This is a genomic window from Sporosarcina trichiuri, from assembly GCF_030406775.1.
In the GTDB taxonomy this organism is placed as follows: Bacteria; Bacillota; Bacilli; order Bacillales_A; family Planococcaceae; genus Sporosarcina; species Sporosarcina trichiuri.
Genome location: NZ_CP129119.1, coordinates 110876 through 215000, shown reverse-complemented (window position 1 = coordinate 215000; position 104125 = coordinate 110876). Strand labels below are relative to the sequence as shown.

Sequence of the window (104125 nt, the reverse complement as noted above, 5' to 3'; positions counted from 1 at the left end):
GCTGCTGTACTTTTCGCCAATCCACTTCGAAATTCCTTCTTTGGGTTGAACCTATGTTGCTCACAGCGGAACTGTGCTATATTAAAAGTGTGAGCCATAGGGAGGTCTTGCAGTGAAACCTTATAAGAATAAAATCAACCGAATCCGGTCATTCGCACTGTCACTCATCTTCATCGGAGTGATCGTGATGTATATTGGTCTGTTCTTCCGTAAATACGAAATACTCATGCTCCTGTTCATGGTTCTTGGTGTCGTGGCGATTCTGGCAAGTGTTGTCGTCTATGCATGGATCGGGACATTATCCACCCGGGCAGTGCAGATCGTCTGTCCGAATTGCGGCAGACAGACAAAGATGCTCGGCCGTGTCGATATGTGCGGACATTGCCGCGAACCTTTGACTATGGATCCTTCGCTCGAAGGCAAGGAGTTCGACGAAGTATACAACCGTCCGAAACAAAAGAAGAATTGAAAAAACACCTATTTCTCCTGAGAGAAATAGGTGTTTTTTCAATTAGCTTTAGTGGCGCGGCCTTGTTCTTGACACGCAGGACAGACACCGTACACTTCCAAGCGGTGGGAATTCACTTTGAATCCTGTCACATGGGACGCAAGCCTTTCCACTTCTTCCAATCCGGGATGATGAAAATCGACAATGCTTCCACATTCGTCACAGATGATGTGGTAATGATCGTGTGTCACGAAGTCGAATCTGCTTGAAGCATCTCCGAAGGTCAGCTCTTTGACGAGCCCCGCATTCCTGAATACACGCAGATTGTTATAGACTGTCGCTACACTCATATTCGGAAAATCCTGTTCGAGTGCTTTATAGATTTCATCCGCCGTCGGGTGGGTTTCAGAAGAAATGAGGAATTCCAAAATAGCGTGGCGCTGAGGAGTGATCCGCACACCGCTCTCTTTCAATGTGACAAGCGCATTTTTCAGCATTGCACCTGGCATGACGAACACCTCTATTCCGTAAAGATTACTTAATTATAATGATTATAATGATTATAATTAGTTTACTGAATTTGTGGTGTCCTGTCAACAATTGTGATTACCGGCGAGCGCGTCTCTTGCGGGTCAATAGCCGCGATCCGGTTCAACGATATTCTTGTAAGAACCTTCCGATGATAACCATACGCGCAAATTCTCTTTGAAGATTTCCAGAGCCCGTTCCACATACTTTGCCGATAGTGCAGAGACATGAGGCGAGACCGTACAGTTCTCAAGCTCCCAGAGCGGATTCGTCTCCGGCAGCGGCTCCTGCTCGAATACATCAAGGACAGCTTGTGCGATCTCCTTGTTCTTCAGGGCTTCTATAATGACTTCTTCCTTCACCAAGTCTCCTCTGCCGAAGTTCAAGAAGACAGCGGTGTTCTTCATGCGTTTGAAATGCTCTTCGTTCAGGAGCCAGCGGGTTTCCGGAGTGCTCGGCAGGACGGAAATCACATAATCCGCTTCCGGCAGATGCTCGTCGATGCAGTCGAACGAAATGTCTTCGTGCATGCCATCATGCGTGCTGCCTGATCTGCTGCATCCGATTGTACGGACGCCGAACGCCTGCAGCAGCCTGCCGATTTCCCCGCCGATCGAGCCGGGACCGAGTATGAGGGCTGTGGAGCCTTTCAGTTCGCCAGACTTCACTTTTTCCCATACTTTCTGCTTCTGCTGTTCCCTCAGCTGAGGGAGCGCGCGTTTCAAAGATAGAATGTGGGCAAGAACGGTTTCGGCCATCGGGGTTTTATGGATTCCGCTGGAATTCGTGACGAGGATGTCCCGCTCTCCCAGCTCTTTAAGCGGCAGCTGGTCCACACCGGCTGACGCGACCATGACCCACTTCAAATCCGGCAGTCCGCCGAGCGAAGCGGCATCCAGATCAGAACCGTAAGTTACCAGAATGTCGGGGTGTTTCCGCTCGGCATTCTCCATAGTACCTGAAAAGTCGAATTCAGCTTCACTGAATTCCTTTTCCAGCTCATTGCGGAATTGTTCTTTGATAGGGAACGTGAACAGTACTTTCGGCATCAGCCCTCTCCCCCTACTTCGTCTGTCAGCTGAAGGAGTGCACGATACACGTCATCCGTATGACCGTCCACCTTCACTTTCCGCCACTCTTTGACAATGGTGCCCGTCGGGTCGATGAGGAATGTCGAGCGTTCCACGCCCATATACTCTTTGCCGAACGACTTTTTCAGCTTCCATACCCCGTATTGCTCCGCTGCTGTATGATCCGGGTCGGCCAGCAGCGAAAACGGCAGATTATACTTGTTGCTGAACTTCAAATGGGATTCTTCCCCGTCCGGACTGACACCGAGGATCACTGCATTGATGTCTTCGAAATCGGAGTGGCTTTCACTGAACGACTGGGCTTCGAGTGTACACCCAGGCGTTGCATCTTTCGGGTAGAAATAAAGGATTACATATTTCTCACCAGCGAAATCGGAAAGTGAAACTGTTTCGCCGCGTTCGTTCCGTAAAGAGAATTCAGGCGCATGCATGCCTTCCATTGACGACATAAAACATTCCTCCAATCAGTTTCTTTCCATTAATAGTATCGGACTACTCCGTCTTTTTCAATTCCTTTGGTGTTTGCTTTGTTTTTAGGTAGAATAGTGAAGAACTGATTTGAACGGAGGAATTATTATGGAAAGATCGAATTCAGAAGCAATCTATGCACAGGCGTGCGAGCATATTGTAGGAGGCGTCAACAGCCCGTCCCGCGGTTACAAAGCGGTCGGCGGCGGAGCACCTGCTGTGATGGCGCGTGCGGAAGGCCCTTACTTCTGGGATGTGGACGGCAATAAGTATATCGATTACTTAGGCGCCTACGGACCGATTATCACCGGCCATGCCCACCCGCACATTACGGCAGCCATCACGAAGGCTGCTGAAAATGGCGTATTGTACGGGACACCGACCGAGCACGAAGTGAAATTCGCCAAGATGCTGAAGGACGCGATTCCGGGGATCGATAAAATACGGTTCGTGAATTCCGGAACGGAAGCAGTCATGACGACAATCCGTGTATCTCGCGCCTATACCGGCCGCACGAAGATCATGAAATTCGCAGGCTGCTATCACGGCCATTCCGATCTCGTGCTGGTTGCGGCAGGTTCCGGTCCGGCCACATTGGGTACTCCGGATTCCGCCGGTGTTCCGAAGACGATCGCTGAAGAAGTGATCACGATTCCTTTCAACGATCCGGAAAGTTTCAAAGCAGCAATGGACCGCTGGGGGGATGAAATCGCATGCATCCTCGTGGAACCGATCGTCGGCAATTTCGGTATCGTCGAGCCTCAGGAAGGATTCCTGCCGCTCGTACATGAGATCGCCAAGGAAAAAGGGGCTCTCATCGTTTACGATGAAGTGATTACGGCATTCCGCTTCCACTATGGTTCAGCGGCTGAACTGCTCGGACTCCAGCCGGATCTGATGGCGATGGGCAAGATCATCGGAGGCGGCCTGCCGATTGGCGCATACGGCGGCAGAAGTGAGATCATGGATAACGTGGCGCCGCTCGGTCCTGCATACCAGGCGGGCACGATGGCAGGAAATCCTGCATCGATGCTGTCCGGGATTGCCTGCCTGGAAGTGCTGCAGACAGAAGGCCTGTACTCGGAACTCGACCGCCTCGGGGCCCTCTTGGAGGATGGGATTCTCGAAGCTGCCGGAAAGCACGGCGTTCCAATCACCATCAACCGGAAAGGCGGCGCACTGACCGTGTTCTTCACAGACGAAACGATCGTCAATTACGATCAGGCGGAAGCGACGGACGGAGAGCGGTTCGGTAAGTTCTTCAAACTGATGCTGGCACAGGGTGTCAACCTGGCGCCTTCCAAATATGAAGCTTGGTTCATCACGTCAGCACATACGGAAAAAGATATCCAGGATACTCTGGAAGCTGTCGATTCCGCGTTCTCACAATTGCTGTAATCGAGCTGTTGACCCATACCGGAATTTATTGTAAAGTAGCGCAAAAGAGACCGCGAAAGAGAGGAAGACAGATATGAAACTTGGTGCCCGCAGTTTGAAGACGGGTATTGCCATTGTCTTCGCATTGTTCCTTGCGCAAGTGTTCCATCTGCCCAATCCTGTGTTTGCAGGGATTGCAGCGATTTTCGCCATCCAGCCGACGATTTACAGATCATACAAATCAGTTGTGGAGCGGATACAAGGTAACCTGATCGGCGGAACGGTAGCTGTTTTGTTTGTATTGATGTTCGGTCATCACTTGATGATTGTCGGATTGGCAGCCGTGATCGTCATTCTGATCATGCTGAAGCTCGGACTTGAAAAATCGATTGGATTGGCGCTCGTGACAACGATCGCTATTATGGAAATCAAAGGCGATGGGTTTCTGTTATATGCTGGCCTTCGGATACTCTCTATTACAATAGGCGTCTTGGCAGCCTTCCTGGTCAATCTGGTGTTTGTGCCGCCGAAATATGAAGTGAAGCTGTTCCAGTCCATCCACCAGGTGCAGGATGAGATCATCCGGTGGATCCGGCTGACCAGCCGCCAGGCGTCCGATTTTCTGGCAACGAAGAATGTCATCGAGAACTCACGTGATCAGCTGACGACAATCGATCAGCTGTATGCCCTGTATAAGGAAGAACGGTACTACCTGAAAAAGAACCAGTATGCCAAAGCGCGCAAACTGGTGATCTACCGACAGATGATCGTCGCTTCCAATGCGAGTCTCCAAGTCCTCCGTAAATTGTTCATGCACGAGAGCGAACTGGCTGCACTGCCGGACCATTTCAAGATGATGGTGCAGGAGCGTCTGGATGCTTTGCTCACCTATCATGAGCAGCTGCACTTGAAATTTGTCGGTAAGTTGAAATCGGATCAGCTGTCGACCGGATTGCATGACGAATACATTCACCGGCAGGAAGTCATGGATATCTTCTTGAAAGAAATCGCTCTTTCGAAAGAGGAGAATGAGGAGTTTTCGACATATTATCTGTTGCATATCCTGTCTTCCATCTTGAACTACGAAGAACAGCTGGAGCACCTCGACAGTCTGGTCGTCAGCTACCAGCGCCGTTATGAGAGTGAAGCCAATACGCAATTCGAAGATGAAATCTATTAAAAGAGCTGCCCCGGCGAAGGGCAGCTCTTTTTTGTTCAGCTTTTCATTTTCGGGTCGAGTGCATCCCGCAGTCCGTCACCCATCAAGTTGAACCCGAGGACCGTCAGCATGATGGCGAGACCCGGAAAGATCATTGTCCACGGTGCGGATTGCAGATAATCCCGTGAATCAGCAAGCATTTTGCCCCACTCCGGTGAAGGTGCTTTCGCTCCAAGCCCGAGGAAACCGAGCGCAGCCGCTTCCAGGATAGCCGTTGCAACAGCGAGTGTACCCTGGACGATGACAGGTGCCATGGAGTTCGGCAGGATGTGCGAGAACAGGATACGCGCATCCTTCATGCCGATCGCTTTGGCGGAGGTGATGTATTCATCCTCCTTGATGCTCAGCACTTTCGATCGGATCAGCCGGCCGAAATTCGGCACGTTGATGGTCGCGATGGCAATCAGTGCATTCTGCAGGCTCGGTCCGAGTACGGCGACAATGGCAATCGCCAGCAGGATCGAAGGAAATGCGAGCATGATATCGAAGATCCGGGAGATGATCACATCCACCCAGCGGCCATAATAGCCGGCAATGATGCCGAGTATACTTCCGACAACAACGGAACCGATGACCGAGAAGAACCCGACCGCGAGAGAAATCCGGGCGCCGTGCATAATACGGGAGAAGATATCTCTGCCGAAATCATCCGTACCGAACCAATACTCCGCTGATGGCGCATGCAGACGGTCAGCCATGTTCTGTTCGTTTATGCCCTGCGGAGCGATGAATGGCGCAAGAAGTGCCATCAGGATGAAAAAGATGACAACCGCCATTCCGACAACCGCCACTTTACTCTTCCGGAAACTCCGCCATGCATCCCGCCACGGACCGGACTCTTTTTCAATCTTCGCTTCTGCGATGCCATCAATCTTCGGTGACAATTCAGACATGTTGTATTCCTCCTCCCTCAATCATACTTAATCCTCGGATCGATCACACCGTAGAGCAGGTCCACGATGAGGTTGATCATGACGAAGAAGAATGCGACGACCAGGATTCCCGATTGGATGACCGGGTAATCACGGTAGTTGATGGCGTCATAGATATATCGGCCAATCCCCGGCCATGCGAAAATCGTTTCTGTCAAGATCGCCCCGCCGAGGAGCATCCCCATTTGAAGGCCGACAATTGTCAGCACTGGAATGATTGCGTTTTTCAAAGCGTGTTTGTAGACGACCCAGAACATTTTCTGCCCCTTTGCGCGGGCTGTCCGGATAAAATCGGACCGCATGACTTCAAGCATGCTGGAACGGGTCATACGTGCGATGATCGCCATCGGGATGGTCGCAAGGGCAAGTCCCGGAAGGATCAGGTGCTTGAATACTTCCCACAGCTGGTCGAACCTGCCGTTCAGCATGGCATCCAGCAAATAGAGATGGGTGACCGCTGATACGGGATCGCGTACTTGCTCACGTCCTGTGGTCGGCAGCCACTGCAGTTCAATGGCGAATGCCCACTGCCCCAGGAGACCGAGCCAGAAGATCGGCATGGATACACCGACCAGCGCCAGGATCATCGCTGTATAATCGAACCATGAATTTTGGAACCATGCGGAGATGATGCCGGCGTTGATGCCGATGACGACAGCAACGATCATGGCGAACAGTGCCAGTTCCAATGTGGCCGCGAGATACGGCCAGATTTCATCGGCCACCGGCAGCCGGGTTCTCATGGATTCCCCGAGGTCACCCGTGAAAATCCCTTTCAGATAACTGAAGAACTGGATATACCACGGCTGGTCCAGCCCGAGTTTTGCATTGAGCGCCGCAACCGCTTCGGGTGTCGCCTGCTGTCCCAGTATCACTTGCGCAGGGTTGCCCGGTATCGCCCGGATCATCATGAACACAACGAATGTCATCCCTAACAGTACAGGGATGAGCTGGAATAACCGCTTCCCTATGTAACTGAGCATACACTTCACCCCTTTAGGCTCTTTTTGGCTTTTCAGGAACAGGAAAGGGGGATAAGCGAATCGCCTCCCCCCTGTTGCCTGTCAGCCTGAACTTACTTGAAATCTACGTTCGAGAGCAAGTCGGAACCTGTAGGATGCGGTTTGAAACCAGTCAGATCAGCAGCTCCGCCGAGCAATGGTGTCGAGTGAGCCAACGGCACCCATGGCGCTTCATCATGAAGGATCTCTTGTGCTTTCATATACAGTTCGTTCCGTTTGTCCTCATCCACTTCCGTCTGTGCTTCCAGGAAGAGTTTGTGTGTTTCATCGTTTTTGAAGTACGTATAGTTGTTGCTTCCGATATTGTCTTCATCAAGCAGGACATACAGGAAGTTATCGGCATCGCCGTTATCTCCTGTCCAGCCGAGCATGAAGGCATCCGCTTCCCCTTTGCTCGCTTTGTCGAGGTACGTCGCCCACTCATACGAGACGATTTCCGCTTTGATGCCGACATCTGCAAGGTTGCTCTGGATGACTTCCGCTACCTTTGTGCCGTCTGGCATATATGGACGCGGAACAGGCATTGCCCACAGTTCCATTTCGAAGCCGTCTTCCAGTCCTGCCTGTTTCAGCAGTTCTTTCGCCTTTTCAGGGTTATACTCATATTCTTCTATCTCATCGTTGTACCCCGAGATGGAAGAAGGCATTGGGTTCTTCGCCAGTTCAGCACGGCCTTCGAAGAACGAATCGATGATTGTCTGCTTATCAATCGCGTAGTTCATGGCCTGGCGTACTTCTTTCTTATCGAACGGCGGGCGTGTGACCGTCAGACCGAGGTAGCCGACGTTCATGGACGGACGTTCGAACAACTGCAGATTTGAATCGTTCTCGATCTTTTCACCATCCGACGGGTTAATGCCGTCAGCCAGATCGATCTCGCCGGCAGTCAGCGCGTTCAGACGTGCTGCATTGTCCGGGATGGAACGGAATACGACTTTGTCGAGCTTTGGAAGCCCTTCCTGCCAGTAGTCTTCGTTCTTTTCGATTGTGATCGAATCGTTCGCTTTCCACTCCACGAACTTGAATGGCCCGGTACCGACCGGATTCCGCTCGTAGTCGTCATCGCCTTTCGCGAATGCCTCAGGACTTGAGATGGCGAACATGCTCATTGCCAGGTTTTTCAGGAATGGCGCCTGAGGGCGTTTCAGTTTGAACACGACTGTGTTCTCGTCTTGCGCTGTCACCGACTCGATGACCGCTTCCTCGTCTCCTTCAAATCCGCCGAACATGGAACTGTAGTACGGGAACTTCTCAGCATCCCCGCCTGCCCATCGTTCGAAGTTCGCGACGACTGCATCTGCATTGAAGTCGGTGCCGTCATGGAACTTGACGCCTTCTTCAAGGTGGAACGTATACGTCAGACCATCATCGGTTGTTTCCCATTCTTTCGCCAGCCCCGGCTGGATCGTTGTATCCTGCTCGCCGAAATTGACGAGAGTTTCAAACAGGTTGACCGTTACTTTGAAGGTCTCCCCTTCTGTTACGCGGGATGGATCGAGTGAAGTGGAATCCCCACCCCGGCCGAAGACCAGCGTCTTTTCCTTGCCGCTGGACTTTTCTCCGTCCCCGCTTGCCGTCCCCTCTTTGCCGTCATCGTTTCCGCATGCAGCGAGCGCAGCGGAAAGGACAAGCAGCATGATGAGTGCGGCCGACCATAACTTCCCTTTTCTCATACAGACCCCTCCATCTCTTTTTCTTTCCATGCTATGTCAGTGCCGGCCTGTTCACTATAAAGATGACAGGCGACAGAATGACCGTTCTGTTGCTCCATGAGCTGGGGTGTAACTTTTGTGCAGACGTCCATCTTGAACGGACAGCGGGTATGGAACGTACAGCCTGATGGTGGATTAGCAGGACTTGGGATATCCCCTTCGATGGTTACCTGCTCCTTCTGGTAATCCGGGTCCGGGATCGGTACGGCTGACAGCAGCGCCCGGGTATATGGATGGAGAGGCTCTGCATAGAGCTGCTCGCTCGGTGCAATCTCGACAATCCTCCCCAGATACATGACCCCCACCCGATCACTGATGTGCCGGACCACCCCCAGATCATGGGCGATGAAGATATACGTCAAGTCGAATTCCTTCTGCAGATCCTGCATCAGGTTCAGCACTTGCGCCTGGATCGATACGTCCAGGGCGGAAACCGGTTCGTCCGCGATGATGAGCTTCGGATTCGTCATCAGCGCCCGGGCGATGCCGACACGCTGCCGCTGCCCGCCGCTGAACTGATGCGGATACCGTTTTGCATGGTAAGCACTCAATCCGACAATCTCGAGGAACTTGTTGACGGTCTTCTTTCGCTCCTTCGCATCGGAAATACCATGTACGATGAGCGGTTCCTCCAGGATCTTGCCGATCGTATGGCGTGGATTCAGGGACGCATAAGGATCCTGGAAGACCATCTGGATATCCCGGCGCACCTTCCTCATATCGCCGGCAGACAGATCCGTCAGCTCCCGGCCGTCGAATTCCACGGTGCCTTCTGTCGGTTCCAGGAGCCGCATCAGCACCCTTCCTGTCGTCGACTTGCCGCATCCGCTCTCTCCGACAATACCGAGTGTCTCCCCTTTGTTCACATGGAAGGAGATATCATCGACCGCTTTGACATACCCAGCCGTCCGCCCGAGCAGCCCTTTCTTAATAGGGAAATACTTTTTCAGTCCTTCAACTTTCAATAAGGGCTTTTGCTCCATCGTCCTTCACTCCTTCCTCGCTGTATAAGAAGCATCTTGTCTGATGGGCCGCCTCTGTATGGATCAGTTCCGGATCTTCCGACAGACATCTGTCGAACGCGAACTCACAGCGCGCTGCGAACTTGCAGCCTTGCCGTATGGAACCGGGCTTCGGGACATTCCCCGGAATCGAGAACAGCCGATCCTTCTTATACCGCATATCCGGAACGGACTGAATCAGCCCCTTGGTGTATGGATGCTGCGGATTATCGAAAATCGTCTTGACCGGCGCTTCTTCGATCACCTGGCCGGCATACATGACGATGACGCGCTGGCAAGTTTCCGCAACAACGCCGAGATCATGTGTAATCAGCATGATGGCCGTGTCCAGCCGGGTGTTCAGGTCTTTCATGAGCTTCAGAATCTGCGCCTGGATGGTCACATCAAGTGCCGTTGTCGGTTCATCCGCTATGAGAAGTTTCGGATCACAAACCAGTGCCATGGCGATCATGACACGCTGCCGCATACCTCCGGACAACTGATGCGGATACTCGTCGATCAATTCGTCCGCCCGCGGCAGCCCCACCAATTTCAGCATTTCGACCGCACGGGCTCTCGCTTTCTTTTTCGACCATTTCTTTTCATGGATGAGAATCGCTTCGGACATCTGGTTGCCGATCGTAAACAGCGGATTGAGCGAAGTCATCGGCTCCTGGAAAATCATTGCGATATCGTTCCCCCGGATGGAGCGCATCTCTTTTTCGCTTTTCGCAAGCAGGTCGCTACCTTGGAATAGTATTTCCCCGCCTGTGATCTTGCCGGGCGGGCTCGGCACCAATCCCATTACTGACAGCGATGTCACGCTTTTCCCGCACCCGGATTCCCCTACGATTCCGAGAACTTCGCCTTCTTTCACATGGAAATCGACGTGGTCCACCGCAGGAATCTCCCCTGAGTCGGTGAAAAAAGTGGTCTGCAAGTCTTTCACATCCAAGACTTTCTTTCGTTCCCCCATGACATCTTCCACCCCAATACTATTTTTCTTAAAATAACATCTATTCAGTATTATACGGTTTTTTAATCTCAAATCAAGGTAATTTTCAAAGCAATCAAAAAAAACAGACAGCGAGGGAGCATTCTCCTGCTGTCTGCTACGGTTAAACGGATTGTACTTTGAAGAGATCGTAATAGGTGCCTTGCTTATTCATCAGCTCGGCATGCGTCCCCTGTTCTTTCAGCTCCCCATGACTGATGACGAGTATTTTGTCAGCATGGGTGATGGTGGAAAGCCGATGGGCGACGATGATCGTCGTCCTGTTGTGCGCGAGCCGGCTGAGCGATTCCTGGATAAGTGCCTCACTTTCCAGGTCGAGCGCTGACGTTGCTTCGTCCAGTATGAGCATCGGCGGGTCTTTCAGAAACACACGGGCGATCGACAGGCGCTGCTTCTGGCCACCTGACAGTTTCACACCCCGCTCGCCGACTTCCGTGTCATACCCTTCCGGCAGCTCCATGATGAACTCATGGGCGTTTGCAGCTTTCGCGGCTGCGATCACTTCTTCTTCCGTCGCATCCGGGTTCCCCATCATAATATTGCTGCGGACGGAATCACTGAACAGTATACTGTCCTGCAGCACCATGCCGATCTGGTCTCGGAGCGATTTCGTCTGGATATCCCGGATGTCAATGCCGTCAATCTTGATGGCACCGGCTGTGACATCATAGAACCGGGGGATCAGGCTGACAATCGTCGATTTCCCCCCGCCGCTCATCCCGACAAGTGCAGCTGTCTGCCCGGGTTCCACTGTGAAGTTCATGTCGTCCAGAACCGGTATCCCTTCTTCCTCATACGCGAAGCCGACATGGTCGAACTCGACTTTCCCGCGGATCGCCGGCAGCGGACGCGCATCCGGCTTATCGGTCACTTCGTATGGTTCCTCCATCAGTTCGAGGACACGGTCCATTGACGCGAACGACTGGGTGAGCGAAGTCGATGCATTGACGAGCCGGCGCAGCGGACTGTACAGCCGTTCGATATAGGCGATGAATGCCACCATCGTACCGACGGACAGGCTGCCGTTGATGACCTGATAGCCTGCGTAACCGATCACAAGCAGCGGTGCCACGTCCGTGATCGTATTCACAACTGCGAACGCTTTCGCATTCCATTTCGTATGCTGGATCGCTTTGTCCAGGAACTTGCCATTCACATCATCGAACCGCTTCTGTTCAGTATCTTCAAGCGAGAAACTCTTGATGACACTGACGCCCGCCACCCGCTCATGCAAATAGCTCTGGACGTTGGCCAGCGACTGCGACCGTTCGCGCGTCAGTGTCCGCAGCTTTCCGAAGAAGTGCTTGACGCTATACGCATAGAACGGGAAGGCAAGAAGTGTCACGATCGTCAGCGGGATATCCATCGTCAGCATGATGACGATGGCGATCAGGATCGTCGCAACATCGAGCCAGACGTTCATGAGTCCGATCATCACGAAGTTCTTTGTCTGCTCGACGTCATTGATGATCCTTGAAATCACTTCGCCTGCCCGTGTTTCCGTATAGAAGCGCAGGCTCAGCTTCTGCAGATGGCCGTACAGGTTCTGCCGGATGTCGTAGAGAATCTTGTTGCTGACGTATTGCGCATAATATTGCCGATAATACTCGACCGGCGGACGGATGATGAAAAAGACGAGTGCGGTGCCGCCGAGCCAGTAAAACAGCTGCTTCGTCTGCTCTGCAGCCGTCATTGTGTCGGATCCGATGATCGAGTCGATCACGATCTTGATGAGAAACGGGATGAACAGCGGAATGGCGAATTTCACGATCCCAATGACAACCGTCAGGACGATCATCCAGTTATACGGTTTAACAAATTTCAAGTAGCGTCTGATACTTTCCCCCATGCAATCCCTCCTCGAGAAAAACCGGCCGCAGACGAAAGCAGCCGGTTTCCCTAGTGTTCCTTCTTCAGGTTCTTATAAAACTCATAGCGTGATGTCCAGACGTCGATGAAATCGGGAGCGAACGGTCCTTTTCTCTGCTTGATCCAGCTCAGGAGCATTTCCAGGTTGCGCCGCAGGATCTTGTCGATCACTTCCGGGTAGCCCATCTGCTTCTTATGGTCTGCGTATTCGTCCTCATCGAGGATCAGGTAGCTCATGTCCGGGAATACTTTCACGTCCAGATCATAGTCGATGTATTTGATCGAATTGTTATCGAATACGAACGGCGAGCTGATATTGACGTAGTAGTACACTCCGTCTTCGCGGAGCATGCAGATAATATTGAACCAGCGCTCTGCGTGGAAATAACAGATGGACGGCTCGCGTGTGATCCACGTACGGCCGTCCGATTCCGTGACAAGCGTGCGGTCGTTCGCACCGATAATAATATTGCGCGTGCCTTTCAGGACCATCGTCTCCTGCCATACTCTGTGGATATGGCCATCATGCTTATAGCTATGTACTTGTACAACTTCTCCTTCTTTTGGAATGTCCATCGTAAAAACCACCTTTTTCAGCCGGGTAATTGTTCGTCCATTATTATCAGACCATTATACCAACCGTTCCTGAAAATAGAAAACGTTAGTGCCTGGACAAGAAAAAACCGGCAGGAGTCCAATCCCCTGCCGGCCGGTGGTGTCAATCCATTATTTTGTCTGGTCTCCGTAACGATTTGCACGCTGGCCGGAAGCTTGGCGTTTGTTCGCTTCAGCTTTCCGGTTCTGCTCTTTTACGTGCTGTACATCTGTTTCAGCTCCGAACTCCTCGTTTGAATACGGGTTGTTCTGTGCCTTTACATGTTGTACATCGGTTTCAGCTCCAAACTCTTCATTCATTTGCGGTGTGTTCTGCTGCTTGTTTTTCTGGTTCCGCTGGTTGTTGGTTGTCATGGATTTTTCACCTCCGTAACAACTAGCATAACCAGTGCACGGAAAATTATCCGGCGTCCATCAATTTTTGATGGCTGCCCATAATATGTTCATCGGCTTCGACTTCGGCAGGCTTTCCAGGTCGTCTTCAGTGAAAAAACAATATCCTTTAGGCAGCGGCGATTCGTCCAGCAGTTCAGCGAAATGACCGCTTACCTGCCAAGTGACATGCGAAAAGGCGTGTTTAAATTCGGTGAACGGCGTTTCGTCCACCACCGCCAGCAGTCCGCTTCCGTCCGCAAGCGAAGCCGATAGCGCTGCACCATTGCCGTCTTCGATTTGCGGAAATTCATAGAAGTCACCGAGAAGGCCGCCGGATGGCCGCTTCCTCAGCAGCCATCTGCCCTTCAGATCCCGGATTCCAAAGGAACGTACATCCACAGATCGGTTCTTCGTCTTTTTCGTTTTGACGGGAAGTTCCTCCTGAATGCCTTCTTCAAATGCATCGCAGAATTCCCTGACCGGGCAGAGAAGGCAGCGCGGCCTCGGTGTGCAGATTGTCGCCCCCAGTTCCATCACCGCCTGATTGAAGGAGGATGGATCGGTCTCATCGATGATCTGCATCACCTTTTCTTCGAACACTTTTTTCGTTTTCGGAATGGCGATATCTTCCCGTATGAGGAACAGGCGGGAAAACACCCGCATGACATTGCCATCTACGGCATGTTCAGGTATTCCGAATGCTATACTGAGGACCGACCCCGCCGTATAGGGGCCGATCCCTTTCAGTTTCAATATGTCTTTACGGCTCCGTGGGATCTCCCCGCCGTACTGTTCCACGACTTCCCGGACACCTGCCTGTAAGTTGCGGACCCGGGAGTAATAACCAAGGCCTTCCCAGTGTTTCAGTACGTTCTCTTCATCTGCGTACGCCAGGGCCTCCATTGAAGGGAATGATTCGAGGAACCGATTATAGAACGGGATGACGGTTTCCACACGCGTCTGCTGGAGCATCACTTCCGAAACCCAGATCTTATAGGGATCGGATGTCCGCCGCCATGGCAGATCGCGCTTTTCATGCGCATACCATGCCAGCAGCCGTTTATTGAATTCTTCTTTCTGATCGATATTCATGGACTTGCTCCTCATTGTGTTGTTATTGCTTTTAGGTTGTCCTGAAATGGGTATATACTGAACAGGAACTCAGGAACTGCACCGTTCATACGTGCAGATCGTTCCATGTAAAGGGGTGATGTTTTGGACACAGGTACGCACATAGCCATGGGGATAGCGATCAGCGGTCTGGCAATGGCAGATCCGGTTGTCGCCTCGCATTCAGCTACCATGGGGCCGGTATTTGCCGGCATCATGCTCGGGTCCCTGGCACCTGACATCGATACCATACTGAAATTACGGAATAACGCTGTTTATATAAGGAATCACCGCGGAATCACACACTCCATACCTGCAGTGCTGCTGTGGCCTGTGCTGATTTCGGCCATGCTGTACTTATTCGTACCGGAAGCGAATTATCTTCATCTGTGGTCATGGACGTTCCTTGCTGTCTTCATTCATGTCTTCGTGGACATCTTCAATTCATACGGAACACAGGCGCTCCGGCCGTTTTCCCAGAAGTGGGTCGCCCTCAGCGTCATCAATACGTTTGACCCGATTTATTTCGGTCTGCATGCGGCTGCCATACTTGCTTGGCTGCTCGGCGCACCGCCCGTCCGGACGATGATTGTCCTGTATATCCTGATCTTCCTGTATTATCTTCTGCGGTTCGCAGTGCAGGCCGCAGTCAAACGGGCTGTCTGCAATACGATTCCCGACGCTGTCGATGTGTACGTCGCACCGACGATGCGCTTCTTCCAGTGGCGGATCGCCGCATCCACGAAAAAGGATCACTACGTCGGCAGGGCATACGGCCGGTCGATCAGCATATATGACCGGTTCGACCGGAAACCGCTTCCCGACTCCTTATATGTGGACGCAGCGATGACCGACAAGAATATTGAGGCGTTCATGTCATTCTCTCCGATCTACCGCTGGGAAATCACCCAGGTCGATATGCTGACGGAAGTCCGCCTGATCGATTTGAGATACCGGAGCAAGACCTTCTATCCGTTTGTCGCAGTCGCCCATGTGGATGAGGACATGAATGTCGTCAACAGTTATACCGGATGGATCTTCTCCGAAGATAAATTACGGAAGAAGCTGAACTTCATCCAGCAGGATTCCTGACAGACGGGGCATCACTTGCCGGATTTCACCGACTTGAGCATTGCAAGCGGCAGAGCCTCTTCTGCCAGCTCGCTGCCGAGCCGGTATCCCCACGCAAAGCGGCCTTTCAGATAGTCCACTTTGAAGAAGTTCCCTTCATCCCCTTGGATCTTGTAGATTTCTCCGGGGATTATACTGGCAGGATCGATCAGGAAGGATTGCGCCATTAGTGCTTTCCGCTGGTAAACGGCGAATTCGTTCAGAATCCCGAGCTGCTCCGCCTTCCTCGCTTTTTCCATGAGACGGGCGATTTCTGCACGCAGCTCATGCTCTGTCATCTGGCTGTATGATTTTTCATTCTCCATCTTCTTCAAGCTCCTTTTTCTCAATGAATGCATCGATGCGGTCAAATGGGATGCCTTTCTGGTACATCGCCTGCTTGACCCGCTGTTTGCGTTCGTAGCCCTTATATTTTGCGTTGATGCGGCGCCACGCTTTTTCACCCGCCGTCTCGGTGATGGATGTCCATTCATCCTCATCCGGTTCGAATTCGATCGATCCGACTGCTTCCTTGATGATATCGAAGGAGAATCCTTTCCGCTGGAGCGCATTCTGGATCCGCTGCTTCAGCTGAGCCGGTGCAACTGCGGAATGTTTTCTGGCCGCTTTGTCGGCGAGGCGTTTTGCAGTGGCAAGCTGTTCCGCCGGGTCATACTCTTCCAGCACCGCTTCCTGGACTTCCGGGTCGATCCCTTTTTTCTTCATTTCCGCTTTAATGGCGTTCGGCCCCTTTCCGGATGCGGTTTTCTGATTTTGCAGCAATGCTTCGGAATATGCCTGATCATCCAGGAAACCGAGTTTTTTCAACTTGAGCAGGGCTTCCCGGGTGACCGCCTCACTGAACTCCGCCTCGAGAAGCTTCTGTCTGACTTCCTGTTCACTTCTCATACGGCGGCCGAGATAGTGGAGCGCCCGATTGAAGGCACGCTGGATCTCTTCTTCATACACCAAGTCTTCCTTGACCCATTCATCCAGCGGCATCCCTTTCGTCAGGCCGAATTTAATGAGATTCGTTTCATGGACACTGAACGAATAGACATCATCCAAGAATATATTGAAGCATTCCTTGTCTTTTTTCTGCTGTGTGATTTTAGTAATGACCGGCATGCTGACACCCCCATTTACTTCAAGTATAGACGTTCGCAGGCAGCACGTCAGCTGAACCGTATCATCCAATCGAAAGGAGTGGATACAATGGAAATTCTGATAACCGGAGGCACCGGGTTCGTCGGTTCCCGGCTGGTCCGCGCGCTGCAGGGCGAACAGCATTCACTGACCATCCTGACCAGAAGCGGCTCACGGGAAAAAGATGGTATCCGTTATGTACAGTGGCTCAAACCCGATGCCAGACCTGAAGAACTTGTGACGCCCCCGGATGCTGTCGTCAACCTGGCCGGCATCTCCATCAATGACGGCAACTGGTCGGAAGAACACCAGAAAAAAATCTATGAGAGCCGGATGGAGGCGACGGATGAACTGCTGCGGATCCTCAGTACGTTCAGCAAGAAGCCGGCAGTCTTTGTCAACGCAAGTGCTGTCGGTATCTATCCGACATCCGAAACGAATGTCTACACGGAACAGTCGGAGGAAATCGCTCCTGACTTCCTCGGCAGGACGGTGCATGACTGGGAAAAGAAGGCGGCGGCCATGGAACAGTACGGCACCCGTGTCGTTTTCACACGCTTCGGAACAGTACTCGGTGAAGACGGCGGTGCATTGCCGGTAATGGCACTCCCATATAAACTGTTCGCCGGAGGTCCGATCGGTTCCGGACAGCAATGGATATCGTGGGTCCACGTGGAGGACGTCGCAAGGGCCATCCGGTTTGTCATCGACACGCCGTCGATGCACGGTCCTGTCAACGTCACAGCTCCGGCGCCTGTGCGGATGTCAGAGCTTGGCCGGACGATCGGTTCGTTGCTGCGCCGGCCGCACTGGCTCCCTGTGCCGGCGTTCGCCATGAAGGCGCTGCTCGGCAACAAAAGCAAACTCGTCCTCGAAGGCCAGCATGTCCTTCCGGAGAAATTAATCGACAGCGATTTTGAATATGCGTATCCCGCAATCCGGCCGGCACTGGAAAACATACTGATCGATTGAAACGGCGGACGTATAGAATACCCGGTTGCGCACACCTTAGAAGAAAAGGAGTGTGTTCGCTCATGATGGAACAGCATGGACCCGGTATTTTAATGGCCGCTTTCGTTATTGTTATCGGTCTTTCGTTCAACCCGTTTGCCGCACATGCGGATGAATTCCACTGGGGCTTCAAAAAGTCGCAGAACGGGGAGCCTCCGAATGCGGGCGGTGCGCTGGAAGGGCTTCTCGACGACCACGGGGCGATCTACAAAGGGAAACCCGATAAGAAAATCGCCTATCTGACATTCGACAACGGCTACGAGAACGGTCTGACCGAAAGTATTCTGGATACGCTGAAAAAAGAGGAAGCGCCGGCAACGTTCTTTCTCACCGGTCATTATTTGAAAAGTGCAGCCCCGGTCGTCAAACGTATGGTGAAAGAAGGGCACGGCATCGGCAACCACTCGTTCGATCATCCGAACATGGCGAAATTGTCACCCGCTGGTATGGAAGAGGAATGGAAAAAGTTCGATGCACTGCTCAAAAAGACGGCAGGCGTGGAGCGGACGGTCTATGCGAGACCGCCGGAAGGGATTTTCAATGAAGAGGTTCTGTCTGTCGGCAACGCGCTTGGATACCGGCATATTTTTTGGTCAGTCGCGTTCATCGACTGGTATGCGGATAAGCCGAAAGGCAAAGCATACGCATACAACGAGCTCATGAACCAGCTGCACCCGGGTGCAGTCATCCTGATGCATACCGTCTCGACCGATAATGCTGAAGCCCTTCCCGATTTCATCCGCGATGCGAAGAAACAGGGCTACACATTCGAATCGCTCGATGAACTAGTCATGGAGTACGAAGATATCCAGCTCGGTCTCGCGAATTGACCGACTGCATACTGACAGGCTGTTCCGCTTCGTGCTGACATACGCGGAACAGCCTGTTTAACATATAATTATTCATTGTTACGAAGCTGTCTGTTTCTTCCCTCTCAATGTCAGCAAAAACAGTGTGCCGAGAATCGCGCTGAACAAATACAGGTAGCTGCCCTGCATCGTTTCAAGAACCCAGCCGCCGAGGATCGGCCCGGCCAGGCTGCCAAAACTGAAAAATATTCCGCACAGCAAATTGCCTGTCGCAAGCAGCGTCTTCGGTGTCAGATCGGACATATACGCCACGCCGAGTGAAAACAGCGAGCCGCAGAAGATGCCGCCGACGAAAAATGCAGCCATGATGACAAGCGCAGCCGTGTTGAAGACAGCGGCTGTTGTAAAGGCACCTACTCCCCCTCCGAGCGCAATCAGCAGCACAGGCCGCCGCCCGATGCGGTCAGACAGAATGCCGAGCGGAACTTGGGATAAGATGCCCCCGATCGCGAAGGAAGGGATGATAAGAGAGACCATCGTCAGCGGAATCCCATTCCGGAGAGCGAACACCGGAAACATCGCATTGAGGGAGGATTCCAGGAAGCCGTATGCGAGCGGGCCGAGTAATGCGACCCAGGCAGCAGCCACCGTCGTCTTCGCCCGCTTGAAGAAGCGGCCTTCCGAGACGGCCCCCACTGCCGTTTCCGGGAAATCATTCCGCAGCGTGAACACCAATGCCCATGCCGTGAGTGTGAGCCCAGCGGAGACGATGAATGGCAATCCCTCGAAGACTGAGACAAGCGGCACGAACATCGGTCCGACTGCGAAGCCGGCACCGACGGACAGACCGTAGATGGAAATGCTCCGTCCGAGACGCTCAGGCGGCACACTGCTCGTCACCCATGTCTGAGTAGCAAAATGTAGCGCATGATCCCCGATGCCGATCAGCAGGCGCAGCACAAACCAGAACACAACGCTTTTCCACACAGGAAATGACAGCAGCGAGACCAGGACGACGAGTCCCCCTGCAATGATGACCGGTTTGTATCCAAATTTGCGGAGCGGTGCCTCCATGAATGGCGAGACGAGAAGAGTTCCTATGTATAGACCTGTAGCATTCAAACCGTTCAGGGTGCTTGAGATACCGTCCCGTTCGAAAATAGACGAAATAAGCGGCAGCAGCATCCCTTGGGAAAATCCTGAAATAGATACGATGATGACGAGCACCCAGAACCGGTGCCGCATCTTCTGTTCTGCAGCTTCCATGCATTCCACACCCCTTTTGAAACAAAAACCTCTATAATGATAGCATAACGAGGAGGGATTATTCATGAAACTTGAAATGACAGAACATGGATTTGAAACCGAAACGGAATTTGGGACATTAACGATATCGTCAAATGAGGAAAAAGGATTCCGTCCGTATCAGCTGATGGTGTCTTCCATCGCCGCATGTACAGGCGGCGTCATGAGGAAGATCCTCGATAAGAAACGGACTCCTGCCGAGTCGCTGTCAATTGAAGTGAAAGACGTGCAGCGTTCGCAGGATGACGCCAGCCGCCTTGAAAAGATCCACCTCCACATCACAGTGCGTGCAGAAGGCCTGACGGAGGAAAAGATTCCGAAAATCATGGAACTGACAGACAAGAACTGTTCCATGTACCAATCCGTCGCGGGCTGTATTGACGTAGTGAAGACTGTGGAACTTATCTGAAGACACATGAAAACCCGGTCTCTTCCGCTAGAGGACGAGCGCCGGGTTTCATGTTGGTAAATAAGTATCCATGGTCATATCACGAATTCGCCAGCAGATTTTCCACTTCCAGACGTCTTCGAATCGCCTCCTTCTTTGGTAAGGATCCTTGTACGCCTCCTTCCTGTTTTGGTTATCCTCATCCTAACATGGCTGAATTTTTATTAAAATAGTCTAAATGTATCATATTTTCAGTTCATTGATTCTCCTATGTATCTCCTGTAGACTGATGAACAGAAAGAGGTGTCTGTTTTGCAAAGCTCACAACCTTCACAAGTGGAAGAACTCAAGGAACGGCTCAGTCAATTCCTTGAAACCCTGGACTCCATCGAGCCGGAGACAACTGACTTGGATGAGATCGACCATTTGATCCGTCTCGTCGACGATCTTGAAATCCAAATGGGTAAGTTGAAATGAAATCCTGGAACCGCGAATAGCCGGACACTCCTGCAAAGGAGCTGTTCGGCTTTTTTTGCGGCCTTCCGTCTGGCCCGGTATGGCCGCATTGCTCCCCCTTCTGCTCTGAATATAAAAATCCCCATTCTTAATTGTTCACTTTCCGACTTGTTGTGGTATAGTATAGATAATAATAATTATAAATAAGTAATATGTATCATTACATGTGTATTCAAGTTGGAAATGCTGAATTTCAAATCATCATTAGAAGAATGAAAGTGAAACTCATTCTCAATTAGGAGGGATACTATGGTCATTCACACAGCAGCAGAGGAAACGAGATCATTTGACTGGAAAGAGCACCTCGAGCTGGCAATGGCAATCATTTCAGGGGTACTGATCATCGCCGCCTGGCTGAGCGGCAAAAATGGTGCTGAGATGTCTTCAATCGTTTTGTATGTCATCGCTTTTCTGATCGGCGGGTATGCGAAAGCGAAGGAAGGTATCGAAGAGACGATTGCGAACAAGGAATTGAACGTCGAGATGCTGATGGTGTTTGCTGCTGTCGGATCCGCCATGATCGGATATTGGGCGGAAGGCGCCATCCTGATCTTCATCTTCGCGCTGAGCGGTGCGCTGGAAACGTACACGATGAACAAAAGCCATAAGGAAATCTCTTCACTCATGGAACTCCAGCCTGAAGAGGCCCGGCTGATCCTGGAAGACGGATCGGAGGAAAGCGTGCCGACCGCATCCCTGCAGGTCGGTGCAAGGCTTCTGGTGAAACCTGGTGAGCGGATACCTGTGGACGGTTCGATTTTGAAAGGAACTACGTCTGTCGATATGTCAGCCATCAATGGCGAATCCGTACCTGCCGATAAGGCAGCAGGTGATGAGTTATTTGCAGGGACTGTCAACATCAGCGGCGTCATTGAAATGGAAATGACGAAACCGAGCAGTGAGTCGCTGTTTCAGAAGATCATCGCAATGGTTCAGAACGCGCAAAGTGAAAAATCACCATCTCAGCAGTTCATCGAGCGGTTTGAAGGAAGCTATGTGAAGGTGGTGCTCGTCGCTGTCGCAATCATGCTGTTCCTCCCCCACTACCTTGTCGGATGGGACTGGACGACAACGTTCTACCGGGCGATCGTCCTCCTGGTGGTCGCTTCACCTTGCGCATTGGTCGCTTCGATCATGCCTGCAACCCTTGCAGCAGTCTCCAATGGAGCAAAACGGGGAGTTCTCTTCAAAGGCGGCGTCCATCTGGAGCACTTGAGTTCACTGAAAGCGATCGTCTTCGACAAAACCGGAACATTGACAACAGGACGGCCGGTCGTGACCGACTTCATCGTGCGGGATGGTGCGTCAGAAGAGGAGACCCTTTCTCTTCTTGCCGGCATCGAATCCCGCTCCAACCACCCGCTCGCATCTGCAGTGACGGCCTATGCAGCAGAACGCGCCGTGTCGCTGAGACGCGACTTCCAGATCGAGGAGGTCCCAGGCAATGGGCTCCGTGCATATCCGCCGGAGGGTGAAGTGATCGTGGGAAGTCCGCGATTCGTCGGTGAATCGGAAGCACGTGCATTCCGAGACGGCAGTGCCTTCAATCTGACGGAAGATGGCAAAACGCTTGTCTTCATCAGAGACCAGGAAGGGATCCTGGCAGCGGCCGCGCTGCAGGATGTCATCCGCCCTGAGGCTGTGCGGGCCATCCAGGAATTGAAACAGGCCGGCCTGAAGACGATCATGGTGACAGGTGACAACGAAAAGACAGCCCGGGCCGTTGCGGCACAGGCTGGCGTCGATTCCTATGCTGCAGACTGTCTGCCTGATATGAAGGTCGAGAAAGTGAAGGAGCTGATGCAGCAGTACGGAACGGCAGGGATGGTCGGTGATGGTATCAATGATGCGCCAGCGCTCGCCACAGCGACGAGCGGCATCTCGATGGGTGAAGGGACCGACGTCGCGCTGGAGACAGCGGATGTCGTCCTCATGAAGAACGACTTGACGAAGCTCCCCTATACAATCAAGCTGTCCCGCAAAATGCAGCGGATTGTCAAGCAAAATGTGTTCTTCTCGATTTTCGTCATCGCGGTATTGATCGTTTCGAACTTCATGCAGGCGGTCGATCTGCCCCTCGGTGTCATCGGCCACGAAGGCAGTACGATCCTCGTTATCCTGAATGGCCTGCGTATGCTGAACTCAACAGACTAAAAACAATGCTCCAGCCGCTTAGGCCGGAGCATTGTTTTTTTGCTGTCTGATTTTTTCCACGCGCTCTTTGGCAACGGCATTGATCTGCCCGCCGATCATCAGGATGATCGAAGAGAAATAGAGCCACAGCATCAGGATGATGATCGTTCCGATACTTCCGTACGTGTTGGCATAACTTCCGAAATTCGAAACATAGAACGAAAATGCAAGTGTTGTGATGATCCAGCCGATCGTCGCAAACAGCGCTCCCGGCAGAGCAGCCTTGAACGGTATCTTGACGTCCGGCACGAGCCAATAGATGAGTGTGAACACGACGGCGATCAGCACAGGCGGCAGTATGAACCGCAGCGAGTTCCAGATGGTCGCGAACCCTTCTTCCAAGCCGAAATACGAGAAGATGACCGACCCGATCTGCTGCCCGAACACCGGCAGAACCAGTGCCACTACGACAACAAGGACGAGCATGAGCGTGAATACAATGGACATCCCCCGCTGAATGATGAAGGAGCGTGAGTCTTCCTTGAAGAACGAGCGGTTCAGCGCTTTCGTAACGGCATTCATCCCTTTGGAGGCTGACCAGATCGTCGCCAGGATCCCGACCGAGAGCAGACCGCCGTGGCGGTTCGACAACACTTGCGACAAGTTGTCATCGATCAGTTTCGCAACTTCGGCAGGCGCATAATCACGGATGAACATCATGATCTCCGCCTGATCCAGGTTCAGATACGGCAGCAGGGTGAACATGAAGATCAGCAGAGGGAACATGGAAAGCAGGAAGAAATACGAGAGTTCAGCACCGAGTCCCGATACGTCCACCGTTTTTACCCGCAGAATAAGCTCTTTCATGAATCCGTCTTTCGTTGTTACGTCGAATGAATGGATATCCCCTTCCTTCACATCAGCCACGAATCCTCCGACTTTTGTATCTGAAAAGCCACTCGACTGATTATTGGACCGATGGGATACTTGGTTTATGTACTGCTTGTCCTGATGGGCCTTCTCGAGAGAAGGCGACCCATCGGACTTATTCTTTTCGTCTTGTTTATTCAATGCGCTTCACTCCTTCGGGTGCTGCTTCGTCAGGTAGTCGCTTTTGCTGCGGATTTCGAAGGGTCTTTCAGAATCTCTTCGTATTCTTCCTTCGAATCGGTGAATGTCTCTTTCGTATCCGTCACAAGTTCTTTCACTTGCGGAGTCAGGGACTTGAGCTCTTCCACTTGTTCCTTGATGTAGGAAACGTCTCCTGAGAGCTGATCGTATGCCGCCTGGAACTTGTCTTTCTGCTCCATCAGTTTCTGTTTCAGCGTATCCGGGTTCTTCGCGTAGTAGGAGAGCTCATTTGCAGTCTTTTTCGATGTCGATACGACAGTTGTACGGGTCGAGCGGTCGATCATCGCAGCCGCTACACCGAGTAATGCACCAATCAGGACAAATCTTCCGAGTTTACTGTTTCCCATTTCAACGACCTCCAAAATGTGTATTGAATTTCTTACCGTATTATACCCGGGTCAGTAAGAAACAAACAAACACATACGCATAAGAAAAAAAGTACTTGACGCAGGACTATAAGTTTCGCAATATTAATAATAATCAAGTATATGATTTTTAGGGAGGGGATCCACTTCAATTCTTTCAAAACATGATCAGGACACGACCACACATTAGGGGGGATCGGGGATGGAACAGGTACAGAATTTTTTAGGGAAGATGAGTGATATCGTTTGGGGGCCGCCTCTGCTCGTATTGCTTGTGGGAACCGGTATTTTTCTTACATTCCGGCTGACCTTCATCCAGTTCAGGATGCTGCCGTATTCACTGAAGCAGGTGTTTTCAAGAAAGCATGACAAAAAAGCGGATGGCGATATCAGTCAATTCCAGGCTCTCATGACCGCCATGGCGGCGACCGTCGGGGTCGGCAACATCGTCGGTGTCGCCAGTGCCGTGGCAACCGGAGGTCCGGGAGCGATCTTCTGGATGTGGGTGGCCGGGTTATTCGGGATGGCGACCAAATACGGTGAAGCAATCCTGGCCGTCAAGTACCGTGTCAAGGATGCGAACGGGCAGATGGCCGGCGGGCCGATGTACTATTTGGAACACGGCCTGAAACAGAAATGGCTCGGCGTCCTATTTGCAGTGTTCGGCGCGTTTGCTGCGTTCGGCATCGGTAACGGGACACAGTCAAAAGCTGTTGCTGACGCCATGAACAACGCATTCAATGTCCCGTTCTGGATTACAGGCATCGCGCTTGTCATCTTCGGCGCCTTGGTCATCCTGGGCGGCATCAAGTCTATCGGGCGCGTAACCGCTTTCTTCGTACCAATCATGGCATTGTTCTATTTCATTGCAGGTGCAATCATCCTTATTACCAACTTCAATCTGGTTCCGGCTGCATTCGGTCTGATTTTCAGTGACGCGTTTTCCGGGCAGGCGCTTGCCGGAGGTGCAATCGGTACGGTCATCCGTTTTGGCGTTGCACGCGGTCTCTTCTCGAACGAAGCCGGCCTCGGTTCCGCACCGATCGCTGCCGCGGCAGCGCGTACGGATATGCCGGGTCGCCAGGCACTCATTTCCATGACGCAAGTGCTGTTCGACACACTCATCATCTGTTCTATCACTGGAGTTACAATCGTCATGTCCGGCCAGTGGGACAAAGGAATCGACAAAGGTGCACTAACAGGGGAAGCATTCGGCACATTCCTCGGCAGCGCCGGACCAATGATCGTTACGATCGGGCTTATTTTCTTTGCAACTTCCACCATTCTCGGATGGAGCTATTATGGAGAGAAATGTTTCCAGTACTTGTTCCCGAATCCGAAGGCGGTCTTCGCCTACCGCATTATCTTCGTCCTTTTCATCTTCGTCGGAGCTGTCGCAACGCTTGATGTCGTCTGGTCTCTGGCTGACGTGCTGAACGGCCTGATGGCGATTCCGAACCTCATCGGACTTCTTGGTCTGTCGGGAGTGATCGTCTATGAGACGAAACGATTCCAGGCAAAGATCAAAGAGGAAAAGCAATTGGAATCCGGTGTTCCGGTTGACACCAAAGCGAAATAATGGAATGATGGGTTCCATAGAAACCGAAAGGCGGAAACTCTATGGATCTTACACAGCCCACTCCTGAAAATGTCTCGTATATGATCGATCAGATTAAAGAAAAGCTGCGGATGGTGAATGTCGATGCCATGAAAGCTGAGAACTTCAGCACATCCCAATACGAAGACTTGCACTATATCTATGAAATGGTCATGAAGCGTGACAACATCACGCCGAATGAAATGCAGGCGATCGTGTCGGAACTCGGCTCGCTCCGCAGCTGATACGATCTGATGAAATAAGGGATGGGTCCCGATTGGTGATCCATCCCTTTTCTATTTGATGGGCACTGGATGCACGTTAAAAGGACTGTCCCGTTTACCGGGCCAGTCCTTTTCTGTTTGTGTTATTCGGACGGGGCTTCATAAGCTGATCCGTCTTTCAGGACAAGCGGCTGGATCAGCACTTCCACACGCCGGTTCTTCGCCCGCCCCGCTTCTGTGTCATTGGTTGCAATCGGGCGGAATTCCCCGTACCCTTTCGCACTGAACACCATCGGGTCGATCTTGTCATTCTCAGCGATGATGGACAGGAAGTTGACGGCGCGCATGACGCTCAGCTCCCAGTTCGATTTGTAAGCTCCGCTCAGCATCGGCACATTGTCCGTATGTCCGGTGATGACGATCTGTCTCGGTTTTTCAAATACAAGCAGCTTGGCGATATCGGTCGCAATCGACTTATACTGGCTGTCGATCTCCGCCCGTCCCGGTCCGAACAGTACACTGTCCCGGATTGTTACGAGCAGACCTTCTTCCGTCAGTTTCGTATCGAACTGGCCTTCCAGCTCATTATCCGCGATATAGTCTTCCAGGTTCTCCTGTATTTCACCGAGCGAGCGCTGGTCTTCCAAATAAGAAGAGTTTTCGTTTTCGGTGTCTTCACCATTTTGCGGCACTGGCATGGTCGTAGGGGCGGAACTTTCCATTACACCGTTGCCGCCATCGAAGATTTCACTGAACACGGAAGACAGCTGGCTCAGTTTCGCTTCATCAATGGAACTTGATGCAAAGAGAACGATGAACAGCGCCAGCAGCAGCGTCAGCAAATCAGAGTACGGGAGGAGCCAGGACTCATCCACGTGGTGCTCTTCTTTTTTACGTTTACGCTTCTTCGGCAACTTCCCCCGCCTCCTTGCCTTTCGGATCTGCATTGGCTAATTTGCGGCGTTCCTCCATAGACAGATATGAAGACAATTTCTGTTCGATCACCCGGGGCGCTTCTCCTTCCAGGACGGACAGGATCCCCTCGATCATCATGTTTTTCTGCCGGACTTCTTCAGCTGACTTCCTTTTCAGCTTATTTGCAAATGGATGCCACAGCACATACCCTGTAAAAATCCCGAGAAGTGTCGCAATGAATGCTGCGGAAATTGCATGTCCGAGCTTCTCGATATCATTCATATCACCAAGAGCGGCAATCAGGCCGATGACCGCCCCGAGTACTCCGAGTGTGGGCGCATAGGTGCCCGCCTGGGAAAAAATCTGTGAACCGGCTGAGTGGCGTTCGGCCATGGCATCGACCTCTTCGCTGAGCACGTCCCGTATATAATCCGCATTCTGACCGTCGATGGCAAGCCCCAGTCCGTTTTTCAGGAATGGGTCCTCTATGGAATCGGTCTGCGCTTCCAGGGACAGCAGTCCTTCCCGTCTTGCCACATCAGCCCAGGAAGAGAACATCCTTATGATATCCGCGTCGGACGACAGTTTCTGTTCCTTGAAAAGTATACCGAATAATTTCGGCACCCGTTTGATTTCATTCATAGGGAACGCGATCACGACAGAAGCGATCGTTCCGAAGATGATGATCAGGATAGCTGCAGGGTTGATCAGACTGGACAGGGCAGCACCTTTGAGGAACATCCCGACTCCAAGCGCCACGACCCCGATGATCAGACCAAATACTGTTGATAAATCCATGCAAAGACCTCCATGTCTTTCATTCTGCTTATTATTTCGTCAAAATCTGCTAGTTCTTTAGAGGATCTGCAGAGAAATCTCGACAAGTTTGCCCTGTGTCTGCTGAAAGCGCTGCCAATACTTTCTTTTTGCACTTTTCGAATCCTTCTTGGTACTATAAGGACAGACAGGGAAAGGGGTTAGACAAGTTTGAAAACATTTGAACAGCAATTGCAGAATTACGCAGAACTGGCCGTGAAGGTCGGTGTCAATATCCAGCCGGATCAGAAATTATTCATCAGTGCGTCGATCGATACGGTGGAATTCGTCCGTATCATTGTCGAAAAAGCTTATGCAGCAGGTGCCCGGCAAGTATTCGTGGATTGGAGCGATGATGTCGTATCACGAATCCGCTACGAGCAGGCACCAGCCGATTCGTTCGCCGAATTCCCTTCTTGGAAAGCGGACGAGCGAGTTGAGCTCGCGAAACAGGGTGCCGCATTCATGAGCATCGTCTCGCAAAGCCCGGATCTCTTCAAAAACGTAGATCCTTCCCGTATCCGTGACGCTCAGAAGGCAAGCGGGCAGGCGCTCGATGAGTTCCGCCAGATGATGCAGGCAGACAAAGTGAGCTGGACTGTCGTCGCAGCACCTTCGAGGGACTGGGCAGCCCTCGTCTTCCCCGACCTTCCGGAAGCCGAGCAGGTCCCCGCATTGTGGGAAGCGATCTTTAAAGCCGTCCGGGCGGACAAAGAGAACCCGGTTGAAGAATGGAAGCAGCACGACAGCACGCTGCATGAAAAAGTCGATTATCTGAACGGGAAACATTATAAGAAACTGCATTACACCGCCCCGGGGACCGACCTGACCATTGAGCTTCCCGAGAAGCACACATGGTGCGGTGCCGGCAGTGTGAATGCCGACAAAACGGAATTCATGGCTAACATGCCGACAGAGGAAGTGTTCACAGCCCCTCTGAAAACGGGTGTCAATGGATATGTATCCAGTACAAAACCGCTCAGCTACGGCGGAACGATCATCGATGATTTCAAAATCACATTCAAAGACGGTAAAATCGTTGGCGTGACAGCCGGCAAAGGGCAGGATGTCCTGGAGAACCTGATTGAGGCGGATGAAGGCGCAAAGTATTTGGGTGAGGTTGCGCTCGTTCCCCACGAATCACCGATTTCCGCATCCGGCCTGTTATTTTACAATACGCTGTTCGATGAGAACGCATCCAACCACTTGGCGATCGGCAGTGCTTATGCATTCAACCTTGTCGGCGGCAAAGAGATGGACCGCAAACAGCTAGAGGAGAATGGGCTGAATCAGAGCATCACGCACGTCGACTTCATGGTCGGTTCCGGTGATATGGACATCGACGGCATCTTGGAAGACGGCACAACCGAACCGGTCTTCCGCAGCGGAACTTGGGCTTTTTAAACAAGATTTCACACCAACTGGCCAAATTCGCTTAAAATCCTTCTCGAAATAAGGTATACTGGTAAGAGATACTGATTATTAAAAGAGAGGAGACTTATTATGGCCTTGCTTATCGTTACAGTTCTTGGGTTCATGGTTGTCTTCAGCATTGCTGCGATGTTCATTATCCATTATATGAACGATTCTCTGGTTTCGCACGATTCGGAAACAATCGATCCTAAACCGGATGTCCGTTATTAACGCACTATCCTCTTGTCATCGAACACATACAGAAAAAAAGGGCGGCCGCTTGGCGCCCTTTTTGTTTCTGATATCCTAATTACGGAGGTACTGACCATGACAAACCTTTCAGCCATCCTGGACCATAATGCGAAATTTGTGGATGAACACGAATATGAGAAGTATGTAACAACCAAGTTCCCGAACAAACGGATCGTCATCCTGACTTGTATGGACACACGGCTGATCGAACTCCTGCCGAAAGCGATGAACCTCAAGAATGGAGATGCCAAAATTGTCAAGAGTGCGGGCGCCCTTGTTGCACACCCGTTCGGCAGTATCATGCGGAGCCTGCTGATTGCCGTCTATGAACTGCAGGCCGACGAAGTCTACATAGTCGGACATTACGATTGCGGTATGAGTTCCATCAATACGGATGCAATTATCGACAAAATGGTGGACCGGGGAATCGACAGGGATTTGTTCAGTACGCTGACTCATGCCGGTGTCGACCTGGAAGGCTGGCTGCACGGTTTCAAAGACGTCAAAGAGAGTGTGAAGCAGAGCGCTGACGCTGTACGCAACCACCCACTTATGGACAAGACTGTCCCTGTGCACGGGCTCGTCATCGACCCCGAGACAGGACGTCTCGATGTCATAGAAGACGGCTATGAGAAAGTGTCCGGATCGGGAAACTGAAATCCGCCTTATTTCCCGGGAAATAGACAAAAAACGCATTTTGCAGACTGGAATGGTCAGCGAAATGCGTTTTTCAATGGTGAAACAGAATCCGGAGACGGCTTTTCAAATACCGCCACGCGGCCTTACCCTTTCAAAAATCGTCTTCAAGCCGGGCATACATGTAATGATCCTCCCAGACCCCATTGATGTAGAGCAGTTTCCGATGAAGCCCTTCTTGGCTGTAGCCGGCTTTCTCCAGCACACGGATCGATGCGATATTGCGGGGTGAAACGTAGGCTTCCACACGATGGAGTCCTGCTGTTTCAAATGCAAATTCGGTAATGAGATGCAGTGCTTCGGAGCCGATTCCCTGCCCTGCAGCTGCATGATCGATGGAATAGCCGACAAAGCCGCTGGAGAACGGCAGCCGTTTGATGCTGTACAGTGATATCTGCCCGACGATCCGGCTCGTTTCACTGTCGAAGATACCGAAGTTGTATTCTCGCCGGTCACGCATCTGATACAGGGATTCACGGATTTTTTCACGCTGCATGCCGACAGTGTAATAGCTCGCATCGTGACGCGGTTCAAAAACCGTCCAATACTCCCTGTTACGGGATACCAGCTCGGTGAAGACAACAGCATCTTCTTCCGTCAATATACGGAGATAACATCGATTCCCTTCAAGTATGATCACAATCCGATTCACTCCTCACAGCGGCAGTATGCAATAGCCGCTGAACAATTACAAAAATGCCTGCGGTCCTGATGATTATACCATGTTATTCAAATTGACCGCTTTTCCTCATATGTGTACATTTCAAGTGAATTGTTATGAAAACTTCATAAATGCATCCTTACTGCCTGCTGCTTCCTAGTATACTAAAGTCAGGAGGATAGTACATGAAAAAAATGATTTGTTCTTTCGCTTTTCTTTTGCTCACCGGATCGGTTCTTCTTTCGAACACGATTCCGGTCAATGGCCAGACAACAATTGAAATCGCCCATAAACTTCCAGTCCTGCTGCTGCCTGCTGACTATGCACTCCTGATCCGTCCGCTGCTGCTCGTGATTCTCGCCTATTGGATCATAAAGATGCGATCTTCGGATTTCTCCGCACCATTACGGATTGTCCTTTTTTCAATTGCCTGCCTGCTGAATGCAGTCTGGTTCCCTCTTTGGCATTACAGTCATTATGCACGGGCATTTACTGTTACCATCGTACTTCTTATCACATTGTATCTGCTTTACCGGACGTATCCGAAGAAGCGTAATGATCTCGCCGGCCGTGTGCCGATTTCCTTGTTTCTCGCATGGACAATCGTGGACCTTGTCTTGAATGCCAACTATCTTCTTGTCTTCGATGAATGGAGCAGGCTCGGTCTCAGTATTGTATTATGGACAATCCTCAATTTATCGATACTGGCAGCGGTGGCGCTGCATTTCAGCTTTCACCACAGGGATGGAGCGATTACAGCCGTCATTCTCTGGGTTTTCCTCGGCATTATCGTGAATGTCTGGATGGATGAGCTTTTCATCACTCTTTCTGCATTATTCCTGATGGCGCTCATGGTCTTCGGGTATTGGATTCTTTCGCCTTCAACCGTGCAATCGAAATCTGAGGAAACCCTGTTCTAGCATATGCCGGGACAGGGTTTTCCCGTACCCGCTGAATTCCATGTAGGTTTTGCGGGAGGAATGGCTATACTGATGAACAAACCGTTTCTCTGAAAGGAGCCTCCTGCCATGACATCCGCTAAAGCGCTTTCGTCTCTCAGCTACTTCAGCATCTTTTTCGCCCCCCTTCTCGTTCCGCTCATCGTCTGGTTTGCTGTGGAGGACCGGGACGTCAAGCACCATTCCAAACGGGCCTTCATTTCCCATCTGATTCCCGCATTTCTGATCGCTGCCGCTTCCGTATTTTCGTTTTTCCGCCTGCTTACGATGAAGACCCGTACTGAACAGCTACTGACCGATCCGGGTGCAGCCGGGATGCTGGAATCCTACAGTTACATGGGCGCCGCCCCGCTGCTCATCATGCTCGCTTACGGCTTCCTGTTCCTGATCGTCCTGATCTGGAACATCGTCCAGGGCATTAAAGTGTTCAAACTGTAGAAGAAACAGCCTGTTCGAAGTGCGGCAGAAACTTGTGGTATAGTAAGGAAGACAACCGACGTACAGAAAGAAGGATTTAACATGATTGCAAAGACAGAAGAGGAAATTGCAGGTCTGCGTACAATCGGACGGATCGTAGCGGAAATCCGCGAAGAGATGAAAGCCGCCACCAAGCCCGGCATGACAACGAAGGAGCTGGATGAGCTCGGCGGCAGGCTGTTCGCAGAAAAAGGAGCTGTGTCCGCCCCTATCGACCAATATGACTTCCCTGGCTATACGTGCCTCAGTGTCAATCACGAAGTGGCGCATGGTATCCCGGGGAAACGTGTACTGAAGGATGGGGATCTCGTCAACATCGATGTCTCCGGTTCTTATGGCGGATATTTTGCGGATACTGGAATTTCATTTGTCATCGGGACTGCCGATGACGCGAAACAGCGGCTTTGCGATACAGCAAAACGCGCATTCGACCGTGCGATGACAAAAGTGAAAGCGGGATCCCGCCTGAATCAGATCGGAAAAGCGGTGGAACGGGAAGCGAAGGACAACGGTCTGAAAGTCATCAAGAACCTCACCGGCCATGGGATCGGCACGTCACTTCACGAAGAGCCGCAGCATGTGCTCAATTATTTTGATCCATGGGAGCCGACGATCATGAAAGAAGGCATGGTTCTGGCCGTGGAGCCATTCATCTCCCAGAAAGCTGAGCATATTATCGAAGAAGGCGACGGCTGGACGTTCATCACTCCTGATAAGTCCCTTGTCGCGCAGATCGAGCATACGATCATCGTCACGAAAGACAAGCCGATCATCCTGACGGAAATCTGAAAAAAGGTCCTGCCCGGAACACTCCGGGCAGGACCTTTTTTGTTAGTTTTTCTTTTTCGGCATCGTGCGGGCTGAAGTGCCGACCGTCTTGGAATTGCCCTCGATCAGTTTTCCGCCGTGCCACACTTTCTGCACGGGCTTGTAGCCTTTTGAAAGTTTCCGGTAATCCCGTTCCTCCGCATAGGACAGCAGCGTCAGTACTTCTCCGTCCGCTCCCGCCCTGCCAGTCCGTCCGGAACGATGGACATACTGCTCGATCGTGTGCGGGACGTTGACATGGATGACATGCGTCAATCCTTCGATATCGAGTCCGCGTGCCGCGAGGTCGGTGGCGATGAGGATACGGATCTCCCCCTTCCGGAACTTATCGAGCGTCTCCTGCCGCTCGAACTTCGTCATATCCGAATAGAGCACGCCGACGGGAGCGCCCTCGTATTGGAGTTTCATCTCTTTCATGCGCAGCTGGTCGACATTATTCAGGAATGCGAGTCCCCGCATGCCTTCCACGTGTGACAATCCCCGCAGGAGATCCGTTTTGTTCCTTACATCCGTCTTCACATACGAATGGATGACTTCCCCGGAGGCAGGCATCTCTTCGGCCGTCACTTTCAGCCGGATCGGGTCTTTCATGAAACGTGACGCCACGTCCTCAATCTCTTCCGTGATTGTCGCGGAGACGACAGCGACCTGCCGTCCTTCATGTGACGCCTCGATGATCCCTTTTACCATGACCCGGTTTTCGCGTGACAGCAGCTGGTCGCCCTCATCCAATATGATATGGCGGACTTCCGTCATCTTGAGCTTTTTGTTCTTGATGAGTTCCGCCAGCCGGCCTGGGGTCCCGACAACGATGGTCGGTTTCTTCTTCAGCTTCTCGATCTGACGCTGCATGTTGGCGCCGCCGATCAGCTGGGTGACCGTTACCTGTGTACCTGCCACCCATTCACGGATAACATTGACGATCTGCATCGATAATTCCTGTGAAGGCGCGATGATCAGTGCCTGCGTCTGCTTTCTGCTGCCGTCTGTCAAATTCAGCAGCGGCAGTACGTACGCAAGCGTCTTTCCCGACCCTGTCGGTGATTCTGCGACAACATCACGTCCGGCCAGCATCTCCGGAATCATCTGTTCCTGGATGGGCATTGCGTTCTCGAATTTCCATTTTTCCTGAACCGTACGTTCAAATCCTTCTAAAAAGGACATAGCCATCCCCTCTTTCACTCTCTTCCTTCCAGTTTACCATAACTGGAGGTCCGCTTGTTAGTCACTTCTAGACAATTGAGGGTGTCTGCCTTGCCTGTGTCAGCTGTTCGAATGCATAGGCATAGCCGATCAGGTCCGGTTCCGAGAATGCTTCCCCTGTGAACGTCAGCCCGAATGGCTCGCCTTCCGCAGTTACACCAGCCGGGACCGTGACGGACGGATAGCCTGCAGCCGCTTCAAAGCTGCAACCGTGATCCTGAGGGAATACGAGCACGTCCACCCCGTTTTCCTCCATCGCTTTCCCGAGAGCGACATTCTCAGCGAGATGGCGGTTCCGGATGAGTGCTTCAATATATGCAGGTTCCGTCAATCTGCCACTCCGATTGTTGATGTCCTTCAGCAGCTCCTGGCCATAAGCGAGGGTATCCGCCGGATGTTCTTCGTTGTAACGGATGATGTCATCGACTGAGCGGATCGGGTTTACTGCAGGGGTCCTGCCGAGATACGCGTTCAGCGCGGCCTTGCACTCGTGCAGCAGTACGTCATACCATAAGTCATCTTCCTTCGTCCCTAAGTCGATCGTTCTGATAATCGCACCTGCCTGCTCCAGTACAGCCAGCGCCGACTCGAACAGCCCCATCCGTTCATCGGACACTTCGCGTGCGAAGATCGATCGGGCGACACCGACCCTGACGCCTGCCAGCGAATCCTCGGACAGGAAGCCAAGCCAATCGTCAGCCGCCCGGAATGGGCAGGTCGCTGTGACTGGGTCTTCCGGATCCTCTCCGAGCAACGCCTGGAATACGATAGCCGCATCTGAAACTGTTCTCGCCATCGGACCAGGCGTATCCTGCGATACCGACAGCGGAATGATGCCCCGCCTGCTGATGGCGCCGACGGTCGGTTTCAATCCGACAATCCCGTTCTGTGCAGCCGGATGGATGATCGACCCTGTCGTCTCCGTCCCCATGCATGCGGCTGCCAGACTTGCTGACGCGGCCACAGCGGAGCCCGAGCTTGAACCGCCGACTTCGAAGGGACCGTAAGGGTTTTTGACTTGCCCTCCGCGGGAACTGTAGCCGTTCGGCATATCCTCGGACAGGAAATTCGCCCATTCCGTCATATTCGTCTTTCCGAGAAGGACTGCTCCCGCTTCGCGCAGTTTTGCAGCCAGGAACGAATCGCGCGGCGCATAATAATCCGCAAGCGCCAGGCTGCCCGCGCTTGTATGCATCGCGTCTCCGGTATCCATGTTGTCTTTCAAAAGGATCGGGATCCCGTGCAGCATGGAACGTCTGCCTGTCTGCTGCCGCTCCCCGTCGAGCATCTGTGCAATCTGCAGTGCGTGCGGGTTCACTTCGAGAACAGCGTCCGTCTCCTGTCCGACAGTTGCTATCCGGTCCAAATAGAACAGGACCAATTGTTCGGCGGTCAGTCTGCCGTCCTCCATCGCCTGCTGCAGCGTCAAAATATCGGTATCGATCACCCAGCGGAACTTGTCCCGTATCGATGTACTGCTGTTCATGACATCTCCCCGTTTCCGTGTTTTTCCCTGATAACAAAACCGGCTAAGGGAAAAGTCCTTAACCGGCTGTCAGCATTACACTTGCTTATAATATTCTTTCATGAGTGAGTAGAATGGAAGTTCATACAATTGCTTTCCGTCGATTTTAAAGACACCGCGATCCACCAGGCGCTGTATGACATCCTCGCGCTTCATATCCATTTTGGTTTCTTCGATTTTCATCATCTTGCTTGTTCCTCCTTGTTCTCGGACCCATCTATCTATTCCTTTTCCAAAGGGGTCGTAAACCTTACAGCAGGGCATTTCGACAAAGAAAAATAAAGAAGCCGGAGAGGCAGAAAACCTTTTGTCTCAGCGATTTCTCAAAGGTGCACCACAACGGATGACTGTCGTTTCGGACAGAACACGGAGTGCGTCGATGAATCGGCTGCCGAGCGCCAGTTCCTCCTTCACGATCGACAGCTCGGTGCATCCGAGAATGATCCGGTCGCACTGCTGTGCTTCCATAGCGGCGGTGATTTCGTTCCAGACCGCTTCATCTGCAGGCTGTCCCGCTTTCACCTGATCATAGATGACACGCATCACCAGCTGCTGGGTGCTGTCATCGGGCACTACAGGTGTCAGTCCGGCCTGTCTGCAGGCATCCTGGTAGACGCCGGCCCGGATCGTACCTGTCGTCGCCAGGATCCCGACACGCACCGCCCCTTCCGCCGCCGCCCGATCCGCCGTCTCCCTCACCATATGGATAAGCGGAATGCCGATGGCCTGCTGGATATCTCTGTAGAATGTATGGGCCGTATTGCAGGGAATTGCAATGACATCAGCGCCGAGCGCCTCGAGCTTCTTCGCGTCTTCCACGAGCCGGGGCACAGGGTCCTCCTTCGTATCGTCCAGAATGAACGCCGTACGATCGGGAATTGCGGTGTCATTCAGGATGATCATGTTGATGTGTTCCTGATCGGTCTTTGCATCGGTCAGCCTGACAACCATATTGCCGTAATACATCGTAGCCAGCGGACCGACACCGCCGATGATTCCTAATGTTTTCATATGTCATCTAACTTTCTGTACGGATTTTTCATATTTGATGAATGCTCTTCTTATAGGAACGAACGGATATCCGTTAAGTTCCGCCAGCAGGGGCCGGCAATTGAAAAAGAGCTGCCGGAGCAGCCCCTGTTCAATTGCGTTTCAGTTTTTTCTTCAGCTGCTGCACCTTCGGCACGACTTTCACGAACATGCTGTACAGGAACGGCTTGTAGACGTGATCGATTTCGCCGATATATGTTGTCACACTTTCCTCTTCATCATTGAAGAAACTCTTCTTGAATGAGTAGAGGCCGTCCTTTTCCGAATCCGTGCTGAAAATACCGCCTAAATCGTATGAAACCGCTCCTTCATCGAGTCCCCACTTCATCATCTCGAAGTTCATAAGATGATTCGGGTTCATGTTGCGTTTGACGTTCGTGCTGCCGGCATAAAGATAATACATTTTACCGTTATAATTGATGGTGACAGCGCCGGCCAACTTGTCCCCTTCGTGCGTCATCAAATAGACGCGGAGACCTTCGAAGTTATCGCGGAGCTTGACGAAGTATTCATACGACCGTGTCGTGATATGGTTCCGCTCCGCCATCGTCTTGTAAATGTCGTAGAACGCAGTGAGATAATCATCGGTCCGTGCCCAGGATGTCTCGACCCCTTTTTTCGCAGCACTGCGGATCAGGTTGCGTGTTTTTTTCCGGAAGCCCGCCATCAGTGTCTCCTCGTCCTTCCCGTCGAGCTGGACGATCATGTTCATGCGCGGCTGGATGAGATCATCCTTTCCAGCTTCCGAGTTGTGCACGGTGTAGCCGGCATCCCGGTAGATCCGGTCAAGCCGGTCATCGTATGCCGCTTCGGGATCCATTTTCAAAGCGAACGCTTTGTGCTTTTTCGCCAGCGGCTCAGCTTCTTTGATGAGCGCGGCCACTTTCTTTTCATCGTAAACATCACAGACAGGTCCGCGCGGTGCATAGAGCAGCGAATAACCGCCCGGTACGCGCTTGATGAGCAGGGACATTGCCGCGACAATCTCACCCTCTTCTTCCAGATATACTTGTTCATTGCCCCAATCGTCTTTAACGTGCGACCAGTTCAGGTCCTGTGTCAAAGCCCGATGAGGAGAGGACCGGATGAACGCATTGTAGCGTCCGACATCGGCCGCATTGTTTTTATCCAAAATTGGCACTGAATTGACACTCCTTAGCTGCAGTACACCTGCCGAGGACAGATGCGGCTGTACAATTGCCGTTAGTCTTTGTGTTTAAAATACTGATCGAACCGCTTGTAGTAGCTGCGGTAATAGTTGCGGAGTTTCAGCGTGCGCATCAGGTTCTTGTCCTGCTCGTAATACAGTGTGGACGCCGTCTTCCCTTCGCGGATAAGCCGTTTCACCTGACTTTTGAGCTGATCATCCATCGTGTACTTGACGAGCAGTTTAAGCGGCACCGCATGCCAGAGAACTTCGTTGCGGCCGTATTCCACGGGGTTGTCCCGATGATAGACACGGTCTTCCACCAAATACTTCGCCATGTTGTAGCCGTTCGCTGTGACGAAGAAACTGCTGCGTCCCTGACGGATGTTAAGTTCGAAGATTTTATATTTGCCGTCCCGGCGGTCGTACTTCAAGTCGATATTCGCATAGCCGGTGAACCCGATCGCTTCAAGGAACGTTTTGTACTGGTCGTACAATGCCTGGTTCTCCTCGCCGACGATGCCGACGTAGTTGCCGATCAAAACCGGCGTGTAGTCTTCCAAGATCACATGTCCAAGGCACATCATCCGCACTTTGCCGTTGCGGTCGCAATACGCATTCAGCACGCGCATGACCGTATCATCGCCGGGAATGTAATCCTGGATAATCAGTTTCCCATCGTAAGACGAGCCGTAGATCTTCTCAATCGCATCGACATACTCCTCTTTCGTATGGAGGACGTACGCCTTTTTTTTCCCTTCGAACTGCGCGATGAAATAACGCATGCTGTCCGAAGGCTTGACGACAACCGGAAAGTCGAATGGAAGAGGTGCGTGGGGATCCATGCCCTTTTCAAACATGACCGTGTCCGGGTAATCCAGGTTGTATTTCTCAGCCATATCGTAGAAGTTCTCTTTGAAGATGATATCATCCATCATCTGTTCATCCACAAACGGCAATATGTAATAAGGTTCCAGCTCGCTGCGGCTGCGGACCGCAAGCTCGACGTAGTTTTCGTTACTTGCTATCAATAGAAGTTTTTCCGTGCGTTCCAGCAGGTCATCTTTCAGCTGCAGCAGGCTCTTGACGAACACAGCAGGCTCGTCGAAGTCCGCAAAGATCCGTTTGTCGACGATCTTACTGTGCATCGTTGACAGCAGTTCGCCTTTCGTCGCCACGATGCTGACAATCCCATACTGTTCATGGAAAGCGCGTGCCATGCCGTATGCGTTGTCATCAGACCCGAGTATGACGGGCAGAAAATCCGTTTTTTCCATGAGGCTCCTCCATTCCGGGACAGCAAAACAGCACAGGGGCGCGTGTTCAATCACTGTCCGTACCTGTCACAAGTTTAGCCTACCCCCTATTGCAAGTCAAGAAACGGAGGCGGCCTTATACAGACGGAAAAAAGCCGCTCCGGTTCCCCGGAACGGCCAGTCATTACTCGTTTTCGAGATCGACGTTATGGTAGACCTGCTGCACATCTTCCAGATCTTCGATGGCATCGATCATCTTTTCAAACTGCTCGGCAGCTTCCGGATCCAGCTGGACATCATTCTGCGCGATCATCATCAGTTCTGCGACGGTGAACTCAGTGATGCCCTCTGCTTTGAACGCTTCCTGCACATCGTGGAATGCGGATGGGTCCGCGTAGACGAGCACTTGTCCGTCCTCTTCCGAAATATCATTGACGTCGACGTCATGCTCCATCATCAGCTCCAGTACGTCATCCGCTGTTTTGCCTTCGACACCGAATACCGCCGTATGGTCGAACATATATGCGACCGAGCCGCTGACTCCCATGTTGCCGCCGTTTTTGCCGAACGCTGCACGCACTTCGGAGGCTGTCCGGTTAACGTTGTTTGTCAGTGCATCGACAATGACCATGGAGCCGTTCGGTCCGAAGCCTTCATAGCGGAGTTCGTCGTAATTCTCGTCGCCTCCGCCTTTTGCTTTCTCAATTGCCCGCTCGATGATCGTTTTCGGAACGCTGTACGTCTTCGCACGCTCCAGAACGATCTTCAGCGCCTGGTTCGATTCCGGATCCGGTTCCCCCTGTTTCGCTGCTACATATATTTCACGGCCGAATTTTGCGTAAATCCGGCTGGTATTCGCATCTTTTGACGCCTTCTTTTCTTTGATGTTGTTCCACTTACGGCCCATTGTGACCACTCGCTTTCTGTTTGCAGAATCAGTTGTAATTTCCTTACTCCTCAGTATATCATGACTGAATTCAATGGGAAAAGGAAAAACCGCCCGAAGAACCGAGTTGCAGGTTCACCGAAAGTATGGCAAAGTAGTAGTTGGATAGACTAATTTCATCACTGACAATATGTAGGGGTACCGGACAACCGGTTGAGATGCAGATTCTGCAGACCCTTTGAACCTGATCTGGGTAACGCCAGCGGAGGGAACATATTCATTGCATAATGATTATGTGACGCGCACTCCTGCTGTATGGGAGTGCGCGTTTTCTTGTTGCAGTGTGAACCAACAGGAGGGAAACGGATTGAAACGATTGACAGGCATCCTGCTTCCCGCCATGCTTCTGCTCGGCGCATGCGGAAGCGGAGGCGGCGGTGAAAACGCCGAGGATACAGGCAGTAGTAAGGACTCCGTGAAAAATGTCCGCTTTGCGCTCGATTGGACGCCGAACACGAACCACACGGGAATCTATGTTGCTCAGGAAAAAGGCTATTTCAAGGATGAAGGGCTGAACGTGGAAATCATCATGCCGGGCGAGGCGGGAGCTGACCAGCTCGTCGCATCAGGAAAAGCAGAATTCGGAATAGGTGCACAGGAAGCGCTGACCGAGGCGCGCGCAGCGGATATCCCGATCGTCTCGATCGCCGCGCTTATCCAGCACAACACATCGGGCTTCGCTTCCCTGAAAGAAGAAGGAATTGAATCCCCGAAAGACTTCGAAGGCAAAAACTATGGCGGCTGGGGCGCACCTGTTGAACAGGCTGTCGTCAAATCACTCATGGAGCAGGATGGCGGCGACGTCAGCAAAGTGAATTTCATCAACATGGGGTCTTCCGACTTTTTCACGGCAATCCGGCGGGATGTGGATCTGGCCTGGGTGTATTACGGCTGGACAGGAGTCGAAGCCGAGATGCGGGGCATGGAACTCAACATGCAGTACTTGAAGGATTATTCCGATAAGCTCGATTATTACACACCGGTCCTGACGACTGGCGAAAAGCTGATCAACAAGGATCCGGACACCGTCAGGGCATTCACAGCCGCCACAGTGAAAGGTTATGAGTTCGCGATTGAAAATCCCGAGGAAGCTGCGGAAATTCTGGCGAATGCCGTACCTGACCTGGACCCGGAACTCGTGAAGAAAAGCCAGCAGTGGCTCTCTCCGAAATATCAGGATGACGCCCCGCGTTTCGGCGAGCAAAAGCTTGAAACCTGGACAAACTATGCGGACTGGATGAAAGAAAACGGGCTGCTTGACGGGGAATTCATTCCCGAAGACGCATTCACAAACGACTTTTTACCGAATTGAGGAGGAACCCGAAATGGCTAACGCACTTGTCAGCATTCAAATCATCCCGAAGACACCGAACGGAGAGGATGTCATCCCGTACGTGGATGCCGCGATCGAAGTGATCGACAGCTCCGGAGTCCCTTACCGGGTTGCGCCGCTCGAGACGACGATGGAAGGTGAACTCACTGAACTCCTCGGAATCATCGAGAAGATGAACACCAGGATGACGGAGCTAGGTGCCGTGAGTGTCATTTCCCAAGTGAAGATCTATATGAACCCTGAAGGCGCGTCCATGGGCAGGCTGACGGAGAAGTACGATTGAGCACGTTATGGAAAAAAGGATGGCGGCCCGCTGCGGTCCTCATCCTTTTGCTCTTTCTGTGGGAAGCTGCTGTCCGGCTGTTCAGCGTTCCCGCCTGGCTTCTCCCCAGACCGTCAGGGATTGTGGCAGAAGCTGTGACTGGTTCGGCACTTTATTTACCGCACATCGTATCGACGATCACCTTGTCCGCCGCCGGCTATTTCGCGGGGCTTACAGTCGGCATCGGCACAGCTGTCGTCCTGTTCCGTGCGCCGGCGCTGCAGCAGGCGTTCTACCCGCTGCTCATCCTCTCGCAGAACATCCCGGTGATCGTCCTGGCACCGCTTCTGGTCATCTGGTTCGGCTTCGGCATCCTGCCGAAAGTGATCGTCATTACACTCGTCTGTTTCTTTCCGGTTACGATCGCCGCACTGGATGGGTTCCGCCAGACGGACCGCGATATGCTTCACTATCTGAAGATGATCGGTGCCTCGGACCGGCAGATTTTCTGGAAACTGCAATGGCCGCATGCGCTTCCTTCCCTATTCTCGGGACTGAAGATTGCTGCAACCTACAGTGTCATGGGCGCTGTCATTTCGGAATGGCTCGGCGCAAGCAAGGGCATCGGTGTCTATATGACCCTTGCCTCTTCATCGTTCAAGACGGACCGGGTATTTGTCGCGATTGTTCTGATCATGGTGCTGAGCCTTCTCTATTTCGGGCTCATATCCATGGTTGAAAAAGCCGTGCTCCGTACACGCGGCAAAGGAGGGACTGCAGATGGCGCAGCTTGAACTGCATAACATAGCGAAGTCGTACGGAACGAACCATGTCCTTGATGCAATTTCGCTGACTGTCGGTGATGGTGAATTCGTCTCAGTCCTCGGTCCGTCGGGGAGCGGAAAAAGTACGATCTTCCAGCTGATCGGCGGCTTGTATCCGCCCGACAGCGGCACGATATCCCTCGATGGAACGGTAGTGAACGGATCGAGAGGCCATATCAGCTACATGCCCCAGAGCCCCGCGCTGTTCCCGTGGCGCACCGTACTGCAGAATGTGCAGCTCAGTGCGGAAATCGCAGGCACTGCACAGGATACGGAGAAGACGCTCGGCCTGATACAGAGCGCCGGTCTTGCAGGCTATGAGCATGCGTACCCCGGTGAATTATCGGGCGGCATGAAGCAGCGTGTGTCGTTCATCCGGAGTCTGAATGCGCCGCAGCCGATCATCTGCCTCGACGAACCGTTTTCGGCGCTCGATGAATTCACACGCCTTGAAATGCAGCAGTGGCTGCTGTCCATCTGGGAAGCGAACCGGAAGTCGATCCTGTTCATCACCCATGATATCGACGAAGCCCTGTTCCTTTCCGACCGGATTCTCGTGCTGTCGAACAAACCCGCAGTGGTGAAACGGGATCTGACTGTACCGTTCGCACGGCCGCGATCCGAGGAGCTGCTGCTCAGTGAAGAGTTCCTCCAGCTGAAACGCGATATCTACGATGATCTCCGAAAAGAAATACATTCCAGCAACTGACAGGTTTACCCTGCTTCCGCTTACGGGAATGGAGTACTACTAAGTTGTTGGGGAGAGATTGCTATGAAACTGACCAAAGTCGTGAAAAGCGCGATCAAATGGGGACCGATCATCCTGCCGGTCGTCATGAAATTTATGAATGACAAAAAAGAGCAGAACAGGCCTGCAGGACGCAGACGCTGAAAAAAAGCTGTCCGGGAATCCAGTCGGATTTCCGGGCAGCTTTTTGTATAGTTCTTATTCAGACGAGTACCGCTTCTTTCTTTTCACCGCAGACGAGGGCGTGCACTTCCTCACCGTCCAGCGTCTCTTTCTTATACAATTCCGTCACCAGGTTCTCGAATTGCACGGCATGCCCCGTGATGAGCTCTTCGGTACGTTTGACAGCCGTATCGAAGATCTCCTGCATTCTCTTCTCTTTATCCGTATTGCTGAATGTCAGGGTGAAGCCATCCTGCAGCAGGCCGGTATCCACCATCTTGCCGATGATGTCTTTCGCCTGCTCGACGTCTCCGCTCACTCCGATGCTGTGCTCTCCGAGATAGAGACGTTCCGCGATACCGCCGCCGAGGATCATACTCACCTGGTCGAGCAGTTCGCTGGCCGTCTGCAAGTGGAGCTCCTTTTGGATGGGAGCTACATAGCCGAGCGCCTGCCCCCGCGGAATGATAGTCGCCTTGCGGACGGAGTGCGGCTTTGTGAGGGCCGAAATAAGGGCGTGGCCCGATTCGTGGATCGCCACACGGCGTTTCGTCAGCGGATCGTTCAGCGTGCGGGACGTATTCCCAAGAATCGTACGGTCGATGGCGAAATCCATATCACTTTTATCGATTTCCGTCCGGCCTTCCCGGATCGCCCGTTTGCTCGCTGTCGTAAACAGGGCACTGATCTGGGCACCAGAGAAACCGGATGTGCTTTCCGCAAGCATGTCGAGGGAGGCTGCGACGTTCGGCGCGAGCGCCTTGCCTTTCGTATGGATATCCATGATCTCACGCCGGCCGACAGTGTCGGGCAGCGGCACCTGGAATGTGTAATCGATCCGGCCGGGACGGAGGAATGCTTCGTCGAGCATGTCTTTCCGGTTGGTCGCCGCAACGAACAGGACGCCTTCGTTATCCGAACCGCCATCCAGCTGGACGAGCAGTTCCGTCAGCGTCTTTTCCCCTTCTTCCCCGCCGTGCGCCTTCCGTTTGCCGGCAAGTGCGTCGACTTCATCGATAAAGATCACCGCGTTGCTCTGCTTTCGGGCATTCTGGAACAGTGTCCGGATACGCGACGCACCGACACCGACGAACAATTCCGTGAACGCCGCACCGCTTGACGAGTAGAACGACGCACCGATTTCGTGTGCAATCGCCTGGGCGAGGAGCGTTTTACCGGTCCCCGGAGGCCCTTCGAGCAGAATGCCTTTCGGCGCTTTCACGCCGAGTGCCGCAGAGCGTGCAGGGTCTTTGATGATTTCCAGAGTCTGATGGATTTCGTCTTTCATCTCCTGTGACAGGCCGCCGATATCATTCAGCGTGATATCGGGGAGCGGCGTTTCCTTCGAAGCGCTGTGCTTCATGGATGAGGCGCCGACCCCGAGCTTCCCTTTCCGCTGGAGGACGAAAAACGTCAGCAGGGCCGCCAGCAGAAGCCCCCCGACGATGTACCCTGAGGCATTGCTGCCCGAATAGGTGTAGGAAACATTATATGTTTTGACAAGCTGCTCCGCCAGTTCGCTTGCAGGACGGACGTTTGTCACATACAGGCCGCTTTCTGTCTGCAGATAGAGTTTGCCTGATGAGGTCTCTTTCAGTGAAGCTTTGTCGGTCGCAGCCGCCAGCTTCTGCTCGAGTGAGGCATAGGACACCGGGTTTGCACGATGGGCATCACTGGTCAGCCAGAAAAACACCGAGGCCGCGCCAATGACTAACAGGGACAGGATGATATAAACTTTTGAAGCAGTCGATTTCCCGAACTTCAAATACTCCAGCTCCTTAACTAAGATACTTTCATTATAGGGAGTTCCCTGAGGAAAAGACAACCAATTTTCTGCATTATCCTTGTCGATTACGTGAACTTTTATTTAACATAAAAAGAATAGCTGCCGACTGGCGGTATTCCAGGTCCGGATGCCTCATTGAGCAGACGGTAAAGCGTCCGGACACCCTATTTTGCCGGCTGACCGATTCTAACGGGAAACAGCCAAACAATACCATTGCATTTTTCCGCAGTCAGGCGTAAGATAAGTCCATAAGCTGCATTGTACGTATTCCCATAAAGTTTTAACCTTTAAGCTGTAAAAGGGAGTTTTATATAGGACTGGAAATGGCAAGCCGGCCACTTCGCTGGCCGGACGGACAGGAAGAGTCCTGCGAACACCCACTTTGAGGAGTGGTGGTTTAAAACTTTCTATGTATTGCAATACGGCAAAGGCGGCCATATCAAAAACGCACTTCCCTTCGCGGGCAGTGCGTTTTTTTGTTTTTCAGTTATGCCAGAACTTCAAAAATATCCGGGATACCAGATGCCCCGGGGACTGCTATGCTTCCCAGCCACAGCGGACAGCCGGCGGACTGGTCTGGCATCCCGGTTCATGCTTCACCATCTGCGGGCGGCAAATTATACGGAAAGACGTTCAGCCCGTCATGGGTGCAATGGGAACAAGAGATATAGCGTTCCGTCTTCTTCAAGTACTCGATCTTTTCCTCGGAATCCGTGAATTCCCGTGCGTCCGAAGGCGTACCGATGAATCCGCACGCGTCCCCGGCTTTTGCGCCGTTATGGATTTTTTTGTTCAAATGGTCGATGAAATACATACCGATCCCAGCCTCTCATACATAATAAAAATAAAAACGCCAAAAAGAATGAACTGAATCATTCTTTTTGGCGTTATTGCCAGCTCTATTGTCTGGAATACTCAGCCTGCGCTATAGTGTGCCTTTATGCACGAATGGTACCTATCATTGTGATAAGTCTACCCTATCTATATTGGATAAAAAAGAGGACTCGCAGATAATTTACTCTGTTCGCCCAGTGCACTATTACTCACGTTTCCGTACGGGCCGGCCCCAAAATGAAAACGATATAGCCGACATCCAGATCGAATTCCCAATCCATGTAAACTTCCTCGATATCCCGCCTCAAGATCGGTTCAAGTCCCGCCTCTTTGAACAGTTTCCGCTCCAGCGGCCGCTTGACGAGCCGCAGCACTTCATCGTAGCCCTGCCGGACAAGCTCTTTCTCGATTTCCACTAGAATATCAGCCCGCTTGATGAGCACTGTTCGGTCATTCAGCCAGAAACTGTCTAAAAAGCCAGGGACCTTCTGCGATTTGGCATTTGCCTGTGCGACGCGCTTATGTAATTCTTCTTTATCCACCTCGTCAGGCCAGCTGAAGCCGTTTTCTTCCGGCGCCGCTCCTGTCAGCCCAATGATGATACCGGTGCGTTCGTCCAAGTTCCAATCCGCAAACAAGTCGGTGACTGTGTCTCCGAGCTGCTCCCCCAGACCTTCCATCAGAAGCGGACCGATTTCCTGCATGAGCAGATCCCGCGTTTCGAGAATACGCTTCTCTTCCCCCTGTCTGCAGAGGATCGCTTCCATGGGCGCCATGAATCCTTTCAGATGCATGACGACGTAGGGTTTTTGAATCGTCACGCGTATCGATGTCGGTCCTTTTCCGAAGTGCGTTCTGAGAAAAGTTGAAAGAAATCCTGTAATATTGGCTTCCGTACTTTTTCCACTCACAGTGACTCCCCCCTCCCTCACCGGACTCACCAGCCGCCCCGTGTTATACCGCGTTATTGGAACGCAGCAAGAATTTCATCCTTTTTCAGCAATCCGGCAGCAATGAGCCCTTTGGCGATCCCATCGTTCGAACACGTATCCGTGATCAGGTCCGCCTGTTCCTTCAACTCCGGAAGGGCATTTCCCATCGCGATGCCAGTGCCGACATACTCGAGCATTTCAAAGTCGTTCGGACCATCCCCGAACGCATAGCTGTTCTCTGTACGGATTCCGGTGTGCTCCATCACTTTCAGGATGCCGACCGCTTTCGAGGCTCCTGCCGGCAGCATGTCGACCGCGTTATTGCTCCAGCGGATGAACGAATAGTCCGGGTAGCGTTCCTTATACAGGTCCATATCCTCTTCTGAACAGTACACTTGGATCTGATGGACCGGCGATTTGCGGAACACTTCCTCGTCCACTTCCGGATAGCCGATCTTCAGTCCGCCGAGACTTCCTTGGATGAATGCGTGATCCGCCACGTTGGCCGCGAACTGATCATGGTTCGAATACGTAATGCCGTGCCCTTGTTCTTTCGCAAGCCCGGTCACTTCCGCCAGCATTTCTGCATCCATCGGGTTCGAGAAGATCTCCTGGCCTTCGAAAACCACATGCTGGCCGTTCATGGACACATAGGAGTCGAACTCGAGGTCCTTTGTCAGCTGTCTGAACATGAACGGGGAGCGTCCGGTGCAGATGACCGTGATGATCCCTTTTTTCCTCAATGCATGAAGAGCTTCCTTCGTGGAAGGCAGTATTGTTTTGTCCTCACTCATCAGCGTACCGTCCAAATCGAAAAATACAATTTTACGTTCTGTCAATTTTGTTCCTCCTTGCCGAAACGCCTTTTTCCGTTTCCGTCATCTTCCGCCAAGTCTATCTGATGAGGCTGTCGGGAAGCAACTTCCGTGATTCCGCCGTCCCCGTCATTATAAAGTTACTCAGTTTATTTTCTGGAATACGAACCGGTCTTTCAGCGCCTGCCGCAGGGAACTGTAAGTAGAAATCGAAGTGAAATCCAGTCCCAGCTGAATGGATGTCTGGGCAATCTCAGGACGGATTCCGGTGATCGTCGCTTTCACGCCGAGAAGACTGAGCACTTGGATCACTTCATAGATTTGGTTCGCTACCATCGTGTCGATGATCGATACCCCCGACAAATCAATGAAAAGATGCAATATATTCAATTCCGCGCACTTTTCCGGGACGGTTTCCAAAATCATCTTTGCACGGTCCGTATCGATATCCCCGACGAGCGGCAGGATCCCGACCGTCTCATTCACCTGGATGATCGGCGAACTGAGCTCATGGATCAGGCTCTGCTGGGCAGTGAGCCGAGTCGTCATCAATTTATAGTATTGTTCGGTGAATGCTGTAAGCAGTTCATCGAAGGCAAGATGGATCGTTTCGCCCCACTGGAGCACTGCCGAATTGGGAATGTCTGTGTCTTCTTCGCCAACGAAACGCTCAATTTTGCGCCAAAATACTTTGCGGACTCGGCTGATAGCCTCCACAACTTGGTGGATCGGGGTATTCGAAGCGACACGGCTCGCAGCCAGGAGCTGCGCCCATTCCCGTTTGAGTTCATCAAAATTGCCGGACGGCCCGAGCAGACTGCTGGCAATCGTCCGGTTCGTCATATTATTCTGTTCGCGCAGCATTTTTTCAGCTGCCTCGCCTGCATCAAGAGAGTAGATCGAGTCTTTCTCCTGATCGCGGAGCGCGAGCCAGTCGTCTGTAATCTCAGTTATCCTATCCATCAGATAGTCATAGACCTTTTTGTTCCAATCAATCATTATAGTTTGCCCCTATTCTTCTGCAATATGTATGTCATCCCGACTCCCATTCTACAGCAGTTTCAATTTTTCTGCAGGAAAAAGCCGGAGAGGTTGTCTCCGGCTGGTCAGTTCAGTACTTTCACCCGCACTTTTTTAACACCCCAGGCCACAGCTGACGACTGCGACGGAATGAACACATCAATCTTTTGTCCTTTGATGGCCCCGCCCGTATCTCCGGCAATCGCTTCGCCGTACCCTTCCACCCACACTTTCGAGCCGAGCGGAATGACGGACGGATCGACAGCGATTACTTTAAGACCTGGATTCGCCCTCAGGTCAATGCCCGTCCTCGTCGTTCCTGAGCATCCGGCGCAATATGCCGTGTAGGCTGTCGCGGTCACTGTAAGTTCTCTCCCTGATGGGGCGGAAACCGGGACGCTTGCTGCATCAGACGGCGGGGCGGCAGCCGGCTGTGCAGTCTCTGTCTTCCCTGAAATCGCAATGGTCTGCTTCGGCTCGATAGTTGCTGCCTTTACAGCGGCGGTTGTCATCCTGGCCTCATTCGTTGCCGAGCCGGGTGCACTCCGTGCAACATTCAGCGTATCACCTGGGTGAATCAGATCACTGGTCAATGCGTTCCAGGCAACAAGTGAATCCAGCGGAACCTTGTGAGCAGCCGCAATCGCAAACAGCGTATCCCCGGCTTTCACTGTATACGTAAGAGCAGGTTTTTCAATCTCTGCAGCTGTCTGTCCCACTTGCTGTCCGGTGCCAGCCGCTGTCTTGAAGAGGTGGGCCAGCTGTTCGGTCTGTTCCCCTGTTTTCGGTCCTCCCCGAAAGTCCAGCGGCTCAGCGGATGCAGTGGCTGCAAACAAGGACATCGCCGCCGCGAAAGTAACTAGCTGAAAAATGGTTTTCAAATACGTTCCTCCTTCAATGATTAAAATCTGTGTTCAGCCTGTGCTCCGGCTGAATCTGCTTGTAAGTATTTCCACAGATGCACGTTTTAATCATATTTTCAGGAAGTCGTTGGGAATGGAGCGGGCTCTGCATGGAAAAGAGCAGGCCTCCCATCCGGGAAACCTGCTCCGGTCTGTCACTTCCTATCACCATTTCATACTGTGGAGCTGGTCGATCAGTTTCGTTTGATCTGCTGCCGGGATCGGCCACGTCCTGATTTCGATGGTCAGTTCCTCTTTTGACCCGAAACTTTTCACCAGCCCATTGAGCCGCGCTGCGTAGGCAGACGGGGTCAGCAGTGATTCCTCCGGGTACAGGGCTGACAGCTGTTCCAGCGCTTTCGGATACCGTTTCAGATAGTATTTCTGATGCGGCTCCTCGGCGGGCGTGAACGAAGCGAACGGAGCGATGTCCGTTTCGATCGGTTCGCCGAGCCGGTCCTCCATCTCCTGTTTCACCCGTCCGATCGTCTCCTTCTGTTCTTCGCTGAAATAGCGTATCAGTGAAATGTACTGACGCCCTTTGTACTCGTCCCGGTTCGGGTAATGGTTCTCCCAGAAGACATGCAGCAGGTCCTCATAGGAAATGACTGACGGCCGGAAGACGATTTCGACCGTCTCCGTGTGGTCGCCCATGTTCCGGTAGACGGGCTGTTCTGTCGTTCCGCCGGCAAAGCCGACCCGGGTCCGCAGCACACCCGGCAGGCTGCCGAAACGGGAATCCGGCCCCCAGTAGCACCCCATCCCGAACAGCGCCGTCTCTTCCTGCTGCCCATGCAGCCCTTCCTCGATCCCGACAATGGTCTGTCCCTTTTCCATACGCTCACCCCTTGTCCTTCTGTACCCGATTGTGCCGGGTTTTGCACCTTGACTGTTTAAAAAGCAGCGGAGTGGGCTGCAGGGTGACGGACGGGTGAATACGGAGCATCGTCGGCAGGCCGGCCCTTGAATTGTGTCCGGATGCCGATACATTCGGCGAAGTGTCCGATAGGCCGCGCCAACTGTCCGATATCTTCGGCGGAATGTCCGATACTTCCCGCCAAGTGTCCGATACTCCCCCTCATTTGTCCGATCGCCTGGGGCAAAGACCTGACTTGCCCCTTTTCTCGCGCCAGGGAGTGTTTCGTGTACCAGCCAGCCGCCGCGCCCATGGTCGCTCCACAGAAAACGAGCGGCGCGAGCACCAGGCCGGCCCTTGAATTGTGTCCGGATGCCGATACATTCGGCGAAGTGTCCGATATGCCGCGCCAACTGTCCGATATCTTCGGCGAAATGTCCGATACTTCCCGCCAAGTGTCCGATACCTGCCCTCAACTGTCCGATAGGCCGCTGCACTAGTCCGGCGCCCGACCCAATCCAAAAAGGAGCTGCCGCGGCAGCTCCTCCCTCTCTTAAAACATCTTGGTCGTCCACGTCTCCCCGTTCCATACATGGTTCACAACGCCATCATAGAAATCCGGCTCGTGCGAAATTAGCAGCACGCTGCCTTTATAATCCTGCAGCGCGCGCTTCAGTTCCGCTTTGGCATCGACATCCAAATGGTTCGTCGGTTCATCCAGCACAAGCAGGTTCGTCTCCTCATTCACGAGTTTGCACAGACGGACTTTCGCCCGCTCCCCGCCGCTCAGCACTTTCACTTTGCTCTCGATATGCTTGGTCGTCAGGCCGACCCGGGCAAGTGCTGCACGCACTTCATACTGCGTGAAGCTCGGAAACTCGCTCCAGATCTCTTCCAGGCACGTCTTGTCGCTGTCCGATTTCAGTTCTTGCTCGAAATAGCCGATATGCAGGTGCTCACCGCGTTCCACAGACCCGGACAGTGCTGGGATTTCCCCCAGCACACTTTTCAACAGAGTTGTTTTCCCGATACCGTTCGCGCCGGACAGCGCGATCTTCTGCCCGCGTTCCATTACGAGATCCAACGGGCTCGACAGCGGCTCATCATAGCCGATCACGAGCTGTTTCGTCTCGAACAAGTACTTGCTCGGGGTCCGGGCCGCCTTGAAATCGAAATGCGGCTTCGGCTTCTCGGCATCCAATTCAATGACTTCCATGCGGTCGAGCTTTTTCTGGCGGGACTTCGCCATGCCGCTCGTTGCGGCATTCGCCTTGTTGCGCGCGACGAAATCCTTGAGTCCTGCAATCTCCTTCTGCTGCTTCTTATATGCGGCTTCCGCCTGCTGTTTCTTCATCTCATGGACACGCAGGAATTCATCATAATCGCCCGCATAGCGAGTGATTTCCTGATTCTCCATATGGTAGATCAGGTTCACGACACTGTTCAGGAACGGGATATCATGCGAAATGAGGATGAATGCGCTCGGATAATTCTGCAGGTAATTGCGCAGCCACTCGATGTGCTCGACATCCAAGTAGTTCGTCGGCTCATCCAGCAATAGGATATCGGGTTTCTCAAGCAGCAGTTTGCCGAGCAGCACCTTCGTCCGCTGCCCGCCGCTCAAGTCATTCACATCCCGGTCAAGGCCGAACTCGTCCAACCCGAGCCCGTTCGCGACCTCTTCCACTTTCGCATCGAGAATATAGAAATCATGCTGTTCGAGATCGTCCTGGATCTGACCGGTCTCTTCCAGAATCTTCTCCAGCTCATCCGGCTCCACATCCGCCATCTTCTCGAACAGTTCATTCATCTCACTTTCCATGTCGTACAAGTACTGGAACGCCGTCCGTAAGGCATCACGTATCGTCATCCCCTGTTTCAGTGCCGCGTGCTGATCCAAATACCCGACCCGCACACGCTTCGCCCAGGAAACCGTTCCGGCATCCGGCTCCAGTTTCCGGGTGATGATATTCATGAACGTCGATTTGCCCTCGCCATTCGCCCCGATCAGTCCGATATGCTCGCCGGCCAGCAGCCGGAACGAAACATCTTCAAAAATCGCACGGTCACCAAACCCGTGGCTTAAGTTCGATACTGTCAATAAACTCATTATGCACACCTGTTCTCTCTTCCAAGATTCAAGTGAAACGGCTGTCTCCCCATTTCACAACTACAAGCTATCATACTAAAAACTCAGGACGTCTGCCACCTCATCCGCCAAAAAACGCCTCTGCGGGCAGAGGCGTTTTCCAGTCAGCCAAGATCATGGCCTGTGATGACGATATAGCCGATCAGGAACACATTCAAGACGATGATGACGACCGTGCTGATCCATGCCAGCAGCTTGACCGGCAAGGAGTTCACGAACTCCCCCATTTTCTCCCTGTCACTCGTGAACTTCACGAGTGGCACGACTGCAAACGGCAGCGCGAGGCTCAGGATCACCTGACTCCACAACAGCAGTTCCCCGGTTCCTTTCGACCCTGCAATCCACGTGACGATGAATGCCGGAATGACCGCGAGCAGGCGGGTGATCAGTCTGCGCAGCCAAGGAGAGATCCGGAGGTTGATGAATCCCTCCATGACGATCTGGCCGCTGATCGTACCAGTGATCGTCGAGTTCTGGCCGGAGGCAAGGAGCGCAACCGCAAACAGCGTACTCGCTATCCCCACACCGAGCGTCGGACTCAGCAGTTCATAGGCCGCTTCGATTTCTGTCACCTCGAGGTCCGTACCGTAAAACGCAGCCGCTCCTAAAATCAGGATGGCGGAGTTGATAAGGAACGCAACCGTCAGTGAAAATCCCGAGTCGATCAGCGAGAACTTGATGGCTTCCTTCTTCCCTTCCTGGGTCCTTTCGTAGTTCCGCGTCTGGACGATGGATGAATGGAGATACAGGTTGTGCGGCATGACGGTCGCTCCCAGAATTCCCAGGGCGATGAACAGCATACTTGGATCTGTAACAATTTCCGCATGAGGGACAAATCCTGCAAACAAGTCGGACACGTCCGGATTGGATGAAATCACTTCAAATACGAACACCGTGAAAATCGTGACCATCAGCACAATGACGATCGCTTCGATGATACGGAATCCCTTGCTCTGCAAATAGAGCAGCAGCAGGACATCCAGAGTGGTGATAGCGATACCTGCCAGCAGCGGGATGCCGAACAGCAGATTCAGTGCGATGGCAGACCCGATCACTTCAGCCAGATCGGTCGCGATGATCGCAAGCTCTGTAATGAGCCAGAGGAAGACCGATGTCTTCTTTCCAACGGACGCGCTCGTGGCCTGTGCCAGGTCCTTCCCCGTAACGATGCCGAGCTTGGCAGAAAGCGACTGCAGCAGCACAGCTATTAAACTGGAGATCAGAATGACACTTAGCAGCAAATAACCGAAACGCGCCCCGCCCGCTATGGAAGTCGCCCAGTTGCCCGGATCCACATACCCGACAGCTACGAGTGAACCAGGACCGGCAAACGCCGCCAGTTTGCGCCAGAACCCTTTTTTGTTCCGGACATCGATTGTACTATTGGCCTCCTCCAGGCTAATTCCGGAACTTTCCCGGAACCAGCCGCCTTTGCCCTTTCCCATGAAACGCCACCTCACTATCTTTCCCTTGTGCAACTTTTTAGATGAAAAGCTTTTTAATGTTTTACAGCATACCACGATTTTTCAATTAGTAAATTAATTTGCTCGCCATTGGTAAAACGATCAGAAACCGTCCAGCCCAGTCTGAACGGTTTCTGCATCACCTAATCTCATTCTGCCTGGTCTTCGATTGTCCTGAACGTCTGCTTGTGCAGGACATGCCGGGTGCCCCATTCATGCATCGCCTCGAGGATCGGACCGAGCGTCAGCCCATACTCAGTCATGGAATATTCCACTTTCGGCGGCACTTGCGGATAGACGGTCCGCTCAATAATATCTTCATCTTCCAGTTCTCTCAGCTGCTTCGTCAGCATCTTCTGCGTGATGCCCGGCATGCTGCGTTTCAGCTCGCTGAAGCGCTTCGTCCCTTCGTGCATCAGATGAAGGATGATCACGGGCTTCCACTTGCCGACAACGATACCGAGTGCCTCTTCCACTTTGCATTGTGAGACTTCGACTTTCTCGCTTTCCATCCTATCCATCCCCCAATAGTTTCTTTTTAGATACTATAGCACTTTAAAGTGCGTACTTCCACAATGGACAGTCGATGACTATACTAAAAGGGAAGCAAACGAAACTGCGTTTTGCTTATTCAACCAAGGAGGAATCCATCGTGTCCAACTCTTTTTTAAAGTCTGTTGAAAACCGGCGTTCCATTTATGGAATCAGCAGTGAGCCGATCCTATCCGACGAGCAGCTCGAAGCGCTCATCCAGCATGCCGTCAAGCATACCCCATCCGCTTTCAACTCACAGACCGCCCGTGTCGTCCTTCTGCTCGGCGAACAGAGCGACCGCTTGTGGGAGATCACAAGTGACACATTGAAGAAAATCGTTCCTGCCGAAAACTTCGGGTCGACTGCACAGCGTATGAAAATGTTTGCAGGCGGTTATGGCACCATCCTCTTCTTCGAAGATATGCAAACCGTCGAAACGCTGCAGGAGCAGTTCGAAGAATATAAAGACAACTTCCCGACATGGTCGCAGCAATCATCCGGCATGCTGCAATATGTCATCTGGACAGCGCTGTCGGATGAAGGCTACGGCGCAAGCCTCCAGCACTACAACCCACTCATCGACGATGCCGTGAAAGCCGAGTGGAACCTGCCGTCATCATGGAAGCTGATGAGCCAGATGCCTTTCGGTAAAGTTGCAGCACCTGCATCCGACAAGGAGTTCATGCCTGTCGAAGAACGCATGCACGTATTCAAATAAACGAACGACAAAAAGCAGGGAGCGCCGCATACCGTGCGCTCCCTGCTTTTTTTGTTCAGACGCCCAGCCGGCCAGCGGTTTCTTCTACAAAGTGTGCATAGGGAGAATCCGGTAACTGCGCCATATTCTTTTTCGCAATTCTCGCAAGGTCTCTTGCGTACGCCAAATCCCCGATCTGTTCTGCGCAAAGTGCCGCATAGGCATCCTTTTCATAATAGATGGACAGGTCAAATGGATGATGGATCTCTTCCGCAATCACTACCTTCTCCAGCAGACGCAAGGCTTCCCTGTATTTTCCCGTTCCATACAGTGCTTTCCCGCGTTCCAACAGAAAGAAATTCCGGAAGAAATCAACCTCCGGTATCGGCTCCGGCAGCTCATCAAGTTTTCGAAGTGCCCCTTCGCTGTCCCCCCGCATGGAATTCAGCTGGTGGATCCGCATCAGTTTCGTATACCAGATAGCGTGTTCGTCCTCCGCAAATTCACCATACTGCAGAATCTTCCGCTCGTAATAATCCAGCGCCACTTCATCGCCGTCAATGACCGCTTTATATGCAGCCACACGATATAGCTGTCCGATCTGATAGAAAATACGATGTTCTTTCGAATACGCAATCGCTTCCTTCAATAGCGTTGTGGCAGTTTCCGTATCATTTACCGCAAAGCGCATGAGCACCTCATACGTGTAAAAATCCAGATGGGTCAGCGGATCGATATAGCCGCTCCCGCTGGTCACCTCACCTTTTTCCTCCATCAGACAAGCGAGCGCTTTTTCATAATGATGCTCCGTAAACAAAACAAGTGCCCTGAAAATCCCAACAGCTGCACGGCGCGGCAGAATATTGAGCTCTCCGTATAGTTCCGATGCCATTTCCACGGCTGGCTGCCAGTCCGGCCGCTTCAAGTGAAATTGCAAGCGGCCATAAATTTCGAGCAATCTCGCTGCTTCATAGCCCCTTTTCAGCTTAGGTACGAGTGGCTCGATCAGATTCACCGCTTCATCATAAGCAGCCGAATCCTCCGACTTGTACAGTTGTTCCGTCTGGTCGAGCAATTCACGCAGTTCACTGCCGCTCAGTTCTTCCAGAAGTTCCGATACTTCCACTTCGAGCCGTCCTGCCAAATAATTCAAACTATCCATGGAAGGATTCGCTTTGTTATTCTCAATCAGACTGAGCATCCCTTTCGTCATCTGCTCCCCTGCGCAAGCTTCCAATGTCAGCTTCCGTTCTTTCCGCAGAGTCCGGATCCGTTCGCCTAATGTAGTCATGATGCCTCACTCCCGTCCGTTTGCATAGTTTAATTATATTAAACTTTCGCTTGAAATGGAAGCATCCTCATGATACCCTTTGTTTAATTCAATTAAACTTTCAGAATGGAGTGGGAATTATGGACGGCACCTCCGTCAAACTGAGACGCGCCACCTATCATCTTTGGACGTTCACAGCGAGCAAGCTGATCGGCTCGTTCGGCGCGCAGATCTACTCGTTTGCCATCAGTTTCTATATTTTGCAGCTGACCGGCTCTGCAACCAGCTTTGCCGCCAATCTCATCTGCAGTATCCTGCCGCGTACGCTGCTCGGACCGTTCGCGGGATATGTCGCCGATACGTATTCACGCAAGCGGGTGGTCATCACCGCCCAGGTCGTCTCCACCGCGGCTATCATTGTCCTGATGGGGATTAGTATCCTCTACGGATTATCCCTGCCGGCGATTTACGGAACGACGGTCGTGCTGTCGATCGCCTCCACTTTCTCGGGTGTGGCGTTCACGTCATCCATCACAGGTCTTGTCGATGAAGACCGCGTGCAGCGCGCTATGTCCATGAACCAGATGTCCATCTCCCTGTCGGCCATCGCAAGTCCGGCGGTCGGCGGTCTGCTGTATGGATTCGTCGATATGCCTGTTTTCCTCATGCTCTATGCCGGCGCCTCCCTTCTTGCCGTGCTGCTCGAGTCGACGATGGATTTCACATTGTTCGCCGTCAGGGCGGAAAAAGCGGAAGGTGCACCGAAGGAGAAGATGCTTGACAGCATGAAAGCGGGGGTCGCCTACGCCCGTCTGCAGCCGCTCCTGATGGCAATGATCTGGGTCGCACTGCTCGTCAACTTCCTGTTCGGTGCAGTCAGTGTCGGCTATTCGTTCATCCTCATCGAAAAGCTGAAGATCCTGCCGGAGCATTTCGGTCTGATCGAAGGCGCCACTGCGGTGGGCGCACTTCTTATGTCCGTGTATTTGGCAGCCCGGAAGCCGTTCAAGTCCCCTCTGCTTGTTTCGAAATGGGGAATTCTCGGTCTCGGCATCCAGATGAGCCTGCTGGCACTGCCGCTTCTCATCCTGCTCCCTTATGGCGGAATGTTCGGATACTACGCTATACTCGCGCTCATCTCCGGCTCGGTCATCCCGCTCATCAACACGCCTCTACAGGTATACATGATGAAACTGATTGAAGACGACTACAAAGGCCGTGTATTCTCCATTCTTGAAACGATGGCGATGGCGCTCATGCCGCTCGGGATGGTGCTGTTCGGCTTCCTGTATGATGTCCTTCCTGCCCCGTGGATTCTATTCGGATCGAGTATACTGCTCATCTTAACGGTTTTCGTGCTGCTGCGGGCGTCCGTCCTTAAGTCCGTTTCGGAACCTGCAGTTTCACTTCCGATAGAGACTGCCGCAGACCAATAAAAAAGCTGCGACTGCCGGGAACTTTCCCGCGGTCTCAGCTTTTTTTCATTTCCGATCCAGTGACATTTCCTCAAGAGCTGTTCCGTCAGGCTCCATCCGGAATAGCGCCTGATCGGAATACATCTCGCCGAACGCACGGTCGACCATGAAATAGACGGCTCCATCCGCCCCCTGGATCGGGGAACCGGCGTAGGCATGGAGTCGGGTCAGCTGCCGGATCTCCTGTGTGTCCCAGTTGTAGGAGAACAGTTCGTACTCCAGCATGCCGTCCTCACCCGTGCCGGCAATTGCCTGGTAGATGAGTTCCGCCCGGTCGGGGACCAGTACGAAATCATACAGATCGGAGGTGTCTTCCGGTATGCTGATGATCAGTTTGCGGTCCGGCCGATCGATCGGGATTTTGAAGATCCTCCCTTTCACGGACAGTTCCCCATCGGCCGCCATCCCTTCTTCCTCGTCCATCTGGACATAGACGGCGTTTTCATCACCGGACACCTGGAGCGAAGACATGCTCTGCTGCGACATATCTGTCAGCCGCTCACGCCGGCCGCTCTGCATATCGTATCGATGGATATCGAAGTCGTATGGAAACAGGCTTGCTCCCGGGGAATAGCCGGAGAACTTTTCAGCCTGCAGATAGAATAAGTGATCCGGTGATTTAGGGTCGGCCATCAATTCCGTTATGATGTCCGGAACAGTGAAAACCTCTTCGCTCTGCCCGCTCCCCAAATCCGATTTAAACAGTGTGCTTGTACTGTTTTCTCCAAGTTCTTCATCGGAAACGATGTAATACACAGCTTCGGCATCCGGTGTGATAGCCAGATCCAGTATCGACCGGTCGTCAGGCAGCTGGACGATCTGCCTGCTGTTCTCCGTCTTCACATACAGCGTCGGTTTCCCTTTTTCGTACGCAGTGTAGGCGATGATGCCATCTGCCGAGACATCGAACTGCCCGGTTAGCCCCTGTTCCTTTTCCGCAGCCGGGACACGGTACATGTATCCAAGAAACAGACATGCCCCGGTCATCGCGGCAACGACCACCAGCATGGCGAACCGTTTCTTCATATCCATCCCTCCCCGGCTGTGATCGTGCGCCACAAGAAGTAGAGGACGAGCGGCAGAAGGAGCTGCACGATACCAAGCCCGAGACGGAGCAGCCGGTTTTGTCTCCCGCCCAGCAACGCCTGCCCGCTGTAGAGGGCAGCAAATAATGCCAGCGGGATCCCAAGCAGCCAGACTGCACCCCGGCCGTCCTCACTGAACAAGTAATACTCATACAGCAGCCGGGCTGTACCAGCGGTCAGCAGGAAGCCGAACACTATGTTGACGACATGGAGGAACCGGCCTTCCCGCCGGTCTGCAGCCAGGACCGAACAGAGGGCGGCCGCTGCGAAGGTCATGGCAAGCCAGCCGGTCAGCTGGACCACGAATGCGTACCCGGACAGCACGGCAAGCCAGATGCCATAGGCGGAACCGCCAGCCGCCAGAAGCACCAGCAGCACAAGTGCAGCCCGGCGGGATGAACGATCAGCGGCTCCCATGCCCTTGTACATCAAGACGGCTGATACCGCGGAGACAAAGACGAGCCAGGCCATATGCGCATCACCGAGCGCAAACAGATCAGTCAAATAGATGCAGTATGCAAAAACCAGTGATGCTGCTCCTGTCAGAAGGAATAGTCTATTTTGCAAATTCATCCGAACCATCTCTCCCGTCTTATACCGTACAGTCGTTTCCTCAAGATTACCATTGAGCCGGTTAGGTGACAATGGACTATTTGAATTTGCCGTTGGAGGCCCAGGGCTTCTGCCTCATTTCCCCGGAATAGGGGTGATCCTGCCGAGCATGATGGCGTCATGATAACAGCCTTCGATGAAATAGTGATCCCGGAGCCTGCCTTCCTGTTCGTAACCGTTCTTCGCGAGAATGCGCAGTGAACCAATGTTTGCGTCCACAACTTCCGCCCGCAGCTTATGGAGTCCCAGCGTGCGGAAGCCGAACCCGCTGACCAGGGCAGCCAGTTCCGTTCCGAAGCCGTTGCCCCAGCTGGACTGTCCGATGACATAGCCGATCTCGGCCTGGTTCGCTTCATCGTCGAAGTTGAAGAGTATGACCGTCCCAATAACAGTCTGACTCGATTTCCTAATAATGGATGAATACAGATGGGTGCCTTCCACTTCACGCCCGATAAGTGTCTGAACGTGTTCTTCGGTCTCTTCGATACTTCCCATCTGTTTCCAGCCGATGAACCGCGAGACCGCTGGGTCGGAGGCGAATGCGTGGACAGCCGGTACATCCTTCATCTCCAGCGGTTTAAATTCGATCAGATCCCCTGAGAGTGCATGGAACTGCTCCTTATGACGATTCATGAAATCCCTCTTTTCAATATGTATGCGACGTCATTTGCTGCCAAACAAAGTATAGCCCCCTTCCGTCATTACGCGAAAGGGGGATCGTCTTTTTGTTACTCGTTGAGCGGCACATGCTCAGTATCCCCGGTTTCAAGATCCATCCGGAACAGAGAGTAATCGGGCTTGCGGCCCGCAAAGTTGTAGTCGATCATGTAATACAACTTACCATCTGCCCCGTACACCGGCCGTGCCGCGTGCTCTTTCTGAAAGGTGAGCTGTTCGTTTTTCATCGTCTTCCAGTTGAAGCCGAACAATTCATATTCGAAGATCCCGTCATCTCCTGTACCGGCGACCGCCTGATAGACTGCCGTCTCCAAGTCGGGAATCAGCGTGAAGTCATAGACATCGTCCATCTGCATCGGCATGAAGAGCAGCTTCGGCTGGTCCGGGTGCTCCAACGGTATCTGGAAGATCCGCTGTTTCGTCTCGAACACATCATCGGCTGTCCCGGCACCCGAATCGTCGTCCATCTGCACAAAGACGCTATGCTCTTTTCCGGACACTTGCAGGGACGCCATATTGTACTTCTTGAAGTCTGTCAGCTTTTTGCGTTCCTGCTGTTTGATATCGTATTGGTGAATATCGAAATCATGCGGCTGCTCGGCGGCGATCGGTGAATAATTCTCGAAGACATCCGCCTGCAGATAGTACAGCTCATTCGGCTCTTCTCCGTCCAGTGCCAGTTCCGTAATGATGGCGTCTTCCGTGAACAGGATGTCATCGGTGCCTGCGGCTGTATCCGCTTTATGGACTTCGCTTTTCACTGTGCTGCTCCATTGTTTATCGGAACTGACATAATAGACAGTTTTCCCGCCAGGCATGATGACGAGATCCGTGATCGCCCGGTCGGACGGCAGCTGGGACGTTTGTTTCAAGTTACCGTCCTTTACGTAAAGTGTCGGCTTCCCTTTTTCGTAGGTAACGAATGCGATCGCCCCGTTATCCGAGATATCGTAGATACCGGTGAGCCCCTGCTGTTTTTCATTATCAGCCACTTGGAAATTGAAACCGAGCAGAATACAGGTCGTTGTGGCAAAGATGATTGCTGCGGCCAGTACGGTGATCTTTTTCATGATCAGGCACCTCCCCTGACAGTGAAGATCCATAGGCCAAACAAGGCGAACGGCATCAGCAGCTGCAGGGCCGCCATCACCCAGGCGGTCCGCGGCCGATGCCGCTTCAGCAGCGTCAGCTGCAGTGCGTAAACGGCACCCCAGACGACGAGCGGCACTCCAAGTTTCCAGAGGTCCAGGTAGCCGTCCGACGCAAAAATCAGATATACCCATAGGAAGAAGAGCGTTCCGCATATGAGCAGCAGTCCCATGAACAGATTGTAATAATGGAGAATCTTCGTCCCGGTCTGGAGATTGATATCCGTGGCCGGCACATCATAGATCGTCGTCCGGAAAATCAGCACCAGGCCGAGGAGCAGCACGATCGCGTCATAGATGAGGAACACCGTCGAATATGGCTTTTCAAGGTCCATCGCCAACAGCAGCCCGGCGCCCATGACGGTCAGATGGACAACGAGCAGCGTATTCATGACAGCGCGGCGGTTGAGCGAGGCGACTGGCCGGAGTATCAGAAATAGCATGGAGGAACTTGTCACGACACCGAGCAGAAGCCAGCCATAATGCATATCCCCCATGACGAACAGCTGGCTCAGATAGAGACCGTATGTCATGAGAAGCGATGCAATACTGAGCACCAACAGCATCTGCCGGCGATATGGATACATCGCCTGCTGCAATGTTTTACCGACATACTTGCCATCCCCGAAACTTGTCATCGCCATCTGTTCCGCCTCCTTTTCACTGTATCCGTTCCGTTTGTAGTCGGCCGCCGCACATTCCAGGTGGACGAGCAGCTCCTCGCACAAGTCTTCGCGTTCATCGCGGCTGCAGTCGGTTTCCTGGACAACACTGTCCACGAACCGCTCGAATGACGCATTCATGTGAGACCTTCCGAACTTTTATGGACGAGTTCGTTCATCCAGTCCCAGTTCTCTTTCTTCACAGCCTGGGCTTTCATCCCTTCGTCTGTAAGTCGGTAATATTTCCGTCTGCCGCTGTCCGTCTGCTGCCAATAGGACGCCACCCACGCCTTTTTCTCGAGCCGTTTCAATGCGGCATACAGCGTTCCTTCACTCATTTCATACGTGTCATCACTCAGATCCTTCAGCACTTTGACGATTTCATACCCGTACATATCCCGGCGTGAAATCAGTGACAGGATGAGCAGGTCCACACTGCCTTTCATCATTTCCTGATCCATGCAACCACCTCGTTCCAGAAGATTATTTCACCACCTCGCATTGCAAGGGTCTGTCTACTTCCAGAATACTGCAGACACCCTCGTAATGCAAGGGCCGAATGGAAAATAAACCCGATGTTTTGGGATCACCAAAAACATCGGGCTTACTTGTGGATTATCCGGCCGCTTCGAGGATGTCCGCAATCTCCAGGAATCCTTTGTCTTTCGCATGCTGAAGCGGCGTCTTGCCATCGTTATCCGTTATGGACTGATCGGCGCCGTGCTTCAGGAGAAGCTTGACGATTTCCTGCTGCGGGATTCCGCCATCCCCGAGAACCACGGCTTCCAAAAGCGCCGTCCATCCGAGCCGGTTCACATGGTTCACGTCGACGTCTGTTTCGGTCAGCAGCACATCCACCATCTCGACGTGTCCGCGCTCGGATGCCGGAATCACAGCCACTCCGCCGTACCGGTTGGTGATCGACGTATCTGCGCCAGCCTCATAAGCAAGCCGCACGATATCGATGAACCCTTCCGCGCCGGCATACAGGAAGCAGTTGTTCTGCAGGTTATCCTGTATGTCGACGTCTGCGCCCGCGTCAAGCAGCGCTTTCACTGTCGGTGCATCGTGATTATATGTCGCAATCATCAGCGCGGTCCTGCCGTCGCTGTCCTGCTCATCCAAAGGGACGCTGCGGCCGATCAATTCCTTAACTTTTTCTGTATCTTCCGCTTTCGCTGCTTCAATAAGTTCAGCTGACATCGAATCACTCCATTCCCTAGTCCATTCCCACTCAGGCGGCCGGTCAATCCTGTCTAGTAAGACCCGGAAGCCTTACATACGGAGGTTGCCGTTCATAACGCGGTCTTCATCGTCTTCCTGTAATAACCGACTGTCAGGATAGCAAAGACGAGATAGATGGCGACGTACACGCCCATCGCAATCATCGTCGGGATCCGGATGTCCGACATGAAGATGAACGAAGCGGACTTTACAGCGAAGATGGAATGCAGCAGACCGATGGCGAGCGGAAGCCCGAAGACGAAGAGCTGTTTCTTCATGATCCCTTTCATGATTTCCGGGATGCTGAATCCAAGCTGCCGCAACGTTGTATAGCTCGCTTTCTCCTGTTCCGCTTCCGTCATCTGCTTGAAGTATAGGATACTGCCAGTCGAAATGAGGAATACCAATCCGAGGAACCCGGCAATGAAGATCAGTACACCGGTCGATTGCAGGGATTGCTGGTAAGCGGAGTAATAATCATCTCTTTTGCCTTCGCTTGGAATCTTCCCATAGAGTGCATATGCTTCTTCCAGATCTGACTCACTATTGATCGTGAATACATAGGCTCTTTTAAGTGCCTCCGGATTTCCGCTGAGTACAGAGGACTTGATCATCTTGAATTTCTCGGCGCTGACCACTAAAGTTTGCTGGAAATCGTACGTGTTGAACGCATTCCCTTCCGCAAACTTTTCAACTTGTATGCCCTCTCGCGCACCGTCCGGCTGAATTGTCAGCCCAACAGGCACTTCCGTGTTCTTCAGCAGCCAGTAGACCGGTCCGTCAAGTACCGTTCCCGATTGCCGGCCGCTGATGCGGACCGGATGACCGGACTCCTCCATCTGCTCAGCATTCACGACACGCAGGGATACCTCCTTATCCAGGAATGTCGCGTTCAATGATTTCTCGTATTCCCCATCGACATACAATCCTTCAATTACGGAGGAACGGTATGGAATGCCAGCGCGTTCAAGTTCCGTTTCAAATTGTTTCGCCGCCGCCTCGTCGTTGTCATACATGTAATCGTATGGTTGCAGAAGCCGGGTCTCTTTCTCCGCAGAATAGTAGGACGAATACGACGAGGCCAGCATTGTCAGTGTCATGGCGGACAGGACGGTGATGATAGTCAGCGAGTTTGCGTTCGATTTCATACGGTGCATGAGCGGCGCAATCGACAGACTGTCGGCTACTCCAAGATGACCATTCTTCCCTTTACGTATTTGGTAAAGCACCCAGCCGATTGTCACACGGAACAGCAGATACGTACCGAGGATGACAGAACCGAGCACCAAAAGCATGTTGACGAACAGCATGGCATTGAGCATCCGGCCGGACAGCCAGTAACCAAATGAGATAAGGGCGATGCCGGCGATTGCGAGTATGGCAGATACAGCCGTCTTCGGTTTTTTTATGTTCTCTCCGGTTCGGTCTCCTTTGAACAGGGCGATCAGTGTGCTCCGTCTGACAGCCCATATCATCTGCAGGGAAGTCAGCAGCAGCAGTACGAGGAAAACCAGGACAGTCTGAGCGACGGCGGCTCCGGAAAACGACAGGGACAGAATCCCTTCCAGTCCGACCAGCCGCATCAGCAGCAGGAGAAAGACCCTGGATACGAGCAATCCGGCACCAATCCCGATAGCGAGCGCTCCCGTTCCGAGAATCAGGTTTTCGGCGACCAGCATCCGGCTGACAGTAAACTTTGACAGGCCGACCAGCTGATAGAGACCGACTTCCCGGCTTCTGCGCTTCAAGAAAATACTGTTCGCATAGAGAACAAATACACCAGCGATGCATAGCAGCAGGATGCCGGCGGCCTTGAACGCCGATGACATCTTAAGGGAACCCGAAACCTCGGCTGCCACCATCTGGTCATGCTGCAAGGAAGCGAAAACGAAATAGAGCACCACGCTGACGATCAAAGCGAAAAAGTACAGATAATAATGCTTCAGATTTTTCCTCATACTGCGGAGGACAAGGTCAAAGAGCGTCAACAGTGTCACCCCCGAGGATTCCCTGGACTTTCAGGATTTCCTGGAAAAACTGCTGGCGCGTCCGGTCTCCCCGATACAACTCCGAGTACACTTTACCGTCTTTCAGGAAGACGACCCGGCTGCAGTAGCTCGATGCGGCTGGATCATGTGTCACCATCATGATCGTCACCTTCCGTTCCCGGTTCACCTGTTCGAGCGTACCCAGCAGCGAAGCCGCCGATTTCGAATCCAAAGCACCCGTCGGCTCATCTGCGAAGACGATGGACGGCTCATTGATGAGTGCGCGTGCAGCAGAGGTCCTTTGTTTTTGACCTCCTGAAATCTCAAACGGATATTTATCCGCCAAATCCAAAATTCCGAGGATGCGGGCAATCGATTTGAACTGTTCTTCCGCTGCAGCCCGCTTAACTTTTCCTACCGAGATGGGCAAAAGGATATTTTCTTTCACGGTCAGCGTATCGAGCAGATTATAATCCTGGAAGATGAACCCGAGCTGGTCACGCCTGAACTGGGCGAGCTTGCGGTCATTCATGGATGAAACAGGTGCACTGTCGATCGTTATGGCTCCTTCCGTCGGCCGGTCGATGGTTGCCAGCACATTCAGGAGAGTGGTTTTTCCGGCGCCCGACGGTCCCATGATGCCGACAAACTCCCCTTCCATTACACGCAAATCGATCCCTTTCAGTACTTGCTGCACCTGTTTGCGGACTCCGAATGATTTCCGGAGGGACTCCGCCTGAAGCATGGTATGTGAGTGTGTCATAGTATTGCCTCCCTGTTTTCTTATACGTCCACTTTACGTCAGACAAACAGCGGAGTCGTTCGATTCGGATGACAATTTGCCATCCAACCTTACAAGTTCGTCACATTCGGGTTGCATCGAATTCGTTTTCAGCAGGAAAGATCATCATCATTTCAGTACCGCCTCGTTCCCTGTTTCCGCTTCGCAGTCCGACCCCGATTTTCCCGGCAGCCCGGCTCGCCAGGAACAGGCCAAGGCCTGTGGCGGCATTATGGATACGGCCGGCACTGCCCGTGAACCCCTTGTCGAAAATCCGGGGCTGTTCGTGCGCCGGGATGCCCGGACCTTCATCCAGCACACTCAGCGTCAGACGGCCAGCGGTATCGCGCCCGGTTTCAATCGTGATCACACCTCCGGCAGGACTGTATTTGACGGCGTTCGTCAACAGCTGACGGATGATGAACCGGCACCATTTCTGATCCGTGACAGTCTGGACAGGTGACTCACTGATGTCAACCGCGATGTTGCGCTCCAGACACCAAGGCATCAGATAACGGACTTCTTCTGCTGCCAGTCGGATCACATCCGTATCTCCCACTGTATAATCCGCTTCAAGAGAAGGCAGCCGTGATATGTACAGCTGCTGGTCGATAAGCAGATGGATCCTGAGCCATGCCGATTCGATCTTTTGGATAGCAGGTTCTGTCCGGTTAGTGTCAATGACGAGCTTCATCGCTGTCAATGGTGCTTTCACTTCGTGCACCCAGGCAGCCGTATCAGTTTGCTCAATGCTGACCGCCTCCTGCAAGTCGGTCAGCTGAATGCGCAAAGAGCGGTCGATCTCCGCCAGCAGCCCGGTCACTACAGACTGCTGGTTGAATTCCGCCGCCGGGAGCGCTTCCAGCCAGTCGCCGGGCAGATCTTCCGCCAGTGCCTGCAGCTCCCGGTAATAAGCGGTCTCCTTCCGGTACCGCCAACCGAAAAATGCGATGAATACGACGAAGAGCAGACCATTCAAGTACAAGACGGAAATCATGCGCACGGGGAGCCCTGCGTCAAGAAACAGCAGAAGGTCTGTCAGCAGCAGTGCGGCGGCATACAATCCGATCCAGCTGATCCGGTCTGCAATGTACTCCCTCAGCATTCCGCCTCACCTTTCAGCGTGACCGCCATATACCCCATTCCTTTTTTCGTGACAATCGCTTCCCCCAGGCCAAGTTCGCCAAGTTTCTGCCGAAGGCGGGTGATGTTGACTGTCAGCGTATTATCGTTGACGAACCGCTCATCATCCCAGAGTTTCCGGATCAGTTCATCACGGGATACGATTTTGTCTGAAGACTTGACGAGCAAAGCTAAAATATAAAGTTCGTTTTTCGTCAGTTCGATTTCCCGGCTGCCGGATTCGATCATTCCTTTCTTCAGATCGATACTGGCGCCGTTCCAGGAAAGTATATCCGACTGGTCTTCCGTCTCGCTATAAGAATAGGCTCTCCGCATGGCCGCTTGGATCTTAGCTAGCAGCACGTCCATATGAAACGGTTTCTGGACATAGTCATCGCCTCCCATATTCATCGCCATAACGATATCCATCGGATGATCGCGTGAAGAAAGGAAGATGATCGGCACTTTCGATACGGAACGGATTTCCCGGCACCAATGGAACCCATCATAGGCCGGCAGCTGGATATCCATGATGACAAGCTGCGGCTCGGCGGCAGTGAAGCCGGACATCACATCGTGGAAGGAGTCAGGTCCCGCCACCCGGTACGACCACTGTTCCAAGTGCTCCTTCACTGCGTCGAAAATCGCATGATCATCTTCCACCATATAAATCATTCCGTTCACGATCAGGCCCCCTCCTGCAGACGGTTCAGCACATGGAGCGTATCCATGACGTGCTGCAGGAATACCGGCAGTTCGTTCATGTTCTCTTCGGTCAGCCGTTTCTCGAATACTGCATCGATCGTGTTCAGCAGGCTGCTGCCCTGTTCTCCGTATGTATAGCTGATCGTCTGACTGAGTGTGATTTCGCCTTCCCATATTGAATTGAGCACCTGCGCAACCGCAGGGCACTCGCTGCCGGGATCTTCGCAGGCCACTATGAAACGAAGCGCCAGTGTGCACGCCGGCTGGGCGTTCGGCAGTTCCATAATCTCCCCTGCCAGATCCTGTACGCCTGCGCGCAAGATGACTTCGGATTTCACTTCCGGTTTCCCCGCGAGTGTAAATGCCAGTCCGAATTCACGCGCCAGTTTCGCAAAGTCCATAGTGTCCTTGCGATCCTCAATAATGATCAGGTTCTCAATCGTCTCATAATCATACAGCTGGTTTTCCAGCGCCACTTTCAAGTTATCGAATATCGTCGGATCGTACATCGTTCTCCGCTCCTCCTTCTATTGGATCAGCTGCCGAACAGCCGGTCGATCCAGAATCGACGGACGACCGTGCCGTCGTCTTCCGTGAAACTTTCGTCTTCGGCTCCGCCATTGTTCAAAATGACTTTCGCAGAGCCCTCGTTGTCCGAGTTGCATGTCACAAGGACACGCTGGATGCCGAGGGCGTCCGTCTTCTTCAATGCTTCCGCAAGCATGCGGGTCGCATACCCTTTCTTCCTCTCGGACGGCCGCACGCCATAGCCGACATGGCCGCCTACCTGCAGCATATGCTCGTCCAGTTCATGACGGATGTCGATCATCCCGACGATCCGTCTGTCGTCATCGATATAGAAGCAGCTTGTGCTCGGCAGCCATCTGCCTGCTCCCGACTCCCGGAATGCCAAGTGCTGTAAATAGTCTTCATAGGATACATCCGCTTGAAGCTGGAAGATGCTCGGTGTCATCCGTGCATCGTCCCACTCGTTCATATAAGCTTCGTGTTCTTCCTTCCATTCCATGGACGGTCTGACAAGCTGCATAGTTTCTCCCCCTGCTCTTTTCATTACCTGTTTTTTCAGTTCTTTCCCTACAGTGTACCATGTACTTCCGTCCTTCCTGTATAGTTCCATACACTTTCATCCATCCTGACAGCAGGAGGTGATGAACACATGGGCAGCAAAAACAATCCGAAGACGATGAATGAACGGACCCATAATCCATTTGATGCGTATCAGAACAAAGACTTGGATGCCACGGCTTCCAACAGCAACAATCCGCTCGATAACGCGGACACGGAATTCGCTCCTGAGTTCGACGCGAAAGTGAAGAACAAGAACAACAAGACCAATCATGACAAAACCCAGCAATCGAACAAAAATTGACGGATCCTGAAGGCTGCCATTACCGGACAGACTTCTTTATTCGCGCACACATGCCTCAGTCTCATTTCAGGGAAGCAGGACTTTAGACTCGAACTGGCGATAATCGAATCTTTCTTTCTCCCAGCACTGTACACTTACTATGTACAGTTGGGGAAGGAGAATCTCATTGAATCCATTATTATCGATTTGGGGACGTCCGACAGAGACCATCCATTATGTATTAGCACATAAAAAACTCACTTACAGTTTACTGATCCTGGCGCTTGCAGCCGTCACGACTGCACCGTTTTCCGCCATGCAGTTCCTGTTCATGGAGGATTTTCCGATAGCAGGGGTGCTGTTCATCGCCTATTTCGGAGTGTTGGTGTCGACGGCGGCGGGCTGGTTCATCGGTGCCGGGCTGTATACATGGGTGGGCAAGTGGCTGGGCGGGAAAGGCACTTACAAGGAGATGCTCGCCATCATACCGCTCGGGTCACTGCCCATTGTATGGGCGCTGCCGTTTTCCGTGCTGCTCGTCATCTGTTTCATCATCATCCGGCTGAACGACTCGGCATTTGCCGCTTCCTTCGTGGTCGCCGCCGTGTTCCTCGGTCCGCTCCTCATGTTCGTCTTCATCGGGCTTTCGATCTACGGCATGGTCATCTTGTCAAAAGGAATCGGGATCGTCCATCGCTTCTCTGCCTGGAAAGGGTTCGGTACTATCGCGATTATACTCGGCTTTTTCATGGTCCTGTATATCATCTTCATGATTTCCCTGATCATGATCATATTCCCGGCCACCACCTGACGATCGAAAAAGCATCCGCAGAAAGAAGCGGATGCTTTTTATATGTGACAGTCCCCCGGCCCACCCTCGCGGCCGATGCAAATCAGTGCACGGTAGTGACAATGACAGTCTACTTGTACGGTTGTGACAGTACTGGGCATCAGCTGTCTGCGGTTTAAGCCGCAAAGCAGGCCCCGCTGCTTTTCGTAAATCCAGCTTTCCCTGCTGGCGGGTCCGCACTCGCCTTTGCAATCGGCGGCTACCGACTGTTGTTCGTCATTGCTGAAGGTCGATCGTCCAGTTCATCCCCTGGATCTGCGTATCCATTTCCCGGAATGCTTTCGACAGCTGATCGGCCTGCTTCTGGAGCGCCCTCACATCGACCGTGCTGACGATCCGGATTTCCGACTGACTGTAGCGGTCGATGTGCTGGGAGGCCTCTTCCACCACTTTCGCCAGCAGCTGCCGCTGATCGTACAGCTGATCGCGTTCCGTCAGGGCATCGGCAAGCGTCCGTTCTCCGTCATACCGGACTTGGCAGTTCGTCCGATTGATGCGCTTGATGAGGCCGGTCAGCGCCTGCCGGATCTCCGCCAGTTCCGCCAGCATCGCTGATGGGTCTTCGGCTGGCTCGTCGCCTTCCTGCACTCTCAGATTCATATGGATCCGTTTTTTCAGCTGCTCGATCCGTTTCTGGTAATCCGCACGCTCAATGAGCGCTTCCGCCAATTTCATGGTATCTGCCTCCCTCTCGCAGTCCTGCTGTTCAGGTATTTCAACATACTCCTTGTATTCTCCTCTTTCTTTCCGGTCAAACACGTCACCAGAGAGGCTCTTTGTCGGGATCATCGAGCTGCAGGTCGACATAATAAGGAATCAATACAGTCATGAAGATGAAGTACAGCCCGAGGAATACCAGCGTTCCATACAAACTGGCGTCAAACAGATTGGATACCGGAATCAGCAGCGGGATGAACAGATTGAACAGAGCTGTCTTCCACCGCGATTTCTTCGTCTGGTAATTGGCTGTGCCGCAATGTGGGCAGTCCACTTTTTTCCCTCTCCAAAATTTCTTCAATGCCAGCCTGCGGCTCCATACTGTCCCGCAATTCGGACAGACCGGCAGTCCTTGCCTCTGCTTCTTCAGGTTCCATTTCAGAAGTGCATACACACTTACGAATAGGAGCACGAGCAAGACAGTCTTGACAGAATCATAGCCGAGCAGCTGAATAAGCTGTTCCGTGGTACTCCCGGCAGCTTGATGGGATTTCGGAGATGAGGGAGACTGCAGGCCGATTCCTGCCAGCACAACCGCCAGAAGGATGGCTGCCACGAGGACTGTCCGATAGCGCCAGACATAAGAGACCCGCTTTTTGGGCGCCTCCTCCTTTACGCGCCGGATCATCCGCTTCCGGTCATCGTCCGAGAAAGTGATTGTCTCCAATTGCTCCTTGAGCCGCTGTTCAATCGAATCCATGCGAGAATCCCTCCTGTTGTTCCAGTTTGTCTTTCAGCTGACGGCGTGCCCGCTGCAGCCGTGTCCGCACGGTCGCTTCCGGGCAGCCCAGGATCTCAGCGATTTCAACAGTCGACCAATCGTCATAGTAATACAGCGCAAGCACTTCACGATACTGTGTTTTCAAAGCAAGCAATGCACTCAGCACATCCTGGGAAACTTCTTTATCCATAGTAATTGTTTCCGGACTGCGCTGCCTTCCTAAGCTCACCAGACGATCCGTCAGTATCATCCGTGTATGAGCAAAGCTCCGCAGGTGATCGTGGCTGCGGTTCACTGTCATGCGCACGAGGTACGTTTTCAGCGAACTGCCGTTCCGGAACTGATCCCCATGCTGATAAAATCGGATGAAGACATCCTGTACGATATCTTCTGCGGTATTCTGGTTCTTCACGTACACAAAGGCGACGCGAAGCAAATAATCACTATACTCCCCGATCACCTGTTCAATCGTTCTGCTATCCAAGCCATGATCACCTGCCTTCTGTTCTATAGACGGAAGCCATTGCGTTTCCGATTCACTTTCCAGCAAAAAAACCTGCAGCTCCCGATATCTTCAGGAGCTGCAGGCCGATCATCAAGAACACGACGCAGCAGCCATTCCAGTATCACGCTGCTGAATCAGTATATTTTTTTCTGTATCCAGTTTGAATTCGATCCCCCGGTCGTCGAGGCAGTTGATCAGGTAATCTCTCGAGATATCATTCACATTCTTGTGATCCCCGTAGATGATCCATTCATTGTTTTCATCCGCACAGGCGCCAAGTGCCAGTATTGCCGCAAGGCACAGTATAGGAAAGACGAGCGTTTTCCTTTTTTGCATCCCTATCATTCTCCTTTTTGCAGGATCTCTCGAATCTCCTGCGCTGCGGAGCCGGCTTCCTGTTATCCATTTCAGTATAAGGAATGAATGGAATAAAATCCATATCGATTTATAGGCGAGTCATACGAAAACGTCACTGTTGCCAATGACAGCTTTCATGAATTAGGCATTTCCCTTATAGGAATCCTGCGCAGGACAGCGTACGATAAGTAGTGAGAACAATTATCATTTATATTCTAGGAGGCCATATACATGTCAACCATCACACTTGACCAGCATGTCTCTGACATTGTCACCGTGATTCCTCAAAGCGCCGATCTGTTCCGCACCTTGCGTATCGATTACTGCTGCGGTGGTAAGATTCCTCTGCAGGAGGCGGCTGTCCAGCGTGGTCTCGAACCGGAAGAGGTCCTGAGACAAGTCCGGCAGATCGATGAGAAGCAGGAGTACCGGCAGAGTCTGGAACCTTCGTCGTTCGGCGAAAAGACATTGATCGCCTACATCCAGGAGAAATACCATGCCGGCCTGCGCGAAGAGCTGCCGCTCCTCGCTCCTTACATCACGAAAGTTGCACGCGTACATGGGGAACATCACCCCCACTTGCTGCGTGTCCAAGAAATCTTCAAACTGCTGCGCGCAGAACTGATCGATCATACGGATGACGAGGACGAAAATGTCTTCCCGCTCATTCTGGATTATATGCAAGAGCCGACTCCTGCCAAAAAAGAACACCTTAAGCCGCATGTCACCGAATTGGAGAATGAGCACGACAATGCCGGCCGTCTTCTTCACGAGTTGCGGGAGATCACCGATAACTTCACCCCGCCTGCTGAAGCGTGTGGAACCTACCGCCTGGTCTATGCGCGGCTTGAGCAGTTCGAGAAGGAAACGTTTGAACATGTCCACTTGGAGAACAATGTCCTGTTCGACCGTGTCCGTGCAGCCATCTGAAAAGACTGCAGCCCGCTGAAATCCGGGCTGCAGTCTTTTCACTTATCACTTCCGTCCCGCATACTGGATGACACAGGATAATCCGTTATGGCCGGTCCCTTCGTGGCGCTCGACTTCCTTCTGTTCGAGCCGGAGGGTTTCCCACTCCCTGAACACGTCGAAGTCGGCCAGGCTGTACAGGTAGTCCTCTTCTTTCGGCCCGCCTGTTCCATATGCCAGCTGCTCTTTTGCATACACTTCCGTGATGAAGAGTCCGCCCGGTTTCACTGCAGTCCGGACACCTTCCAGCACACGCGCCCGCAGCTCCGGCGGGAAGTGGCCGAAGACACAGATGACTGCATCGTACTGGTTTTCCGGCCATGCCGCTTCGGCCAGGTCTTTCAGTTCCGTCGCCAGCTGCACGCCGTTCTCCTTTGCAAGCTGCTGTGCCTTGGCGAGTCCGGATTCCGCGAAATCCCAGATCGTGACCTGGTTGCCATGTCCTGCAAGATAGACAGCATTGCGGCCTTCCCCTTCTGCAATCGCCAGGATATCCGGTCCGAGCGTATAAAGTTGCGCCGCTTCCCGGATGAATTCATTCGGCTCTTTGCCAAAGATGTATTCTTCTGTATCGAAACGCGTCTGCCATTTATTCATGTGCTCACTGCCTTTCTTCAGGTGAAACTCTGTCTGCAGTCATCTTGCCGTTTTTTCCTTCAATTGCGAGAAACAGCTTGCCATAGTACTCATCCACGCGATCGACTGTAATTTCGACCTTGCGGATCAAGCCGAGTGTGTCACGGTTCAGCTGGCAGCCGTCACAGACCCTGCTCCACATCGGGTTCAGCCAGTCCTGGAGTTTCCGCAGGACCGGCTGCCGGAGCCGGACGTGTTCGAAAAACAGGAGTTTGGCACCCTGCCGGCTGACGCGCTGTATCTCCCGTAGGGCTTTTTCAGGGTCCGGAATCGTACAGAATACGAGCGTCGCGACGACCGTGTCGAACGTGTCATCCGGAAATGGCAGCTTCTCGGCAGATGCCGCAGACAGCCGGATCGGCACACGGGCGTCTTGCAGCTTCTTCTCAGCCCGCGCGGCCATCGAAGGATTGGGTTCAATCGCATCAACCGATACGGCACTTCTATAGAAAGGGAAATTCACGCCTGTCCCGTATCCGATTTCAAGTACCCGTCCGGCAGCTCCTGTTACGAGTTGTTTCCGTATCCGTTTGAATTCCCCTTCTTCCAGCGGTTTCATCGCTGTGTCGTAGATTGCCGGAAACCATGTCCCCATCCAGCCTCTCTCCTTTTCCTATGCCTGCCTTACGATCCTTGACGTTCATGGATATCGTACCATGGAAAGCACAGAATAAGCGGTTCATACGGTTTTCGCATGAAGTTCCCGCCTGCCGACGAACCGGATGATCATCTCCGCGACAATCAGGCTGTAGACGAAGTGGCTGGCTGTCCAGTAAGCCCAGGCAATCGGATCATCTGCAGCCGGCGGCAGATCCGTCAGCAGTGTAAGGAAGTACAAAATCCCGCTGCCGATCGTATAGACAGCGATGTAAGGCCACAGTGTATATTCCATTCCGAAAACTTTCAATATGTAATACAGACCAACGACACTGGCAATGCAGAATACAAAATGGAAAGCAAGGCCGAATCCGGGCACATCCTGGAAGACATGGATGATTGGCCAGTAATCGACGTTGTAGAGCAGGACATATGCTTGACTGCCAGTCAGTTCATATATGAGCTGCATAAGCGCTGCGAGTACCGCCCCGCTGACGATGCCGATACCGGTCAGTTGTAGAATTCGTTTCATCGAAGACTCCCTTTCTCCTGTGGTTTGGTCATCTATTCCCCGTCCGTCTGCATCGGTAAACGGAGGTCCATCTGTTTTCCGGCATTGCTCGCTTGCCATCTGGCCTTACTTGTGATATAGTAGGGAATAGAAAAATTTTAAATAAGGCCGATCTGTATAACCTCGATAATATGGTTCGAGGGTCTCTACCAGGAACCGTCAAATCCTGATTACAAATTTCTATTTGTAATCGGGATTTTTTTATTTTCAGAAAACAGACCGGTCCTTGCCTTAGGAGGAGATTAGTTGGATTTTCGTGTACTTCTATTAGCCATCTCCGCGATCACAGTCGGATTGGTGGAGCTTGTGGTCGGCGGTATTTTACCGACCATTGCAGATGATCTGGACATCTCGATTGCAACCGCCGGGCAGCTCATTACGATTTTTGCGCTCGTCTATGCAATCGCTGGGCCCGTCCTGCTGTCACTCACTGCAAAATTCGAACGTAAACAGCTATTCATCATCACCCTGGCCATCTTCTTTGCCGGCAACGTCATGACCGTCCTCAGTCCGAACTTTGCGATCATGATGACTGCCCGTGTCATCACGGCTGCCAGTGCGGCGCTGGTCATCGTCTTGGCGCTGACCATCACGGCCCGCATTGCACATCCGAGCAAACGGGCAAAAGCGCTTGGCTATATCTATATGGGGGTCAGTTCCTCGCTCGTACTCGGTGTGCCGATCGGTATCGTCATTACAAATGCTTTCGGCTGGCGGACGGTCTTCATCGGCATCGCTGTCCTGACGATCGGGTCGATCCTGCTCATCAGCAAATTCTTTGAAAAGATTCCGGCGGGCGAAGTGCAGCCGCTGTCCGAGCAGCTGAAAGCGCTGGCCAATAAGAAAATCATCTTTGCGCATCTTGCGACGATGTTCATGCTGGCCGGGCATTACACCGTGTATGCCTACTTCACACCGTTCCTGGAGACGACGATGCATCTTGCCCCATCCTGGATCAGTGTCTTCTACTTCCTATTCGGCATCGCAGCAGTCGGAGGCGGTGCGTTCGGCGGCAGCCTTGCGTCACGTCTCGGCTCGAAGAAGAGCATCCTGATCATCCTTGCCGCTTTTTCTGTCAGTCTGTTCATACTGCCGGTCTCTACGAGTTTCATGCCGGTCTTCATCGTCGTCATGATGGCATGGGGAGCGTTGAGCTGGGCGCTCGCACCAGCGCAGCAGGATTACATCATCCAGACCGATCCGGCATCCTCGGATATCCATCAAAGTTTCAATAACTCGGCGCTGCAAGTCGGCATTGCACTCGGCTCCGGTATCGGCGGGATCGCCTTCAGCCATACCGGCAGTGTGACCAGCATGCCGGCGGTCGGGGGATCGATTGTCATCATCGCCTTCGTGTGTGCCGCCATTTCCCTTTCGATGGCAGTCCGGACACGTCGATCCCGTCAAAACCCCCTTCCCCATGCGAATGAAAGATTGCATTGAAAAAACGTGCCGCCCCGGCAGAACAGGGGCGGCACGTTTTTTCGTTATCTCCTCGATATACAGAGTCCTTCCCACTCAGATTTTTAACTTAAACTAAAAAACCTAATCTTTCTAACATCTCACCTGTGACATTCATAGTTATATTATCACTTACCGACTCTGCGATAAAAGCAATCTGCTCATCCCAACTCCCATATTAAGAACCTTTTTTGACGACACAGTTTCGCCATTGTATTTTCAATTAAGCCGTTCTATGATGGGTATCGCACAAACGTTCTTCCTCATTTAATCCATAAATATTTAGTTAATACATTATTTTAAATATTTTAGGATTAAAATAGACAAAGACAAGCAGTTCACTATTTTACTCGGGAGGAGTACTGATATGAAAAAGAAGCGGATTGCATTTCTGCTCGTTGCCCTGACGGCTGCTTTGCTTGCCGGATGTGACAACCCACTGCTCATATTCGACCCGAAAGGTCCGCAAGCCCGGACTCTTTCCAACACAATTCTGTTTTCGATCGTTATCATGGCGGGAATTTTGCTCGTCGTCTACGTACTCTACACAGTCGTCCTGCTTAAGTATCGCGCCTCCAAGCTGGATGACTCGTACGAACCGCCTCATGAAGAAGGCAACAAGTGGCTCGAAATCATCTGGACAGCGATCCCTGTGGTCATTGTCATCATCCTGTCTGTAGTGACAGTCTCGACAACAAGCACAGTGGAACAAAAGTCGAAAGTGTATGCCGATCAGAAACCATTAGTGATCTACGCATCGTCTTCGAACTGGAAATGGCATTTCAGCTATCCGGAGGAAGGAATCGAGACGGTCAACTATGTGAATTTCCCGGCGAATCGCCCAATCGAGTTCCGTCTCTATTCTTACGGACCGATTACAAGCTTCTGGATTCCGCAACTCGCGGGTCAGAAATACGCAATGAGCGACATGGTGACAAAAATCCATATGTCGGCTGATGTACCCGGCTCGTTCATGGGGAAAAACTCCAACTTCAGCGGGGAAGGTTTCGCCAAGATGGAATTCGAAGCTCAGTCACTGACAGACGAAGATTACAAGGAATGGGTCGCCGATGTAAGAGCGACTGCTCCTGCACTTACAGAGAAAGAGTTCGACAGTCTGCTCGCAGCCGAACATGTCGGACGGAAAACGTATTCTACAACCCACCTGTCATTCCGTCCTGCACCTGAAGGCGAACATAGCGGACACCATCATGGATCAGCCGATAATGATGGCCAGAGCGACATGGATATGGACATGGATATGGAGGGACAGCATGATGCTCATTAAGGAAAATTGCTGCATGTACGTCCCCTACGGAATGCCAGCTGACGAAAGGAGCACAACACGATGAAATGGGACGAATTTTTCGTAACCGGAGAGCCGATGATCTACGCAGCAATGGTAAGTATTGTCGTCGTTTCACTCGCGATTCCGATTGCGCTCACCTACTTTAAAAAGTGGAACTGGCTGTGGACCAACTGGCTCACCACTGTCGACCATAAAAAAATCGGTGTCATGTATATTCTCGCCGCCCTCCTCATGCTCTTCCGCGGAGGCGTCGATGCTCTGCTCATGCGGGCCCAGACAGCAGTTCCGGACAACGGACTGCTCGACGGTCAGCATTACAACGAAATCTTCACCACACACGGGGTCATCATGATCCTCTTCATGGCGATGCCGTTCATCATCGGGCTGATGAACGTGGTCATCCCTTTGCAGATCGGTGCCCGTGACGTCGCCTTCCCGCGGCTGAACGCCGTCAGCTTCTGGCTGTTCTTCGCCGGAGCCATGCTCTTCAACATATCGTTCGTCATCGGGGGATCGCCTGATGCAGGCTGGTCTGCGTACTTCCCGCTGGCAAGCCTCGAGTTCAGTCCGACGGTAGGAAACAACTATTACTCCATCGCCCTGCAGATTGCCGGGATCGGTACGCTATTGACAGGTATCAACTTCCTCGTGACCATCCTGAAAATGCGCGCTCCGGGAATGACGCTCATGAAGATGCCGATGTTCACTTGGTCGGTACTGATCACAAACGTGATCATCGTCTTCGCATTCCCTGTCCTGACGGTTGCCCTTGCACTGATGACACTCGACCGCCAGTTCGGAACACAGTTCTTCGCCATGCAGAACGGCGGGATGGACATGCTCTGGGCCAACCTGTTCTGGGTATGGGGTCATCCTGAAGTCTATATCGTCGTACTGCCGGCATTCGGGATCTACAGCGAGATCATCTCAGCGTTCGCACGTAAGAATCTGTACGGCTATAAGTCGATGGTCGTCAGTATGGTAGCGATCTCCCTGCTGTCGTTCGTCGTATGGGCCCACCACTTCTACACAATGGGTCACGGCGTCATGGTCAACAGCGTCTTCTCCATCACGACGATGGCGATCGCCGTACCGACCGGTGTCAAGATATTCAACTGGCTGTTCACCCTCCGGAAAGGGAAAATCAGCTTTACGACGCCGATGCTCTATTCTCTGGCGTTCATCCCGATTTTCACAATCGGCGGTGTGACGGGCGTCATGCTCGCCATGGCCAGTGCCGATTATCAATATCATAATACGATGTTCCTGGTCGCCCACTTCCACTATGTGCTGATCCCGGGTACCGTGTTCGCGGTCATCGCAGGATTCCACTACTGGTTTCCGAAAGTGTTCGGCTTCCGTCTCAACGAAAAACTGGGGAAATCGGCGTTCTGGTTCATCATCATCAGTTTCAATGTCACGTTCTTCCCGCTCTTCCTGCTGGGTCTGAACGGTATGACTCGCCGGATGTACACCTATTCGGAGAGCACAGGGTACGGTGCGCTTAACATGCTGTCTATGGTGGGAGCTGTCGGTCTGACGATCGGATTCATCCTCCTGGTGTACAACATTTACTGGAGCACCCGTTACATGCCGCGCGACACGGACGGAGATCCTTGGGACGCACGCTCGCTTGAATGGAGTACGCACAGTCCTGTACCGGAGTACAACTTTGCGGTCATCCCGAAAGTCAACCGTCTGGATGCTTACTGGTTTGCGAAAAAAGAAGGCAAACCACTGGCGGATACGGCTTACGAACCGATCCATATGCCGAATAACAGCGGGATGCCGGTTATCATGGGGGCCATCTTCTTCTTCTGGGGCTTCTTCATGGTTTTCAGCTGGTGGATTCCTGCCATCATCACCGGATTGGTCATCATCGCACTGATGGCACACCGATCATTCGAAAAAGATCACGGACACTACATTTCTGTTGAAGAAATTGAACGGACAGAAAATGCATATCGAGGTGAACGACATGAAAATTGACCACACAGTGCCGATGGAATACAGTACCGATGAGAACAAGATGAAGATCCTCGGATTCTGGATCTTCCTCGGGGCGGAAATCGCCCTGTTCTCCACCTTGTTCGCCGTATATTTCACGCTGCAGAGCAATACGAATGTCGGCCCTTCCGCAACCGATCTGTTCCATCTCAGCCCGGTCATGATCGAAACGGTCCTCCTGCTGTCCAGCAGTTTCACGATCGGACTTGCCATTCATGCCATGCGGCTCGGCCTGAAAAAGCCGATGCTGACATTTTTCGGGATCACCCTTCTGCTGGGTGCCTGCTTCCTCGGCGTGGAAGTGTACGAATTCGTCACCTATGTCAGTGAAGGGGCGACGATTCAGACGAGCGGCTTCCTGTCCGCCCTGTTCACCCTTCTCGGCACACACGGACTGCACGTCACGTTCGGTCTGCTCTGGGGCGGCGCGATCATTGTACAGATCGCCAAACGCGGCTTCACACCGGAAACAGCGAACAAATCCTTCATCTTCTCGCTGTACTGGCACTTCCTGGACGTGGTCTGGATTTTCATCTTCAGCTTCGTCTACCTGAAAGGACTGATGGGATGATGAAACAGTTATTTCCCGCCCAGCATGTCATGGGCTTCCTGTTTTCGCTTCTACTGTCCCTCATCGCGCTCGTCGCTGTTCTGTTCGACCTGTCCTTTGCGGCCGGCATGACGATCCTCGTCGTGACGGCTCTTGTTCAGGCCGGACTCCAGCTGTTCCTGTTCATGCACGTGAAAGAGAATGCAGAAAGCAAAACGCTGTATATGAATATCCTCTATGCGCTGTTCGTCGGACTGGTCACCATCTTCGGCACCCTGTTCGCGATGCAGTGGGGATATATGGTGAAATGATCCTCCTGTTCGGCAGGCGGCATATGTACTCACAAGCGCCTATTTCCTTCAATTGGAAATAGGCGCTTGTTTTCTTCTACTATCTTGGAGTAACTGTCCCGGTAGTTATTCTGCACATCGGCGATCGGACGGTTCACCGGCAGCTCCCCTCAGAATCACTGGCAGCTTGTGTACAATAAGGAATTTCGGTAGACTGTAATCTATTACGTTGGCTGGTGGCAGTCCATTCAGCCCATGGAGGTGTATATCGTTGGAGAATCCGTTGCGATTGTCTGATACCGCACGCACTCATGCAAAGCCCGGAAACGGAAAGGCGATACTTTGCATGGGGCTGACCGATCTGCTTTATCGCTAATCTGCTTTTTAAAAGCCCGGCTTTGCTCCCTTATTCCATTACGCTAATAAGGAGCGAGCGAACGTGAACTATGTAAACGCAAAAAAAGTACTGCCGGAGGAACTGCTAGCAGCCATTCAGCAACATATCCAAGGAGAAACGCTGTACATTCCGAAACAACGCGGGGAACGGTTGCGCTGGGGAACCGCCTCCGGCAGCCGGCACACGCTGGATGAACGGAACCGCGAAATTCGGAGACAATTCACGGAAGGTGAACGGATCGGCGACTTGGCGGCCGCCTATCACCTGTCTGCTGACACCATCAAGAAGATCGTCTATACGAGTAAGTAAACGATGAAAACCCCTGCGCAGCCGTCAGACGGTCTTGCGCCAGGGGTTTTGTGCACTAAACAGTTCCTACTTGTTTTCCCGCTAGCCTCCCTGCCGCGGCTCGGGTACACTTACATCAGAAATAACATAGAGGAGCAGTTCCAATGACAGAGAAATTCATCCGAAACGAACAATATAATTACATCAGCAAACAGGTGGCCGCTATGCGCCAAAGCACGAAACCACACTTGACGCCCGCTGTCAGGAATTCAATCATCGCATTGTCCGCGGACCGGATCTTATCCTGCATCCCCGGACTGACGGCGGAACAAGAGAGATTGCTGGACTTCACCCCATACAAGACGATTGAAGAATACGACCATGGCCTATCCCGCCTGGCTGCGTATCGTCTTCCATTCCCCGAAGTCACCGATCCGCAGTTGAAGAAATTATTTCCGAAACGCAAAAAGTTGAAACTGCCGGACCTGACGGAATTTGATTTGGAACAGACGACCTACCTGGGCTGGAACGACAGCCGGTCGAACCGAAAGTATTTGCTGTATATCCTCGATGGCAGGCTTGAGGGTCTCGAGTGCAGCTATTCCCCGAATATCCTGCATAACACGTGTTCCATCTGCCATCAGCAAGGGCCTGTCACGCTGGTTACGACCGTGACGAAAGAGCGCAAGGCGAACAATCCCGACTATTACCGGACGATCGGCAACTTCATCTGTACCGACAGCATTGCATGCAACCGGGCGATCACAAGTACGGATTACTTGGAAAGACTGTTCAAAGAGGCTCTCCATCGTTAATAAAAGGGTGCGCTGTGCGCAGTACAGTTATGCCCCTTGTGGTGACGGCTCTCGTCCAGGCAGGTCTATAACTGTTCCTGTTCATGCACGTGAAAGAGAATGCAGAAAGCAAAACGCTGTATATGAATATCCTCTATGCGCTGTTCGTCGGCCTGGTCACCATCTTCGGCACCTTGTTCGCGATGCAGTGGGGCTATATGTAAGGTAATTCCTCTGACCCGTGCCCGGTTTACACACTCACAAGCGGCCATTTCCACCTAACGGAGATGGCCGCTTGTTTTCTGTTCAAAAACAGTATCAGCTGCTATCCGGCCGCAGAAACGGATAACAAAAATTGTTTTTTCTAATCATCGATATAATAGAGGACAAAAAAGAAATTGAGGTGATCGCTTGAAAGACTATTTATCCTTGACGGATCACGTCTACAATTACATCGTCGAACAGATCAACAGCGGTTCCCTGACCGCTGGACAGAAAATCAATGAAAGCGCCAACATCCTTTGCACGAGCTGAACTAACTGCAGGAGGTCCTTTTTCATGAACGAACACAACTTGGAGCTGGCTGTCCAGCTTCGGCACGAGCTCCATGCCCATCCGGAACTGTCCAACGAAGAGACATGGACGAAACAGCATCTTATGTCCTTTTTGAAAACGCATACAACCAATCTGGAATTGATCGACCGCGGCAATTGGTTCTATGCGGCATACCGTTCCGGTGACGGTAAGCCGAACATCGCATTCCGGGCGGATTTCGACGCTCTTCCAATGGATGAAGTCATCGACCTGCCTTGGGCATCCGAATATCCGGGTAAAGCCCATAAATGCGGCCATGACGGGCATTCCTCCACCCTGGCAGTGTTTGCACTTGAAATCGACCAGAACGGTGCGGACCAGAACGTTTTCTTCCTGTTCCAGCCCGCTGAAGAGACCGGTGACGGCGCCATTCAATGTGTGGATCTTATTGAAGATGAGCAGATAGATGAAATCTATGCTTATCACAATATGAGCGGCCTCCCATTCAAGACGGTTGCAGTAAAAGACGGGACGATGATGTGCGCATCCAAAGGGATGACCATCCAACTCGCTGGGTCCCCGGCGCATGCAAGCCAGCCGGAGAACGGGCAGAACCCGGCACTGGCAATCGCCAATATTATCCGGTCCATAGAAGACTTTACGTCACCTGAACAGAACGAAGGACTTGTACTCTGCACAGTTGTACAGATCGATGCCGGCGAGAAGGCGTTCGGCATGTCCGCTTCCAAGGGGACGCTCCGAATGACGATCCGTGCGCTGTATGAAAAGGAACTCGACCGTCTGCAGAGCAACCTGGAAGATTGTGCAAACCACCAGGCGGAAGAGCATGGACTTGCGGTGTCATTCGAATACCAGGACGAATTCCCGGAAACGGCGAATGCCAAAGAGTGCTCGGACAAATTCCGGGAAAGCGCCAAGGCCGGGGGGCTGGAAATCCTTGAGCTGCCGGAAGCCTACAGAGGTTCCGAAGACTTCGGCCATCTGTCCAAACGAACGAAAGGCGCCTATTGCTTCGTCGGCAATGGGGAGGAGTATCCGAATGTCCATACGAGCGAATATGACTTCCGTGACAAATTGATCGAGACCGGTGTCCAGCTGTTCAAAGGGGTACTTGCACAATAACCGATCTATCAAAAAGGGTTTTGGGGAAAAGAGATGTCACAGCCAAAGAAAGAGCGGAAAGGGTTCAACTTCCCGCACGTCTATATTATGTTCCTGCTTGTCATGCTGCTTGTCGTCGTCCTGTCTTGGGTTGTGCCGAGCGGGCAATATGAGCGGACGACGGATCCGGAGACCGGTGTCCAGACACTGAACACGGATGTCTTCCATTATGTGGATCAGCAGAAGCCGATCGGTTTCCTCGACTTTTTCACCGCACTCCACAATGGGGTGGTACAGTCTGCGGATATCATCGTCATGCTGCTGTTCGCAAGCGGCGCGCTGTATCTTCTGGAGAAATCAGGAGCAATCGCGGCCGGCATCCACAAGCTGCTGAGAGTCGCACAGGGCAAAGAAAAACTGATCATCGTCGCTTTGCTTACTGTATTCGCGGTCATGGGGACGATCGGCTTCGGGGAAGGCGGCATCCCGTTCATCCCGCTCGCCATGGCAGTCGTCATGGGAATGGGCTATGACCGGATCACCGCGTTTGCAACCTCCACAGTCGGTCTTGCCTTCGGCTTCACGGCAGGTGCGGTCAACTTCTATACAACAGGGGGCAGCCAGTCGATTGTCGGACTGCCGATCTACTCAGGTCTGCTGTTCCGTATTATCGCCCTTGTCATCTTCGTCGCCATCTCAGTCATCTACATACTGCGGTATGCCAACAAGACGAAAATCCATCCTGACAAAAGCATCGTCGCGGATGAGTATGCGGTACAACTGGAGGAGGCAAAATCGGCTGAATTCGAAGAAGAGCCGTTCACCCTCCCCCGCAAGATTGCGCTCCTCGGCCTCATCGGTGTCCTTGTCGGCAGTGCATACGGGGCTATCAAACTCGGCTGGGCGATGCCTGAACTATCTGCAGTCTATGCCATCTATGCGCTGTTCCTCGTCATCATCCTGAGGATGAAGCCGAGTGAAGCAGCAGCCGACTTCGGTATCGGGGCTTCACGACTGCTGCCGACCGCACTTGCCATCGGGTTCGCCCGATCGGTCATGATCCTCATGACCCAGGCTGAAATCATCGATACAGCAGTCCATGCACTCGCAGGCCTGCTGAGCAATACAGGCTCGATCATCACGTTGCTCGCCCTGTTCCTGGTCGTCATCTTCTTCAATTTCTTCGTCGTCTCAGGAAGCGGGAAAGCGGTCATTCTCATGCCGATCATGGGGCCACTGGGGAAAATACTGGGCATAAACCAGCAAGTCATGGTTCTTGTCTACCAATTCGGGGACGGGTTCACGAACTACTTGTGGCCCACATCGGGGGGCCTGATGGCTGCGCTCGGCATGTCGAATGTGAACTACGCTGACTGGGTCAAGTTCTCGTGGAAATTGTTCCTCATCCTGCACTTTGCGGCGTTCCTCCTGATTGTGATCGCGCAGTACATCGGACTCGGACCAAGCTAACCGAACAAAAGGAGAGATTGATATGTCTTCAATTTTCAAAGAAATTACACAATTAGAAGGTCAGATCATCAAAGACCGGCGCCATCTTCACCAGCATCCCGAATTAGGCTTCGACCTGCCGAACACCCGGGACTATGTCCAGAATCGGCTCGATGATCTCGGCATTGCATACAGACAATGCGGCACTCTGCCGGAGGAAATCCGTCAGAAATTTGCCCGGGCCGGGTTCCCGGAACAGACCGACTGCACCGGTATCTTGGCGGAAATCGGAAGCGGCTCGCCGTGCATCCTGCTCCGCGCCGATATGGATGCACTGCCGATCGAGGAAGAGACGGACTCGGCTTTCAAGTCGGCGGCTGCCGGCAAGATGCATGCGTGCGGTCATGATTCCCATACGGCGATGCTCCTTGGAGCGGCGGCTGTCCTGAAAGAAAGGGAGTCCGAACTGCAGGGGACCGTCAAACTGTTCTTCCAGCCGGGAGAAGAGTGGGGCTACGGCTCCAAGCTGGTGATCGACGACAGAGCGCTCGAGAACCCGAAAGTGGACGCGGCGTTCGGCATCCACATCATGCCCCACCAGGAGGCCGGCACGCTGTCCGTCACCAAAGGGACGATCACCCAGGCAATGGATACGTATATCGTGGACATCCAGGGCAACGGCGGGCACAGTTCCCAGCCGCATAAGACGGTCGATGCCAACATGATCATGACCCAGCTTTACACAAGCCTGAACCTGCTGCTTACGCGTGAGGCCGATCCGAAGCAGAACGTCACGTTCTCCGTCGGCTCCATGAGTGGCGGAACTGTCACGAATGTCATTCCGGACAAGGCGGTCTTGAGCGGCAATATGCGCAGCTTCGATCAGACAACGCGCGATCATCTGTGCCAGCGGATCCCTGAAATGATCGACCATACCGTTAAAGCTTGGCGTGGCACTTATACGATCACCGATTTCCACACGCCGACCACCTACAATGACCCTGCGTTTGTCGATTCGATCAGCGGCTCGCTTGCGGATGTCATGGGAGAGGGAAATATCGTCGACCTCGGAGCTATTAATGGGTCTGAAGATTTTCCATACATTTCACAGGCGGTCCCTTCGGCGTTCGTCATCCTGGGGACCGGGAAAGAAGGCAATCCGCCTGTCCACAATCCGCGCATGAGCCAGGATGAAAGCATCTTCAAATACGGGGCCGCCCTGCACGCACAAGTCGCTATCGACTGGCTTCGTTCCCAGAACGTCTGATATGACAAGAAAGCACCGTGTCCAAAACCGGACACGGTGCTTTCTTGTTGTGAGGGAACCATTCACCCGAACGCTCTGTTCAGTATTAGACGCCTGCCTCTGTCTTTTTCCGCACAGCATGTTTCTACTGGGATAGAGCCCCTCCTGAAACAGGAAGAGCGGCTTGTCTAAGTATCAGGTTATTGCCACAACTCAGTCAAGGAGCCTGTTATTGCTGTCCGTCTCACGAGGTACGCTGCCGTCGCTGCCGGTACGTCTCCCGAGATACCCGTTCCCTTCACAAATCGAGCATCCATACTGCCAGCCTTCATCGTCCGCCAGCAGCCCGGTTCCTTCACATGCTTTACATGTCATCTCACGGTCGATCATTCGTCCATCCTCCTTATGCCTCGATTTTGTTCTGACGCGCTTTCGCCCAGTTGATCATCCCGCCTTCCAGCATGACGTCGATCTGCCGGCCGGACAGCGCATGCTCAACACGGATTTTGCGGCTGCTTCCTTGGATGCTCACCGTGAATGGCTTGCCTGATTTGACATTTTCCCTCACGTCCGTCATCAGCAGTACATCTCCGTCACTCAGGAGGTCGTAATCCGCCGGGTCACTGAAAGTGAGCGGCAGGACACCAAAGTTAACTAGGTTCTGCCAGTGGATGCGGGCAAAGTCTTTGGCCAGCGCCACCCTCAACCCGAGATAGCGGGGGGCCAGCGCAGCATGTTCACGGCTCGACCCTTGTCCATAGTTGTACCCGGCAATAATCGTATGACCATTCGGTGTCCCTTTGGCACGGGAATAATAAGTGCGATCCACGTTTTCAAATGTGAACTTGCTGATTTCCGGCAAGTTGCTCCGGAACGGCAGCACCCGGGCACCGCCTGCCAGGATTTCGTCGGTGGAAATATTGTCACCCATCTTGAGCAATACGGGGAGTTCCATGTAATCATGCAGAGGATCCATGTCCGGAATCAGCGCGATATTCGGGCCTTTGTAGAGTTCTACATTCCGCGCTTCCTCGTAAGGCAGAGGCTCTGACAGCAGTTTGGTGTCCACTGTCGGCTCTTCCGGATCCTTGACCCGCGGATATGGCATGTCAAGGGTCCGCGGGTCTGTGATCACCCCGGTCAGGACAGACGCCGCAGCGGTTTCAGGACTGCAGAGAAAGACACTGTCCTCCAGTGTCCCGGAACGTCCCGGGAAGTTGCGCGGGGTTGTCCGCAAGCTGTTGCGCCCTGTAGCAGGTGCCTGTCCCATGCCGATACAGCCGTTGCAGCCTGCCTGATGCAGCCGGGCGTCCGCCTGCAGAAGCGAAGCGATATGCCCTTCCTTCACCAGATCCGTCAGCAGCTGCCGGGATGTAGGGTTGATATCAAAGGATACGCCTTCTTTCGCACGCTTCCCTTTGACGATTTCAGCGACGACTGCAAAATCGCGATACCCCGGATTGGCGGAAGATCCGATGTATGACTGGTAGATCGGTGTCCCCGCGACTTCCGTCACCGGCACGACATTCCCGGGACTGGACGGTTTCGCAACCAGGGGCTCCAATGCCGACAGATCGATCTCTTCGTACAGATCGTACTCTGCTCCTTCATCCGCCTTCAATTCTGTCCAGTCCTGTTCACGGCCCTGTGTCTTGAGGAAATGCCGGATTTCCTCATCAGACGGGAACACTGTCGCTGTTGCACCGAGCTCCGCCCCCATGTTGGCGATGACGTGGCGGTCCATGGCACTCAGATGTTCGAGTCCAGGGCCGTAATATTCAATGATCTTGCCCACGCCGCCTTTCACGCCATGGCGCCGGAGCATCTCCAGGATCACATCCTTCGCACTCACCCAATCCGGCAGCTGTCCGGACAGACGGACTCCCCATATTTGCGGCATCTTGATGTATATCGGATTGCCTGCAATCGCCAGCGCCACGTCGAGACCGCCGGCTCCCATCGCAAGCATCCCCATGCAGCCATTCGCGCACGTATGGCTGTCCGAGCCAAGCAGTGTTTTCCCAGGCACAGCAAGTCTCTGCATATGGACGGGATGGCTGACCCCATTTCCAGGTCTGCTGTAATAGAGTCCGAAGCGCTGTGTAGCACTTTGCAGGAACAGGTGATCATCCGCATTCTTGTTGTCGACCTGGATGACATTGTGATCCACATATTGTGCGGACGCTTCCGTCTGTGCTCGTTTGACACCCATCGCTTCCAGTTCCAGCATGACCATCGTCCCGGTGGCATCCTGCGTCAGTGTCTGGTCGATCTTCAGACCGATTTCACTGCCGGGTGTCATCTCTCCCGACACTAAATGATTTTCAATCAGTTTCTGTGTGACGTTCAACGGCATTTCGCGTCCTCCCTTTTCTGTTCTTTACAGGAAAACAGGGCAGGCAAGTGCAATTCACAATTGCCTGCCCTGTCAGGGTCAGTTCACACTCATTTCCGGTTCCAGAAGCGCTGCTGTGCAATCGCTTCGACGAACTGGTCCGTGAATGCCCCGCTGTCCTTCGCATAGACAACGCCTTCCATGTTGTTCATCTCACTCATTGCGACGTACTGTTCAGCTCCTGCTGCAACTCCGATCGGCTTCTTGTGCGAGTAGTGCACTCGGACATAATCCATGACATCGGAGTCGAATTTCATCTGCATCGGTGATTTGCCTCCGACCACATAGATGGCATCATAGAGAGCAGGGTGGACGGCGATGAATGATTTGAGCACTTCCAGTTCGGTTCCGTCGTCCGCTTTCAGCATACCCTGTTTTTCGGAAATAGTTTCAAACAGGATGCCGTTTTCCATGAAAGCTTCCAGTGTTTTTTTCACTTCTCTTCCATTGAAGCCTTCTCCAACAAGGACTCCCACTTTCATGGTCTTGGCAGAGTGCGGTGAATTCAGCTGGCTCAGTGAAGCATATTGGGTATCCACGTCGACGTTCTTGGTTTTGGGCGGTTCCACCCCGATATTCCCAGCGATCAAGGTGGCCATTTCCGTATCGACATTCGCCCAGAATTCAACGTTCCGCTGACGCAATTGTTTGTCTTTGACCGCTCCGATGTGGAAACTGAACGATTCCACTAAATCCTGTTTTTCAGGTATGGACAGGCTGTTCCAGAAGATCCTTGCCTGTGAATAATAATCCTGGAATGAATCACTCGGGTGCTCCCGTGTCACATGGCCTTCGACCTTCCCTGGGTAATTCTCGTACCCGCCTTCTTCCGGCGCTGTTTCCGACGGTGTGTTATCCGCCAGTGAATTGTTATGGTAGTGGACGGTGTCCGTTTCGATATCATACTTCGAGTAGCTGTCCCGGAAGTTGTTCTGCACATCGGCGATCGGACGGTTCACCGGCAATTCCTCGTAGTTTGCAGTGTTCTGTCGGTAGAGTTCCGTATCCCGATAGGCGAATGAACGTCCCTGGAGAACCGGATCATTTGAAAATTCAATACCCGGCACAAGGTTGCTCGGATTGAAGGCGGACTGTTCTTCTTCAGCGAAGAAATTGTCCATGAGGCGGTTCAAAGTCATTTTACCGACGAACTTCGGCGGGATGAGTTCTTCCGGCCATAGTTTCGTGTCATCCAGAATATCGAAGTCATACTTGAATTCGTCCTCTTCAGCGATCATCTGGACACCGAGTTCGTATTCAGGATACGCCCCGTTCTCGATCGCCTGGACGATGTCGCGCCGATGGAAATCGGGATCCACGCCGCCGATCGCATTGGCTTCATCCAGCATGAGGGAATGGACACCGAGGATCGGTTTCCAGACGAGCCGGAAGAATGTCGACTCGCCCTCCTTATTCACGAACCGGAACGTATTGACGGGATAGCCCTCCATCATCCGCCAGCTTCTCGGTCTGCCGCGCATGGACATCAGCCACATCACCATATGAGCAGCCTCCGGATTGTTCACCACATAATCCCAGAAGCTGTCATGAGCCACCGTCGCCTGCGGAATATGCGTTTTCGGGTTCGGTTTCGCCGCGTGTGTCACGTCCATGAATTTCATAGCGTCCGCGAGCAGGAACACAGGGAACTGGAGGGCCAGCGAATCATAGTTCCCTTCCTCCGTATAGAATTTCACTGCAAATCCGCGGATATCCACGGCCGTGTCCTTCGACCCCCTATTGCCGACGAAGTTCGAGAAACGGACGAATACGGGCGTCTTCTTCCCTTTCCCCTGCAGGAATTTCGCCATCGTATAGTCTTCCATCGACTCGTACAGTTCAAAGTCGCCATAGACGCCGAATCCGCGGGCATGGACAACTTTTTCAGGAATCCGTTCCCGGTTAAAATGGGACTGCTTCTTATAGAAGTGGAAATCCTGCATCAGCAGCGGGCCCCGCTTCCCTGCACGAAGAGTCTTCTGGTCGTTCGCAGTCTTCATGCCGCTTTCGTCGGTCATCGGTTTGTCCGGTCCGGTATTCTGTTTTCGGTACTGTTCCAGCTGTTTGTCCTTAGGATCCATACCATTGTTGTCTTGTTTAGCCATTTCCACTCATCCTCCTGTGAGTTGATAGACTTCCGTACAACTGTTGCTTTTCCAATGGTCATTAGAAACGTTTTCCAACAGTAATCGATTACCTGTTTCCCTCAAACTATTTCGGATAAACAAATAAATTCAAGGAAATATTTTAATTTGAAGGATATTATTTTTTTCAACAGCTGACCAGGGGCGGCTGTTGAATGAACGGCAAACAGGCACATGCCTGGATGCATGTGCCTGTGATGGGGTTCTCTATAGTTGCTGGCAGCTATGAAACCTATTATACGTAAAAAATATGGCTGTTCAGCGTTAAAACCAATCCCTGTTCGATGTGTCTATCTTTTTCTTAGAGACTACCGCATAGCCGGCCAAGAGCAGACCGCCAGCTATGAACACCGTCAGGATGGCTGCCAGCTGATGTGCCGGATGCATGATGAACGGAAGGAAACCGACCGTTGTCACGATCGCAGTATGACTGACTACTGCAGCGGCCAAGTACCGCCAGTCCCGCCGTCGAATGCACTGCAGCATAAGTACAGAGAGTCCGATCTGCATCATCATGATGCACAGCTGTTCGATGGAGACGGCTGCATAGACGTCCGGATGCTGCGGAATGGACGGGCTGACAAGAGCACCAACCGCTGGCACCCCGACCAGCACCAGGACTTCCGCACTTCCCTGTCCTGCACCGAAGAAGACGGCCGACTGCCATGTCTTCCGCTTCAGCAGGATGAACATGACCAACAAACGCAGTAATTCTCCCGCAGCAGCGCCTGCTGATCCTATGAGGACCGAGAAGACGGCAGGGTGCCGCATCTGCCAGATTTCCAGCATCCGGCTCCGGCCGAGAAGATGATCCGGCAGATGCAGACGGATCACCAGCAGTCCCAGTACGTAGGTCAAAACACCAAGCAGAAAGGCCGGAGCTCTCCTTCTTCCTATAGATATGCCGAACAGGACGAACGGCAGTACGATGCTTATGATGATCGCCTCGGGCATACCTGCCATCCCCCTTCCAATGACGCTTTTCGCCAGCTGTTATTGTAGCGTATGTCGTCATCCGCTTGCAGAGGAGACGCATTGCGCGCGTGTTCCTGCTCGGCCCGCACATCATCCGATCCACAAGTTCCGCCAGCCGCCCAGTTGCGTTCGTGATGGCTCCCCTGTATACTGTACAATATACAAAGGAAACTATTTTGGTTTACAAAGTTTACACTCAAGGGGGCTGCCGGATGAAAGAGCGGATCATGAAAGCTTTTTTGGAAGAAGTGCAGGAGACGAGCATGAAATTCACGATGGACGATCTGGCGAAACGGCTGGGGATCAGCAAGCGCACGCTCTATGAGCATTTTTCATCCAAAGGGGAGATCCTCGATGCAATCATCGATACGACGCTCCGCGAGTTCGATGAGAAGACCGCCGCCATCCTGGCAGATGACTCCCTTCCTTTATTGGAGAAAATCCGCAGCGCCATCACCGTTGTGCCGACGTATAACGAATTTTACACGCGGCAGATCCTCGAGCAGATGAAAAAATCATTCCCGGATCAATGGCACCGGGTCGATGCTGCCCTGAATGAGTGGGACGAAGTCGAAGAACTCATCCGCCAGGGGATTGCGGAGGGACTGATCGCCGACCGGAATGTTCCCCTTCTCATGAAGCTGATCATCGAAGCGGCCAACGCCACCTTGGATAAAAACTTCTTCCTGAGGAATCATATCTCCTCACAGGAAGCGCTCGAGGAAATCGTCGATGTCCTCTTATACGGCATTGCCCGCCAGCCGGACCGCTGAAAAACCGTTGTGCACGCACGGTTTTTCATTTGGCCTGTGTAAACTGTAAAAACAAAAATAGTTTCCTTGTTATACAACTACTTTGAAAGAGAGATGGAATTATGAGGTACGCAATACCGCACGCAATGATCCTGCTTGAAGGGGGTGAGCGCTGTGAAGACATCATCGGCTCAGCTGAATGACTTGGATACCGCGCCAGTCGGCCGGATCTTCCTCCGTTATCTCATCCCCTCGATGATCGGGATGCTGCTCATGGCCGTCAATATCGTAGCCGACGGGATCATGGTCGGCAACCGGCTCGGTGCAGCGGCGCTCGCCGGTGTCGGTATTGCAGCCCCTGTCTATTCCATATTCGTCGCGGTCTCTTTATGGATCGGCATCGGTGCAGCAACGAAGTATTCCAGCGCCATGGGCGGCAAGGACCCTGAGGAAGGCCGCCGTATTTTCAGCCATGCGCTCGTTTCGATCATCCTGATCACGATCATCATCGGCGTCATCGCCTATGCAGCCCGGACACCGCTCGCCTATCTCCTCGGGGCGAATGCAAAGACCCTGCCGTTTGTCAGTGATTACTTATATGTCATACTGATCTTCGGCGTCATTCTGACCGCAGAGAATATGCTAAGCATTTTCATCCGCAATGACGGCGGTCCGACACTTGCCATGAGCGCGCTTATTGCAACATCCGTGCTCAACATCGTGCTGAACTACCTGTTCCTGTTCGTCTATGATTTCGGGGTGCAGGGTGCAGCATTTGCGACCATCCTCGCTTCTGCATTAGGCATCCTGATCATGTCCCTGCATTTTTTCAAAAAGACCAACAACCTGAAATGGAACCGATTCACATTCGACCGCCGCCTGTTTGCAGCCATCGTCCTGATCGGTTTCCCGAGTTTCCTGTCGGAGGTCGGCATCTCGGTGTTTACGATTTCCCATAATATCGCATTTGAACGTACTGCAGGAACGGACGGGGTCGCCGCCTTCGCCATCCTGAATTACGTCCATAACGTGCTGCTCATGCTGTTCCTCGGACTCGGCAGTGCCGTGCAGCCGCTCATCAGCTATTACCGGGGCGCCAAAAACAGCAGGCGGATCCGCAAGACGATGCAGCTGGCGATGGGCACTGCCCTTGGATTGGGAATTGCCGCACTTCTGGCCGGTCAGTTCGCCGCAGGCACGCTCGTCTCGCTGTTCGGCGACTTCAGTCCGGCCGTCCGCAGTCTGGCCGTTTCAGGCATCCACCTGTTCTTCCTCGCCTACCTGTTCACCGGCATGAATTTCGTCATGATGACGTATTACCAATCGACGGGGAATGTCCGGATGGCAACCTGGATCACGGCGTCACGTGAAATCCTCATCATGCTGCTGTTCCTCGCCATCCTGCCGCCGCTGTTCGGCGTCACTGGCATCTGGCTGGCCATCCCGGCTTCCGAATTCGTCGTATTCCTCGGCGTCTGGCTGGTCCAGCGGAAGGCTGCGCGTCCGATCATAACCTGACAAAACCCCCTCCGGTTCACCAGTCCGGAGGGGGTTTTCGCTTACAAATCCCTTTTCTGCAGGAAAGAGGAATGAGTAATGATTGAAAGGAAAGCGCAGAGAAATCGTAAGTTTCCCTTACGCAACTTTTGTTTCCTTCGTGCAACTTTACCTCACCTGCCCCGTACTGTCAACCGGAACGGTCACCGCTATTCAATTGTTCCAAGTTACCTGTTTACACCCATTCATACGAATTGAGGTAGGGGGTCCTGCGTTCCGTTCCATCCTGCGGCCATCTCCTCCTCCGTTGCGAGACAGTCATCGAGCGACCGTTCGATCGATGCACGGTCCATATCCAGACCGATGAATACCAACTCTGTCTGCCGGTCGCCATGCTCCTCGTGCCAGCGCTCTGCAAGACCGGGATCATCGAGGATGGCGGCCTGGCGCTCCTCTTCCGGCATAGCCGCCACCCACTGGCCGGCGCCCTGGAATACGATGGAAGCGCCCGCTTGCGACAGAAGACCTGCCATTTCTTGACGGGTCGCAAGCCAGAACAGCCCTTTGGAGCGTATGATCTCACCCGGGAACTTCAATAGCCAGTCATGGAAACGCTGCGGATGGAACGGCTTGCGACGCCTGTAGACGAACGACGAAATCCCGTATTCCTCGGTTTCCGGCGCATGCTCCTCGTTCAGCTCTTTCAGCCATCCCGCTGATCCGCTCGCCTTTTCAAAATCGAACAGCCTCCTGTTCAGCAGCCGGTCGGGGTCCGTCTGTCCGAATGTCGTCGGGATGATCTCAGCTTCCGGGTTCACTTTCCGTAAGAACGCAAGAAACGGTTTTTTATAGTCTTCATCAATCAGATCCCACTTATTCACCAGGAGTATGTCGGCGAACTCCAGCTGATCGATCAGCAGGTCCGAAACGTCCCGGCTATCCTGCTCATCAGCCGTTTGCTGTCTGTCCAGCAGCGATTCACCGCTTTCATAGTCCGTAAAGAACCGGTAAGCATCCACAACAGTGATCATACTGTCCAATCTGCAGTAATCCGAAAGCCGGATTTCCAGCTGCTCATCCTCATAGGTGAAGGTCTGTGCCACAGGAATCGGTTCGGATATGCCTGTCGATTCAATCACGATGGCATCCAGACTGCCCGCTTCCGCAAGCTTCTTCACTTCAATCATCAAATCTTCCCGTAAAGTACAGCAGATGCAGCCGTTCGACAGTTCCAACAGACTTTCTTCCGTGCGGGTAAACCCGTTTTGCTGCACCAGCATGGAATCGACATTCACTTCACTCGTATCATTGACGATGACTGCGATCCTCAATCCCTGCCGGTTTGCCAGCAGATGATTCAGCACAGTTGTTTTTCCCGCCCCCAGGTAGCCGCTCAGCACAGTCACCGGTATTTGTTCAGCCAATATGCTTCCTCCTCATAAATCGTAATGGTTACACTTTACACATGTCTCTTATTTTTGTAAACTGTTTTTGCGGATGTTTTTTTGATGCCGTCTGTGCGTAGCTCTCTCCCGTCGCCATGCAGGTCTCATGTACATAAACCGAAACACTGTCCAGCAGCTGGCGAACAGACATGTAACGCAGTGTGCTCATAAAACTGGATTTCCTCTTATTTAAGTGACAGAAGTAATCATAAACCAATAATTCCGCTCGTACTCACGCCAGAAATGATCATGCCTTCAGGTTTAAACTCGTAACTTCACACAACGGGCAGCCAGGCATCCGAAGCATCTCGTTCGCATAGTTTGTCTAATCAGACAGTTTGACCATCAATAGTAGAATAGGAGTGCATCTGTACATGCAACAATCGAAAATACCCGTTTACATCTTGAGCGGCTTCCTCGGCAGCGGAAAAACGACGCTGCTGATGAGGATGCTCGCCCACTGCAAGGAAACCGGCAAAGAGGCCGCCATCATCATGAACGAACTCGGCAAGGAGAACGTGGAAGGGCATCTTTTCGAAACCGGCACGATGTACGAACTGCTCGAAGGATGCATCTGCTGCACCATCCAGGATGATCTTCGGGAGACGCTCGAAGAAGTGAGCGCACGGTCTGCAGACAGCCCGGTCGACGTGCTGTTCATCGAAGGGACGGGTGCCGCGAACCCGATCGATATCCAGGAAGTGCTGTACAGCGAGCCGTATGTCTCAACGTATGAACTGATGTCCGTCATCACCGTCGCGGATGCCGCCCAGTTCCTCGAATACCAGAGTCTGTTTGCGAGCACGGGCGAAGTCCGCCGGCTGATTGCCGATCAGCTTGCGTGCTGCAGCCTACTGCTGCTGACAAAGACGGACCTGGTCTCGGCTTCCCATTTGAAAAAGGTGCGCAGCAAGATTTCGAAGACACCAGGCGGACAGAACCTTGCCGATGTACCCGCAGCAGATTTCCCGATTGATCGCCTTTTTGAAAAACGTATCCATTCCGTTTTACAATCCAGGTCATCTGACTCTGCTACGGCACACCGGCACGGCACACTGCAGGCGATCCGCCTTACGGATATCCCGATCGTTACGAAGAAAGAGCTCCTCGTATGGTGCCGTCATCTGCCGGCCCATGTCGTCAGAGGAAAAGGGGTTGTCTCGCTTATCGGCAGTTCCGGAGCAGCCGCCCCTTACAGCCTCCAGCTGTCGGGCGGGAAAGCGGTTGTCTCGCCCTTGCCGGCCGACTGTGGGAAGGAACCGGTCATCATCCTGATCGGACCGTCGCTCGATCGGCAGGAGATCCGTGAATTCTATGAAAAACTCATACACCAGTAAGACAAGGAGACTCCTATGGCCTTAAAATTGAATTACTTCACGTACCCGCTCATCCTTCTCATCCTGCTCTATTTCTTTGTAGGTGCGGGATTACAGGAAGCGATCCCGAAAAGCTTGCTGCTCATGAACACGACATTCCTCGGCATCGTGCTGGAAGCGCTGCCGTTCGTGTTCCTCGGCGTCTTCATGTCGGCGCTGATCCAGACGTTCGTCTCGGAAGATGCCGTCCGGCGGTCGATCCCGAAAAACGCCTATGCCGCCATCGTGCCCGCCGTCCTCGTGACCGCGATCTTCCCGGTGTGCGAATGCGCCATCATCCCGGTCGTACGGCGACTCATGAAGAAAGGAATGCCGCTGCACGTCGGGATGATTTTCTTAGCCGGGGCGCCGATCCTGAACCCGATCGTGTTCGCCTCGACGTACTTCGCATTCCCGCAAGCACCGGAGATCGCCTACGCCCGCATGGGAATCGCCGCAGTGGTTGCGGCACTGATCGGTCTGCTCGTCTATGCGTTCTTCAGCGACCGGAGCCAGCTGAAATGGTCGGCGGAGGAATTGGTCGGACAAACGGAACGGGCAGACGGCATCGGCAGGAACAGCTGGCGCACCGTCCTGTTCCACGCGAGTGACGAATTTTTCGATATGGGGAAATTCCTGCTGATCGGTGCGCTCGTTGCAAGTGCCGTCCAGACATTCTTCAACCGGAGCGAGCTGCTCGCCCTCTCGCAGAACGACAATCTTTCGCCGCTGCTCATGATGGCATTCGGATTCGTCCTGTCGCTCTGCTCTGAAGCGGATGCCTTTGTCGCCGCCTCGTTTGCCGGGACGTTCACGACCGGGTCCCTGCTCGCATTCCTGATCTACGGGCCCATCCTCGACATAAAAAGTACAATCATGCTGTTCGGCTATTTTCGCGCCAAGTTCGTAATCGGCTTCATGGCGATCGTGACAGTTATCGTATACACGATCGTTCTGCTGTATCAGACTTTCTTTTTGTGAGGTGAACTATGGAAACTGCATCGAACTACAGGATCCACGCTCTCTTGCGCGGACTTCTCTTACTGGGATTCTTCGCCCTGCTGCTCCGGCTGCTCGTCACTGGGGACATCCTGCTGTACATCGCGCCGAAAATGGTGAAGTTTTCGTATATCGCACTCGCCGTTCTGCTGATCCTCGGTATCATGCAGCTCATCAGGAGCCTGTCTGCCGATGAGGAGGAGTTATACTGTGACTGCGGATTCTCACACGGTCCGTCTGCAGCACCACTTCAATCGGCGATCATCTACCTGCTGTTCGCCTTGCCTGTCCTGACAGGTCTCTGGTTCCCGTCCGTCTCCCTCGACAGCTCTATCGCTGCGAAACGAGGGTTCCAGTATCCGTCCGCGGCAAGCGCTCCTGGGAATGGAGAAGGGATCGCAGCGGACACAGGTCAAACCGTCGATCCCGCTGCAGACGTCCTGCCGGGAGATCCGGCTGCGGATCCATATGAAGCGGCCTATGACGAGAGTGAATTCGCCATTCTCCGGCAGGAACTGCTGGACGCGGACACGATCGAGATGACGAACGAAAACTATATGGATGTCATGTTCTATCTGAACGATGATCCAGTCGCATTCGAAGGAAAACAGCTGTCGATGACCGGCTTCGTCTTCAAGGATCCGATCTTCCAGGAGAACCGGTTCGTCATCGCACGGTTCGGTATCAGCTGCTGTGTGGCGGATGCCGAAGTGTACGGTATCATGTCAGCCGAACCGCCCGCAGCCCCCTTTGCAGAAGATGAATGGCTCGATGTCACGGGTACACTGACGACCGTCCAGCATGAAGGCATGACCCTCCCGTTCCTTGAGATGTCGGACCATCAGGTGATCGATCAGCCGGAACTCCCATATGTCTACTGACGAGACCCGCATACCATATGAAAAGCCCCGCCGGCCTGCACAATGCAGGATCCAACGGGGCTTTTCATGGGTGATCACCGCACTATCGACGGCCGCCTGACCTTCTTCTTGCCAAGCAGGATGAGAGCGATCGCCGCCACCATCCACAACGCGATACTCGCGCCCGGTGGTGTGCCGCCTGTGTAGGAGGTTACAAGCCCAGCGATCGAACAGAGGATCGACAAGACGCCCGCAGTGACGAATACCAGCCGGAAGCGGCTCGTCAGCTGCATCGCCGCAGCACTCGGCAAGATGATGATCGCTGAGACGAGCAGCATGCCGGTCATCGGAATCATCGTGGAGATGAACAGCCCGATGACCGCACTGAACGAAAAGGACAGCCATTTTGTCCGGATCCCCGCTGCCCTCGCGATGTCCTCGTGCAGCACCATCCTGTACAGGGATCTCTTCGCAACAAGGAAATACAAACCGATGACGCCGGACATGATCAGCAGCGTCACGAGCTGCTCCTGTGTCACTGTGACGATGGAACCGAACAAATACTGGTTCATCGTCTTCGTGCCGGTCGGCATGACAGTCATCAGACACAGGGCGATGGAAAGCCCTGCCGCCATCATGATGGCGATGGACACATCCGAATAGCTCCGGTATCGGGTCCGCAAATATTCGATGAGCAAGGCGCCGAGCACGACAACCAGTCCGCTGATCCATCCCGGCCGGTCGCCCAGCAGCAGCCCCACCGCAACGCCGGCCAGTGCGATATGGCTCAGTGTATCGGCGATGAGCGATTGGTTCCGCATGATCAGAAACACGCCGATCAACGGTGAGATCAGGGCGATCAGCAGACTCGCGGCGAGCGCACGCTGCATGAACACTAATTCGAACATATACAGGTACCTTCTTCCATCTGAAGGATCCGGTCGAGGTACGGCTGCAGCTCATCCAGGTGATGGGTGATCATGACGATGGTGACGGCAGGCGTCATCGCTTTCAGCACCTGATAGAACTGTTTCCGTGTCTTTTCATCCATTCCCGAGGTTGGTTCGTCCAACAGCAGGATCGACGGCGCAGCCATGAAAGCCCTCGCTGTGCAGGCTTTCTGCCGCTGACCGCCTGACAGTCTGCCGATCGGCCGGTCTGCCAGCTCCGAAAGTCCGAATTGGCCGATCATTTCAGCGGCCTTGGCTTTGTCTTCTTTCCGGATGCGCTGAAACCATTTCTTTCGGTCCCAGACACCCGACAGGACGAACTCCCGGACGGTGCTCGGAAAGTCCGGTTCGATGGCCGCGGCATCCTGCGGCAGATAACTGACCGCTGACTGGCGCATGCCGAACCGGGAACCGCTCCATGGCACGAGAAGACCGCCGAGCAGCTTGAGGGCTGTCGTCTTTGCGGCCCCATTCTCCCCCGTGATGACGGTGAACTGTCCGGATGGTATGGAAAACGAAAGATTATCCATGACAGGCTCCGACGTATACCCGAACGTCACGTGCTGAAGCCCGATTGCTGCTGTACTCATTGCTATCATCCTTTATCGGAGAGCTTTCGCCAGCACATGCAGGTTGTCTGACATGACACTGATATAGGTCGCTCCGCTGTTCTGTTCGTCTTCACTGAGCCCTTCCAGAGTATGGAGGACGGCGGTCTTCGCCTGCAGCTCCGCGGCCAGTGTCTCCGCGACTTTCGATGATGCGTTCTCCTCGAAGAAGATCGTATGGATATCATGATGCTCTGCGAACTCTTTCAGTTCTTTCAATTTTTTTGCACTCGGTTCATTGTCAGGCGACAGACCGGCGATTGGAACTTGTGTCAGACCATAATCCGCTGCCACGTACCCGAAAGCTGCGTGCTGGGTGATGATCTCTTTGTTGCTGACGGAAGACAGTGTCTCTTGGTACTCCTTATCAAGCGCCTTCAATTTCTTCACGAATTCATCTCTGTTCTTCTCATAATCGCTTTTGTGGTCAGGATCAATTTCACCGAGACGGGCAGCGATCGTTTCCACTTCGGTGATCGCCCGGGCAGGACTCAGCCAGAGATGCGGATCGAAATCATGGTGATGGCCTTCATGCTCATGATCTTCGTCTTCATGGTCGTGCGCCTCACCTTCATGGGCGCCGGCTTCCTCTCCATGCTCATGACCTTCGCCTTCATGGCTGTGTTCATCACTACCGTGATCATGATCTTCTCCCTCATGTTCCCGGGCATCTCTATCGTGATCATGATCGTCATACTCATGCTCGTGCGCTTCCCCGGTGAATGGCAGCAGCTCGATCCCTTCCGAAGCGTCGATCAGTTCGACGGAGGATCCGACCGCCCCCTCAATATCATGGATCCACGTTTCCATATTTTCATTGTTATAGACCAGTGCGTCTGCGTCCTGGATCTCCTTCAGATCTTTCGCCGCCGGCTCCCAGTCATGCGGTTCCACGGATGCCGGAATCAGCATCGTGACATCGGCATTGTCCCCCACCACTTCTTTCGTGAACTCATACATCGGATAAAAACTCGTCACGATCGACAGTTTCGCTTCATGACCTTCATCAACCGCCGCTTTCTGTTTCTCAACGTCCTGCTGGCAGCCTCCGAGGAAGACCGCTCCTGCTGCAAGTGTCAAAGCTATCCATACTTTATTCATCGAACTCTCCTATCTCTTTCCGCTAGTTATGCCTGCTTAAATTTTTTCGCAGTGATAATCAACAAATAGTAATCATTACGATTTAAAAAATGTTAAAATTTTTAATCGGTACTAAAGATCTTCATTCTCCCTATTTAGTCTCCCGGTGCAAGGTCACCCGGCGGAGTCGCGGACAATACTTCTTCAGCTCAATCCGCTCAGGATTCGTCCTCTTGTTTTTCGTCGTTATGTAATTACGGTCCCCTGTTTCCGTGCACGCCAGCGTAATATTCACTCTCACTATGAACACCTCCTTAGTTGCAATGTCTACGATTTTAGATGATAACCGTAATGATTACGATTGTCAACGATTTTTTTCTTACATACTTTGATGAGCTGGTCCGTACTGAGTTCCTCTGCCAGCCGGAAGGATCAGTTTGCTCATAAACCTTGGCGTTCCGCTCATAAACTGCACAAAGTGCTCATAAAAGCTCTCCCTTCGCTCATAAACTTGCAATAGTGCTCATAAAACCAGAATTCCGCTCATAAACCACCCTCCAGCGCTCATAACTTCACAAATCCTTCCTCGCCAGGCCTCATCCAATACACAGGAAGAACGCAGAGTGACCGGCCTGTCCCCATTTTGATGAACCAGCCGGACAGCCTCCCGATCCACAGCAAAACCAATGGAACCGGAGAAAACCTGTACGTAAACATTGTCAGGAACACATAAAAAAAACGCACGGCGGCCGCTGTGCGTTCTTGTTTTCAATAGATGACCGACTTTATCACTTCACCGAGTCGACCGCCTGTTTTGCCTGCAGCAATGTCAGCCCGAACTCCTGCCGAAGAATTTTGACTGTCTCGATGTCGGAGGCAGTCTCGCGGGTCTCCCGGGCATACGCCTGGATCCGTTTCCGCTCTTCGGGGTCCAAGGAGGTGAATGGCTTCATATCACCGTCCCCTTTGTTTCTGAGCATGATGAACAACACCAGCAGAATGAGCAGCGCTGTAATTCCCGAAGACATCCTCTCACCTCCCTCGCTTTAGAATTCATCCTCCTCATGCTATCACACTTTTTCCTGACCACCTGTTCAAAAGGTTCAAGGCTGCGCTCACCGGAGGTTTTTTGGTTATCCTGCCTTGTCGGCTTACAGTGAGCATCCTCCACCCCCAGCCAGCGATGCACAGAATCCACGTGTTGATTAAAATATTTCCAGCCGGGCATATTGGCAAGGAATGATAAGCATGACGAAGGAGCGATCACTTTGGTATCCCATAACTCAAACACCCGTCTTCCTCAAAATCTCCGGCAACGGGACATGTGTGCTGCGCGCAACCTGTGGTCCGGTCTGCTGTTCGGGGTCGGAGCAGCCGCCTTTGTCGATGAGACCGTTTTTCACCAGTTGCTGCGCTGGCATCATTTCTACGATAAGTCGACCACGGATGTCGGTTTGATCTCTGATGGGCTGTTCCATGCGTTCAGCTGGTTTGCAACGATTGGCGGACTTTTCATCTTTGCCGACCTGCGGCGGCGCAGCGCCCTCCGTCTTCCCAGATGGTGGAGCGGGGTTCTTCTTGGAAGCGGGATGTTTCAG

General features: G+C 52.8%; 114 protein-coding genes and 2 riboswitches (1 of these 116 only partly in view). Of the genes, 46 read left to right on the top strand and 68 right to left on the bottom strand.

Translation table 11 applies throughout. The features are described from left to right. Positions 1 to 112: 112 nt before the first annotated feature. On the top strand, positions 113 to 469 hold the full coding sequence (locus tag QWT68_RS01230; protein WP_040285822.1) for a YgzB family protein: 357 nt from the start codon (positions 113 to 115) through the stop codon (positions 467 to 469). Between the two features lie 38 nt (positions 470 to 507). Here QWT68_RS01230 and perR read toward each other — a convergent pair whose 3' ends face one another. The 3 genes from perR to bcp form a co-directional block, all read right to left on the bottom strand. Then, entirely contained in the window at positions 508 to 957 is a 450-nt protein-coding gene (gene perR / locus QWT68_RS01225) for a peroxide-responsive transcriptional repressor PerR (protein ID WP_040285823.1), read from the bottom strand. 123 nt (positions 958 to 1080) lie between these two features. Beyond that, complete coding sequence (locus QWT68_RS01220; protein WP_290149157.1) at positions 1081 to 2025, bottom strand: D-2-hydroxyacid dehydrogenase; 945 nt, start codon at positions 2023 to 2025, stop codon at positions 1081 to 1083. Continuing rightward, positions 2025 to 2516 carry a thioredoxin-dependent thiol peroxidase gene (gene bcp / locus QWT68_RS01215; RefSeq protein ID WP_040285825.1) on the bottom strand — a complete coding sequence of 164 codons (492 nt, stop codon included), beginning with the start codon at positions 2514 to 2516 and terminating at the stop codon, positions 2025 to 2027. The genes QWT68_RS01220 and bcp overlap by 1 nt, the downstream gene beginning before the upstream one ends. 127 nt (positions 2517 to 2643) lie before the next feature. Here bcp and QWT68_RS01210 point away from each other — a divergent pair, with 127 nt between their 5' ends. Both QWT68_RS01210 and QWT68_RS01205 read left to right on the top strand, forming a co-directional pair. Further along, a complete protein-coding gene (locus QWT68_RS01210; RefSeq protein ID WP_040285826.1) occupies positions 2644 to 3933 on the top strand; it encodes a glutamate-1-semialdehyde 2,1-aminomutase in 1290 nt (429 codons plus the stop codon). 73 nt (positions 3934 to 4006) lie between these two features. Next, a complete protein-coding gene (locus tag QWT68_RS01205; protein WP_040285827.1) occupies positions 4007 to 5092 on the top strand; it encodes an FUSC family protein in 1086 nt (361 codons plus the stop codon). A 35-nt stretch (positions 5093 to 5127) separates the two neighbouring features. Here QWT68_RS01205 and nikC read toward each other — a convergent pair whose 3' ends face one another. The 9 genes from nikC to mutY all read right to left on the bottom strand — a co-directional run bounded on the left by nikC (position 5128) and on the right by mutY (position 14764). Further along, positions 5128 to 6024 carry a nickel transporter permease gene (gene nikC / locus QWT68_RS01200; RefSeq protein WP_098060112.1) on the bottom strand — a complete coding sequence of 299 codons (897 nt, stop codon included), beginning with the start codon at positions 6022 to 6024 and terminating at the stop codon, positions 5128 to 5130. Between the two features lie 17 nt (positions 6025 to 6041). Continuing rightward, the gene (locus QWT68_RS01195) at positions 6042 to 7046 is read right to left on the bottom strand and encodes an ABC transporter permease (RefSeq protein WP_290149153.1); all 1005 of its coding nucleotides are present in this window, start codon (positions 7044 to 7046) and stop codon (positions 6042 to 6044) included. A gap of 92 nt (positions 7047 to 7138) precedes the next feature. Further along, a complete protein-coding gene (locus tag QWT68_RS01190) occupies positions 7139 to 8758 on the bottom strand; it encodes an ABC transporter substrate-binding protein (protein WP_040285829.1) in 1620 nt (539 codons plus the stop codon). After that, positions 8755 to 9780, bottom strand: coding sequence for an ABC transporter ATP-binding protein (locus QWT68_RS01185; RefSeq protein WP_290149150.1), 1026 nt, complete (start codon positions 9778 to 9780; stop codon positions 8755 to 8757). The genes QWT68_RS01190 and QWT68_RS01185 overlap by 4 nt, the downstream gene beginning before the upstream one ends. After that, the gene (locus QWT68_RS01180; RefSeq protein WP_290149148.1) at positions 9752 to 10774 is read right to left on the bottom strand and encodes an ABC transporter ATP-binding protein; all 1023 of its coding nucleotides are present in this window, start codon (positions 10772 to 10774) and stop codon (positions 9752 to 9754) included. The genes QWT68_RS01185 and QWT68_RS01180 overlap by 29 nt, the downstream gene beginning before the upstream one ends. Positions 10775 to 10916: 142 nt before the next feature. Then, positions 10917 to 12662 (bottom strand): ABC transporter ATP-binding protein, encoded by a 1746-nt coding sequence (locus QWT68_RS01175; protein ID WP_290149145.1) that lies wholly within the window; start codon positions 12660 to 12662, stop codon positions 10917 to 10919. 50 nt (positions 12663 to 12712) lie between these two features. After that, entirely contained in the window at positions 12713 to 13258 is a 546-nt protein-coding gene (ntdP, locus tag QWT68_RS01170; protein WP_040285833.1) for a nucleoside tri-diphosphate phosphatase, read from the bottom strand. Positions 13259 to 13408: 150 nt separating this feature from the next. Beyond that, on the bottom strand, positions 13409 to 13651 hold the full coding sequence (locus QWT68_RS01165; protein ID WP_244898671.1) for a gamma-type small acid-soluble spore protein: 243 nt from the start codon (positions 13649 to 13651) through the stop codon (positions 13409 to 13411). A 60-nt stretch (positions 13652 to 13711) separates the two neighbouring features. Then, complete coding sequence (gene mutY / locus QWT68_RS01160; RefSeq protein ID WP_040285834.1) at positions 13712 to 14764, bottom strand: A/G-specific adenine glycosylase; 1053 nt, start codon at positions 14762 to 14764, stop codon at positions 13712 to 13714. Positions 14765 to 14887: 123 nt separating this feature from the next. On the opposite strand from mutY, the gene QWT68_RS01155 reads away from it, so the two are divergent. Continuing rightward, the gene (locus QWT68_RS01155; RefSeq protein WP_040285835.1) at positions 14888 to 15874 is read left to right on the top strand and encodes a metal-dependent hydrolase; all 987 of its coding nucleotides are present in this window, start codon (positions 14888 to 14890) and stop codon (positions 15872 to 15874) included. A gap of 11 nt (positions 15875 to 15885) precedes the next feature. Here QWT68_RS01155 and QWT68_RS01150 read toward each other — a convergent pair whose 3' ends face one another. Then, positions 15886 to 16218 carry a YfhH family protein gene (locus tag QWT68_RS01150; protein WP_040285836.1) on the bottom strand — a complete coding sequence of 111 codons (333 nt, stop codon included), beginning with the start codon at positions 16216 to 16218 and terminating at the stop codon, positions 15886 to 15888. Continuing rightward, positions 16208 to 17020 (bottom strand): recombination regulator RecX, encoded by an 813-nt coding sequence (gene recX, locus QWT68_RS01145; RefSeq protein WP_290149137.1) that lies wholly within the window; start codon positions 17018 to 17020, stop codon positions 16208 to 16210. The genes QWT68_RS01150 and recX overlap by 11 nt, the downstream gene beginning before the upstream one ends. Before the next feature lie 87 nt (positions 17021 to 17107). On the opposite strand from recX, the gene QWT68_RS01140 reads away from it, so the two are divergent. Then, complete coding sequence (locus QWT68_RS01140; protein WP_290149136.1) at positions 17108 to 18010, top strand: TIGR01777 family oxidoreductase; 903 nt, start codon at positions 17108 to 17110, stop codon at positions 18008 to 18010. A 62-nt stretch (positions 18011 to 18072) separates the two neighbouring features. Then, on the top strand, positions 18073 to 18879 hold the full coding sequence (locus QWT68_RS01135; protein ID WP_290149134.1) for a polysaccharide deacetylase family protein: 807 nt from the start codon (positions 18073 to 18075) through the stop codon (positions 18877 to 18879). 78 nt (positions 18880 to 18957) lie between these two features. On the opposite strand, the gene QWT68_RS01130 is transcribed toward QWT68_RS01135, so the two are convergent. Next, a complete protein-coding gene (locus tag QWT68_RS01130) occupies positions 18958 to 20124 on the bottom strand; it encodes an MFS transporter (RefSeq protein WP_290149133.1) in 1167 nt (388 codons plus the stop codon). A gap of 64 nt (positions 20125 to 20188) precedes the next feature. Here QWT68_RS01130 and QWT68_RS01125 point away from each other — a divergent pair, with 64 nt between their 5' ends. The 3 genes from QWT68_RS01125 to QWT68_RS01115 all read left to right on the top strand — a co-directional run bounded on the left by QWT68_RS01125 (position 20189) and on the right by QWT68_RS01115 (position 23221). Beyond that, positions 20189 to 20572, top strand: a complete 384-nt coding sequence (locus QWT68_RS01125; RefSeq protein ID WP_040285840.1) for an OsmC family protein — start codon at positions 20189 to 20191, stop codon at positions 20570 to 20572. 291 nt (positions 20573 to 20863) lie between these two features. Next, positions 20864 to 21028: an SE1561 family protein gene (locus QWT68_RS01120; RefSeq protein WP_098060113.1), complete on the top strand. Its 165-nt coding sequence runs from the start codon at positions 20864 to 20866 to the stop codon at positions 21026 to 21028. 288 nt (positions 21029 to 21316) lie between these two features. Further along, on the top strand, positions 21317 to 23221 hold the full coding sequence (locus QWT68_RS01115; RefSeq protein ID WP_290149128.1) for a heavy metal translocating P-type ATPase: 1905 nt from the start codon (positions 21317 to 21319) through the stop codon (positions 23219 to 23221). An 18-nt stretch (positions 23222 to 23239) separates the two neighbouring features. Here QWT68_RS01115 and QWT68_RS01110 read toward each other — a convergent pair whose 3' ends face one another. Beyond that, positions 23240 to 24271: a YihY/virulence factor BrkB family protein gene (locus QWT68_RS01110; RefSeq protein ID WP_082023265.1), complete on the bottom strand. Its 1032-nt coding sequence runs from the start codon at positions 24269 to 24271 to the stop codon at positions 23240 to 23242. 29 nt (positions 24272 to 24300) lie between these two features. Continuing rightward, a complete protein-coding gene (locus QWT68_RS01105) occupies positions 24301 to 24678 on the bottom strand; it encodes a YtxH domain-containing protein (RefSeq protein WP_290149126.1) in 378 nt (125 codons plus the stop codon). 220 nt (positions 24679 to 24898) lie between these two features. On the opposite strand from QWT68_RS01105, the gene QWT68_RS01100 reads away from it, so the two are divergent. Together QWT68_RS01100 and QWT68_RS01095 are read left to right on the top strand one after the other, a co-directional pair. Continuing rightward, on the top strand, positions 24899 to 26275 hold the full coding sequence (locus QWT68_RS01100) for an alanine/glycine:cation symporter family protein (RefSeq protein ID WP_040285843.1): 1377 nt from the start codon (positions 24899 to 24901) through the stop codon (positions 26273 to 26275). Between the two features lie 41 nt (positions 26276 to 26316). Next, a complete protein-coding gene (locus QWT68_RS01095) occupies positions 26317 to 26538 on the top strand; it encodes a DUF1128 domain-containing protein (RefSeq protein WP_040285844.1) in 222 nt (73 codons plus the stop codon). Between the two features lie 122 nt (positions 26539 to 26660). On the opposite strand, the gene motB is transcribed toward QWT68_RS01095, so the two are convergent. After that, on the bottom strand, positions 26661 to 27431 hold the full coding sequence (motB, locus tag QWT68_RS01090; RefSeq protein ID WP_040285845.1) for a flagellar motor protein MotB: 771 nt from the start codon (positions 27429 to 27431) through the stop codon (positions 26661 to 26663). Further along, complete coding sequence (gene motA / locus QWT68_RS01085) at positions 27415 to 28230, bottom strand: flagellar motor stator protein MotA (protein WP_040285846.1); 816 nt, start codon at positions 28228 to 28230, stop codon at positions 27415 to 27417. Before motA ends, motB begins: the two co-directional genes overlap by 17 nt. A 189-nt stretch (positions 28231 to 28419) precedes the next feature. Here motA and QWT68_RS01080 point away from each other — a divergent pair, with 189 nt between their 5' ends. The 3 genes from QWT68_RS01080 (at position 28420) to QWT68_RS01070 (ending at position 30570) form a co-directional block, all read left to right on the top strand. Further along, entirely contained in the window at positions 28420 to 29652 is a 1233-nt protein-coding gene (locus tag QWT68_RS01080; protein WP_040285847.1) for an aminopeptidase, read from the top strand. 99 nt (positions 29653 to 29751) lie between these two features. Further along, a complete protein-coding gene (locus QWT68_RS01075) occupies positions 29752 to 29892 on the top strand; it encodes a hypothetical protein (RefSeq protein ID WP_179860749.1) in 141 nt (46 codons plus the stop codon). 96 nt (positions 29893 to 29988) lie between these two features. Next, positions 29989 to 30570, top strand: coding sequence for a beta-class carbonic anhydrase (locus QWT68_RS01070; RefSeq protein WP_040285848.1), 582 nt, complete (start codon positions 29989 to 29991; stop codon positions 30568 to 30570). Positions 30571 to 30703: 133 nt separating this feature from the next. Here QWT68_RS01070 and QWT68_RS01065 read toward each other — a convergent pair whose 3' ends face one another. Continuing rightward, the gene (locus QWT68_RS01065) at positions 30704 to 31249 is read right to left on the bottom strand and encodes a GNAT family N-acetyltransferase (protein WP_179860750.1); all 546 of its coding nucleotides are present in this window, start codon (positions 31247 to 31249) and stop codon (positions 30704 to 30706) included. Positions 31250 to 31455: 206 nt separating this feature from the next. Between QWT68_RS01065 and QWT68_RS01060 the strand changes: the two genes are divergently transcribed. From QWT68_RS01060 to map, 3 genes are all read left to right on the top strand, one after another. Next, positions 31456 to 32190, top strand: coding sequence for a tryptophan-rich sensory protein (locus QWT68_RS01060; RefSeq protein ID WP_290149122.1), 735 nt, complete (start codon positions 31456 to 31458; stop codon positions 32188 to 32190). Positions 32191 to 32298: 108 nt separating this feature from the next. Further along, positions 32299 to 32667 (top strand): magnetosome magnetite crystal formation protein family, encoded by a 369-nt coding sequence (locus QWT68_RS01055; protein WP_040285849.1) that lies wholly within the window; start codon positions 32299 to 32301, stop codon positions 32665 to 32667. 81 nt (positions 32668 to 32748) lie between these two features. Beyond that, entirely contained in the window at positions 32749 to 33495 is a 747-nt protein-coding gene (map, locus tag QWT68_RS01050) for a type I methionyl aminopeptidase (protein WP_040285850.1), read from the top strand. Between the two features lie 42 nt (positions 33496 to 33537). Here map and QWT68_RS01045 read toward each other — a convergent pair whose 3' ends face one another. From QWT68_RS01045 to QWT68_RS01015, 7 genes are all read right to left on the bottom strand, one after another. After that, the gene (locus tag QWT68_RS01045; RefSeq protein WP_040285851.1) at positions 33538 to 34698 is read right to left on the bottom strand and encodes a DEAD/DEAH box helicase; all 1161 of its coding nucleotides are present in this window, start codon (positions 34696 to 34698) and stop codon (positions 33538 to 33540) included. 67 nt (positions 34699 to 34765) lie between these two features. Next, a complete protein-coding gene (locus QWT68_RS01040; RefSeq protein ID WP_290149117.1) occupies positions 34766 to 36223 on the bottom strand; it encodes an amidase family protein in 1458 nt (485 codons plus the stop codon). Between the two features lie 75 nt (positions 36224 to 36298). Next, positions 36299 to 36448, bottom strand: a complete 150-nt coding sequence (locus QWT68_RS01035; RefSeq protein WP_290149115.1) for a Fur-regulated basic protein FbpA — start codon at positions 36446 to 36448, stop codon at positions 36299 to 36301. Between the two features lie 126 nt (positions 36449 to 36574). Then, on the bottom strand, positions 36575 to 37273 hold the full coding sequence (cuyB, locus tag QWT68_RS01030) for a cysteate racemase (RefSeq protein WP_040285852.1): 699 nt from the start codon (positions 37271 to 37273) through the stop codon (positions 36575 to 36577). Positions 37274 to 37403: 130 nt separating this feature from the next. Continuing rightward, a complete protein-coding gene (locus tag QWT68_RS01025; protein ID WP_290149113.1) occupies positions 37404 to 38453 on the bottom strand; it encodes a lipid II:glycine glycyltransferase FemX in 1050 nt (349 codons plus the stop codon). Between the two features lie 62 nt (positions 38454 to 38515). After that, positions 38516 to 39736: a carboxylate--amine ligase gene (locus tag QWT68_RS01020; protein ID WP_040285853.1), complete on the bottom strand. Its 1221-nt coding sequence runs from the start codon at positions 39734 to 39736 to the stop codon at positions 38516 to 38518. A 163-nt stretch (positions 39737 to 39899) separates the two neighbouring features. Beyond that, entirely contained in the window at positions 39900 to 40622 is a 723-nt protein-coding gene (locus QWT68_RS01015; protein ID WP_040285854.1) for a YebC/PmpR family DNA-binding transcriptional regulator, read from the bottom strand. Between the two features lie 163 nt (positions 40623 to 40785). Continuing rightward, positions 40786 to 40889: riboswitch (TPP riboswitch) on the top strand. A gap of 79 nt (positions 40890 to 40968) precedes the next feature. Here QWT68_RS01015 and QWT68_RS01010 point away from each other — a divergent pair. The 5 genes from QWT68_RS01010 to QWT68_RS15645 all read left to right on the top strand — a co-directional run bounded on the left by QWT68_RS01010 (position 40969) and on the right by QWT68_RS15645 (position 43972). Beyond that, positions 40969 to 41973: an ABC transporter substrate-binding protein gene (locus QWT68_RS01010; protein WP_290149108.1), complete on the top strand. Its 1005-nt coding sequence runs from the start codon at positions 40969 to 40971 to the stop codon at positions 41971 to 41973. 13 nt (positions 41974 to 41986) lie between these two features. Further along, positions 41987 to 42277 (top strand): thiamine-binding protein, encoded by a 291-nt coding sequence (locus QWT68_RS01005; RefSeq protein WP_040285855.1) that lies wholly within the window; start codon positions 41987 to 41989, stop codon positions 42275 to 42277. After that, positions 42274 to 43050: an ABC transporter permease gene (locus QWT68_RS01000; RefSeq protein ID WP_040285856.1), complete on the top strand. Its 777-nt coding sequence runs from the start codon at positions 42274 to 42276 to the stop codon at positions 43048 to 43050. Before QWT68_RS01005 ends, QWT68_RS01000 begins: the two co-directional genes overlap by 4 nt. Then, positions 43037 to 43789, top strand: coding sequence for an ABC transporter ATP-binding protein (locus QWT68_RS00995; protein WP_040285857.1), 753 nt, complete (start codon positions 43037 to 43039; stop codon positions 43787 to 43789). Before QWT68_RS01000 ends, QWT68_RS00995 begins: the two co-directional genes overlap by 14 nt. Positions 43790 to 43852: 63 nt before the next feature. Continuing rightward, positions 43853 to 43972, top strand: coding sequence for a hypothetical protein (locus QWT68_RS15645; protein WP_244898673.1), 120 nt, complete (start codon positions 43853 to 43855; stop codon positions 43970 to 43972). 58 nt (positions 43973 to 44030) lie between these two features. On the opposite strand, the gene QWT68_RS00985 is transcribed toward QWT68_RS15645, so the two are convergent. From QWT68_RS00985 to msrA, 7 genes are all read right to left on the bottom strand, one after another. Then, positions 44031 to 45755, bottom strand: coding sequence for an AAA family ATPase (locus QWT68_RS00985; RefSeq protein WP_290149105.1), 1725 nt, complete (start codon positions 45753 to 45755; stop codon positions 44031 to 44033). 610 nt (positions 45756 to 46365) lie between these two features. Then, positions 46366 to 46590 carry a hypothetical protein gene (locus tag QWT68_RS00975; protein ID WP_290149103.1) on the bottom strand — a complete coding sequence of 75 codons (225 nt, stop codon included), beginning with the start codon at positions 46588 to 46590 and terminating at the stop codon, positions 46366 to 46368. A gap of 229 nt (positions 46591 to 46819) precedes the next feature. Beyond that, positions 46820 to 47521, bottom strand: a complete 702-nt coding sequence (locus QWT68_RS00970) for a Na-translocating system protein MpsC family protein (protein WP_052461689.1) — start codon at positions 47519 to 47521, stop codon at positions 46820 to 46822. A gap of 53 nt (positions 47522 to 47574) precedes the next feature. Continuing rightward, entirely contained in the window at positions 47575 to 48381 is an 807-nt protein-coding gene (locus tag QWT68_RS00965; RefSeq protein ID WP_040285860.1) for a Cof-type HAD-IIB family hydrolase, read from the bottom strand. A 120-nt stretch (positions 48382 to 48501) separates the two neighbouring features. Next, complete coding sequence (locus tag QWT68_RS00960) at positions 48502 to 49356, bottom strand: STAS domain-containing protein (protein WP_040285861.1); 855 nt, start codon at positions 49354 to 49356, stop codon at positions 48502 to 48504. Positions 49357 to 49463: 107 nt separating this feature from the next. Next, positions 49464 to 50258, bottom strand: a complete 795-nt coding sequence (locus QWT68_RS00955; RefSeq protein WP_290149101.1) for a 3D domain-containing protein — start codon at positions 50256 to 50258, stop codon at positions 49464 to 49466. 186 nt (positions 50259 to 50444) lie between these two features. Beyond that, positions 50445 to 51116, bottom strand: a complete 672-nt coding sequence (gene msrA, locus QWT68_RS00950) for a peptide-methionine (S)-S-oxide reductase MsrA (RefSeq protein ID WP_290149099.1) — start codon at positions 51114 to 51116, stop codon at positions 50445 to 50447. A 306-nt stretch (positions 51117 to 51422) separates the two neighbouring features. Between msrA and QWT68_RS00945 the strand changes: the two genes are divergently transcribed. Beyond that, entirely contained in the window at positions 51423 to 51635 is a 213-nt protein-coding gene (locus QWT68_RS00945) for a hypothetical protein (RefSeq protein ID WP_290149097.1), read from the top strand. A 53-nt stretch (positions 51636 to 51688) separates the two neighbouring features. Here QWT68_RS00945 and QWT68_RS00940 read toward each other — a convergent pair whose 3' ends face one another. The 3 genes from QWT68_RS00940 to QWT68_RS00930 form a co-directional block, all read right to left on the bottom strand. Continuing rightward, positions 51689 to 53245 (bottom strand): ABC-F family ATP-binding cassette domain-containing protein, encoded by a 1557-nt coding sequence (locus QWT68_RS00940; protein ID WP_290149096.1) that lies wholly within the window; start codon positions 53243 to 53245, stop codon positions 51689 to 51691. Positions 53246 to 53388: 143 nt separating this feature from the next. After that, positions 53389 to 54729, bottom strand: coding sequence for an Nramp family divalent metal transporter (locus QWT68_RS00935; RefSeq protein ID WP_290149095.1), 1341 nt, complete (start codon positions 54727 to 54729; stop codon positions 53389 to 53391). A 167-nt stretch (positions 54730 to 54896) separates the two neighbouring features. Next, complete coding sequence (locus QWT68_RS00930) at positions 54897 to 55259, bottom strand: winged helix-turn-helix transcriptional regulator (protein WP_040285865.1); 363 nt, start codon at positions 55257 to 55259, stop codon at positions 54897 to 54899. A gap of 140 nt (positions 55260 to 55399) precedes the next feature. Between QWT68_RS00930 and QWT68_RS00925 the strand changes: the two genes are divergently transcribed. Then, positions 55400 to 55999, top strand: coding sequence for a nitroreductase family protein (locus tag QWT68_RS00925; RefSeq protein WP_431312212.1), 600 nt, complete (start codon positions 55400 to 55402; stop codon positions 55997 to 55999). A 55-nt stretch (positions 56000 to 56054) separates the two neighbouring features. Here the strand turns inward: QWT68_RS00925 and QWT68_RS00920 are convergent, their stop codons facing one another. Continuing rightward, the gene (locus QWT68_RS00920; RefSeq protein WP_290149092.1) at positions 56055 to 57269 is read right to left on the bottom strand and encodes a helix-turn-helix domain-containing protein; all 1215 of its coding nucleotides are present in this window, start codon (positions 57267 to 57269) and stop codon (positions 56055 to 56057) included. Positions 57270 to 57388: 119 nt separating this feature from the next. Between QWT68_RS00920 and QWT68_RS00915 the strand changes: the two genes are divergently transcribed. Further along, entirely contained in the window at positions 57389 to 58684 is a 1296-nt protein-coding gene (locus QWT68_RS00915) for an MFS transporter (RefSeq protein ID WP_290149089.1), read from the top strand. Between the two features lie 45 nt (positions 58685 to 58729). Here the strand turns inward: QWT68_RS00915 and QWT68_RS00910 are convergent, their stop codons facing one another. From QWT68_RS00910 to QWT68_RS00850, 13 genes are all read right to left on the bottom strand, one after another. After that, the gene (locus QWT68_RS00910) at positions 58730 to 59749 is read right to left on the bottom strand and encodes a TolB-like translocation protein (RefSeq protein WP_040285869.1); all 1020 of its coding nucleotides are present in this window, start codon (positions 59747 to 59749) and stop codon (positions 58730 to 58732) included. Further along, complete coding sequence (locus tag QWT68_RS00905; RefSeq protein ID WP_290149087.1) at positions 59746 to 60381, bottom strand: hypothetical protein; 636 nt, start codon at positions 60379 to 60381, stop codon at positions 59746 to 59748. Before QWT68_RS00905 ends, QWT68_RS00910 begins: the two co-directional genes overlap by 4 nt. Before the next feature lie 114 nt (positions 60382 to 60495). Beyond that, positions 60496 to 61053 (bottom strand): GNAT family N-acetyltransferase, encoded by a 558-nt coding sequence (locus QWT68_RS00900; RefSeq protein WP_040285871.1) that lies wholly within the window; start codon positions 61051 to 61053, stop codon positions 60496 to 60498. A gap of 95 nt (positions 61054 to 61148) precedes the next feature. Then, positions 61149 to 62168, bottom strand: a complete 1020-nt coding sequence (locus QWT68_RS00895) for a TolB-like translocation protein (RefSeq protein ID WP_040285872.1) — start codon at positions 62166 to 62168, stop codon at positions 61149 to 61151. 2 nt (positions 62169 to 62170) lie between these two features. After that, a complete protein-coding gene (locus QWT68_RS00890) occupies positions 62171 to 63049 on the bottom strand; it encodes a permease prefix domain 1-containing protein (RefSeq protein ID WP_052461692.1) in 879 nt (292 codons plus the stop codon). Beyond that, a complete protein-coding gene (locus QWT68_RS00885) occupies positions 63046 to 63369 on the bottom strand; it encodes a PadR family transcriptional regulator (RefSeq protein WP_040285873.1) in 324 nt (107 codons plus the stop codon). The genes QWT68_RS00890 and QWT68_RS00885 overlap by 4 nt, the downstream gene beginning before the upstream one ends. Positions 63370 to 63523: 154 nt before the next feature. Next, the gene (locus QWT68_RS00880; protein ID WP_040285874.1) at positions 63524 to 64111 is read right to left on the bottom strand and encodes an ankyrin repeat domain-containing protein; all 588 of its coding nucleotides are present in this window, start codon (positions 64109 to 64111) and stop codon (positions 63524 to 63526) included. A gap of 92 nt (positions 64112 to 64203) precedes the next feature. Next, on the bottom strand, positions 64204 to 66120 hold the full coding sequence (locus tag QWT68_RS00875) for an FtsX-like permease family protein (RefSeq protein ID WP_290149081.1): 1917 nt from the start codon (positions 66118 to 66120) through the stop codon (positions 64204 to 64206). Further along, positions 66107 to 66883 (bottom strand): ABC transporter ATP-binding protein, encoded by a 777-nt coding sequence (locus QWT68_RS00870; protein ID WP_040285876.1) that lies wholly within the window; start codon positions 66881 to 66883, stop codon positions 66107 to 66109. Before QWT68_RS00870 ends, QWT68_RS00875 begins: the two co-directional genes overlap by 14 nt. Before the next feature lie 100 nt (positions 66884 to 66983). Then, on the bottom strand, positions 66984 to 68006 hold the full coding sequence (locus QWT68_RS00865) for a sensor histidine kinase (RefSeq protein ID WP_040285877.1): 1023 nt from the start codon (positions 68004 to 68006) through the stop codon (positions 66984 to 66986). Then, on the bottom strand, positions 68000 to 68698 hold the full coding sequence (locus QWT68_RS00860) for a response regulator transcription factor (RefSeq protein WP_040286019.1): 699 nt from the start codon (positions 68696 to 68698) through the stop codon (positions 68000 to 68002). The genes QWT68_RS00865 and QWT68_RS00860 overlap by 7 nt, the downstream gene beginning before the upstream one ends. An 11-nt stretch (positions 68699 to 68709) precedes the next feature. Continuing rightward, on the bottom strand, positions 68710 to 69237 hold the full coding sequence (locus tag QWT68_RS00855) for a hypothetical protein (RefSeq protein WP_040285878.1): 528 nt from the start codon (positions 69235 to 69237) through the stop codon (positions 68710 to 68712). 26 nt (positions 69238 to 69263) lie between these two features. After that, complete coding sequence (locus QWT68_RS00850) at positions 69264 to 69776, bottom strand: GNAT family N-acetyltransferase (RefSeq protein ID WP_040285879.1); 513 nt, start codon at positions 69774 to 69776, stop codon at positions 69264 to 69266. Between the two features lie 129 nt (positions 69777 to 69905). Here QWT68_RS00850 and QWT68_RS00845 point away from each other — a divergent pair, with 129 nt between their 5' ends. Further along, a complete protein-coding gene (locus QWT68_RS00845) occupies positions 69906 to 70118 on the top strand; it encodes a hypothetical protein (RefSeq protein ID WP_040285880.1) in 213 nt (70 codons plus the stop codon). A gap of 166 nt (positions 70119 to 70284) precedes the next feature. Then, complete coding sequence (locus tag QWT68_RS00840; RefSeq protein ID WP_040285881.1) at positions 70285 to 70908, top strand: Yip1 family protein; 624 nt, start codon at positions 70285 to 70287, stop codon at positions 70906 to 70908. 255 nt (positions 70909 to 71163) lie between these two features. Here the strand turns inward: QWT68_RS00840 and QWT68_RS00835 are convergent, their stop codons facing one another. The 4 genes from QWT68_RS00835 to QWT68_RS00820 all read right to left on the bottom strand — a co-directional run bounded on the left by QWT68_RS00835 (position 71164) and on the right by QWT68_RS00820 (position 73226). Then, positions 71164 to 71622, bottom strand: coding sequence for a DIP1984 family protein (locus tag QWT68_RS00835; protein ID WP_040285882.1), 459 nt, complete (start codon positions 71620 to 71622; stop codon positions 71164 to 71166). A gap of 85 nt (positions 71623 to 71707) precedes the next feature. Continuing rightward, complete coding sequence (locus QWT68_RS00830; RefSeq protein ID WP_052461693.1) at positions 71708 to 72364, bottom strand: TIGR04104 family putative zinc finger protein; 657 nt, start codon at positions 72362 to 72364, stop codon at positions 71708 to 71710. After that, positions 72351 to 72869 carry an RNA polymerase sigma factor gene (locus QWT68_RS00825; RefSeq protein ID WP_290149077.1) on the bottom strand — a complete coding sequence of 173 codons (519 nt, stop codon included), beginning with the start codon at positions 72867 to 72869 and terminating at the stop codon, positions 72351 to 72353. Before QWT68_RS00825 ends, QWT68_RS00830 begins: the two co-directional genes overlap by 14 nt. 111 nt (positions 72870 to 72980) lie before the next feature. Further along, on the bottom strand, positions 72981 to 73226 hold the full coding sequence (locus tag QWT68_RS00820; protein ID WP_040285883.1) for a hypothetical protein: 246 nt from the start codon (positions 73224 to 73226) through the stop codon (positions 72981 to 72983). 252 nt (positions 73227 to 73478) lie between these two features. Between QWT68_RS00820 and ric the strand changes: the two genes are divergently transcribed. Continuing rightward, positions 73479 to 74177 (top strand): iron-sulfur cluster repair di-iron protein, encoded by a 699-nt coding sequence (ric, locus tag QWT68_RS00815; protein ID WP_290149076.1) that lies wholly within the window; start codon positions 73479 to 73481, stop codon positions 74175 to 74177. Between the two features lie 45 nt (positions 74178 to 74222). Here the strand turns inward: ric and QWT68_RS00810 are convergent, their stop codons facing one another. From QWT68_RS00810 to QWT68_RS00800, 3 genes are all read right to left on the bottom strand, one after another. Then, a complete protein-coding gene (locus tag QWT68_RS00810; RefSeq protein WP_290149075.1) occupies positions 74223 to 74813 on the bottom strand; it encodes a class I SAM-dependent methyltransferase in 591 nt (196 codons plus the stop codon). Between the two features lie 4 nt (positions 74814 to 74817). Beyond that, positions 74818 to 75447: a class I SAM-dependent methyltransferase gene (locus tag QWT68_RS00805; RefSeq protein WP_290149074.1), complete on the bottom strand. Its 630-nt coding sequence runs from the start codon at positions 75445 to 75447 to the stop codon at positions 74818 to 74820. 84 nt (positions 75448 to 75531) lie between these two features. Then, a complete protein-coding gene (locus QWT68_RS00800) occupies positions 75532 to 75981 on the bottom strand; it encodes a hypothetical protein (RefSeq protein WP_040285886.1) in 450 nt (149 codons plus the stop codon). Positions 75982 to 76113: 132 nt separating this feature from the next. Beyond that, positions 76114 to 76213, top strand: a riboswitch (purine riboswitch). Positions 76214 to 76266: 53 nt separating this feature from the next. Here QWT68_RS00800 and QWT68_RS00795 point away from each other — a divergent pair. From QWT68_RS00795 to QWT68_RS00740, 12 genes are all read left to right on the top strand, one after another. Further along, the gene (locus tag QWT68_RS00795; RefSeq protein ID WP_290149073.1) at positions 76267 to 77463 is read left to right on the top strand and encodes an MFS transporter; all 1197 of its coding nucleotides are present in this window, start codon (positions 76267 to 76269) and stop codon (positions 77461 to 77463) included. A gap of 385 nt (positions 77464 to 77848) precedes the next feature. Then, positions 77849 to 78769: a cytochrome aa3 quinol oxidase subunit II gene (gene qoxA, locus QWT68_RS00790; protein WP_290149072.1), complete on the top strand. Its 921-nt coding sequence runs from the start codon at positions 77849 to 77851 to the stop codon at positions 78767 to 78769. Between the two features lie 60 nt (positions 78770 to 78829). After that, complete coding sequence (gene qoxB / locus QWT68_RS00785; RefSeq protein WP_040285888.1) at positions 78830 to 80779, top strand: cytochrome aa3 quinol oxidase subunit I; 1950 nt, start codon at positions 78830 to 78832, stop codon at positions 80777 to 80779. Continuing rightward, on the top strand, positions 80769 to 81368 hold the full coding sequence (gene qoxC / locus QWT68_RS00780) for a cytochrome aa3 quinol oxidase subunit III (protein ID WP_040285889.1): 600 nt from the start codon (positions 80769 to 80771) through the stop codon (positions 81366 to 81368). Before qoxB ends, qoxC begins: the two co-directional genes overlap by 11 nt. Further along, on the top strand, positions 81368 to 81658 hold the full coding sequence (qoxD, locus tag QWT68_RS00775; protein ID WP_290149071.1) for a cytochrome aa3 quinol oxidase subunit IV: 291 nt from the start codon (positions 81368 to 81370) through the stop codon (positions 81656 to 81658). Before qoxC ends, qoxD begins: the two co-directional genes overlap by 1 nt. A gap of 418 nt (positions 81659 to 82076) precedes the next feature. Continuing rightward, positions 82077 to 82343, top strand: a complete 267-nt coding sequence (locus QWT68_RS00770; RefSeq protein WP_040285890.1) for a CD3324 family protein — start codon at positions 82077 to 82079, stop codon at positions 82341 to 82343. Positions 82344 to 82486: 143 nt separating this feature from the next. Then, positions 82487 to 83137 carry a FusB/FusC family EF-G-binding protein gene (locus QWT68_RS00765; protein ID WP_040285891.1) on the top strand — a complete coding sequence of 217 codons (651 nt, stop codon included), beginning with the start codon at positions 82487 to 82489 and terminating at the stop codon, positions 83135 to 83137. Positions 83138 to 83220: 83 nt separating this feature from the next. Further along, positions 83221 to 83340, top strand: a complete 120-nt coding sequence (locus QWT68_RS15640) for a cytochrome C oxidase subunit IV family protein (protein WP_488803639.1) — start codon at positions 83221 to 83223, stop codon at positions 83338 to 83340. 187 nt (positions 83341 to 83527) lie between these two features. After that, positions 83528 to 83650 (top strand): hypothetical protein, encoded by a 123-nt coding sequence (locus QWT68_RS00755; RefSeq protein WP_276327485.1) that lies wholly within the window; start codon positions 83528 to 83530, stop codon positions 83648 to 83650. 24 nt (positions 83651 to 83674) lie between these two features. Beyond that, positions 83675 to 84793, top strand: coding sequence for a M20 metallopeptidase family protein (locus QWT68_RS00750; RefSeq protein ID WP_290149066.1), 1119 nt, complete (start codon positions 83675 to 83677; stop codon positions 84791 to 84793). A gap of 33 nt (positions 84794 to 84826) precedes the next feature. Further along, positions 84827 to 86242 (top strand): YfcC family protein, encoded by a 1416-nt coding sequence (locus QWT68_RS00745; RefSeq protein ID WP_290149065.1) that lies wholly within the window; start codon positions 84827 to 84829, stop codon positions 86240 to 86242. Between the two features lie 22 nt (positions 86243 to 86264). Continuing rightward, the gene (locus QWT68_RS00740; protein WP_290149064.1) at positions 86265 to 87488 is read left to right on the top strand and encodes a M20 metallopeptidase family protein; all 1224 of its coding nucleotides are present in this window, start codon (positions 86265 to 86267) and stop codon (positions 87486 to 87488) included. Between the two features lie 192 nt (positions 87489 to 87680). Here the strand turns inward: QWT68_RS00740 and QWT68_RS00735 are convergent, their stop codons facing one another. The 4 genes from QWT68_RS00735 to QWT68_RS00720 all read right to left on the bottom strand — a co-directional run bounded on the left by QWT68_RS00735 (position 87681) and on the right by QWT68_RS00720 (position 92969). Next, the gene (locus QWT68_RS00735) at positions 87681 to 87857 is read right to left on the bottom strand and encodes a hypothetical protein (protein ID WP_179860751.1); all 177 of its coding nucleotides are present in this window, start codon (positions 87855 to 87857) and stop codon (positions 87681 to 87683) included. Between the two features lie 13 nt (positions 87858 to 87870). Beyond that, positions 87871 to 89823 (bottom strand): aconitate hydratase, encoded by a 1953-nt coding sequence (locus tag QWT68_RS00730; protein WP_040285895.1) that lies wholly within the window; start codon positions 89821 to 89823, stop codon positions 87871 to 87873. Between the two features lie 89 nt (positions 89824 to 89912). After that, positions 89913 to 91967 carry a catalase gene (locus QWT68_RS00725; protein ID WP_290149063.1) on the bottom strand — a complete coding sequence of 685 codons (2055 nt, stop codon included), beginning with the start codon at positions 91965 to 91967 and terminating at the stop codon, positions 89913 to 89915. Between the two features lie 303 nt (positions 91968 to 92270). Continuing rightward, positions 92271 to 92969 carry a YhfC family glutamic-type intramembrane protease gene (locus QWT68_RS00720; protein ID WP_290149061.1) on the bottom strand — a complete coding sequence of 233 codons (699 nt, stop codon included), beginning with the start codon at positions 92967 to 92969 and terminating at the stop codon, positions 92271 to 92273. A 224-nt stretch (positions 92970 to 93193) separates the two neighbouring features. Here QWT68_RS00720 and QWT68_RS00715 point away from each other — a divergent pair, with 224 nt between their 5' ends. Both QWT68_RS00715 and QWT68_RS00710 read left to right on the top strand, forming a co-directional pair. After that, entirely contained in the window at positions 93194 to 93754 is a 561-nt protein-coding gene (locus QWT68_RS00715) for a TetR/AcrR family transcriptional regulator (RefSeq protein WP_290149058.1), read from the top strand. Between the two features lie 153 nt (positions 93755 to 93907). Further along, positions 93908 to 95251 carry an MATE family efflux transporter gene (locus QWT68_RS00710; protein WP_290149055.1) on the top strand — a complete coding sequence of 448 codons (1344 nt, stop codon included), beginning with the start codon at positions 93908 to 93910 and terminating at the stop codon, positions 95249 to 95251. A 224-nt stretch (positions 95252 to 95475) separates the two neighbouring features. Here the strand turns inward: QWT68_RS00710 and QWT68_RS00705 are convergent, their stop codons facing one another. After that, positions 95476 to 96654 (bottom strand): GTP-binding protein, encoded by a 1179-nt coding sequence (locus tag QWT68_RS00705; RefSeq protein WP_290149053.1) that lies wholly within the window; start codon positions 96652 to 96654, stop codon positions 95476 to 95478. A 395-nt stretch (positions 96655 to 97049) separates the two neighbouring features. On the opposite strand from QWT68_RS00705, the gene QWT68_RS00700 reads away from it, so the two are divergent. Genes QWT68_RS00700 through QWT68_RS00690 form a run of 3 tightly spaced genes read left to right on the top strand, consistent with a single transcriptional unit; the run spans position 97050 to position 99910 of the window. Continuing rightward, complete coding sequence (locus tag QWT68_RS00700; protein WP_290149052.1) at positions 97050 to 98012, top strand: CobW family GTP-binding protein; 963 nt, start codon at positions 97050 to 97052, stop codon at positions 98010 to 98012. Positions 98013 to 98027: 15 nt separating this feature from the next. After that, a complete protein-coding gene (locus QWT68_RS00695) occupies positions 98028 to 99011 on the top strand; it encodes a permease (RefSeq protein WP_290149051.1) in 984 nt (327 codons plus the stop codon). An 8-nt stretch (positions 99012 to 99019) separates the two neighbouring features. Continuing rightward, positions 99020 to 99910, top strand: a complete 891-nt coding sequence (locus tag QWT68_RS00690) for a TIGR03943 family putative permease subunit (protein ID WP_040285901.1) — start codon at positions 99020 to 99022, stop codon at positions 99908 to 99910. A gap of 74 nt (positions 99911 to 99984) precedes the next feature. Here QWT68_RS00690 and QWT68_RS00685 read toward each other — a convergent pair whose 3' ends face one another. From QWT68_RS00685 to QWT68_RS00665, 5 genes are all read right to left on the bottom strand, one after another. Further along, positions 99985 to 100797 carry a metal ABC transporter permease gene (locus QWT68_RS00685; protein WP_052461697.1) on the bottom strand — a complete coding sequence of 271 codons (813 nt, stop codon included), beginning with the start codon at positions 100795 to 100797 and terminating at the stop codon, positions 99985 to 99987. Beyond that, positions 100785 to 101429 (bottom strand): metal ABC transporter ATP-binding protein, encoded by a 645-nt coding sequence (locus QWT68_RS00680; RefSeq protein ID WP_040285903.1) that lies wholly within the window; start codon positions 101427 to 101429, stop codon positions 100785 to 100787. Before QWT68_RS00680 ends, QWT68_RS00685 begins: the two co-directional genes overlap by 13 nt. Positions 101430 to 101441: 12 nt before the next feature. Further along, a complete protein-coding gene (locus tag QWT68_RS00675; RefSeq protein ID WP_290149049.1) occupies positions 101442 to 102548 on the bottom strand; it encodes a metal ABC transporter substrate-binding protein in 1107 nt (368 codons plus the stop codon). Positions 102549 to 102678: 130 nt separating this feature from the next. Continuing rightward, the gene (gene rpmG, locus QWT68_RS00670; RefSeq protein WP_040285905.1) at positions 102679 to 102828 is read right to left on the bottom strand and encodes a 50S ribosomal protein L33; all 150 of its coding nucleotides are present in this window, start codon (positions 102826 to 102828) and stop codon (positions 102679 to 102681) included. A 487-nt stretch (positions 102829 to 103315) separates the two neighbouring features. Next, positions 103316 to 103555: a hypothetical protein gene (locus tag QWT68_RS00665; RefSeq protein ID WP_040285906.1), complete on the bottom strand. Its 240-nt coding sequence runs from the start codon at positions 103553 to 103555 to the stop codon at positions 103316 to 103318. Between the two features lie 294 nt (positions 103556 to 103849). Between QWT68_RS00665 and QWT68_RS00660 the strand changes: the two genes are divergently transcribed. Beyond that, positions 103850 to 104125, top strand: the 5' portion of a protein-coding gene (locus QWT68_RS00660; protein WP_082023283.1) for a DUF2243 domain-containing protein. Its footprint extends 168 nt past the window's final position; 276 of the gene's 444 nt are visible here — the first part of the coding sequence; its start codon is at positions 103850 to 103852; its stop codon lies off the right edge, out of view.

Excerpts from the sequence above, each read along its gene's own strand:
- perR (WP_040285823.1), bottom strand. The coding sequence starts at position 957 with ATGCCAGGTGCAATGCTGAAAAATGCGCTTGTCACATTGAAAGAGAGC.
- QWT68_RS01220 (WP_290149157.1), bottom strand. The coding sequence starts at position 2,025 with ATGCCGAAAGTACTGTTCACGTTCCCTATCAAAGAACAATTCCGCAAT.
- bcp (WP_040285825.1), bottom strand. The coding sequence starts at position 2,516 with ATGTCGTCAATGGAAGGCATGCATGCGCCTGAATTCTCTTTACGGAAC.
- QWT68_RS01210 (WP_040285826.1), top strand. The coding sequence starts at position 2,644 with ATGGAAAGATCGAATTCAGAAGCAATCTATGCACAGGCGTGCGAGCAT.
- QWT68_RS01205 (WP_040285827.1), top strand. The coding sequence starts at position 4,007 with ATGAAACTTGGTGCCCGCAGTTTGAAGACGGGTATTGCCATTGTCTTC.
- nikC (WP_098060112.1), bottom strand. The coding sequence starts at position 6,024 with ATGTCTGAATTGTCACCGAAGATTGATGGCATCGCAGAAGCGAAGATT.
- QWT68_RS01195 (WP_290149153.1), bottom strand. The coding sequence starts at position 7,046 with ATGCTCAGTTACATAGGGAAGCGGTTATTCCAGCTCATCCCTGTACTG.
- QWT68_RS01190 (WP_040285829.1), bottom strand. The coding sequence starts at position 8,758 with ATGAGAAAAGGGAAGTTATGGTCGGCCGCACTCATCATGCTGCTTGTC.
- QWT68_RS01185 (WP_290149150.1), bottom strand. The coding sequence starts at position 9,780 with ATGGAGCAAAAGCCCTTATTGAAAGTTGAAGGACTGAAAAAGTATTTC.
- QWT68_RS01180 (WP_290149148.1), bottom strand. The coding sequence starts at position 10,774 with ATGGGGGAACGAAAGAAAGTCTTGGATGTGAAAGACTTGCAGACCACT.
- QWT68_RS01175 (WP_290149145.1), bottom strand. The coding sequence starts at position 12,662 with ATGGGGGAAAGTATCAGACGCTACTTGAAATTTGTTAAACCGTATAAC.
- ntdP (WP_040285833.1), bottom strand. The coding sequence starts at position 13,258 with ATGGACATTCCAAAAGAAGGAGAAGTTGTACAAGTACATAGCTATAAG.
- QWT68_RS01165 (WP_244898671.1), bottom strand. The coding sequence starts at position 13,651 with ATGACAACCAACAACCAGCGGAACCAGAAAAACAAGCAGCAGAACACA.
- mutY (WP_040285834.1), bottom strand. The coding sequence starts at position 14,764 with ATGAATATCGATCAGAAAGAAGAATTCAATAAACGGCTGCTGGCATGG.
- QWT68_RS01150 (WP_040285836.1), bottom strand. The coding sequence starts at position 16,218 with ATGGAGAATGAAAAATCATACAGCCAGATGACAGAGCATGAGCTGCGT.
- recX (WP_290149137.1), bottom strand. The coding sequence starts at position 17,020 with ATGCCGGTCATTACTAAAATCACACAGCAGAAAAAAGACAAGGAATGC.
- QWT68_RS01140 (WP_290149136.1), top strand. The coding sequence starts at position 17,108 with ATGGAAATTCTGATAACCGGAGGCACCGGGTTCGTCGGTTCCCGGCTG.
- QWT68_RS01135 (WP_290149134.1), top strand. The coding sequence starts at position 18,073 with ATGATGGAACAGCATGGACCCGGTATTTTAATGGCCGCTTTCGTTATT.
- QWT68_RS01130 (WP_290149133.1), bottom strand. The coding sequence starts at position 20,124 with ATGGAAGCTGCAGAACAGAAGATGCGGCACCGGTTCTGGGTGCTCGTC.
- QWT68_RS01125 (WP_040285840.1), top strand. The coding sequence starts at position 20,189 with ATGAAACTTGAAATGACAGAACATGGATTTGAAACCGAAACGGAATTT.
- QWT68_RS01115 (WP_290149128.1), top strand. The coding sequence starts at position 21,317 with ATGGTCATTCACACAGCAGCAGAGGAAACGAGATCATTTGACTGGAAA.
- QWT68_RS01105 (WP_290149126.1), bottom strand. The coding sequence starts at position 24,678 with ATGGGAAACAGTAAACTCGGAAGATTTGTCCTGATTGGTGCATTACTC.
- QWT68_RS01100 (WP_040285843.1), top strand. The coding sequence starts at position 24,899 with ATGGAACAGGTACAGAATTTTTTAGGGAAGATGAGTGATATCGTTTGG.
- QWT68_RS01095 (WP_040285844.1), top strand. The coding sequence starts at position 26,317 with ATGGATCTTACACAGCCCACTCCTGAAAATGTCTCGTATATGATCGAT.
- motA (WP_040285846.1), bottom strand. The coding sequence starts at position 28,230 with ATGGATTTATCAACAGTATTTGGTCTGATCATCGGGGTCGTGGCGCTT.
- QWT68_RS01075 (WP_179860749.1), top strand. The coding sequence starts at position 29,752 with ATGGCCTTGCTTATCGTTACAGTTCTTGGGTTCATGGTTGTCTTCAGC.
- QWT68_RS01070 (WP_040285848.1), top strand. The coding sequence starts at position 29,989 with ATGACAAACCTTTCAGCCATCCTGGACCATAATGCGAAATTTGTGGAT.
- QWT68_RS01060 (WP_290149122.1), top strand. The coding sequence starts at position 31,456 with ATGAAAAAAATGATTTGTTCTTTCGCTTTTCTTTTGCTCACCGGATCG.
- QWT68_RS01055 (WP_040285849.1), top strand. The coding sequence starts at position 32,299 with ATGACATCCGCTAAAGCGCTTTCGTCTCTCAGCTACTTCAGCATCTTT.
- map (WP_040285850.1), top strand. The coding sequence starts at position 32,749 with ATGATTGCAAAGACAGAAGAGGAAATTGCAGGTCTGCGTACAATCGGA.
- QWT68_RS01045 (WP_040285851.1), bottom strand. The coding sequence starts at position 34,698 with ATGTCCTTTTTAGAAGGATTTGAACGTACGGTTCAGGAAAAATGGAAA.
- QWT68_RS01040 (WP_290149117.1), bottom strand. The coding sequence starts at position 36,223 with ATGAACAGCAGTACATCGATACGGGACAAGTTCCGCTGGGTGATCGAT.
- QWT68_RS01035 (WP_290149115.1), bottom strand. The coding sequence starts at position 36,448 with ATGATGAAAATCGAAGAAACCAAAATGGATATGAAGCGCGAGGATGTC.
- cuyB (WP_040285852.1), bottom strand. The coding sequence starts at position 37,273 with ATGAAAACATTAGGAATCATCGGCGGTGTCGGTCCGCTGGCTACGATG.
- QWT68_RS01020 (WP_040285853.1), bottom strand. The coding sequence starts at position 39,736 with ATGGAAAAAACGGATTTTCTGCCCGTCATACTCGGGTCTGATGACAAC.
- QWT68_RS01015 (WP_040285854.1), bottom strand. The coding sequence starts at position 40,622 with ATGGGCCGTAAGTGGAACAACATCAAAGAAAAGAAGGCGTCAAAAGAT.
- QWT68_RS01005 (WP_040285855.1), top strand. The coding sequence starts at position 41,987 with ATGGCTAACGCACTTGTCAGCATTCAAATCATCCCGAAGACACCGAAC.
- QWT68_RS00995 (WP_040285857.1), top strand. The coding sequence starts at position 43,037 with ATGGCGCAGCTTGAACTGCATAACATAGCGAAGTCGTACGGAACGAAC.
- QWT68_RS15645 (WP_244898673.1), top strand. The coding sequence starts at position 43,853 with ATGAAACTGACCAAAGTCGTGAAAAGCGCGATCAAATGGGGACCGATC.
- QWT68_RS00975 (WP_290149103.1), bottom strand. The coding sequence starts at position 46,590 with ATGTATTTCATCGACCATTTGAACAAAAAAATCCATAACGGCGCAAAA.
- QWT68_RS00960 (WP_040285861.1), bottom strand. The coding sequence starts at position 49,356 with ATGATTGATTGGAACAAAAAGGTCTATGACTATCTGATGGATAGGATA.
- msrA (WP_290149099.1), bottom strand. The coding sequence starts at position 51,116 with ATGGAAAAGGGACAGACCATTGTCGGGATCGAGGAAGGGCTGCATGGG.
- QWT68_RS00940 (WP_290149096.1), bottom strand. The coding sequence starts at position 53,245 with ATGAGTTTATTGACAGTATCGAACTTAAGCCACGGGTTTGGTGACCGT.
- QWT68_RS00935 (WP_290149095.1), bottom strand. The coding sequence starts at position 54,729 with ATGGGAAAGGGCAAAGGCGGCTGGTTCCGGGAAAGTTCCGGAATTAGC.
- QWT68_RS00930 (WP_040285865.1), bottom strand. The coding sequence starts at position 55,259 with ATGGAAAGCGAGAAAGTCGAAGTCTCACAATGCAAAGTGGAAGAGGCA.
- QWT68_RS00920 (WP_290149092.1), bottom strand. The coding sequence starts at position 57,269 with ATGACTACATTAGGCGAACGGATCCGGACTCTGCGGAAAGAACGGAAG.
- QWT68_RS00915 (WP_290149089.1), top strand. The coding sequence starts at position 57,389 with ATGGACGGCACCTCCGTCAAACTGAGACGCGCCACCTATCATCTTTGG.
- QWT68_RS00910 (WP_040285869.1), bottom strand. The coding sequence starts at position 59,749 with ATGAAGAAACGGTTCGCCATGCTGGTGGTCGTTGCCGCGATGACCGGG.
- QWT68_RS00905 (WP_290149087.1), bottom strand. The coding sequence starts at position 60,381 with ATGAATTTGCAAAATAGACTATTCCTTCTGACAGGAGCAGCATCACTG.
- QWT68_RS00900 (WP_040285871.1), bottom strand. The coding sequence starts at position 61,053 with ATGAATCGTCATAAGGAGCAGTTCCATGCACTCTCAGGGGATCTGATC.
- QWT68_RS00895 (WP_040285872.1), bottom strand. The coding sequence starts at position 62,168 with ATGAAAAAGATCACCGTACTGGCCGCAGCAATCATCTTTGCCACAACG.
- QWT68_RS00890 (WP_052461692.1), bottom strand. The coding sequence starts at position 63,049 with ATGAATGCGTCATTCGAGCGGTTCGTGGACAGTGTTGTCCAGGAAACC.
- QWT68_RS00885 (WP_040285873.1), bottom strand. The coding sequence starts at position 63,369 with ATGGATCAGGAAATGATGAAAGGCAGTGTGGACCTGCTCATCCTGTCA.
- QWT68_RS00880 (WP_040285874.1), bottom strand. The coding sequence starts at position 64,111 with ATGTCAGCTGAACTTATTGAAGCAGCGAAAGCGGAAGATACAGAAAAA.
- QWT68_RS00870 (WP_040285876.1), bottom strand. The coding sequence starts at position 66,883 with ATGACACACTCACATACCATGCTTCAGGCGGAGTCCCTCCGGAAATCA.
- QWT68_RS00865 (WP_040285877.1), bottom strand. The coding sequence starts at position 68,006 with ATGCTGAGGGAGTACATTGCAGACCGGATCAGCTGGATCGGATTGTAT.
- QWT68_RS00860 (WP_040286019.1), bottom strand. The coding sequence starts at position 68,698 with ATGATTTATATGGTGGAAGATGATCATGCGATTTTCGACGCAGTGAAG.
- QWT68_RS00855 (WP_040285878.1), bottom strand. The coding sequence starts at position 69,237 with ATGTACGATCCGACGATATTCGATAACTTGAAAGTGGCGCTGGAAAAC.
- QWT68_RS00850 (WP_040285879.1), bottom strand. The coding sequence starts at position 69,776 with ATGCAGCTTGTCAGACCGTCCATGGAATGGAAGGAAGAACACGAAGCT.
- QWT68_RS00845 (WP_040285880.1), top strand. The coding sequence starts at position 69,906 with ATGGGCAGCAAAAACAATCCGAAGACGATGAATGAACGGACCCATAAT.
- QWT68_RS00835 (WP_040285882.1), bottom strand. The coding sequence starts at position 71,622 with ATGAAATTGGCGGAAGCGCTCATTGAGCGTGCGGATTACCAGAAACGG.
- QWT68_RS00830 (WP_052461693.1), bottom strand. The coding sequence starts at position 72,364 with ATGGATTCGATTGAACAGCGGCTCAAGGAGCAATTGGAGACAATCACT.
- QWT68_RS00820 (WP_040285883.1), bottom strand. The coding sequence starts at position 73,226 with ATGCAAAAAAGGAAAACGCTCGTCTTTCCTATACTGTGCCTTGCGGCA.
- ric (WP_290149076.1), top strand. The coding sequence starts at position 73,479 with ATGTCAACCATCACACTTGACCAGCATGTCTCTGACATTGTCACCGTG.
- QWT68_RS00810 (WP_290149075.1), bottom strand. The coding sequence starts at position 74,813 with ATGAATAAATGGCAGACGCGTTTCGATACAGAAGAATACATCTTTGGC.
- QWT68_RS00805 (WP_290149074.1), bottom strand. The coding sequence starts at position 75,447 with ATGGGGACATGGTTTCCGGCAATCTACGACACAGCGATGAAACCGCTG.
- QWT68_RS00800 (WP_040285886.1), bottom strand. The coding sequence starts at position 75,981 with ATGAAACGAATTCTACAACTGACCGGTATCGGCATCGTCAGCGGGGCG.
- qoxA (WP_290149072.1), top strand. The coding sequence starts at position 77,849 with ATGAAAAAGAAGCGGATTGCATTTCTGCTCGTTGCCCTGACGGCTGCT.
- qoxB (WP_040285888.1), top strand. The coding sequence starts at position 78,830 with ATGAAATGGGACGAATTTTTCGTAACCGGAGAGCCGATGATCTACGCA.
- qoxC (WP_040285889.1), top strand. The coding sequence starts at position 80,769 with ATGAAAATTGACCACACAGTGCCGATGGAATACAGTACCGATGAGAAC.
- qoxD (WP_290149071.1), top strand. The coding sequence starts at position 81,368 with ATGAAACAGTTATTTCCCGCCCAGCATGTCATGGGCTTCCTGTTTTCG.
- QWT68_RS00765 (WP_040285891.1), top strand. The coding sequence starts at position 82,487 with ATGACAGAGAAATTCATCCGAAACGAACAATATAATTACATCAGCAAA.
- QWT68_RS15640 (WP_488803639.1), top strand. The coding sequence starts at position 83,221 with ATGCACGTGAAAGAGAATGCAGAAAGCAAAACGCTGTATATGAATATC.
- QWT68_RS00750 (WP_290149066.1), top strand. The coding sequence starts at position 83,675 with ATGAACGAACACAACTTGGAGCTGGCTGTCCAGCTTCGGCACGAGCTC.
- QWT68_RS00745 (WP_290149065.1), top strand. The coding sequence starts at position 84,827 with ATGTCACAGCCAAAGAAAGAGCGGAAAGGGTTCAACTTCCCGCACGTC.
- QWT68_RS00740 (WP_290149064.1), top strand. The coding sequence starts at position 86,265 with ATGTCTTCAATTTTCAAAGAAATTACACAATTAGAAGGTCAGATCATC.
- QWT68_RS00735 (WP_179860751.1), bottom strand. The coding sequence starts at position 87,857 with ATGATCGACCGTGAGATGACATGTAAAGCATGTGAAGGAACCGGGCTG.
- QWT68_RS00730 (WP_040285895.1), bottom strand. The coding sequence starts at position 89,823 with ATGCCGTTGAACGTCACACAGAAACTGATTGAAAATCATTTAGTGTCG.
- QWT68_RS00725 (WP_290149063.1), bottom strand. The coding sequence starts at position 91,967 with ATGGCTAAACAAGACAACAATGGTATGGATCCTAAGGACAAACAGCTG.
- QWT68_RS00720 (WP_290149061.1), bottom strand. The coding sequence starts at position 92,969 with ATGGCAGGTATGCCCGAGGCGATCATCATAAGCATCGTACTGCCGTTC.
- QWT68_RS00715 (WP_290149058.1), top strand. The coding sequence starts at position 93,194 with ATGAAAGAGCGGATCATGAAAGCTTTTTTGGAAGAAGTGCAGGAGACG.
- QWT68_RS00700 (WP_290149052.1), top strand. The coding sequence starts at position 97,050 with ATGCAACAATCGAAAATACCCGTTTACATCTTGAGCGGCTTCCTCGGC.
- QWT68_RS00695 (WP_290149051.1), top strand. The coding sequence starts at position 98,028 with ATGGCCTTAAAATTGAATTACTTCACGTACCCGCTCATCCTTCTCATC.
- QWT68_RS00690 (WP_040285901.1), top strand. The coding sequence starts at position 99,020 with ATGGAAACTGCATCGAACTACAGGATCCACGCTCTCTTGCGCGGACTT.
- QWT68_RS00685 (WP_052461697.1), bottom strand. The coding sequence starts at position 100,797 with ATGTTCGAATTAGTGTTCATGCAGCGTGCGCTCGCCGCGAGTCTGCTG.
- QWT68_RS00680 (WP_040285903.1), bottom strand. The coding sequence starts at position 101,429 with ATGAGTACAGCAGCAATCGGGCTTCAGCACGTGACGTTCGGGTATACG.
- QWT68_RS00675 (WP_290149049.1), bottom strand. The coding sequence starts at position 102,548 with ATGAATAAAGTATGGATAGCTTTGACACTTGCAGCAGGAGCGGTCTTC.
- QWT68_RS00665 (WP_040285906.1), bottom strand. The coding sequence starts at position 103,555 with ATGTCTTCGGGAATTACAGCGCTGCTCATTCTGCTGGTGTTGTTCATC.